Source organism: Frigoribacterium sp. AC512, from assembly GCF_979258295.1.
Genome location: NZ_OZ409850.1, coordinates 570,188 through 680,716, shown reverse-complemented (window position 1 = coordinate 680,716; position 110,529 = coordinate 570,188). Strand labels below are relative to the sequence as shown.

Here is a 110,529-nt window from a genome sequence, read left to right as displayed (position 1 = left end):
CGCGATCGCGCTCGTGATCGTCGTCAGCGGCGTGGCGGCCGGCGTGCGGAACGCCCAGTCGTCCGTGCTCGAGTCCGTCTACGGCGTCGGCACCGACGTCACGATCACGCAGACCGCAGAGCCGGGCGCCGACGGCGGCGGTCCCGGCCGGCAGTTCGCCTTCGGCTCGGGCGACGGCACGACCACCGACGACGGCCGCACGGAGGTCGCGCAGAGCACCCTCTCGGCCGCCCGCGGCACGGCGACCTTCGCCTCGTCGGCCCTGGCGACCGTCGAGGGCGTCGACGGCGTGTCCGCCGCGACGGCCACGTTGAGCCTCGAGAACTCCAGCTTCTCGGGCACTCTGCCCGACTTCTCCCAGGGCGCAGGAGGCGCCGGCACCGACGGCGCGACCGGCGGCGGCACCGGGACCGGGACGGACGGGACCGACACGGGCAGCCAGCTCGCACCTCCCACGGGCGGGGCGGACGGCGCCGGCGGCAGCGCGTTCGACGTCGACCAGTTCTCGGTCACGGGCCTCGACCCGAGCGCGGCCGCGGTCGGCCCGCTGACCAGCGCCTCGCTCGTCGACGGCCGCACCCTCACCGCCGACGACGCGGGAGCGGACGTCGTCGTGCTCGACCAGACCTACGCCACGAGTGCAGAGCTCGCGGTCGGCGACACGCTGGCGATCGGCGGCACCGACTTCGCGGTGGTGGGGATCGTCGCGTCCACCTCGTCCGACGCGGCCACCGCCTCCGACGCGTACGTCCCGCTCGACACGGCGCAGGCGCTCAGCGGGCTGACCGACCAGATCAGCAACGTGTACGTGACCGCGGCGAGCGCCAGCGGCGTCGACGCCCTGAAGACCGATCTGCAGGCCGCCCTGCCCGACGCCACCGTGAGCACGCAGTCCGACCTCGCGTCGAGCGTCTCCGGCTCGCTGTCGACCGCCTCCGACCTGATCGGCAAGCTCGGCACCTGGCTCTCGGTGATCGTGCTCGCCGCGGCGTTCCTCATCGCGATCCTCTTCACCGTCTCGGGCGTCAGCCGACGCACCCGCGAGTTCGGCACCCTCAAGGCGATCGGCTGGAGCAACGCTCGCATCACCCGTCAGGTAGCGGGCGAGTCGCTCGTCCAGGGCCTCGTCGGCGGCGTCGTCGGCGTCGCGGCAGGTCTCGTCGGGCTGCTCGTGGTGAACCTCGTCGCCCCGACCCTGTCGGCTGCGGCCACGACCACCGCGGCAGGTCCCGGCGGCGCTGCCGGCGGGCCCGGAGCGGCAGCCGACGCAGGAGGTGCGGCTGCAGCAGGCGGCGGCGGCTTCGGCCAGCAGCTGGCCACGGCGACGACGGACGTCGTCCTGCACGCCCCCGTCACGATCTCGGTCGTGCTGCTCGCGGTCGGCCTGGCCGTCGTCGGCGGGCTGCTCGCCGGCGCCGTGGGCGGGTGGCGCGCGTCGCGGCTGCGCCCAGCCGAGGCGCTGAGGAGCGTCGCGTGACCGGGGCGGCCGCGGAGCCGACCGCCGCCGACGTCCGCGCCACCGCCCTGCCGGCACCCGCCGGACCCGCCGACCCGACCACCGCCTCCGGAGGCACCACGCCCATGTACACGCTCATCGCCGTCACCAAGACCTACTCGCAGGGGAAGAAGAGCGTCACGGCCCTCGACGGGGTCGACCTCGAGATCCCCGCGGGCCAGATGGTCGCGATCCAGGGCCCGACCGGAGGCGGCAAGTCGACCCTGCTGCAGATGCTCGGCGCGCTGGACCGGCCGACGAGCGGCACGGTGAGGCTCGGCGACTCCGACCTCTCGGCGGCGGGCGACCGCGCGCTGGCGGCGGTACGGGCCCGCGACGTCGGCTTCGTGTTCCAGGGCTTCAACCTGATCCCGACGCTGACGGCCGCGGAGAACGTCGAGACGGCGTTCGCGGACGACTCGGTGCCCCGCCCCGAGCGACGGACGAGGGCGAAGGAGGCGCTGGCCTCGGTCGGGCTCGCGGAGCGGGCCGACCACCTGCCGGGCGAGCTCAGCGGTGGCCAGCAGCAGAGGGTCGCCATCGCGCGTGCGCTGGTCAAGGAGCCGACCGTGCTGCTGGCGGACGAGCCGACGGGGTCGCTCGACGAGGCGACCCGGGACGAGATCATGGACCTGCTCGAGGGCGTCTGGCGCGACCGCGGGCTGACCCTCGTCATCGTGACGCACGACTCGGCCGTGGCCCGGCGGGCCGAGCGGCGCCTGCGCATCGCCGGCGGCAAGGTCGCTGAGCTGTTGCCGACGGCCTGACGTCCGAGCCCGAGGGCGGGACCCGGCTGGGCGCCGGGGCCCGCCCTCGCCGGCTCCCCTCGTGGGCGCTCAGCCGCGCGGGTAGTCCACGCAGGCGAAGCGAGCCGAGTCGGGTGCCCAGCACGGCACGTTGACCGTGCCCTGGCCTCCGAGCAGCCGCAGCACGTCGTGCGGCTGCTCCCCCGGCGTCGGCAGCCCGTCGGTGCCGAGCGGCAGGGTGCGGAGCACGACGTCGCGGTCCTCGGGGTGGCCGAGCGTGCCCGTCGGGTAGCCGAGCCAGAGCAGGGTCGCCCCGTCGGGCGAGACGTGCGGGAACCAGTTCACGAGCTCGTCGTCGGTGACCTGCACGAGCTCGCCGCCGTCGGGCCGGGCGCGGAACAGCTGCGCGTGGCCCGCCACGCCGCCCGACGCCCGCTCCGAGTTGAACCAGACGTGTCGACCGTCCGGCGAGAACTCCGCACCGTCGTCGGGGTGGCCGTCCGCAGTCACGGAGGTCGGGGCGCCGTCGGCCACCGAGACCAGCACGACGTTCGTCTGCCAGCCGGCCCGCGCCTCCTCGTCGTCCGGGTCGACCGCTGCCTCGGGCAGGGCGCCGACGATCACGCTCAGCGTCGCGCCGTCGGGCGAGACGCCGTGAAGGTAGTTCTTGTGGTTGCGGCCGGCAGGGTGCTCGCGCGTGACGCGGCGTGCCTCGCCGCCGGGCGCGACGCCGTCCCAGGGCACCTCGTACAGGTGGCCGTCGTGCGAGCTGACGAACACGCTGCCCTGGTCGGGCGCGATCACGTGGTCGTTGTTGATCTCGGGCACGTCGCCCATGGGCACGGGCACCAGGGCCGCCTCGTCGACGCCCCGCGCCTCGGCGGGCAGCCGCCAGAGCAGCCCGTCGGCGTTGACGACGAGCCAGCGGCCGTCGGGGCTCCAGTTGGGCGCCTCGACGAGGACGCTCGAGCTCTCGAGGGCGACCTCGACCTCTCTGGTCGCGGGGTCGACGACGAGCACGCGGCTCGACTGTCCGGGCTGGAGGGTGCGGGGCACGGGGTTCTCCCTGTTCGTGGGCGGGGCGGCTACTGGTTCGAGAAGGCCGCGTCGAAGGAGGCGGTCGGCCGGGGCCAGAGCAGCGAGCGCACGTGGGCCAGCGCCTCGGGCGCCCCGTGCAGCCGGTCCATGCCGGCGTCCTCCCACTCGATCGAGATCGGCCCGGCGTAGCCGACGGCGTCGAGGGTGCGGAACGCCGACTCCCAGTCGACGTCGCCGTGCCCGGTCGAGACGAAGTCCCAGCCGCGGCGCGGGTCGCCCCAGGGCAGGTGCGAGCCGAGCAATCCGGCGCGGCCGCTGCTCGGCCGGACGCGCGTGTCCTTGCAGTCGACGTGGTAGATCCGGTCGGCGAAGTCGACGATGAACCCGATCGTGTCGACCCCCTGCCAGAGCATGTGCGACGGGTCCCAGTTGAAGCCGAAGGCCTCGCGGTGCTCGATCGCGTCGAGGGCGCGGACGCTCGTCCAGTGGTCGTAGGCGATCTCGGAGGGGTGCACCTCGTGGGCGAACCGCACGCCCTCGCCGTCGAAGACGTCGAGGATGGGGTTCCAGCGGGCGGCGAAGTCCTCGTAGCCGGCGTCGATGACGCTCTCGGGCACGGGCGGGAACATCGCCACGTACGGCCAGATCTTCGATCCGGTGAACCCGACGACCGTGTCGACTCCCATCCGCCGGGCGACCCTGGCCGCCCGCTTCATGTCCTCGGCCGCACGCTGACGGACGCCCTCGGGCTCGCCGTCGCCCCACGTGCTCGGACGCACGATCGCCTGGTGCCGGAAGTCGATCGGGTCGTCGCAGACGGCCTGGCCCGTGAGGTGGTTCGAGATGGCCCAGACGCCGAGGCCGTGCCGCTCGAGCACGTCGAGCCGGCCGCGGAGGTACGCGTCGTCCTCGTCGGCGCGCTCGAGGTCGAGGTGGTCGCCCGACGCGGCGATCTCGAGGCCGTCGTAGCCCCAGCCCGCGGCGAGCGCCGCCACCTCCTCGAGCGGCAGGTCGGCCCACTGGCCGGTGAACAGCGTGACGGGGTGCGAGCTCTCGCCCATGTCGGCCTCTCTCGTCGTCGGTGCGTCGGCGCGCGGCGCAGCTCCATCCTGGTCCACTCCGCGGCGCTCCACGAGGCGGTCGTCCGCGGGGCGGTCGTTCACGAGGGGACGTCCACCCAGCGCCGCTCGGCGGCGGCGAGCAGGACGCTCTCGGTGACGACGACGGCGCGGCGGCCGTCCTCGAAGGTCGGCAGCCCCTCCGGCTGCCCGCCGCGCACGGCGTCGTGCACGTCGCGGACGAACGAGGCGAAGGCGTCGTGGTAGCCCATCGGGTGCCCGGCCGGGAGCGTCGAGAGGCGGGCCGCGTCCGGCACCAGCCGGGCCGCGTCGCGCGAGACGACCTCGGACGCGGCGCGACGCCCGATCCAGAGCCGGTTGGGCTCCTCCTGCGAGAACTCCAGGCTCTCCGCGGTGCCCGCGACGTCGACGAGGAGGCGGTTCTTCCGCCCCGGCGCCACCTGCGACACGAAGAGGGTGCCGATGACGCCGGCGGCCGTCTCGAAGACGACCGCCGCCTCGTCCTCGGTGTCGACCGGGCGCCCGCCGCGTTCGTCGTGGACCCGGTCGACGACGGCCGCGAGGGCGGCCACGCGGTCGCCGAGGACGAACTCGACGAGGTCGACGAGGTGGCTGCCGATGTCGGCGAAGGCGCGCGAGGGGCCGCCCGAGGCCGAGTCGACGCGCCAGTCGACGTCGTCGCGGTCGAGCAACCAGTCCTGCAGGTAGCTGCCCCGGACGCTGAGCACGCGTCCCGTGACGCCGGCGGCCACCCTGGCCCGCGCCTCCCGCACCATCGGGTGGTACCGGTAGACGAACGGGACCGCGGCGGTCCTGCCTGCCGCCCGGGCTGCCCGCACGAGCTCGTCGGCCTCGGCCGTCGAGGTGGCCAGCGGCTTCTCGCAGACCACGTGCTTGCCGGCCGCCAGGGCGGCGAGGGCGAGACCCGCGTGCACGGCGTTCGGCGTGCAGAGGTGGACGACGTCGACGCCGGGGTCGTCGAGGAGGTCCTGCACGCTGTCGTGGGCGGTCGGGACGCCCAGGGCGGCGGCCGCGAAGGAGGCGCTGGCCGGGCTCGAGGACGCGACCGCGACCACCTGCGCGCCCGCGGCCCTGGCCGCGGCGGTGTGCACCCGGCCCATGAAGCCGCCGCCCACCACCCCGACCTGGAGGGGCGCGACCGAGGCCGCGGCCCGCCGGGTCGGGGCGACGCCCGCGAGGCGAGGCAGCGCCTCCCCCACGTCGGTCACCGCTGCGCCCCCGTCAGGCCAGGCCGGTCGGCGTCACTTGACGGCACCGGAGGACAGACCGGTGATGAGGTGCTTCTGCACGAGCATGAAGCCGATCAGCACGGGCAGCGAGACGACGACCGAGGCCGCCATCAGCTGGTTCCAGTAGACGTCCTGCTGCGAGGCGTACGCCCGCAGGCCGATCGACAGGGTCCTGGTGTCCTTGCTCGTGAGCACCGAGGCGAAGAGCACCTCGCCCCAGGCCGTGATGAAGGCGTAGACCGCGACGGCGATGATGCCGGGCTTCGCGACGGGGATGATCACGCGGAACAGGGCGCCGAGGCGACCCGTGCCGTCGATCATCGAGGCCTCCTCGAGTTCTTTCGGGATGGAGGCGAAGTAGCCCGTCAGCATCCAGATCGAGAACGGCAGGCTGAACGTCATGTAGGTGATGATCAGGCCCAGGTAGCTGCCCGTCAGCTGCACCCCGACCGTGCGCTGGATCTGCACGAAGATCAGGAACAGCGGCAGCAAGAACAGGATGCCGGGGAACATCTGGGTCGACAGCACCACGAGGCTGAAGCTGCGCTGTCCACGGAAGCGCAGGCGAGCCAGCGCGTAGGCGGCCAGCACGGCCATCGCCACCGACAGGATCGTCGCCGAGATGGTCACGATCAGGCTGTTCTTGAAGTACGACGCCAGGGGCACCGTCTGCCAGATCTGCACGTAGGGCTCGAGGGTGACGCGCGAGGGGATCCAGGTGAAGAGGCCCTGCACGTCGGCCAGCGGCTTGATCGAGGTCGTGAGCACCACGTACAGCGGGATGATCACGACCAGCGACAGGAACGCCAGCCCGAAGAAGCGGAAGATCTTGAAGCCGCGGGTCTCAATCATTGTCGTTCTGCCCCTTCGGGAGGACCATCCGGATGTAGAACGCCGACGCGATCAGCAGCACGACCAGGAGCATGACGCTCATGGCACCGCCGAGGCCGAAGTTCCAGTTGTTGAAGCTCTGCTGGTAGATCAGCGGCGAGATGAGCGTCGCCTGCTCGGGCGAGGCCGGGCCGAAGAGCACGTAGGGCACGTTGAACTGGTTGAAGATCCAGAGGCTCATGATGAGCAGCAGCACGGCGTTCGCAGGCTTCACCATCGGCAGCGTGATGTTCGTGAACTGCTTCCAGAGGCTGGCACCGTCGAGGCTGGCGGCCTCGTAGACGTCGCCCGGGATGTTCTGCAGCGCCGCGAGCAGCATCAGGAACGCGAAGGGCCAGAACTGCCAGGCGGTCACGATCACGATCGCCCAGAACGAGTTCCCGCCGAGCAGCCAGAAGGGCCTGTCCTGGAGGATCCCGAGGTCGTCGACCAGGAACCGGTTGATGGCCCCGTCTCGCTGGTTGAACATGAAGGCCCAGGCGATGGTGCCGACGTACGAGGGCAGCGCGTAGGGCACGAGGAACAGCGTGCGGAGCAGGCCCCGCCCCTTGAACGAGCTGGTCAGCAGCACGGCGCCGAGCATGCCCATGCTCCACGCGATCGCGACGACGATCACGGTGAAGAGCAGGGTGCGGCCGAGGGCCCCGTAGAGCTGGCCCGCGATGGGCGAGCTCGGGTCGAGGGCCGTGACGAAGTTCTGCAGGCCGACGAAGGGGGCGTTGACCCAGTTGGCGATGCTGAGCTGGTTCAGCGTGATGAACGCGATCCAGATGCCGAGCACCATGGGGACGATGTGGACGAGGAGCTCGGCCAGGGCCGCGGGGGCGACCAGGAAGTAGGCGAGCGGCGAGCGGTGCTTCTTGCGCTTCGCGGGCTCGATCGGAGCCTGCTGGTGCGGATCGGGAGCCGACTCTTTCTCGGCGGTGGCGGGGGGCAGAACGTTGACGGTCATGACGGTCCTCTCGGGCGGGGCAGGGGGGCCCGTCCGGCCGACAGCGCTGGCGCTGCCGACCGGACGGGTCCCCGCACGGTGGGACGGGGCTACTGACCCGTGGTCATCTGGCTGTTCGCGTCCTCGAGGGCCGACTTCACGTCGGCCTCGCTGACGGAGCCGCCCTGGGCCGCGGTGGCGAGGAGGTCCTTGATCGCGGTGCCGACCAGGGTCTCCATCTGTCCCTCGGAGGGGTAGAGGGGCATGGGCTGGGCGTGGTCCGCGAGGATCGTCTGCTTCAGCTTGATCACGTCCGTCTGGAACGCGGGGTCGTCGTAGGCGGCGGTGACCACGGGCAGCGAGCCGAACGACTCGTTGAGGTACTTCTGCTCGTCGTCGCTCGTGAGGTGCTTGACGAAGTCGATCGCCGCCTCCTTGTTGCCCGAGTTCTCGAAGACGCTGACGTTGATGCCCGCGACGTGGCTCTGGGTGCCCTCGAGGCCGGTGGCGTCGGCGGTCTCCATCGGCACGGGCGCCGCGGCGTAGTCGGTGAAGTTGCGCGACTTGAGGTTGTCGCCCGGGGCCTGGTCGAAGAACATCGCGGCCTGGCCCTCGGCGAAGGTCGCCGCCATGTCGGAGCCGTTGACGCTCTCGGCGTCGGACGGCGAGACGACCTTGTCGACGGCCATCAGGTCGACCCACTCCTTGACGCCGGCCACGACGCCGTCGTTGCCGAAGTCGGGGTTGCCGTCGCCGTCGTAGAGCTCGCCGCCGTTCTGCAGGCCGCGGACGAACGCCTGGTGGGCGTTGTTCGTGATGCTCGAGCCGGCCATCGTGACGCCCCACTGGTCGATCTGGCCGTCCCCGTCGGTGTCGATCGTCAGCTTCTTGGCGTCCTCGACGAACTCGTCCCACGTGGCGGGCGGCGTGGTGATGCCGGCCGCCTCGAACATGGCGGTGTTGTAGTACAGCGAGTACGACAGGCCGTAGATAGGAACGGAGGTCGGGGCCTGGCCCTCGGCGCCGCCGGTGGCGAAGCTCGACTGGACGAAGCGGTCCTGGCCGCCGATCTCGTCCAGGGCCTCGCCCTCCCAGGGCACGAACGCGCCGCTCGACTGGAGAGACACCGCCCACGTGTTGCCGATGTTGAGCACGTCGGGGCCCTCGCCGCTCGAGACGGCGGTGAGGATGCGGTTGTAGAGGTCGGACCACGGGATGACCTCGAGGTCGACCTCCACCCCCGTCTCCTCCGTGTAGCGGTCGATGGACTCCTGCAGGATCTCGGCGTCTCGCTCGACCGTGGGGGCCTGGTTGCTGGCCCAGTAGGTGATCGTGTCGCTGTCGCCGCTGCCGCCGGAGGCGGAGCAGGCGGTCATCGAGCCTGCCGCGACGACGCCGACGGCGACGGCGGCGACCCAGCGGAACTTCTTCGTGTTCATGTCTTCTCCTGGTTTCTCATCTTCGAGAGGTCTCTTCATCGAGCGGGGGAAGTGCTGTGGTGCTGTGTGGCTGTGGTGCTGCGCTGCTGTGGTGCTTCGGGAGGGAAAGTGGAGGGGGGACGCTGTCCCGGTGGCGGGCCGGCCTCGTCGTCGAGGCCGGCCCGCCGACGGCTCAGCCGAGGGTCGGGACCGACGGGTCCCAGTCCTCGGGCAGCTCGGGCGTGGGCTCGAGCGACGACTCGACGACGACGCCCTCGCCGCGCTCGGCCGACTCGGCCAGCGAGACCATGACGTCGAGCACGTGGAACGCGAGCTCGCCGGGGACGCGCTCGCGACGGCCCTCGCGGATCGCCTGGGCGAGCTCCGCCACGCCGGTGCCGCGGGTGAACGTCGAGCCGGACGCGGGCACGACGGTCGGCTCCTCGCCGCCGGTGTGCACGACGGTGTCGCCCTCGAACTCGTTCGGGTCGGGGAACACGGCCGTGCCCTCGGTGCCCGCGATCTCGACGAACCCGGCACGGGCCAGCTTCGAGTCGAAGCTGAAGACGGCCTGCGCGCTCGCGCCGTTCTCGAACTGCAGCAGGGCGCTGATGTGCGTGGGCACCTCGACGGGGAACTCGGTGCCGGCCTTGGGGCCGGAACCGATGACGCGCGTCTCGCGGGCCTTCGAGGAGGTGGCGGTCACCTTCGCGACCGGGCCGAAGACCTGCACGAGGGTCGTGAGGTAGTACGGGCCGACGTCGAACATCGGGCCGGCGCCGTAGGCGAAGAGGAACTCGGGGCTCGGGTGCCACGACTCGGGGCCGGGCACCTGGAACAGCGTCAGGCCGGTGAGGGGCGTGCCGATGTCGCCGCGACGGACGACGCGGAGCCCCGTCTGGATGCCCGAGCCGAGGAACGTGTCGGGAGCGACGGCGACCCGCACCCCCGCCTCCTTCGCGGCCTGCAGCAGACGGGCGCCGCTCTCGCGGTCGAGGGCGTAGGGCTTCTCGCCCCAGACGTGCTTGCCGGCCGCGACGGCCTTGAGCGCGACCTCGACGTGGGCGGCGGGGATCGTGAGGTTGACGACGATCTCGACGCCGTCGTGGGCGAGCAGCTCGTCGACCGAGCCGCTCCCGGGCACGCCCCACTTCTCGGCCTGCGCGGCGGCGCGGGGCTCGTCGATGTCGGCGACGAAGAGCACCTCGAGGTCGGGGAACTTCGTCAGGTTGCCGAGGTACTGGTCGCTGATCACGCCTGCGCCGATCACGCCGACCCCGACGGGGCCGGTGCGGGCGTCGCGGGCGGCGACGGTGTCGGCGGTCGTGGCGGTGTCGGTCATGCGCGGACTCCCTGCAGGAACTCGTAGCTGTCGGTCAGGGCGGTGAACACGTCGCCGCGGGTGTCGTCGAGCTCGACGACGGCGAGTGCCTGCGGGGCGGCCCGGAGGATGTCGCGGACGGGCATGACGCCCTTGCCGACGGCGACCTGCTCGGAGTCGTCCTTGCTCCCCGGGCCGTCCTTGACGTGCAGGAACTGCACCTGGTCGCCGAGACGGGCCAGCAGCTCGGCCGCGTCGACGCCGCCGACCTCGACCCAGTAGGTGTCGACCTCGAGCACGACGCCGGCCGGCAGGGCCGCGGCGAAGATCTCGAGGGCGGGGGTGCCGTCGATGACGGACTCGAGCTCGAACTCGTGGTTGTGGTAACCGACCGAGAGGCCGTGGGCCGCTGCGGCGTCGGAGATCGCGACGAACTCGGCGGCGATCGCCTCGACGTCCTCGCGGGTGACCCAGCGAGTCTCGTCGATGTGCGGGTCGATGACGGTGCCGACGCCGAGCCGGACGGCCGCGGCGAAGATCGGCTCGAGGTCCTGGCCGACGAGCTTGGCGTGGGCGCTCGGCGCGGTGAGGCCGGCGGCGGGCAGCGCCTCGGCGTACTCCTCGACGCGCTCGACGAAGCCCCACGGCTCGACCTGCGTGTAGCCGATGTCGGCGAGGCGCTGGAGGGTGCCGGGCAGGTCGGCCGCGATGGCGTCCCTGACCGTGTAGAGCTGGACCGAGATCGGTGATGTCACCAGGGGGACTCCTCTTCGAGTGGGGCGAGTACGGCGCCGCTGCCCCTCGAGGGGAGTCGATCACCGCTGATCGAGACCGACCATAGGACCACTTCTGTCGGAACGCAAGCAAAAGTCGTCGTGGATCGGCGCCCTTGTCTCGGCAGTCGCCTCGCCCTGTGCTTTACTGCTCAGCATGTCCGACACGACGCGGTCGTCCGCGCTCGGCAGCACCGGCGCCAGCGAGCTCTTCCAGCTGCTCCGAGACGGTCGTCCGCGCACCCGGGCCGAGCTCGCCGCCATGACCGGCCTCGCCCGCTCGACCGTGGGGCTGAGGCTCGACGCCCTCGTCGAGCTCGGGCTCGTCGGGCCCTTCGCCGACGCCGTCTCGACGGGCGGTCGCCCGCCCTCCCGCGTCGCCCTCGTGCCGTCGGCCCGGGTCGTGCTCGGGGCCGACTTCGGTGCCGGCCACCTCAACCTCGTGCTCACCGACCTCGTCGGAGAGACGCTCATCGGGCGACGCTCGCTGCTCGACATCGCCGACGGGCCCGAGCGCGTGCTCACGACGATGGTCTCCGAGGCCGACGCCCTGCTCGCCGAGCTGGGGCGCACCCGCCGCGACCTGATCGGGGTCGGCATCGGGCTCCCCGGCCCCGTGCAGTTCAGCACCGGTCGGCCCGTGAACCCGCCGATCATGCCCGGCTGGGACGGCTTCGACGTGCCCGGCTGGGTGCGCGGGCACCTCGACGTGCCGGTCCTCGTCGACAACGACGTCAACATCATGGCCCTCGGCGAGCGGAGCTTCGCCTGGCCCGGCGTCGACCACTTCCTGTTCGTCAAGGTGGCCACCGGCATCGGCTCCGGCATCATCTCGGGCGGTCGGCTGCAGCGCGGCGCCCAGGGCATCGCGGGCGACATCGGCCACGTCCAGGTGCCGCGCGGCGCCGGCATCGCGTGCCACTGCGGCAACGTGGGCTGCCTCGAGGCCGTCGCGTCGGGACCGGCCATCGCGGCCGCCCTGCGCCGCGAGGGCCACGACGTCGCGGGCGGCGCCGAGGTGATCGACCTGGTGCGCGGGGGCGACATCGACGCCATCCAGGCCGTCCGCCAGGCCGGGCGGGACATCGGCGAGGTGCTGACCGCCTGCGTCAACCTCATCAACCCGTCGACGATCGCCATCGGCGGCTCGATGGCCCAGGCCGGCGAGCACCTCATCGCCGGCGTGCGCGAGGTGGTCTACTCGCGCTCGATGCCGCTGGCCACCGAGCACCTGAGCATCGTCCAGTCGCGCTCGGGCCAGCGGGCGGCCGTGATCGGCGCGAGCATGCTCGCGATCCACCACGCCCTCTCCCCCGCGGCCATCGACGAGCTCGCCGCCGCGGTCTGACCCTCGCCGGCCCCCGGCCCCCGGCACCGCGGACCCCGCGGACCCCGCGCCGAGGCGACACGAGGAGGCGCCCTGTCGCGACCTGCCCCGGTCACGAGCGACAATGGAGGCATGTCCGTCGTCCAGCCCATGCTCTCGCTCTGGGACGACGACGAGACCCTGGCCGCGCCTCCTGCGCCCCCGCGCCGGCCGGCACACGAACTGAGGGTGCTCGCCGACTCGACCGACCGCATCGCGTGGCTGCGTGCCCGCAGCCGCGGCATCACGGCCACCGACGTCGCACGGCTCTCGAGCCCCCGCGCCGTGCAGGCCGTCGTGCTCGACAAGCTGTACGGCAACGGCTTCGGCGGCAACGCCTACACCGACCACGGACGCGCCCGCGAGCCGGAGATCGCCCGTTGGGTGCTGTCCGAGCACCGCATCGCGCCGAGCTCGAAGCTGTTCCACGCCCACGAGCAGCAGCGCCACCTCGCGACGCCCGACGGCGTGGCGGTGCGCGACGACGGCACCGTCGAGCTCTGCGAGATCAAGACGACGAAGAAGGCCTGGACGAGCATCCCGCGCTCGTACCTTCGGCAGGTGTTCTGGCAGCAGTACGTTCTCGGGGCCGAGCGCACCCTCGTCGTGTGGGAGCAGCACCTCGACTTCGTCCCCGTCGACGCCGTGCCCCAGTGCCGCTGGGTCGACCGCGACGACGACGAGATCCACCGCCTCGTGGGCCTCGCCGACACCGTGCTCGACACGCTGGCGCGCCAGGCTCCCGTCGACCCGTTCGCCCCCGGCGTCCGGGCCTACGAGCCGCCGCCCTACGACCCGCTGCGCTGAGCCTCGCGGCGCGCGGCCTCGCTGCGTCGGGCTGCTCCCCCGTGGTCGACCCCGAGCACCCGCACCCGGCTCAGCCCGATGACGGCGGCGCTCAGCGCCGCGATCACGACGGCGATGACCACGCACCAGACCGCGACCCCGCCCGCGCCCAGGCGCTCCACGTCGAGGAACGGGTACGGCACGAACGACTGCCCGCGCAGCAGCACCACGACGAGCCAGACCAGCGGGTAGACCAGGAACACCGGGAGCCGCCGCCACGCGATGCGCCCCCGGTCGCCCACCAGCACCCAGTCGAGCAGCGCGAACAGCGGGATCCACTTGTGCAGGACGTCGTTCGACCACTGCACGTTGAACGAGTTGTCGAGGGCGACGTCCGTCAGCAGCACGTTGTAGACGATGCCGGTCGTGACCATGTAGGTCGCCGCGGCGCCGCGCAGCACGACGCTCCACTCGGGCGCGGCCCGGCGGCGCAGCAGGAACACCGCCCCGACGACGAACGCCACGGCCGCGATCAGGTTCGACTGGATCGTGAAGTAGCCGAAGAAGTTGGCGAACTGGTACACGGGGCTCTCGATGCTGCGCACCCACTGGCCGACGACCGCCGCGACGACGGCCAGGGCCGCGAGCAGGCGGAACGCGGCGGGCACGATGGCGGGCACGGTGGTCGTCGACGGTCTCATCCCGTCACCGTAGCGAGGTTTCGCCAGACGGTGACACCCGCGAAACACGACCGACTCATCTGCTGTCGACACTGGGGTGACGGGCGCCCCTGTCGGGTGCCGCGGACGGACAGGGGAGCCCGATGACGCACACGACGATGCGTGCCATGGTGATCGAGAAGACGGGCGGACCCGAGGAGCTGATCGCGGCGGACCTGCCGTGGCCCTGCCGTGTCGGCTCGGACGTGCTGGTCAAGGTGCACGCCGCGGGCGTCAACCGCGTCGATGCCGAGGCCCGAGCCGGCCGGGCCGACAGCGGCGGCGTCCGGGCCTGGCCCGCCGTGCTCGGCCACGACTTCAGCGGCGTCGTCGTCGAGGCCCCCTACGCCGCCCACCCTCTCCGCCCCGGCGACGAGGTCTTCGGCATGGCTGCGTTCCCGCACACGAGCGGGACGTACGCCGAGTACATCAGCGTGCCTGCCACCTCCCTCGCCCGGAAGCCCGCGACGCTCTCGCACGTCGAGGCCGCCGGCGTCCCGCTCGCCGCCCTGACCGCCTGGGGCATGGTCGTCGAGGTCGCCAAGGCGCACGAGGGCCAGCGCGTGCTCGTCCAGGCCGGTGCAGGAGGCGTCGGGCACTTCGCCGTGCAGCTCGCGTCGTACTTCGGCGCGCACGTCGTCGCCACCGGGTCGCAGCGCAACAGCGGCTGGCTCCGCGACCTCGGAGCGGACGAGGTCGTCGACTACGGCTCGGCCGAGCTGGCCCGCAGCGTGCGCGACGTCGACGTCGTCATCGGGCTGGTGGACGACGACGACGTCGCCGAGCAGTCGCTGGCCGTGCTGCGCCCGGGCGGCCTCGCGGTGCACGCCCCGCTCCGCTCGTGGCGGGCCTTCGCCGAGAAGGCCGAGGCGCGGGGCATCCGTTCGACGGGGTTCGCCGTCTGCCCCGACGCGTCGACCCTCGCGGTCCTCTCGCGCCTGATCGACTCCGGCGACCTCCGCGTGCACGTCGACGACATCTACGACCTCGCCGACGCCGCCGACGCGCACAGCAGGCTCGAGCAGAGCCACACCCGGGGCAAGCTCGTCCTGCGCGTGGCCGACGAGTGAGGTCGCGGCCTGGGCGTCGGGCCGGGGTCGCGGCCTAGAGCGCACGCACGAGGACGAAGTCGTCGTGCGTCTCGGTGCCCACGGTGAACCTCTTGGTGCCGGCCCGCTCGAAGCCGTGCTTGCCGTAGAAGGCCTGGGCGCGGGCGTTCTGCTGGTTGACGCCCAGCCAGATCGAGGAGGCGCCGGTCGCCGTGGCCGTCGCCAGCGTCGCCTCCATGAGGACCCGCGCCGCGCCCTGCCCGTGGGCGTCGGGTGCCACGTACAACTTGCTCAGCTCGACGGCGGGGCGCGCCTCGACCACGGCGGCCACGTCGGCGTCGACGGGATCGCCCGTGACGAGCATGGCGTACCCGAGCAACGGGGCCCCGAGCAACGGGGCCCCCGGGGCGGCCGCGTCGTCCTCCAGGGCGAGCACGTGCCGCGTCGGGTCGGCCAGGTACTCGTGGAAGCGCTGCTCGCTCAGCACCGTGGTGACGAAGCGCGCCATGTCGGCCAGGGCGGTGCCGGGCGGGCAGGCCAGGGGGAACGTGAGGGCCGCCACGGAGGCGAGGGCCGGGGCGTCGGAGGCGGTGGCGGGGCGGGCGGTGACGGTCACGCCTCCATGGTGCCGCACCCGCGCCTCCTCGTGCTCGCCGTGCCCGTGCGCCGGGGACGACGAAGGCCGCCCCGCTCGAGAGCGGGACGGCCTGTCGTGACGATCAGGTGATCGAGGTGCGCTGCCTGGGCAGCAGCTGCCTAGAAGACGTTGATGTCGAGGGGGATGCCGGGACCGAAGGTCGTCGACAGCGTGCCCTTGGTGATGTAGCGGCCCTTGGAGGAGGACGGCTTCAGACGGACGACCTCGTCGAGGGCGGCGTCGAGGTTGGTGTTCAGCTGCTCTTCCGAGAAGCCGGCCTTGCCGATGACGAAGTGCACGTTGGCGTGCTTGTCGACACGGAACTCGATCTTTCCGCCCTTGATGTCGTTGACGGCCTGCGCGACGTTGGGGGTCACGGTGCCCGTCTTCGGGTTGGGCATGAGGCCGCGGGGTCCGAGGACCTTTCCGAGGCGGCCGACCTTGCCCATGAGCTCGGGCGTCGAGACGGCCGAGTCGAACGACGTGTAGCCGCCGGCGACCTTTTCGATGAGCTCGTCGCCGCCGACCTCGTCCGCACCGGCGGCGATGGCGGCCTCGGCCGCAGCGCCCGTGGCGAAGACGATGACGCGGGCGGTCTTGCCCGTGCCGTGGGGCAGGATGACGGTGCCGCGCACCATCTGGTCCGCCTTGCGGGGGTCGACGCCGAGCTTCAGCGCGACCTCGACGGTGGAGTCGAACTTCTTGGAGCCGGTCTCACGAGCGACGGCGACGGCCTCGCTGGTGCTGTAGAACTTGCCGGCCTCGATCTTCTCGGCGGCGGCGCGGTACGCCTTGGACTTCTGAGCCATGTTGGACCTCTTCGTTACTGGGGACGTGGTAGCGAGCCTGGCCGGCTCTCCCACTGGTGTCTGGTGCGTGCAGGCGGGTCGCCTGCACGAGGGGGTGTGGCTACGCGTCGACCGTGATGCCCATGGAACGGGCGGTGCCGGCGATGATCTTCGCCGCGGCGTCGATGTCGTTGGCGTTCAGGTCGGCCTGCTTGGTGGTGGCGATCTCACGGACCTGGTCCATGGTGAGCTTGCCGACCTTGTCCGTGTGGGGAGTCGACGAGCCCTTGGCGACGCCGGCGGCCTTCTTGATGAGCTCCGCGGCGGGCGGGGTCTTGAGGACGAACGTGAACGAACGGTCCTCGTAGACGGTGATCTCGACGGGGACGACGTTGCCGCGCTGCGACTCGGTCGCGGCGTTGTACGCCTTGCAGAACTCCATGATGTTCACGCCGTGCTGACCCAGGGCCGGGCCGATGGGCGGGGCCGGGTTCGCGGCGCCGGCGTTGATCTGAAGCTTGATCAGACCCGTGACCTTCTTTTTCGGTGCCATTGTTCTTTTCCTTCTCGTGGGGTTCGAGCCGGCCGCGGTCGCGGTCCGCTCTCCCGGTGGTCCGCGGTGCGGACTCCGGTGATCTAGGGGAGCTGTGGGGCTGTCGTCCTGGGGACTAGAGCTTGGTGACCTGGTCGAAGCTGAGCTCGACGGGAGTCTCGCGCTCGAACAGGGAGACCAGCACCGTGAGCTTGCCGCTCTCGGGCTTGATCTCGTTGATCGTACCGGGAAGACCGGCGAACGAGCCCTCCTTGATGGTGATCGTCTCGCCGATCTCGAAGTCGACCTCGGCGGGGATGACCCGCTGGGCCTGCTTGCCGCCCTTGGCCGAGCCCTTGGCGGCGGGGGCCGCCTCCTGCACCTGGACGAGGCTCTTCAGCATCTGGAAGGCCTCCTCGAAGCGGAGGGGCGTCGGGTTGTGGGCGTTGCCCACGAAGCCGGTGACGCCGGGGGTGTGGCGGACGACCGACCAGCTGTCTTCGTTGAGGTCCATGCGGACGAGCACGTAGCCGGGGATCCGCACGCGGGTGACCAGCTTGCGCTGCCCGTTCTTGATCTCGACGACGTCCTCCATGGGGACCTCGACCTGATAGATGTAGTCCTCCATGGTCAGGGAGACCATGCGGTTCTCGATGTTCTGCTTCACGCGACGCTCGAAGCCGGCGTAGCTGTGGATGACGTACCACTTGCCGGGCTTGCCGCGCAGGTCGTAGCGGAAGGCCTCGTAGGGGTCGACCTCGGCCTCGTCCTCCGCCTCGGCGTCGGTCGTGACTTCGTCGGCCTGCTCGCTGACCACGTCGAGGTCGACGTCGTCCTGGGCGACCTGGGCGTCGGCGTCCTGCACGGACTGCTCGGCCTCGGCGATGACGGCGTTCGCGCCGACGGCGTCGCCCTCGTCCGCGAGCTCTTCCGCCTCGGAGTCGGCCTCGTCGTCGGTCGCCTCGACGGCGGCCTCCGCCTCGGCGGCGTCGTCGATGTCGAGCGCGTCGTCGACGACGGCGTCGGCCTCGGGGTCGCTGGCCTCGGCGAGGGTGTCGAGCAGGCCGTCGAGGTCGTCCGTGTCGGTGGTGCCCTCGTCGCCCTCGTCGACGACGGTGATCGCGGACTCCTCGGCCGAGCCCTGGTCGCCGTCGGAGTCGACGTCCATCAGGTCGCCCTCCTGGGTCTCGGCGACCTCGGAGGACTGCTCGGCGGCGGGGGCGAGATCGATGTCGTCGCGCTCGTTGTCAGGCACTGTGTATCAACTTCCGTTCAGGGGATCGGGCCGCCGTGTCGGCTGGCCGACCACAGAGGATCGTGGGGCACGGCGCGGACCGGGTGGTCCGTCAGCCGGGCGGGCGTCAGCTGCCGGTGGGGCCGTTGCCGAAGACGTAGCCGACGACGAGGCCGAAGAGCGAGTCGAGACCGGTGACCAGCGCCATCATGATGACGACGAAGACGAGCACGACGCCGGTGTAGCTCAGCAGCTCTTTGCGGGTCGGGGTGACGACCTTCTTGAGCTCGGCGATCACCTGGCGGATGAACAGGGCGATGCGGGCGAAGGGACTGCGACGCGCTGCGCTGTCGGACTTCGCCTTGTCGACGACGTCCTCACTGGGGACGTCGAGGTCTTTTCTCGCCACTGTCGTATCTACCTTCCGAGGGTCGACCCGAGGGCCTGGTCCGTGATCCGGGCCGCCCCGCTGGTCTCTGGTGGACCAGTCGGTGCGACCCGGCCGGGCTGCAGGGCGGACAGGACTCGAACCTGCAACCTGCGGTTTTGGAGACCGCTGCTCTACCAATTGAGCCACCGCCCTATGGGGCCGGAGCCCCCGGGCCGGACTGCGCCTCGTGCTCGCCCTGAGGCGCGCGCCGACTCTGCGGTGTCCGACCGCCTCGACAAGTGTAGGTGAGCGCCCGCGGTGTTGCAAAGCCGGGACGCGCCGACGGGCCCGGCCGGGGCGCCCTGTCGGGGCCGCGGGCCGCCGGATAGGGTGGCCGTCGTGACCCAGCCGACACGCCGCCTCTCGTCCCGCATCGCCTCCATCGCCGAGTCGGCCACCCTCAAGGTGGACGCCAAGGCCAAGTCGCTCCTGGCCGAGGGCCGGCCGATCATCAGCTACGGCCCGGGCGAGCCCGACTTCCCCACGCCCGACCACATCGTCGAGGCGGCGGTCGCGGCGGCGCGCGACCCGCGGAACCACCGCTACTCGGCCGGCGCCGGCCTGCCCGAGCTGCGCGAGGCGATCGCCGAGAAGACCCTCCGCGACAGCGGCACGTCGGTGCGCCCGGCGCAGGTGGTCGTGACCAACGGCGGCAAGCAGGCGGTCTACCAGGCGTTCCAGGCGCTGCTCGACGAAGGCGACGAGGTCCTGCTGCCGGCGCCGTACTGGACCACCTACCCCGAGGCGATCTCGCTCGCCGGCGGCGTCTCGGTCGAGGTCTTCGCCGGCGCCGACCAGGGCTACAAGGTCACCGTCGAGCAGCTCGAGGCCGCCCGCACGCCCCGCACGAAGGTGCTGCTGTTCTGCTCGCCGTCCAACCCGACGGGCGCCGTCTACTCCCCCGCCGAGGTCGAGGCCATCGGCCGCTGGGCGCTCGAGACCGGCACCTGGGTGATCAGCGACGAGATCTACCAGAGCCTCGTCTACGACGGCGTGCGCGCCGTCTCGATCACCGAGGCGGTGCCCGAGCTCGCCGACCAGACGATCCTCGTCAACGGCGTCGCCAAGACCTACGCGATGACCGGCTGGCGCGTGGGCTGGATGGTGGGCCCGGCGGACGTCATCGCCGGCGCCTCGAACCTGCAGTCGCACCTCACGTCGAACGTGTCGAACGTCTCTCAGCGCGCCGCCCTCGCGGCCCTCACCGGCCCGCAGGACGAGGTCGAGTCGATGCGCCGCGCCTTCGACGTCCGCCGCCGCCGCATCGTCGACGAGCTCAACGCGATCGACGGCGTCGTCGCCCCGACCCCGGAGGGCGCGTTCTACGTGTACCCCGACGTCAGCGGCCTGCTGGGCCGCGAGTGGGGCGGGGTCACGCCCACCACCTCCCTCGAGCTCGCCGACCTGGTCCTCGACCAGGCCGACGTCGCGACGGTGCCCGGCGAGGCCTTCGGGCCGAGCGGCTACCTCCGCCTGTCGTACGCCCTCGGCGACGACCAGCTGCTCGAGGGCGTGCAGCGCCTCCAGCGCCTCTTCTCGTAGGAGGCGCGGGCCCGGTCGGCCGGACCGGCTCGCCGGCCGGGCCCGCCGGCAGCGTCAGCCTGCGGCATCCACCGGTCGGGGGATGCAGGTAGCCCGGTCCGGGGTGCCGAGCCCGCGCCTCCTGCCCGAGGCTCGGAGCATGACCCCACAGCCCGTCGTGCGAGTGCGCGACCTCACCAAGACCTACGGGCGCGCCACCGCCCTGCACGGCGTCTCGTTCGACCTCCGGGCCGGCGAGACGCTCGGCCTGCTCGGCCCGAACGGCGCCGGCAAGTCGACGACGATCGAGATCCTCGAGGGGCACCGCGACCGCACCGGCGGCGAGGCCCTCGTGCTCGGCACCGACCCGCGACACGGCGGGCTCGACTGGAAGGCGCGCATCGGCATCGTGCTGCAGACCTCGGCCGAGCAGGGCACCTCGACCGTGCGCGAGCAGGTCGCCCACATGGCCGCTCTCTACCCGCGGTCGCGCGACGTGGACGAGGTCGTCGCCGCCGTCGGGCTCGAGGCGCAGGCGGGCACCCGCGTCCGGGCGCTCTCGGGCGGCCAGCGGCGCCGCGTCGACGTCGCTCTCGGCATCGTCGGCGACCCCGAGCTGCTGTTCCTCGACGAGCCGACGACGGGCTTCGACCCGGAGGCGCGGCGTCGGTTCTGGGAGCTCATCCGCTCGCTCTCCGACGACGGCACGAGCATCCTGCTCACCACCCACTACCTCGACGAGGCCGCCCAGCTGAGCGACCGGGTCGCGGTCATCACGGAGGGTCGCGTCGTCGCCGAGGGACGCCCCGACGAGATCGGCAGCGCCGCCGCCCGGACCCCGCTGGTGCGGTGGTCGGACGCGCGAGGCCGTCACGAGGAGCGGACGGCCGACCCGGGCGGACTCGTCGCGCGCCTGCACGGCGCGGGAGCCGAGCTGCGCGACCTCGAGGTCGTGCGCCCGTCGCTCGAGGACGTCTACCTCGAGCTCGTCGCCGAGGCGGCGTCGTCGTGACCGCCGCCTCGCGGACCGCGACCACGACGCGCTCGTCCCGTGGTCCCTCGGACCGGACCGGCGCCTCCTCGACGGCCGGCCTCCGCCGCGTGCTCGCCCTGGCCGGTGTGCAGGTGCGCCACGAGGTGCGGACCTACTTCCGCGCCGGCGACACGGTGTTCTTCACGTTCCTCTTCCCCGTCGTCATGCTCGCGATCTTCTCGACGGCCTTCAGCGCGTCGGGCTCGTACGGCGTGCGACCGGACGGCTCGGCCGTCGACGCCGCCGCGTACTACTTGCCGGGGATGATCGCCGCGGGCGTGCTGCTCTCGGGCGTCCAGGCCCTCGGCATCGACATCGCCGTCGAGCGCTCGGACGGCACCCTGAAGCGACTGGCGGGCACCCCGCTGCCCGTCGCCTCCTGGTTCCTCGGGAAGCTGGGGCAGGTGGTCGTGACGAACCTGCTGCAGGTGGCGCTCCTCCTCGCCGTGGCCCGGGTGCTGTTCGGGGTGCCGCTGCCGACCGAGGCGTCGTCGTGGGCGACGTTCGGCTGGGTGTGGCTGCTCGGCCTCGCCGGCTCGGCGCTGATCGGTATCGGCCTGTCCCGGGTCCCTCGCACCGGGCGCAGCGCCTCCGCCGTCATCGTGCCGATCACGCTCGTGCTGCAGTTCGTGTCCGGCGTCTACCTGCCGTTCGCGCAGCTGCCGACGTGGCTGCAGCAGGTCGCCTCGGCGTTCCCGCTGAAGTGGCTCGCCCAGGGCATGCGGAGCGTGTTCCTGCCCGAGTCGTCCGCGGCGGCCGAGGTCGGCGGCACCTGGGACCTGGCGGGCGTGGCCCTCTGGCTGGCCGTCTGGCTCGTGGCCGGTGCGGTCGCGGCCCGGCTGACGTTCCGCTGGGGCAGGAAGGACGCCTGACCGCGAGCGCGCGGGACGGTACGGTGACGGACATGACCGCCACGGCAGCTGAGGGCGCCCGCACCGCGAGCCGCGGCGCGGGCGCGCGCCCGGGCACGAGCCGCGTCGCGATGCGCTGGTGGGACCTCGGGGCCGGGGCCACGGCCGTGGTGCTGGTCGTGCTCGCGCTCGCCTCCGAGGCCGGCAGCAGCGCCGACGGCAGCGCGGTGTCGAGCGCCGTCGGCGGCCGCCCGCTCGCCCTCGCCGCGACCGGGCTGTTCGTCCTGACCTGGCTGATCCTCGCCCGACCGGTCGTGCGGAGGGACGACGACCAGGTGGGCCGGGCAGAGGTCGTGGTCGTCGCGGCGGTCGTGGTCGTCGGCGGGCTGGCCGTCGCCGGCGCACCGCCGCTCGCCGTGCTGCAGGCGTTCTCGATGCCGCTGCTCTGGACCGTGCTCCCGACGCCCCGCTCGGCGATCGTCGCCAACGTGCTGCTCTGCCTCTCGATCTCGGCGGGCTTCGTCGCGAGCCTCGGCTGGTCGGCGGACACGCTCGCGACCGCCGCCACGAGCGAGGGGCTCTCGTTGCTCTTCAGCATCGCCCTCGGCTCCTGGATCACGTCGATCGCCCGCACCGGCGTCGAGCGCGGCCGGCTGCTCGACGAGCTGCGCGCCGCCCAGGACGAGCTGGCCACCCGGCACCGCGAGGCCGGAACCGTGGCCGAGCGGGAGCGCCTCGCCCGCGAGATCCACGACACGGTCGCGCAGAGCCTCACCGGGCTGGTGATGCTCAGCCAGCAGGCACGGACGTCGGTCGCCGCCGGCGACGCGGCCGCCGGCCTCGCCCAGCTCGACCTGATCGAGTCGTCGGCCCGGGACGCGCTCACCGACGCCCGCACGCTTGTCGCGGCCACCGCCTCCTCCGGGCTCGACAGCGGCGACCTCGCCGACGCCCTGCGCCGCCTCGCCGCACGGTTCGCGCGCGAGAGCGGCGTCGCGGTGACCGTCGACGTGGAGCCGGGCCTCGCCCTGCCGCGCGACCACCAGGTCGTCGTGATCCGGGCGGCGCAGGAGGCGCTGGCCAACGTCCGCAAGCACAGCGGGTCGCGCTCGGCGCACGTCGCGCTCGCTCGCGGGGCCGGCATCGCGGAGGGTGCGGGCGCCGCCGGGGGCGTCGTGCTGTCGGTGCGGGACGAGGGCAGCGGGTTCGATCCTGCCGCGTCCCGCGACGGCTTCGGGCTCGACGGCCTCGACGAGCGGCTGAGGCTGGCCGGCGGGCGGCTCGAGGTCGTCAGCGGTGCGGCCGGGACGACCGTGGCCGCGCACCTGCCCGGCGGCGAGCAGTCGTGAGCGTCCGCACCCTGGTCGTCGACGACCACCCGATCATGCGGCAGGGGCTCACCGCGATGCTCACGGCCACGCTCGACTTCGAGGTCGTCGGCCAGGCCTCCGACGGCGTCGAGGCGGTCGAGCTCGCCGCCGAGCTGCGGCCCGACCTCGTGCTCATGGACCTCCGCATGCCGCGGCTCGACGGCGTCGCCGCGACGGAGGCGGTGCTCCGGGACGTGCCGACCGCCCGTGTCGTCGTGCTGACCACCTACGAGTCGGACGACGCCATCCTCGGCGCCGTCGAGGCGGGCGCGAGCGGCTACCTGCTCAAGGCCGCTCCCGAGGAGGAGCTGCTCGCGGGGCTCCGCTCGGTCGTCGCCGGGCAGGTCGCGCTCGCGCCGTCGATGGCGGCGCTGCTCGTGGGGCGCGCTCGTCGGACGGCAGCGCAGGCGGACGCCCCGGCGAGCGTCACGGGCGTCGGTGCGGACGGCCCCGTCGGGTCGACGCCGACGCCGCTGAGTCCCCGCGAGACCCAGGTGCTCGTGCTGGTCGCCGAGGGCTGCTCGAACCGCGAGATCGGCCTGCGCCTCTTCGTCGGCGAGGCCACCGTCAAGACCCACCTGCAGCACGTCTTCGAGAAGCTCGGCGTGGGCGACCGCACCCGCGCGGTCACCCTCGCGATGGAGCGGGGCTGGCTGCCCTCGGCACGCGCCTGACGTCAGGTCAGAGGTCGAGGCCGAGCAGCACCGGCTCGGGGCGGAGCAGGACGCCAAACTCGGCCAGCACCCGCTGCTGCACGAAGCGGGCGAGCTCGACCACGTCGTCGGCGGAGGCGCTGCCCCGGTTGGTCAGGGCCAGCGTGTGCTTCGTCGAGATCGCGGCTCCCGAGCCCGGCAGGCGGAAGCCGCGCGCGACGCCCGCGTGCTCGATCAGCCAGGCGGCGCTGAGCTTGACGGCCCCGCTGGTCGGCGGAGGCGGCGGTGCCGGAGTCTCGCCGAGCGGCACGACCCGGTCTTGGGGCTCGGGGTCGATCGGCCAGCGCGGGGCGTCCGAGGGCAGATCCGAGGCCGCCTGGCGGGACACCACGGGGTTGGTGAAGAACGAGCCGCTCGACCACGTGTCGCGGTCGTCGGCGTCGAGCACCATGCCCTTGGAGGCGCGGAGGGCCAGCACGCTCGACCGCACGTCGGCGACCGAGACCCGGGCCCCGAGGTCGACGCCGAGGGCCCCGGCGAGCTGCGGGTACGAGACCTGCTCGCTCGCGCCTCCCTCGTCGCGGAGCGCGAACTCGACCGCCGTCACGACGCCCGCCCGGCCCTGCTTGAACACGCTCGTGCGATAGCCGAGGCGGAGGTTCGCCGCGGGCACGCGGACGAACTCGCCCGTGTCGGCGTCGAGGAAGTCGACCGAGACGACCGTCGACGAGACCTCCTGCCCGTACGCGCCGATGTTCTGGATCGGTGAGGCGCCCGTCGAGCCGGGGATGCCGCTCAGCGCCTCGAGGCCGGACCAGCCCGCGTCGACCGTCAGGGCAACGAGGTCGTCCCAGGGCTCGCCGGCGGCGACCCGCAGGCGGACCCGACCGTCGACGTCGTCGAGCCGCTCGACGCCGCGCGTGCGCACGTGGACCACGGTGCCCTCGAACGGCTCGTCGGAGGCGACCGTGTTCGAGCCGCCGCCGAGGACGAACCAGGGCTCGTCGTCGGCCCAGACGGCGCGGACGGCGTCGATCAGCTCGTCCGTGCCGTCGGCCGTGACGAACCGCGCGGGCTCGCCGCCGACGCGCATCGTCGTCAGCTCGGAGAAGGAGCTCACGCCAGGGTCACCACGACCTGGGCCTTGCCCAGCACGGTCTTCTCGTCGACCGTCACGGTGAGGTCGACCCGCGCCGTGCCGGCCTCGTCGTCGAGCGCCGCGACCTTCGCGGTGACGGACAGCTCGGCGCCGTCGGCCGGGTGCACGACCACCGGACGCGTGAAGCGGACCTGGTAGTCGGAGACCCAGCCGATCACGCCGGCGTCGTCGCCCGACCCGTCGAGCCACTCGACGACGGGCTGCACCGCGGTGCCCATGGTCAGCATGCCGTGGGCGAGCACGCCCGGCAGGCCGACAGACTCCGCGACGTCGTCGCGGTAGTGGATCGGGTTGAAGTCGCCGGACGCGCCGGCGTAGCGGACGAGCGAGTCGCGCGTCAGCGGGTAGGTCTTGTGGGCCACGACCTGGCCGACCTCGAGGGCGCTCACGCGTCGTCCCCCCGCACCACGAGGGTGGACACCGCGGTGACGACGTGCGCCCCGGCCTGGTCGACCATGTCGGAGGAGGCGGTCACCATGGAGTTGCCGCCGAGAGACTTGACGCTGGTCACCGTGAGCGTGGCCGTGAGCTCATCGCCCGCCACGACGGGCCGGCTGTAGCGGAAGCGCTGCTCGCCGTGCACCACCCGGGAGAAGTCGATGCCCGCGTCGGGCTCGGCGAGGAGCTGCGCGAGGGTCGCCTCCTGCACCACGACGGGGAAGGTCGGCGGGGCGACGACGTCGGCGTGGCCGGCAGCGCGCGCGGCCTCGGGGTCGAGCGACAGGGCGCTGGTCGAGCCGGTGGCACGGGCGAACTCGCGCACCTTCTCCCGGCCGACGAGGTAGGCGGGGGCCGGCGGGAGGACCCGCCCTTGCAGATCGGGGTTCACAGGCACGGCGTCGAGTCTAACCGGGGCCGATGTCGGGGGCGCGGCGTACGTTCTCCCCATGAGCGACTCGAACATCGACCCTGACATCACGCCCGTCGACCCCGCAGCACCCGAGGGCGGCGGGGCACCTGCCTCCGGCGCCGACGCCGGGTCCGGAGAGACCCTGGGCGGCGAACGTCCCGACCCCTCCACCACCGCCTCCAAGGACCCTGAGGACTGGGTCACCGGCGACGAGCCGATGACCGGCCCGCAGAAGAGCTACCTCGACACGCTCGCCCGCGAGGCAGGCGAAGAGCTGCCTGCCGACCTGAGCAAGGCCAAGGCGAGCGAGCACATCGACCGCCTCCAGGAGAAGACCGGCCGCGGCCAGTAGCCGAGTCTGCTCGATGGGTCTACCGCTGCGAGGGCTCGCGTCGTACACTTCCCCCACGTCTGGGATGGTAACTCGACGCGAGCCCTCGATCGACAGCCAGGGACAGGTCCTGATCCACGTGTCCCCCCGAAGGTTGCGAGCGGCTGACGAGCACGCTCGGGTCTCCCCCGACCCGGGCGTGCTCACTCGATCTCCCCCTGTGCCTGCTCCTCCTGCGCTTCGCCGTCTCCGCCGCAGGACGTGCTCGTGACGAGCTCACCCGTCGCAACCTTGGGCGCCTTGGCGCGGTCCGCTCACCCGGGCCCCACCGTCGCCGTCACCGTGCTCTCTGTCGTCCTCGCGACGGCGGTCGGTCTCGGCGTCGGCCGCATCCTGCTGCTCGGCGTCGCCGTGCTGGCCGGTCAGCTCTCGATCGGGCTCTCGAACGACCTCGTCGACGCTGCGCGCGACCGCCAGGTCGGGCGCCGCGACAAGCCCCTCGCGCTGGGCCTCGTCTCCACCTCGACTGCGGCCGCCGCCGTCAGCGTCGTGACCGTCGTCGCGATCGCCGTGACCTTCGTCCTCGGCTGGGCCGCCGGCGTCGCCCACCTTCTCTTCCTCGCCTCCGGCTGGGCCTACAACTTCGGGCTCAAGCGCACGGCGTGGTCGGCCGTGCCCTTCGTCGTCGGCTTCGGTGCCCTGCCCGCCGTGGTGACCCTCGCCGCCGCGCCGCCAGCTGCTCCCGCCGCCTGGGCGATGATCGTCGGGGCCGCCTTCGGCGTCGCGATCCACTTCACCAACGTCCTGCCCGACCTCGACGACGACGCCCGGACGGGCGTCGTCGGGCTGCCCCACCGGCTCGGACGCCTGCGCGCCGGGCTCGTTGCCTTCGCCGCCCTGGGGACGGCGGCGGTCGTGACGGCTGCGGGGCTCCTCCTCGACGACTCGCTGACGCCCTTCCGCACCGGCGCGGGCCTCGTCGGGGCGGCGACCGCCTTGGTGCTCTCCGTGGTCGGCGCGAGGCTCGTGCGTCGCGGCGGGGCGACGCGGGGGCTGTTCCGGCTCGTCATCGCGGCTGCGCTCGTGCTGGTCCTCTCGCTCGCCCTCGCGGGCACGGCACTCGTCGCCTGACCGGCACGAGACGTCCCCTCCGCCCCGGCGCGCAGCTCCGGGTCAGACGAAGCGCATCGAGTAGAGCGAGGCGAGCAGCCGGCGGGTCGGCAGGTGCAGCGCCGCCGACAGGCCGACCTGCCGGGCCGCACCGACGACGGGCCCGACGGGACGGCCGAGGGCCATGTTGATCTCCGCCTGCCGAGCCGAGCGGGCGACCGACCGGCGACGCGCCTCCTCGTACGCCCGGAACACGGTGGGATCGAGGCGTCGCCCTCCCGCCGAGCGCAGGGCCCGCGCGAGGACGGAGGCGACCGCGTCCGCGTCGAGCCAGCCGAGGTTCATCCCCTGGCCGCCGATCGGGCTGATCTCGTGGGCGGCGTCGCCGATCAGGACGACCCGCCCGGCGACCGTGCGCCGGGCCAGCCGGCGCTGCACGCCGAAGGCGCTCGTCATGGTCGCCGTGCCGGGGTCGATGTCGAGGCCGGTGCGGTCGGCGACGAGGCCCGCGACCAGCTCGGCGGCAGGCGCGGCACCTGCCTCGGCTGCGGTACCGGTGTCGGCAGCGTGAGCATCGAGCAGCACCACGAAGCGGCGCACCCCGCCCGGCAGCGGGAACGACTCGACGACGCCACGTCGCTCGAGGTGCACGACCGCGTCCGCGCCGAGCCCGGTGTCGTCGGCCACGTCGCACATCACGTAGCGGTCGGGGTAGCGGTGCAGGGGAGCGTCGATGCCCAGGGCGCCGCGCACGGGACTGCGGGCGCCGTCGGCCGCGAGGACGAAACGGGCTGCCGCCTCCACCGGTCCGTCGGCGGCCGTCCCGCGGAGCAGGACCCGGTCGGGCTCCTGCTCGAGCCCGTCGAGCGAGAGACCGCGCCGGAGCGAGCCCGGCGCGAGCGACTCCAGCCTGTCGCGCAGCAGCTGCTCGGTGCGGTGCTGCGGCAGGGCGGCGACGAACGGCCACCGGGGGTGCGCCCGGTCGAAGTCGACGGTGCCGAGGGTGCGGCCGCCGCTGCGGGCGACGCCGCGACGCACCGGCACCGCGTCGGCGACGAGCGGCTCGGCCGCACCCACCCGGTCGAGCACGTCGAGGGACGGCGGGTGGACCCCGATGGCACGCGAGAGGCTCGGCGCCTCGGCACGGCGCTCCCAGACCGCGACGTCGAGGCCGCGCGCCGCCAGCAGGGCCGCGGCAAGCACGCCGACCGGTCCGCCGCCGACGACGACGACGTCGTGCGTGATCACGAGCGCGGCCCGGGCTCGACATCGCCCGCACCTGCGCCTGCGCCCTCGGTCTCGGTCTCGATCTCGGTCTCGGTCTCGGTCTCGGTCTCGACCCGGCCTGTGGTCGCGGCGTCGGCGAGGTCGAGGTCGAGCACGGCCCAGACGCGGAACGGCGGCCGGCGGAGGGCCGTCCAGCCGGCGGGCAGTTCACGAGCCAGCTCCGCGTGGGTCCAGCTGCGGCGGATCGAGCGCAGCCCGTCCACCCGGACGAAAGAGGTGCGCGCGAGCGGCAGGGTCCCCGCCCAGTATCCGGCGTAGGCAGCGCGCGACCGCCGGATGTCGCTGTGCAGCACGAGCCGGCGGGCGAGCGCCCGGCTGTCGGACAGCACGTCGGCCCGGGACGCGTCGTCGAGGTGGTGCAGCACGTGGTTCGACACGACGACGTCGAACTGCTCGCCGGCGTCGACGAGGTCGCCGCTCGAGGCGCACCGATGGACGACGCCGTCGGCCGGACGGGCGCTCGCGAAGTCGTGGGCGCGTCGGTCGGGATCGACGGCCGTCACCGCCAGGCGCAGCCCGTCACGGCGCGCCCACCGGGCGAGCGAGCCCGCGACGTCGCCGCCGCCCGATCCGAGGTCGAGCAGGGTCGTCGCCCGGTCGGCGGAGAGGAGCGGCCGGATCCGCTCCCGGTACGCGCGGCGCCAGCCGGCCACGAGCCCGTTCACGAGCGGGAAGACGGCGTAGGTCCGTCTCAGCTGGCCCAGGTCGCAGGCAGGGTCGTCCATCAGCTCGCGGAGGCCGGTGTCGCGCTGCGCGACGTCGACGACGGGGCCGCGGGGATCCCGCGACCTCCTCATCCCGGAGACGATCACGGTCAGTCGCCGACCCGACGGGTGAGCAACGCGCTCTCGACCGTGAGGCCGGGCCCGAAGGCCATGGCGCACACCCTGCGGACGGCGGGAGGTGCGGGTGCGTCGTCCGCGCCTCCTCGGCCCTCGAGGTGCTCACGGAGGATGAACAGGACCGTCGCGCTCGACATGTTGCCGTACTCGCGCAGCACCCGGCGCGACGGCGCCATCTGCGCCTCGCTGAGGCCGACCTGTGACTCGACACGGTCGAGGATGCTGCGGCCGCCGGGGTGCACGGCCCAGCCGTCGATCTCGTCGACGGCCACGCCGCCGGCCTCGAGCAGCGGGGCGAGCGCAGAGTCGACGTGCTCCTCGACGATGTGCGGCACGTAGCTGCTCAGCACCATGTCGAAGCCCTGGTCGCCGATGCTCCACGCCATGTCGTCCTCGCCGACGGGCGTGAGCACGGTCTCGAGCACGTCGAGGTCGAGCACCGGCGCACCGGCCGCCGCAGGCCGGGACGACACGACGGCCGCCGCGGCGCCGTCCGCGAAGACCGAGGAGGCGACGATCGCGTCGGTGTCGTCCGAGCTGCGCAGGTGCAGGGTGCAGAGCTCGGCGCAGACCACGAGCACGACCGCGTCCGGCTCGGCGAGGCAGGTGTCGCGGGCGGCCCGCAGGGCCGGGAAGGCGCCGTAGCAGCCCATGAACCCGATGTGCAGTCGCCGGGTCGAGGGCGCGAGCCCGAGACGGCGCACCAGGAGGTAGTCGGGGCCCGGCGCGAAGAAGCCGGTGCACGAGACGGTGACGACGTGGGTGACGTCGGCGGCGGTGATCCCCGTGGCGCCGGCCAGCGCCTCCTCGGCGGCCCGGACGAAGAGATCGGGGCTCCGCTCGACGTAGACGTCGTTGCGGGCTCCGGTGCCGGGGCGCAGGATGCGGCCCTCGGCACGGTCGAAGAACACGGGGGCGGCGTCGGGCTGGCCGGGCTGCTCGGGCTGCTCGGCGTCGAGCTCGTCGATCACCGTGTGGCGGGTGTCGATCTGGGCGCCGTCGAAGACCGCCCCGATGAGCCGAGGTGCGAGGCGGCCGAGATCCGGTTGACTGCGGAACACGTCACGGATGTGGTCCTGCCCGATGATCGTCGGGGGAACGGCCGTGCCGATGCTGTGGATGCTCGGGGACATCCCCCGAGCGTAGGCGACCAGCAGGGCACGACGATCAGGAAGGCAGCCCGAGGGGCACAGCCCGAGACACACAGCCCGGGAGGCACAGCCCGGGAGGCACAGCCCTGGAAACACAGCCCAAGGGGCGCAGCCCGGGAAGGAGAAAGGCCCCGCTCGTGCGGATGCACGTTCAGGGCCTTGCGGTAGCGAGGGCGGGACTCGAACCCGCGACACCACGATTATGAGCCGTGTGCTCTAACCAACTGAGCTACCCCGCCGCAAGCTGTCTGCACGGTGTGACCGTGACCAGCCGGAGCCCCGAGTCAGGTTTGAACTGACGACCCCTTCCTTACCATGGAAGTGCTCTACCACTGAGCTATCGGGGCGTGACCTCGCTCAGCCGGCCCAGGAGGGCGACTGCCGATCGGCACCAGACAAGGGTAGCAGAGCCGCGAGCCCTCTGAGGACACCGGGCGCGCGCCTCTTCCACGAGGCCATCATCGACGGGTGCACAGCATCGAACTCCTGCTCGACGGGTCGGCGGACGCCCGGGTCCGGGCCCAGTGGGCCGCGCTCTCCGACGCCGGCCTGCCGTCGCAGGCGGACCACGCGAGCAGCTCGAACTCCCCGCACGTGACGCTGCTCGCTCGGCGGGGCATCGACGGCACGGCCGACCCGGCGCTGACCGAGCTGCTCGACCGCCTGCTCCCGCTGCCGGTCGTGCTCGGCGCACCCCTGGTCTTCGGGCACGGCCGGGGGCACGTGCTCGTGCGGTCGATCGTCGCGACGCGTGCCCTGCTCGACCTCCAGGCCGAGGTGCTCGCGATCGTGGGCGGCGAGGACGACGTGACCCACTCCTCCCCCGGCCTCTGGGTGCCGCACGTCACGCTGGCGAGCCGGCTCGACGCCGAGGCGGTCGGCCGGGCCCTCGCCGCGGTCGAGGCCTTCGAGGACGAGGAGGCGCGCGAGGCCCCCGAGGGCGCCCGCGGCCCGGTCGTGACCCCGGCCAGCAGCCTCGTCTCGGGTCGGCGCTGGGACCCGAGCGTCCGCACCGTCGTCGTCCTCGGTCGCTGACGCCCGCCTCCTCGGAGCCGGTCCCGCCCGCCCGGGCGGTGCCTCTACGAGGCCTGGGGTGCGGACGCCGCGGCGAGGGCGGCCAGGTCGCGGTCGTCGAGCTCGACCGACGCCGAGCCCAGCAGGTCGTCCAGCTGCTCGACGGTGCGGGCGCTGGCCAGTGCGCCCACGACGCCGGGCCTCGAGGCGAGCCAGGCGACGGCGACGGCGGCAGGTGCGACCCCGTGCCGTTCCGCGACCTCGGCCACGACCTCGACGACCCCGAGGGCCTGCGGGGTCGCGTAGCTCGCCGCACGGCCCTCGCGCGGCGACGACCGGGGAGCGTCGCCGCCCCGGTACTTGCCGGTCAGGAGGCCGCTGGCGAGCGACGAGTGCGGGAGGACGGCGAGGCCGAAGTGGTCGACGACCGGGGCGGTCTCGGTCTCGTACTCGCCCCTCCTCACCAGGTTGTAGGGGTGCTGCACGGCGACGAACGGGTGCAGGCCGTCGCTCTCGGCGATGGCGAGGGCCTGGCGCAGCCGCGCGGACGAGTAGTTGGAGGCCCCGGCGAAGCGGATCTTCCCCTCGTCGACGAGCTCGCTCAAGGCGGTCACCGTCTCGCGGAGCGGCGTCTCGTCGTCGTCGAAGTGCGCCGAGTACAGGTCGATGCGGTCGGTCCGGAGCCGGGTCAGCGAGGCCTCCACAGCGGTGCGGATGCTCGCCCGCGACAGGCCGGGCGCGGCCGGGTGCTGGCCGCACTTCGTGCTCACGAGCACACGGTCGCGGTTGCCCGGGCGGGCCAGCCAGCGGCCGATGATCGCCTCGGACTCGCCGCCGGAGTTGCCGGGCAGCCAGGCCGAGTAGACGTCGGCGGTGTCGACGATGCGGCCCCCGTCGCCGACGAACAGGTCGAGCAGCTCGAGCGCCGTCGGGGCACCGACCGTCCAGCCGAAGACGTTCGTGCCGAGGGCCAGGGGGAACGGGCGGGGGTCGTCGGACCAGTCGCCGTTCGCGAGGTCGATGAAGGAGTCCAGGGGTCCGCCGATCCGTGTCGTGGGAGGCCCACGCTACCGGGCGGAGGCGCCCCGCCGCTGCCGTATCGTGGCGGGATGTCCTCACACGAGACCACGGGCGACACGCTCGACTCCCCCGCCGAGACCGACACCACGACCGTCCCCGACATCGAGTCGACCCCGTCGTCCGGCGCCGAGCGCGGCGGCGAGTGGTGGCGCACGGCCGTCATCTACCAGGTGTACCCGCGCTCGTTCGCCGACGCGGACGGCGACGGCGTCGGCGACCTGCCCGGCATCACCTCCCGGCTCGACGCCCTCGCCGACCTCGGCGTCGACGCGGTCTGGCTCTCGCCGTTCTACACGTCGCCCCAGCACGACGCGGGCTACGACGTCGCCGACTACGTCGACGTCGACCCGCTCTTCGGCACGCTCGACGACTTCGACGCCCTGCGCGCCCGGGCGACCGAGCTCGGCCTCCGGCTGATCGTCGACCTCGTGCCCAACCACACGTCCTCCGAGCACGCCTGGTTCCGCGCCGCCGTGGCCGCGGCCCCCGGCTCGGCCGAGCGTCTGCGCTACATGTTCCGCGACGGCACGGGGCCCGACGGCGACCTGCCGCCGAACAACTGGCAGTCCGTCTTCGGCGGACCGGCCTGGACGCGCCTCGTCGAGCCCGACGGCCGACCCGGGCAGTGGTACCTGCACCTCTTCGACACCTCCCAGCCCGACCTCGACTGGACGAACCCGCTCGTGCGCTCCGACTTCGTCGACGTGCTGCGCTTCTGGCTCGACCGGGGCGTCGACGGCTTCCGCGTCGACGTCGCCCACGGCATGATCAAGGCCGACGGCCTGCCCGACTACACGCCGCCCGCCGACGCCGGCAGCATGGGCGGCGGGGAGACCGCCGACGCCACCCCGCCCTACTGGGCGCAGGACGGCGTGCACGAGATCTACCGCGAGTGGCACCAGGTGCTGGCCGAGTACCCCGGCGACCGGGTCATGGTCGCGGAGGCGTGGGTCGAGCCCCTGTCGAAGCTCGCGAAGTGGGTGCGTCCCGACGAGATGCAGCAGGCCTTCAACTTCGCCTACCTCGAGACGGGCTGGTCCGCAGCCGCGATCCGCCGGGTCGTCGACCAGTCGATCGAGACGTTCTCGAGCGTCGGCGCCCCGAGCACCTGGGTCCTGAGCAACCACGACGTCGTGCGCCACGCCAGCCGCCTGGCCCTCACGGCCGAGAACCCGCAGGGCCACGGCATCGGCCCGAAGAGCGCCGGCCTGCCGATCCCCGAGCTCGGCCTCGCCCGTGCTCGGGCGGCCTCCGCCGTCATGCTCGCGCTGCCCGGCAGCGCCTACCTCTACCAGGGCGAGGAGCTCGGACTGCCGGAGGCGGTCGACCTGCCCGACGAGAGCCGCCAGGACCCGACGTGGTTCCGCACCGAGGGCGAGCGCTACGGGCGCGACGGCTGCCGCGTGCCCATCCCGTGGGAGTCGGGTGCGCCGGCCTTCGGCTTCAGCGCGACCGGCGCCTCCTGGCTGCCGCAGCCCGAGGACTGGTCGACCTACGCCCGTGACGAGCAGCAGGGCGTCGCCGGCTCGACGCTGGAGCTCTACCGCTCGGCCCTCGCCCTGCGCGCGGAGCACGAGCTCGGCGCCGCCCCCCTCACCTGGGTCGAGGGCTACGACGAGAGCGTCGTGGCCTTCCGCACCGGCGGCGTCACCGTGGTGGCCAACACGGGCGAGGTGGCGGTCGAGCTGCCGGTCGGCGACGTGCTGCTGTCGACGATGGCGCTCGACGGGCCGGCGCTGCCGCCCAACGCCGCCGTGTGGCTCGCCTCGGTCGACGACGTGCGCTGAGCGCCGCGCCCGTGCCGTCACGACGAAGCCCCCGACCGAGGTCGGGGGCTTCGTCGTGACGGGGGGATGAACTGCGGCTCGTGCGCGGGCTGGCCACCAGCCTGTCCGGGACGATCACCGTCCTGCTCAGGTCGGCGGGCACCTCCGACGGGTCAGTTCGTGTTGGCGGTGAGCCAGGGGTACGGGTCGACGGGGACGCCGCCGAGGTGGATCTCGAAGTGCAGGTGTGCACCGGTGCTGTTGCCGGTGCTGCCGACCTTGCCGACGAGCTGCCCCACGGTGACCTTCTCGCCGACGGAGACCTGGACGGAGCCGGTCTGCATGTGCGAGTAGGTGGACGTGACCTTCTCGCCGCCGATGACGTGCTCGATCTCGACGTGGTTGCCGAAGGCGCCCCCCGGGCCCGTGACCGCGCTGACGGTGCCGTCGGCGATCGCCTGGATGGGCGAGCCGGCACCCGGGACGAAGTCGAGCCCGTTGTGGAACGTGCTGCAGAAGCCGCAGTTCGTGACGTGACGACCGCCGAAGCCGCTGCTGATCGGCACCCCGGTCGCGAAGGGCCACTGGACGGTGCCGGCGACGTCGTTCGAGAAGGTGCTGGAGCTCGTCGAGGCGTACTCGCTGACGGGCGCGACCTTCATCTCGGTGACGGAGTAGCCGTCGCGGGAGGCGGCGTCCTCCGCGGCGGCGCCGGCCACGAAGGTCTGGCTCGCGGCGGCCTTCTTGGCCACCGTCCGCTCGTCGGTGTCGACGAAGAAGGCGTTCGCGGGGACGGAGGTGGAGACGAGCATCGCGCCGGCGAAGACCATGGCGCCGACGACCGTGACGCGCTTGCCCGCGCTGCGGAACGAGCTGCGCTGGCGGGGAGCCGCGGCCGGACCCGTCGTGGTGGCGGCAGCTCGCGGAGCGGCTGCAGCTCGCGGGGTGACGGGGCGCTGCGCGGCACGCGCGGTCGCGCGACCCGCCTCGGGGGCGGAGATCGCCTCGGGGGCGGCGACCGCGGGGGCGGCGGCGGCGGGGCGACGGCCCCGACGGCGAGCAGCCTCGGCCTCGGCGGCGCGGCGCTCGGCCCTGGTGGCGTGGGCCGGGGCCGGGGCCGTCTCGGCGGCGGCGGCCGACGTGACGGGTGCGGGCACGACGGCCACAGGCACGGGCACGTCGGCAGCAGGAGACGCGACGGGGGCAGACACGGAAGCGGCGGGGGCAGACACGGATGCGGCGGCGCGACGCTCGGCCTCACGGGCCTCGCGGCGGGTCAGGAAGACCTGCTGCGCCGGGGTTCCGGTCGCGTCATCCCGCTGATCGACGGGTGCACGACGCGACTGCTGGTCGCCTTCATGCTCGGCGATGGGGTGGGACTTCGACACGGGTGATGGATCCTCGGGGTTCGGGCGGAAGAGGGCTCATCGGCTCTCGAGGTCGACATCGTGACCACTCCGGACCAATGTCACGGAGAAGTAACGAACTCGTCAAGGGTAGCCGCTCGTTCACCAGATGGCTACCCGCCTTCGGGTGCCACGGCGATGTGGACGCAGGGCTTCTCGCAGGAATACCTGACCAGAGGCCATTTGTCGAGACGCAGGTCAGAACCGCGCACCCTCGAGGAGAGCGTCGGCCGCCCGGGCGACGTTCGGTGCCGACGCGACCACGAGCCTGCCGCTCGGCGCCTGGCCCTCCTCGCCGCGCACCACCGCGCCGGCCTCCTGCGCGACGAGCACGCCGGCGGCGTGGTCCCACGGCTTGAGGCCACGTTCGGCGTACACGTCGAGACGACCGGCCGCGACGGCGCAGAGATCGAGGGAGGCGGCTCCCAGGCGACGAAGGTCGCGCACCTGGCCGATCAGGCGGCCCACCACGGCGGCCTGCTCGACCCGCCGGTCGGCCTCGTACGAGAACCCCGTCGCGAACAGCGACTCGGCGAGCGAGGCGGGGGCGGACGGGACGAGACGTTCCTCGCCCAGCCAGGCGCCGCCTCCTCGGCTCGCCGTGAACACCTCGCCCGAGAGCGGGTTCACGACGCAGGCGGCGAGGGCCGACCAGGTGAGCGGATCGGGGCCGCCCTCGACGACGGCGACGCTGACCGCCCACTGCGGGATCCCGTAGAGGAAGTTGACGGTGCCGTCGATCGGGTCGACGACCCAGGTGAGTCCCGTGGAGGAGTCGTCGGGGTCGCCCTCCTCGCCGAGGAAGCCGTCGCCGGGACGCAGCTCGGCGAGCCGGGCACGGAGGAACGACTCGACCTCGCGGTCGGTGTGGGTGACCACGTCCACGAGGCTGCTCTTCGTGTCGGCGACCTCGACCCCCTCGGCGCGCCGCGCGGCCGCGAGCCGGGCTGCGGCCGTCGTGACCTCGACGGCGAGGGCCAGGAGCTCGGCGATGCCCTGCGGGCCGGTGTCGGCGCTCGGGCTGGTGTCGGCGCTCGTGCCGGTGTCGGCGCTCGTGCCGGTGTCGGTGTCGGTGCTCGTGCCGGTGTCGGTGCTCGCGCCGGTGTCGGTGTCGGTGTCGGTGTCGGTGCTGGTGCTGGTGCTGGTGCTGGTGCTGGTGTCGTCCATGGGGCCTCCTGGCGGTCGTGCTCGATCGACCGCGGAAACGACGAACGGACCCGATCTCTCGAGTCCGTCGTGGTGTCGCCTGCTCCGAGAGGAGCGATGGAACTGTGGCAAGTGAGGGATTCGAACCCCCGAAGGCTACGCCAGCTGATTTACAGTCAGATCCCTTTGGCCGCTTGGGTAACTTGCCATGCACGCCCGGCCCATGTAATCACCGACCGGAGGCGCCAGACAAATATACAGCCTCCGGCGGCTCCCGTTGACCACCCCGCCCCTCCCCCTCCCTCCGGCCTCCTTCTTCCAAAATTTGAGAGCGATTCCCGCCTTCCTGCCGCCGATCATCAAGCCCTGCCGTCGTCAGAGCGCGGATCTGTCTCGGTTTGCTGAACTGACTTGATCGATACGGTCGAGCCCTCCCCCGACCCCTGGGCACCTCGTCTTGTCCACAGCACGCTCTGCGTCGCGCGAGAGACAGCAGCCGGTTCAGCACTCTCAGCTGATGGACGCTCTTCTCTCCGAGCCGCTGGCTCGACACGGTGGCCTCGCTTCACGCCGTCAGCTCCTACAGGACGGGGCCTCGCAGGAGCTGCTGGACCGCACGTGGCGCGCTGGTGATCTGCTCCGCGTCCGCCACGGCATCTACGCGGCGCCGGATCTCCCGCGGGAGATCATCAGGTCCGCCCGCGTAGGCGGCGCCCTGGCCGGCCCGTCTGCGACGGCGCTCATCGGCGGATGGCAACCGCACGGTGCGCCGTTGTTCGTCAGCGTGCGAGCGAACGACCACCGACTCCGTCACCCCGACGACGCGGGCCGCCGCCTCACCCGACGAGACGAGTCGGTCGTCGTCCTCCGCGACGCGCACCACCTCGACCCGCTGGCCGACAGGCTGGTCGTGTCGCCAGTCCCTGCAGTGGCCCAGTCCCTGTTGCACCTCCCCGTGTGGGAAGCAGTGGCCGTGCTCGACTCGGTCCAACGAGCGGGACATGTCGTCGACCCCGTCGACATCGAGTTGGTTCGCCGACGGTTGCCTGCTCGCCTGCGCGCCGCGGTCGATCTCGCAGACCGCCGGGCGGAGTCGGGGACGGAATCGATCGCACGCGTTCGACTCGCGGACGCGGGGATCGGGACACTCGTGCAACCGGAACTGACCACGTCGATCCGGTCGGATCTGCTCATCGGCGACCGGCTCATCGTCGAGTGCGTGAGCGTCGACCACCACTCCTCGCCCGCGTCGTACAACTCCGACCGACGACGGATCTCCGAGATGATCGTCCTCGGCTACACCGTGCTCGAGTTCCCTTACCCGGACGTCATGTTCGCCTGGCCGGGTGTGCTCGCCACGGTCGAAGCGGCGATGTGGACACTGGGCATCTCAAAGGGAGACATTCCTCGGCTCCGCACACTGAGATGAACAGCACCGATGGTGGCTCGCGCTCGGATACCTCTCAAATTACGGCCCGACGGTGCCAGACCAGGGGCCGGGCCGGGGTCAGCGCGGGCAGAAGCCGCGGGCCGGGCCGGCTGCTACCGGAAGTTGACGAACTGGAGGTCGACGTCGAGGTCGGCCTTCTTGAGCAGGGCCATGGTGGCCTGCAGGTCGTCACGGCTCTTCGACTGCACGCGCAGCTCGTCGCCCTGGATCTGGCTCTTGACGCTCTTGGGGCCCTCGTCGCGGATGATCTTGCCGATCTTCTTCGCGGCGTCCTGCTCGATGCCCTCCTTGAGGGCGGCCTCGATGCGGTACTCCTTGCCGCTGGCGAAGGGCTCTCCCGCGTCGAGGTGCTTGAGGCTGATGCTGCGCTTGATGAACTTCGACTCCAGGACGTCGAGGACGGCCTTGACCCGCTCCTCCGTCGACGCCTTGAGCAGCAGCTTCTCGCCGCTCCAGTCGACCGAGGCGCCGACGCCCTTGAAGTCGTAGCGCTGCTCGATCTCCTTCTGCGCCTGGTGGAGGGCGTTGTCCGCCTCCATCTTGTCGACCTTGCTGACCACGTCGAAAGAGCTGTCTGCCATGCCGACCAGCTTAGCCACGAGCGCCGGGGCGGGTGACGCGATCGCCGGGAGCGCTCCCCGGAGACGACGACGCGCCTCCTGCAGCGCGCCCGGGGGCAGGACGCAGGAGGCGCGGGTCGCCCCCGAGAGGAGGCGGCGGCACGTCAGACGGACACGACCGCCGCGTCGGAGTCGGAGCCCGCGTCCGGGCCCGCACCGGAGCCGGACCGCGAGACGCGGACCATCTCGTCACGGGGCACGACCTTGACGCGGACGCGCTCGTGCTCGTGCTGTGCCCCGAGCGACTGCTCGTGCTGGTCGAGGCGGTGCCAGCCCTCGAGGTCGGTGTACTCGACGCCGCGCTGCTCGAGCAGGGCGGGGATCGCCTCGTCGGACGTGTCGGCGGGCTGCCACCAGCTCGCCTGGTCGTTGATGACGTGCTTGACGGTCTCCATGGCGTCGGACTTCGTGTGGCCGATGAGGCCGACCGGCCCGCGCTTGATCCAGCCGGTGGCGTAGACGCCGGGCATGATCTGGTTGTCGTCGTCCATGACCTGGCCCTCGTGGTTCGGGATCACGCCGCGACGCTCGTCGAAGGGGATGCCGTCGAGGGGCGAGCCGAAGTAGCCGACGGCGCGGTAGATCGCCTGCACCGGGACCTCGCGGATCTCGCCCGTGCCCTCGACGCCGCCCTGTCCGTCCGGCCGTGTGCGCTCGTACCGGAACGCCGCGACGCGGCCCTCGTCGTCGCCGACGACCTCGAGCGGCTTCGCGTAGAAGTGCAGGTGCAGCCGACGCGACGCCGTGCCGACCTCGCGCTGACGCCACTGGTTCAGCACCTTGTCGATGACGAAGACCTGCTTGTTCGTCGCGATCGCGGTCTTGGAGGCCTCGTCGTGGTCGAAGTCCTCGTCGTGCACGACCATGTCGACGTCGCGCACCTCGCCGAGCTCGCGCAGCTCGAGCGGCGTGAACTTGACCTGGGCAGGTCCGCGACGGCCGAAGACGTGCACGTCGGTGATCGAGGACTGCTTGAGCCCGGCGTAGACGTTGTCCGGGATCTCGGTCGGCAGCAGGTCGTCGGCGTGCTTCGCGAGGATGCGCGAGACGTCGAGGGCGACGTTGCCGACGCCCACCACGGCCACCGACTGCGCGTCCAGCGGCCAGGTGCGCGGGAAGTCGGGGTGGCCGTCGAACCAGCTGACGAAGTCGGCGGCGCCGTAGCTGCCCTCGAGCTCGATGCCGGGGACGTCGAGGTCGGCGTCCTTGATGGCGCCGGTCGAGAAGATGACCGCGTTGTAGTGCTGCTTCAGGTCGTCGAGGGTGATGTCCTCGCCGTAGCGGACGTTGCCGAAGACCCGGATGTCGCCGCTGTCGAGCACGTCGCGCAGGGCGTTGACGATGCCCTTGATGCGGGGGTGGTCGGGTGCGACGCCGTAGCGGACCAGGCCGTAGGGGGCAGGCAGCTGCTCGAACAGGTCGATCGACACGTCGAAGGCCTTCTCGGCCTTGAGCAGGATGTCGGCGGCGTAGATGCCGGCGGGGCCGGCTCCGACGATGGCCAGTCGAAGGGTTGTCACGAGTTGTCTCTCTCTGCTGGTGTACGGCGCGGAGGTGCCGGCCGTGCGGACGGTGCGGTGTCTGTGGGTGGGGGCGGGGAGCGGAGCCGAGGAGGCGCGCAGCCGGTCAGGCGGAGCGCTCGACCACCCGGTCGGCGAAGCGGGTGAGGGCCTTCTTGACGGGGCCCGCCGGCAGTGCGTCGAGGGCGGCCAGCGCCTCCGACGCCCACCGGTGCGCCTCGCGGCGCGTGCGGTCGGTGACCTCGTGCTCCCGGAGCTGACGGACGATCTCGGCGAACTCGGCCTCGTCGACCGGGTCGGCGCCGTCCTCGGCGGCACGGGTGGCGTCGACCACCTGGTCGATGACGCCCAGCAGGGCCGCCGCCTCCATGTCGGTCTGCGCCTCCTGACGGAGGTAGAGCAGCGGGAGGGTGACGACGCCCGCGCGCAGGTCGGTGCCGGCGCGCTTGCCCGTCTCCTCGGCCTGGTCGGAGAGGTCGATCACGTCGTCGATCAGCTGGAACGCGATGCCGATCTTCTCGCCGAACTCGGCGACGGGGGCGAGGTACTCCCGGGGCGCCCCCGAGAACATCACGCCGGCACGGGCCGCGGTCGAGATCAGCGAGCCCGTCTTGTCGCCGAGCACGTCGATGTAGTGCGTGATGGGATCGTCGCCCTCGCGCGGCCCGACCGTCTCGTGCAGCTGGCCGAGGCAGAGCCGCTCGAAGGTCTCGGCCTGCAGCAGGATCGCCTCCTGTCCGAGGCCGGACACGATGGTGCTGGCCCGGGCGAAGAGGAGGTCGCCGGCGAGGATCGCGACGTTGTTGCCCCACACGGTCTGGGCGCTGGGCACCCCGCGGCGCATCTGCGCCTCGTCCATGACGTCGTCGTGGTAGAGCGACGCGAGGTGCGTGATCTCGGTCGCCTGGGCCGACGCGACGATGCCCGGGGTGGCGCCGTCGCCGAGCTGGGCGATGAGGAGGGTCAGGGTCGGGCGCACGCGCTTGCCGCCGGCGGCGAGCAGGTAGCGGGTCGTCGCGTCGGCGATCTCGTCGGCGAACGCGATCTCGCGGAGCAGGCCCTGCTCGACGAGCTCGAGGCCGTCGTCGACCGACTGCACGAAGCGCCGGTCGGAGGGCGAGGCGAAGAGCTTCTCGCCGAGTCCGAGCGACGAGCTCAGGGAGCTGCTGCGGCGGGTGAGCGGCACACTCGGGTTCACAGGGGTCACCTTCGTCTGGTCTGGTCGACCGCCCCGGGGGCGGCGGCTACTTCTTCTTCGCCGCGGAGGCGCGGGTCGACGGGTCGGCCGGCTTGCGGCCCCGGTGCAGGGCGACGATGCCCAGCGTCAGGTTGCGGTGCGCCACCCGGGTGAACCCCGCGCCGCGCAGCCACTGGCTCAGCACCTGCTGCTCGGGCCAGGCGTCGATCGAGTCGGCGAGGTACGAGTAGGCGGGCGTGTTGCTGCTCACGGCCCGGGCCACGACCGGCATGACGTGCCGCAGGTAGGTGCCGTAGGCGGCGCGGAGGGGGCCGAACGGCGGCGTCGAGAACTCGCAGACGACGAGACGGCCGCCGGGCTTGAGCACCCGGTACATCTCGGCGAGCGCCTGCTTCGGCCGGTTGACGTTGCGCAGGCCGAACGAGATGGTGACGGCGTCGAAGGTCTCGTCGTCGAACGGGAGCTGCTCCGCGTCGCCCTCGACGAACTCGATCTCGGGGTGACGCTCACGGCCGACCTCGACCATGCCGTGCGAGAAGTCGAGCGCGACGACCTCGGCGCCCCGCGCGGCGATGGCCGCCGAGCTGGTGCCGGTGCCCGCGGCGATGTCGAGGACGCGGTCTGCGGGGCCCGCGCCGATCGCCTTGACGGTCGCGACGCGCCACAGGACGGCGTTGCCCGCGGAGAGCACGTCGTTCGTGCGGTCGTAGTGGCGGGCGACGCCGTCGAACATGGACGCTACCTCGTCGGGTTGCTTGTTCATATCGGCCTTGGTCACGATGGTCGATCCTACCGGCATGCCCCGTGCGTGGCCCGAGTAGGGTCGAACCGTGGTCCCCTCGTCGCTGCACGTCCCCTCCTTGTCCGTCCGCACCACGCAGATCGACCACATCAGCCCCCTCCTCGACGTCGTCGACCCGCGCAGCCCGCTCGTCTTCGTGCGGGGCGGCGCGGGCATGGCCGGCATCGGCGAGGCGCTGCGGCTCGAGTTCACCGGGCCCGACCGGATGCGCGACGCGGCCGTCGCCTGGCGCACGGTCGCGAGCCTCGCCTCCGTCGTCGACGAGGTCGGCGTGCCGGGGACGGGCCTGATGGCGTTCGGCTCGTTCGCGTTCGACGACGAGTCGGCCGACACGAGCGTCCTGATCGTGCCGCGCATCGTCCTCGGGCGTCGTGACGGCGTGGCCTGGATCACGAGGGTCGACGGGGCCGAGCTGCCCCCGGCGTCTCCCGTGGGCGCGTCGACGAGGCTCCGCATGGTCGACGGCGAGCTGTCCGGGCCGGGCTACGCGGCCGCAGTGGCGCAGGCCGTCCAGGCGATCCGGCACGGCGAGGTGAGCAAGGTCGTGCTGGCGCGCGACCTCGTGGGCAGGCTGCCCGCCGAGGCCGACCTGCGGCTCGTCGCCGCGACCCTGCTCACGGCCTACCCCGACTGCTACGCGTTCGCCGTGGACGGCCTGATCGGGGCCAGCCCCGAGACCCTCGTCCGCACGGAGCGCGGCGAGGTCAGCGCGCGCGTCCTCGCGGGCAGCAGCGCACGAGGCGTCGACGCCGTCACAGACGAGCAGGCCGCCCACGCCCTCGCCACCTCGACCAAGGACCTCGACGAGCACGCGTTCGCGCTGCGCAGCCTGCTCCTCTCGCTCGGCCCGCACGCGGACGACGTCGTGACGGGCGAGCAGCCGTTCACGCTGAAGCTGCCGAACCTGTGGCACCTCGCCAGCGACGTGCGCGGGCGGCTCACCGACGGGTCGTCGTCGCTCGACCTGATCGCCGCCCTGCACCCGACCGCGGCCGTGGCCGGCACCCCGACCCCGCGCGCGCTCGAGCTGATCCGGCGGCTCGAGCCGTTCGACCGCGGCCGGTACGCCGGGCCGGTCGGCTGGGTGGGCGCCGACGGCGACGGCGAGTGGGCGATCGCGCTCCGCTGCGCCCAGGTGCACGCCGACGGCACCGTCCGGGCGTTCGCCGGCGCCGGCGTCGTCGCCGAGTCCGTCCCCGAGCGCGAGGTCGCCGAGACGACCATGAAGTTCCAGCCCGTCGTCGGGGCGTTCTCGCTGTGACGTCGACCCCCGCGCCGGGGCCCGGAGCCGAGGAGGCGGCGGCCGCGCCGCGCTGGTCGCGACCGGTGGCGCTCGTGGTCGCGGCGGCCTTCTTCATGGAGAACCTCGACGCCACGATCCTGTCGACGGCCACCGCCTCCGTGGCTCGTGACTTCGGCGTGCAGCCCGCTCAGCTGGGGATCGCGGTCACCGGCTACCTGGTCGCCGTGGCCGCGTTCATCCCGCTGGGCGCCTGGCTCGCCGAGAGGTGGGGCGCACGGCGGGTGTTCCTCGCCGCGGTGGTGCTGTTCACGCTGGCGTCGCTCGCGTGTGCGCTCAGCCCCGACCTCGTCGCGCTGACGACGGCTCGGGTCGTGCAGGGCGCCGCGGGAGCGATGATGGTGCCGATCGGGCGTCTCATCGTGCTGCGCAGCACCGAGAAGTCCGAGCTGATCAAGGCGATCGCCTACCTGACCTGGCCGGCCCTGGCGGCCCCCGTCGTGGCGCCCCTGATCGGCGGCCTCCTCACCGAGCACCTCGGCTGGGAGTGGGTGTTCCTCGTCAACGTGCCGATCGGCGCCCTGCTGCTCCTCGCGGCGTGGCGGGTCGTGCCGTCGCCCGAGGTCGGCGACCGGCACCCGCTCGACTGGCCGGGGCTCCTGCTCGTCGTCGGCGCGATCGTCGCCCTCGTCGTCGCGTTCGAGCTGCTCGGCGACCAGGCGACCGTGCTGCTCGGGGCCCTGCTCGTCGCCGTGGCGGTGGCTCTCGGGCTCGCGGCCGGCCGGTGGTTCCGTCGAGCCAGGCACCCCCTCCTCGATCTCGAACCCTTCCGGGTCGCGACCTTCCGGGTCACGAACCTCAGCGGCTCCCTCTACCGGGCCGTCGTGAACGGCGTGCCCTTCGTCGTCCCGCTGCTGCTGCAGGACGGCTTCGGCTGGTCGCCCGTCGAGGCCGGCCTGATGCTCATGTGGGTCTTCGTCGGCAACCTCGGCGTCAAGCCGTTCACGACTCCCCTGATGCACCGGTTCCGCATCGTGCCGATCATCGTCGTCGCCACCGTCGGGCTCGCCGCGACCTTCGTCGCCGCGTCGGTCGTCGGGCCGGACACGTCGCCCGTGCTCGTGGCCGCGATCCTGCTCGTCAGCGGCGTGTTCCGGTCGGTGGGGTTCACGGCCTACAACACCCTGCAGTTCGCCGACGTGCCGGCCGCACAGATCGCCCCGGCCAACGCCATCGCGTCGATCACGGGACAGCTCGCCGTGGGCCTCGGCGTCGCGCTGACGGCGCTCACCGTCCGGGTCGCCGACACGGTCGCCACTGCCGCGGGCACGGGAGGCGCGGCCACCGGATACCAGGTCGCCCTCGTCGTCCTCGCGGCGCTGGCCCTCGTGAGCCTGCCCGAGGGGCTGCGGCTGCCGCGGGGCGCCGGAGACTCCCTCCGGAGCCGCGCCTAGCGACAGGCGGCCACGTCGCCCGCCTCGAGGGCCGTCGTCGTCGGGCTCAGCCGCCCGCGAGCCGACGAGCGCCGGTCGCCACGAGCCACTCCAGAGGCCCCCGCCGGAACCGCCGACGAACGAGGAGGGCGACGACCACGAGGACCGAGGCGGACGCGGCGAAGACGGCGAACTGTCCTGACTCCGTGGTGGCCAGGGGCAGCAACGCGAGGACGACCACGAAGTGCAGCAGGTACATCGTCAGCGCGAGCGCGCCCACGGCGGCGACGGGCTCGAGGAGACGGTGGGTCGACGAGGGGAGGGCCAGGACAGCGGCGAGCAAGAGCAGGCAGAGCCCCGTCGAGCCGATCATCTCGACCGGCGAGCCCGAGTGGGCCTCCGCGGACAGGAGCGAGGACGCGAGCGGGCCGAGGTCGACGACGGAGGCGAGCAGCGCCACGCCGTACGCGGCAGCGGCGCAGGACGCGCCCACGACGGCGAGGACGCCCACCCGCAGCGCCCCCTGGGCCAGCAGCCTGCCGACGGCGGCCCCGGCGAGTGAGGCGACCAGGTAGGCCGCAGCCTGGACGAGCACGTCGACGGTGCCCTGCGCCAGCGACGTGAGCACGTCGAACGTCCCCGCGTCGCGGGCCGTCCCCAGCAGGAGGCCCAGGGGTGCCGTCACCGCCGCCGCCGCGACGGCCGAGATCGCGAGCGTTCGCGGACGGAGGTCGACCACGGCGGCGAGGACGAGCAGGAGCAGCCCGTGGACGGGCAGGATCGTGACGATCGTCACGACGCCGAGCGCGAAGACGACCACGGCGCGGGGGACGAGGAGCGCTCGGCCGGTCACCTCGACGGCGCCGTCGGCGCGAGGTCGCGATGCCGTGAGCCCGACCGTCACGCCGGCGACCAGGAAGAAGAGGACGGAGGTGTGGCCGACGACGACGGCGTCGACCACGGGGCTCAGGGCTCCGACGGTGTGCACGGCGACCATGCCCAGCACGGCGAGGCCCCGCACGACGTCGATCGCCACGATCCGGCCGGCCCCGCCCGGAGTGCGGAGGCGGACGGGGCCGACGGCCGGGCCCGAGACGGCCCGCTCAGAGGGGCGGGCCGCGTCGACGGCACCCGGGACAGAGACCGTGGAATGTGGAATGTGGGTCATGCCGCCAGCATCGGGGAGCGGGCGACGTGGTCGCGTCCTCCCCCGGTACCGGAGGAGCGGCACGACGGGACCGACTAGGTCGAGGCGAGGCGGGTGCGCTCGAGCTCGACGTCGAAGTCGGCGGACGGCCAGTCGAGCCCGCGGGACACGAGGGCGTCGACGAGGAGGCGCTGGACGGCCACCCGGGCGTACCACTTGCGGTCGGCCGGCACGACGTACCACGGCGCCTCGTCCGTCGAGGTGCGTCGCAGCGCGGTCTCGTACGCGCTCTGGTAGTCGTCCCAGACGAGCCGCTCCTCGATGTCGCCCGGGTTGAACTTCCAGTGCTTGTCGGGTCGGTCGAGCCGCTCGACGAGCCGTTCCTTCTGCTCGTCGCGAGAGAGGTGCAACATGACCTTGACGATCGTCGTCCCGGCGTCGACCAGCTCGCGCTCGAACTCGACGATCGCGTCGTAGCGCCGCTCGATCTCCTCCGGCGGGGCGAGCCGCCGGACCTTGCCGATCAGGACGTCCTCGTAGTGCGACCGGTCGAAGACGCCGATCATGCCCGGACCGGGCAGCTCGCGACGGATGCGCCACAGGAAGTCGTGGGCCAGCTCCTCCTCGGTGGGGGCCTTGAAGGCGTGGTGCGCGACGCCCTGCGGGTCGACAGCGCCGACGACGTGGCGCACGATCCCGCCCTTGCCTGCCGTGTCGGTGCCCTGCAGCACGAGGAGGACGTTCCCCTGCGACCCGCCGGTGCGGCTGCCCGCGAAGAGCTTCTCCTGCAGCTCGCCGAGGGTGTCACGACCCGACTCGAGCACCTGCGCGGCGTAGCGCTTGTCGCCGGAGAAGCCGGGGGTCGAGGCAGGGTCGATCTCGGCGAGGCTCAGCTCGGGGCCGGCACGGAGGATCTCGGTGGGCTGGGTCGTCCAGGTCTTGGCCATGGGCACGAGCCTACGGCCGGGGGCCGACGACCGCACGGGCGCGTCGATCGAGGGACGACGGGCGGGCAGGAGGCGCACGGTCCGCACGCGTCGCTCGGTCCGCGCGCGCCGCACGGTCAGCGCGCGCCGCGCAGTCAGCGCGCGAGCGGCACCTCGATCAGCACGGGGCCGTCCCAGGCCCTCGCGAGCGCCTGGTCGAGCTCGGCACGCGTCGAGGCGAGCACGTGGTGCCAGCCGTACGCGGCGGCCAGCCCCGCGAGCCGGACACCGTGCGGCGTGAACTGCACGCGGCGCATGGCGTCGACCGGCGCCGTGGCCGCCACCTCGAGGCCGTCGAAGATCGTCCCCCCGCCGTCGTTGCCGACCACGACCTGCAGCCGAGGCCGCACCTCGCCGTCGCCGAGCAGGAGCGAGCCGACGTCGTGCAGCAGGGTGAGGTCGCCCAGGAGCACGCGGGTGACGCCCGGCGCCCCGTGGTCGACCTGGCTGGCGAGGGCGATGCCCGTGGCCGTCGCCACCGTGCCGTCGATCCCGGCGAGACCGCGGTTGGCGTGGACGCGGACCTTCTTGCCGGGCACGACCTCGTCGACCTCGCGGATGAGGCGGGAGGCGCCGAGGACCAGCCGGTCGTGCGGCCACGTCACGCGCCACAGGGTCTCGGCCAGGGCGCGACGGGTCACGGGACGCCGCAGCAGGGCGACCTCGCCCCGGAGGAACTCGGCCCGTGCCGAGCCGTCGTCGCTCGTGGCGGCCTCCAGGTCGGGCGCGGCCTCGTCGTCGCCGACGACCCGGCGTCCGGAGTGCACCCAGCGGCCCACCCAGGCGCGGTGGGCGCGGTCGTCGGGCGTGCCTCCTGCGGTCTCGACCACGTCGACGGCGGCGACGACCGTGGCCGACCGGCCCGGGTCGTACGCGTCGGCGGTCGCGCCGCGGACGACGACGACCTCGACGCCCGCGCGCGTGAGGAGGGCAGGGACCTGGCGGGTCAGGGTCGGGTGTCCGAGCACGACGACCCGACGCACGACGCCGCCGAGCTCGGCGTCGCCGAGCAGCGTGCGGAAGCCGAGCGCGAGGTTCGGGCCGAAGTGGGCCCCGCTCGAGACCTCGGCCACGAGCGGCGCGCCGAGGGCGCGGGCGAGCGCCTCCGCCTCGGGACCGGCCCCGTGGCCGGCGACGACCACCGTGGCCGGCTCGACGTCGACCTCGAGGCGCACGGCGGCGGCACGCGCGACCTCCGACCAGGAGGTGTCGTCGACCGGCTCGGGACGGGCCGCGGGGAGCGAGTCGAGCGCCGCCGACAGCGGCTCACGGAACGCGACGTTCAGGTGAACGGGACCAGGGACGGCGGGGGCGCCCTCGGCCCGGTCGGCGTCCGGGGCGCCGAGGGCCGTCGCGACGGCGGCACGCGCGACCGTGCGGACTGCGTCGGAGTCGACGGAGCCCGTGCGCGGGGCCTCGAGGTCGTGCCCGGCCCGGGTGGCGACGCCGAACACGCCGGGCTGCTGCGTGGTCTGGTTGGCGCCGATGCCCCGGAGCTCTACGGGCCGGTCGGCCGTCAGCACGATCATCGGGACGCCGGAGTGGTGGGCCTCGAGCACGGCCGGGTGGAGGTTGGCGACCGCCGTGCCGGAGGTGGTGACCACGACGGCCGGGAAGCCGGACTCGACAGCGAGGCCGAGCGCGAGGAAGCCCGCCGAGCGCTCGTCGATCCGCACCCGCAGTCGCAGTCGGCCGGCACGCTCGAACTCGGCGGCGGCGAGGGCGATCGACTGGGATCGGGAACCCGGGCTGAGGACCAGTTCGCGGACCCCGGCGTCCACCAGGCCGGCGAGCAGGGCCACGGCGTAGTCGGTGGCGACGCTGCCCGAGGTCGAGGAAGACGACTCAGCCCGGTCGGCACCGACCTCGTCCGCTCCGATCTGGTCGGCCCTCTCGGGCAGCTCGGACTCGGCGACGTCGGGCCGGTCGTCCTCAGGACGTGTCACGGGGTGGGCCTCAGGCGTTGTTCTTGTCGTTCTTGTCGTCGCCGTCGAGCTCGGCCAACTCTTCTTCGAGACGACGGATGCGCTCGTCGGTCGTCTCGCGATCGAGGTCGCTGACGGTCGAGCTCGAACGACCCGAGAACTCGGGGTCGTCGTCCGGGGCGACGAAGCGCCGCGTCTCGGACTGGCCCGACTTGCGTGCACGGCCGATCAGGAACCACAGGACGGCGCCGATGACCGGCAGCAGCACGATCACGAGGGCCCACAGAGGCTTGTTGAGCGCCCGGAACCTCGACGACTCGGCGAAGAGGCAGTCGATGAGGGCATAGATGATGAACGCAGACGCTGCGACGATCGCCACGACCAAGAACTTCACCATGGACCGAGCATAGGCGGGCCGGCAGGGCGTCGCCTGATGGTCGGCCGCGAGGTGACCGCAGGGACGAGGAGGTGCAGGGGGCGCGCGTAGACTCGCCGCGTGAAACCCTGGGTCAAGTACTCGATCGTGCGCCTCGGCGTGTTCCTCGTCGCGCTGGTCGTGCTGGTGCTCCTGCTGCCGAACCCGTACCTGGCGACGCTCATCGCCGCCGTCGTGGCGTTCTGCGTCTCGTACCTCTTCTTCGCGCCGCTGCGTCGGCAGGTCGCGCTGGAGCTCGCCGAGCGACGGTCGAAGCCGGAGCCGCTCGACGGCGACAGCCTCGCCGAGGACGCCGAGCTGGCCGAGCGCGATGCCCGCGACGACGAGGCCGCACGCGACGAGCGGGACGCGGGACGCGCCTCCTCGCCCGACGCAGGACGCACCTCCTGATCTAGAAGAAGAGCGCCGCCCCGAGGCCGAGGCCGAACAGCAGCGCCGTCAGCGACGACAGCTGCAGGGCGAGGATCAGCTCGCGCGGCGTCTTGCCGGTCACGCCGATGACCGCTGCGGGCACCGCCGCGATGAGCACGAAATAGACGTACGGCGCGTTGAAGTACAGGAAGCCGAAGTAGACGAGCAGCAGGAACGGCAGCAGCAGGAACAGCGCGTAGAGCGCCCGTGCCACGGTGTCGCCGACGACGACCGCGAGGGTGCGCTTGCCCGCTGCCGCATCCTGCGGGATGTCGCGGATGTTGTTCACCATGAGCACGGCGCAGGCGAACAGCCCGGCGGCGATGCCGGCGACCCACGCGTCGGCGGGGAACCGGTGCACCTGCACGAAGGCGGTGCCGACGGTCGCGACCAGCCCGAAGAACACGAAGACGAAGACCTCGCCGAGGGCGTTGTACCCGTAGGGGCGCTTGCCGCCCGTGTAGTACCAGGCGGCGACGACGGCGGCCGCCCCGACCGAGAGCATCCACCAGTAGCCGGTGGTCACGACGACCACAACGCCGGCGAGGGCGGCGAGGCCGAAGAAGACCAGCGCGACCCGCAGCACGGTCCTGGGCCGGACGCTGCCCGAGCCCGTCAAGCGTGCCGGGCCCACCCGGTGTGCGTCCGTCCCGCGGATGCCGTCGGAGTAGTCGTTCGCGTAGTTGACGCCGATCTGGAGGAACACGGCGATCGCGAGGCAGAGCAGGGCCAGCGGGAGGTCCCAGCTGCCGTTCGCCCGCGCGACGCCCGTGCCGAGCGCGACGGGCGCGACGCCGAGCGGCAGGGTGCGGAGGCGGGCGCCGCCGATCCAGTCGCCGGGCGTGACGCGGCGGGCGCGCTGGGCGCCCGGCCGGCCTCCCGGTCGGCCGCCGCGCTTCTTCTTCGGGGATGTCGTCGCTCGTGCCACGGGACCGATCCTAGTTCCGGCCGGGGGCCCCGCCCGCGACGAGGGCCTCCAGGGCGCGGCGGTCGGGCTTGCCGCTCGCGAGCAGGGGCAGCTCGGGGAGCAGGACGAGCCGGTCGGGCGCCGCGGCGCGGCCGAGGACCGCGGCGACGACCGCACGCAGCTCGGGCAGCTCCGGGAGGCGGGGCGGCCCGGGCACGAGGCGCGGCCCGGAGCTGCCCGGCTCCCCCACGACGACCACCGGCACCTCGCCCCACCGCTCGTGCGACACGCGGACGACCACGGCGCCGGCGAGGCCGGGCTGCTCACGGACGATCCGCTCCACGAGCCCGAGCGACACCTTCTCGCCGCCCGAGACGACGACGTCGTCGAGGCGACCGCTCACGGTGAGCACGCCGTCGTCGGACAGGCTGCCGGCGTCGCCGGTGCGGTACCAGCGCTCCCCGTCGCGGACGACGAAGGCCGCCTCGGTGCGGGCGTCGTCGCCCAGGTAGCCGAGCGCGAGAGACGGACCGGCGAGCTCCACCTGCCCGTCGACGACCGCCGCCCGGGTGCGACCGACGGGCACGCCGTCGTAGACGCAGCCCCCGCTCGTCTCGCTCGAGCCGTAGGTGCGGACGACCGCCACGCCGGAGGCGCGGGCCCGGTCGACTAGGGACGCGGGCGTCGCCTGCCCGCCCACCAGCACCGCGGCGAAGCTCCGTGCCGCGTCGGCCACGTCGGCGTCGTGCTCGGCGGCGTCGAGCACCGCCGCGAGCTGGGCGGGCACCAGCGACGCGTAGCGCACGGGGTGCTCGAGGCGACTCGCTGCCTCGGCGAACGCGACCGGGTCGAAGTGCCCCGGCGCGAGGACCTCGGGCTCGGTGCCGGCGGCGATGCTCCGGACGAGCACGTTGGTGCCCGCGACGTAGTGCGCCGGCAGCGCCAGCACCCACTGCCCGGGGCCGCTCAGCGCGCCGTCGGCGGCGGCCGCACCGGCGAGCACGGCGTCGGCGGGCAGCATCACGCGCTTGGGCACGCCGCTCGACCCGCTCGTCTCGACGACGAGGGCCACGGGCTGCGGCACGGTGGCGGGCAGGTCGGCGGGGACGTGGTCGTCGGTCCGCGGGGCGACGGCCGGACCGCCTGCGAGGGCCTCCCGGAGGGCCTCGAGCACGTCGAGCGGCCGTCGCGCGTCGACGGGGAGGAGGGGGCGGGTCACGCGCCGCGCCTCCTCGTGTCGTGTCCTGCCGCCTGCGCCCTCGGCGTCAGCGTCGACGGCGGCGTCGGCGTCGGCGTCGGCGTCGGCGTCGGCGTCGGCGTCGGCGTCAGTACTGCCATGGGAAGGGCGACCAGTCGGGCTCGCGCTTCTCGAGGAACGAGTCGCGCCCCTCGACGGCCTCGTCGGTGCCGTAGGCGAGGCGGGTCGCCTCGCCCGCGAAGACCTGCTGGCCCACGATGCCGTCGTCGGTGGCGTTGAACGCGAACTTGAGCATGCGGATCGCGGTGGGCGACTTGGTGAGGACGACGCGGGCCATGGCCAGCGCCTCCTCCTCGAGGTCGGCGTGGGCGACGACGCGGTTGACGGCGCCCATCTCGTGGGCGCGGTCAGCGCTGTACTCCTCGGCGAGGAAGAACACCTCGCGGGCGAGCTTCTGGCCGATCTGCTTGGCGAAGTAGGCGCTGCCGTAGCCGGCGTCGAACGAGCCCACGTCGGCGTCGGTCTGCTTGAACCTGCCGTGCTCCCGGCTGGCGATCGTGAGGTCGCAGACGACGTGCAGCGAGTGCCCGCCGCCCGCCGCCCAGCCCGGCACGACCGCGATGACGACCTTGGGCATGAACCGGATCAGCCGCTGCACCTCGAGGATGTGGAGGCGCCCCGCCGAGGCAGGGTCGGCCACGTTCGCCTCCGCGCCCTCCGCCTTGTAGCCGTCACGGCCACGGATGCGCTGGTCGCCGCCGCTGCAGAAGGCCCAGCCGCCGTCCTTGGGGCTGGGGCCGTTGCCCGTCAGCAGGACGACGCCCACGCGGCTCTGCTGCCGTGCGTGGTCGAGCACGCGGTACAGCTCGTCGACGGTGCGCGGGCGGAACGCGTTGCGCACCTCGGGCCGGTCGATCGCGACACGGGCCACCCGGCCCTCGACGTCGAGGTGGTACGTGACGTCGGTGAGGCCGTCGAAGCCCGGCACCTCTCGCCACTCAGCAGGATCGAACAGGTCGGACACGGCGGCGGACATGCCCACCAGCCTACGACCGGCACGAACGCGAGCTACACCCCTGGACCCGCACGACACCCTCGGTTCCGGGGGCGTGGTGCCGGACGGGGGGGGGGGGGGTGCAGCTCGCCGGGCCGGGCGAGGAGGCGCGGCGTCAGAGCGAGGGGACGAGGGCGCCCAGCAGCCAGACGAACACGAACGGGTTGGCGAGGACGCTCAGCAGCACCGCGGCCACGGCCGGCCAGCGGCCCCGACGCGTGGCGACGGCCACGAGCGCGACGACGCCCACGCCGATCGAGGCGAGCATCGTGACCAGCGCGATCGACGCCGCGGCCGTGACTCCGTCTGCCGCGAGCAGGGCGATCGCGACGCCGTCGAGGGCGAGCAGGACCACGGCGAGGACGAGGACGACGACGCCCAGGCGCGAGCTGCGGGCCGGGGCGACCGAGTCGTCGTGGGTCTGGTCGTCGAAGATGGCCAGCCCCTCGGCGTCGCGTGCCGCTCCGTCCGTGGACTCGACGCCGTCCGTGCGCCCGTCGGGCTCGACGCGCGCGGTGCGCCCGTCGGGCTCGACGCGCGCGGTGCGCCCGGCGTGCCCGGCGTGCTCGGCGGCAGGGGACTCGGCGTCGTCGGACGGGGTCAGATCGGGCGCGGCCATGGAGACCGACCCTAGCGGGCGCGGTGCGAGACTGGCGAGGTGACCACGCCCGCCGACCCCGTCCTCCCCCGCACCGAGCTGCCGCCGCTCGACGACCTGCTGACCGGTGCGCACGTGGTCCAGCTGCCGCTCCGCACGAGGTTCCGCGGCATCGAGGTGCGCGAGGCGCTCCTCGTCGAGGGCCCCCGCGGCTGGACCGAGTTCAGCCCCTTCGTCGAGTACGGGCCCGAGGAGGCGGCGGCGTGGTTGGCCGCGGCCGTCGAGTTCGGCTGGGGTCCTGCACTCGCGCCCCGCACCTCCCGCGTGGCCGTCAACGCGACCCTGCCCTCCGTCGGGCCCGGCGAGGTCGCGAGAGTGCTCGCCCGGTTCCCGGGCTGCCGCACCGTCAAGGTCAAGGTCGCCGAGCGCGGGCAGTCGCTCGCCGACGACGTCGGCCGGGTCGCCGCGGCCCGCGAGCACGTCGGCCCCGAGGGCCGCGTCCGGGTCGACGCCAACGGCGGCTGGACCGTCGACCGAGCCGAGGAGGCGCTGCGAGCCCTGGCCCCGCTCGGTCTCGAGTACGCGGAGCAGCCCTGCGCCACCGTGCCCGAGCTCGCCGAGCTGCGACGCCGCACGGCCGACCTCGGCGTGCCCATCGCCGCCGACGAGAGCGTCCGCAAGGCCGCCGACCCGCTCGCCGTCGCCCGTGCCGGCGCGGCCGACCTGCTCGTCGTCAAGGCGCAGCCGCTCGGCGGTATCCGGACGGCGCTCCGCATCGTGTCCGAGGCCGGGCTGCCCGTCGTCGTCTCGAGCGCACTCGACACGTCGGTGGGGCTGAGCATGGGCGCGTACCTGGCAGCCGCGCTGCCCCACCTGCCGCACGACTGTGGTCTCGGGACGGCGGCGCTGCTGGCCGCCGACGTCACGCGCGAGCCGCTCGTTCCGGTGGACGGCTCCATCGACGTGCGGCGGATCGACGTCGACGTCGACCTGCTGCGGGAGCACGCCGCACCCGACGACCGACGCGCGTGGTGGCTGGACCGGGTGCGCGCCTCCTACAGGGTGCTCGCACGCTGAGGCCCGACCCCCGATCCTCGGCCCCCGATCCACGGTTCAGGAGATGCGGCCACGCAGGTCCTGCATCGTGCACGGATCAGGACGATCGGTCACCCCGCTGCGCGGATCAGGAAAGATCTTCCTGAATGAGGAGGGGACGAGCAGGGGTCAGAGGCCCGAGTAGGCGTGCAGGCCCTTGAAGAAGACGTTGACGACGCCGAAGTTGAACAGCACCGCGGCGAAGCCGATGATCGACAGCCAGGACGAGCGGGCTCCGCGCCAGCCGCGGGTCGCGCGGGCGTGGATGTAGCCGGCGTAGAGGACCCAGATGATGAACGTCCAGACCTCCTTGGTGTCCCAGCCCCAGTAGCGGCCCCAGGCGCGCTCGGCCCAGACGGCGCCCGCGATGAGCGTGAAGGTCCACAGCACGAAGCCGACGAGGGCGACGCGGTAGGCGAGGTCCTCGAGGCGGTCGGCGGCGGGCAGGGTGTCCATGAAGCGGAGGCCGGAGAGCCGGGCCTGCTCGCGCTTCGTCTGGATCAGCTGGGCGATCGAGAGGCCGGCCGCGATCGCGAAGAAGCCGGTTCCGAGGATCGCCACGAGCACGTGGATCACGAGCCAGGCGGACTGGAGAGCCGGCTGGAGCGGGACGACCTCGACGTAGTAGTTGACGCTGCCGATCGCGAGCAGCACGAGGTTCAGGCCCATGACGTAGGCGCCGAGGAACGACAGGTCGACGAAGCGACCGGCCACCAGGTAGACCGCGACGATGATCGCCGTGCCCGTCAGCGAGAACTCGAACATGTTGGCCCACGGCACGCGGTCCGCGGCGAGGCCTCGGGTCACGACGCTCGAGACGTGCACCAGCAGGCCGAGCACCATCATCGCGGTGGCGACGCGCTCGAAGCTCGAGCCGCGGCGACGACGACGCGTCGAGCCCGGACCGGAGGTGCCGCCGGAGCTGCCGGTGCCGTCTCCTCGGACCTGGCCCGCCGACACGGTCGTCCCGGCCTCACGGTCGAGCACGATGGTGCTGCCGCCCGAGACGGCGGCGCGGGCCGAGCCGCGACCTGCCCCGCGGGCCGAGCCTGCGTCGGGCCCCGCGGTCGTGGCCGCACTCGAGGCCGGCGCCTGCTGGGCGTCGCCCGAGCGCTTGGCGAGGTCGAGGGCGAAGGCCACGAACGAGATCGTGTAGATCGCCATCGCCGAGTACACGGCGATGAGCGAGAAGTTGGCGAGGTCTTCGGTCACGGTCGCATCCTACGTCCGGCGCGGCTCGGCGCCTCGGTCGAGCGGGCAGGGTCGTTCGAGGTCGAGCCGGGCGGAGACGCGGCGGCGCTCGGGGCGGCGCTCGCGTCGTCGTCGTCGTCGTCGCCGCGGTCGTCGTCGCTCGTCGCGGCACGCGCCGCGTCGGCGGGCACGCCGAGCCCGGCGAGGTGCGTCCGGGCGATGTCGCGGACGGCACGGGCGAGCGTCGGGTCCTCGCCGCGGGCGAGGCCGGCGTACTCGAGCAGGACTCCCCCGTCGGTCGTGCTCGCCTTGACCCAGACACGGCGCCGCGGCACGAAGAGAGCCGTGAGCAGACCGGCGAAGACGAGCCCGGCGAACAGCAGCACCCAGAGCTGCGACGGGTCGTGGTGCACGTCGAGGGAGGCGAAGCGCTTGACGTCGGAGAGCGTCACCGTGCCGAGGCCGTCGGGCAGGTCGGCCGTCGTGCCGGGCGAGAGCTGCAGCGCCGACTGGTCGGCGGCCGCGCCCGCGATCTCGGTCATGCCGTCGGTGTCGAGCGAGTAGACCGACTGCGGCACGCCGGCGTCGAGGCCGAGGTCGCCCTGGTAGACGTTCAGGCTCAGGACCGGGTTGAGCAGGTCGGGGTAGCTCGAGGCCAGGATGCCTGACCCGTCGCCGGTCTCGACGGCGGACGGGTAGAAGAAGCCGATCATGCCGATCTGGTCCGACAGTCCGTCGGGCACCTTGACGACGCCCTGCGAGGTGAGGTTCGCGTCCTGCGGGAGGAACGGGATCGTGTCGCGGAAGGCGACCGAGCCGTCCGGTGCCTTCACCGTGACGTCGACCGCGTAGCCGTTGCCGAGCAGGTAGACGTTCGAGCCGCCGATCGCGAGCGGGCTGTTGACCTTGATCTCGTGCTGGCTCTTCTCGCCCGACTGGGTGGTCGTGGTCACGTCGGCCGTGTAGTCGAGCGGCTGCCCCAGAGCGTCGGCGTTCGACTCCTCGTAGGTCGTCGTGAACCGGTCGAGCGTGATGTTGTACGGCGAGAGCTGGGAGTCGCTGAACCAGCGGCCCGGGTTGAACGAGTCGTACGAGACGAGGGCGTTCGTGAAGGTCTGCCCCTCGACCACCACGCGCTGGCCCGTGTAGCCGAAGCCGCCGCCGATCCCGACCGTCAGCAGCACGCCGACCAGCGCCGTGTGGAAGACGAGGTTGCCGGTCTCGCGCAGATAGCCGCGCTCGGCGCTGACCGAGTCGCCGAACACCTGCGTGCGGTACCCCGCGCGCCTCAGCTGCGCGCGGGCCTGCTCGACAACGGAGGCGGGGGCGAGGGCGGCGTCCGTGGCGCCTCCTGCGGTCTGCAGCGTCACGGACCGGTAGCCCGCCAGCCGCGAGAGCCTCGCGGGCGTCTTCGGCGGCTTCGAGCGCAGGGCCTCGAAGTGGTGCTTCGTGCGCGGCACGATGCAGCCGATCAGCGAGATGAAGAGCAGCAGGTAGACGGCGGAGAACCACGGCGACGAGTAGGTGTCGAAGACGCCGAGCTTGTCGAGCACCGGGAACAGGTCGGGGTGCTCGGCGCGGTACTGCACGACGCCGTTCGGGTCGGACGTGCGCTGCGGCACGAGCGAGCCGGGGATCGCGGCGACGGCGAGCAGCATGAGGAGGAACAGCGCGGTCTTCATGCTCGTCAGCTGGCGCCAGAAGAAGCGCAGGTAGCCGACGAGCCCCAGGCGCGGCTGGACGACGTCGCCGGAGGCCGCGCCCCGGTCGCCCGGCGTGCGGGCGGGGGCGGAGTCGTAGTGGTCGCTCGGACGCAGCGGGTCGGACGAGACGTCGGTCACGTCGGCCTGGCCGGGCCCGTCCGGCTGGTCGGTCACGTCGGGCCGGCCGGCCTCGTCCGGCTGGTCGACCGAGCCGGGGCCCCGAGGGTCAGACGATCGTGCCATAGCTCGCGATCACCGCCCCGAGGTGCGACATGAGGGAGGACCAGAGCCCGGTGACCATGAGCAGACCGATGGCGATGAGGATCGAGCCTCCGACGATGTTGACGGCGCGCATGTGGCGCTTGACGAACGAGATGGAGCGCGTCGCCCAGCCGAAGCCGAGGGCGACGAGCAGGAAGGGAACGCCGAGTCCGACGCAGTAGGCGAGCCCGAGCAGGACGCTCGACGTGGCCGAGCCGCTCGTGAACGACAGGGCGTAGATCGCGGTGAGGGTGGGGCCGATGCACGGCGTCCACCCGATGCCGAACACGATGCCGAGCAAGGGGGCGCCGGCCAGGCCGGTCGCCGGGGCGAACCCGGGCTTGATCGTGCGCTGCAGGAACGTGAACTGGCCGACGAAGACGAGGCCCAGCGCGATGACCACGAGGCCCATCAGGCGGACGATCAGGTCGCGCCACTGGATCAGCCAGAAGCCCGCGGCCGAGAAGGCGAGGCTGCCGCCGACGAAGACGAGCGAGAAGCCCGCGATGAAGAGGAGGACGCCGATCACCATCCGCCGACGGTCGTGGGAGGCAGTGGAGGAGGCGGTGGTCGTGGGCGTCGCGGCGGCGCGACGCCCGCCTCCGGCGAGGCCCCCGACGTAGCCGAGGTAGCCCGGCACGAGCGGCAGGACGCAGGGCGAGAGGAACGAGATCAGGCCGGCGAGCAACGCCACGGGCAGGGCGACCGCGAGCTGGCCGCCCGCGACCGCCTCGAAGAAGGGGTTGCCCTGGTACACCTCTAGGCCTGCTCGGCGACGGCGTCGCTGATGAGGGTCTTCAGCGTGCTGGGGCCGTCGAGGCCGCCGAGCACCCGGGCGGCGATGCGGCCCTGCTTGTCGAGGACGATGGTCGTCGGCACCGCGTTCGGCGCGATGGTGCCGGCGAGGGCGAGCTGGACCGCGCCGTCGTTCGTGTCGACGATCGACGGGTAGGTGATGTCGAACTTCTCGGCGAAGGCCCGTGCGGTGTCGGCCTGGTCGCGCACGTTGACCCCGACGAACTGGACGCCCTGGTCGGCGAAGTCGGTGCTCAGCTGCTGAAGGTCGGGCGCCTCCTTGCGGCAGGGCGGGCAGCTGGCGTACCAGAAGTTCAGGACGACGACCTCGCCCTCGTGGTCGGCCCGCGAGAACTCGTCGCCCTCGTCGGTCGTGCCGGTGAACTCGACCGGGTCGTCACGGTCTGCCGCCGGCACCTCGGTGACCGTTCCGGCGCCGCTGATGTAGTTCTCGGTGCCGCCCGCGCGGTACTGCTCGGCGAGGGGGTCGGACTGCGAGGTGCAGCCGGTGAGCACGAGGGCGAGGGCCGAGGCCGCCGCGACGGCGCCCACGACGACGGAGGCGCGGCGCATCAGACTGCCCCGAGGTCGACGGCGCGCTCGAGCAGGTCGGCCGCGGGATCCTGGTAGCCGACCTCGACGAAGCGCCCGCCGTGCCGCTCGAGCGTCGTGATGCTCGAGAGGGAGCAACGACGACGACGAGGATCGTGGAACAGGCGGGCCCCCGTCACGCTGCGGTGCACCATCCAGATCGGCAGCTGGTGGCTGACGAGCACGACGTCGCCCGAGTCGACGCTCGACCAGGCCTCGTCGACGGCCGCGAGCATGCGCGCGGCGATGCTGACGTAGGCCTCGCCCCAGCTCGGCTTGAGCGGGTTGACGATCCACGGCCACTCGGCCGGGACCGCGAGCTGCTTCGCGACGGTGAAGTCGGAGCGGCGGCCCTCGTACTTGTTCGTCGGCTCGATCAGGCGCTCGTCGACCTGCACGTCGAGGTCGAAGGCAGCGGCCCAGGGAGCGGCGCTCTCGCGGGTGCGCTGCAGCGGGCTCGCTACGACGGCGGCGACGGGGGCGCCCTGCGCCTGCAGCATCGCGGCCGAGGACGCGGCCATCCGGTGGCCGAGCTCGCTGAGCCCGAAGCCCTCGAGTCGGCCGTAGAGCACGTGGTCGGGATTGTGCACCTCGCCGTGGCGCACGAGGTGGATCTGCTGGGCGGGCATGGCCACCAGTCTAGATCGGGCCTGCACTCCCACCTCCCTCACGGGAGGCCGAAAGCTCGACGTCGCGGTAAACTCTGGCCCCGTGATCGAACGCACCCTCATCAGCGACCTCTCGCCCCTCCCCGACGGCCCCGTGACGGTGTCCGGTTGGGTCGACACGGTCCGTGACCAGAAGAAGGTGCAGTTCGTCGTCCTCCGCGACGAGTCCGGCGCCGTCCAGCTCGTCCGTCCCCGCACGGCCGCCGACGTGCTCGCCGAGGCCGGCGAGACCGACGAGATCGCCGACGCGATCTCGGGCCTCTCGCAGGGCAGCTTCGTGACGGTCACGGGCCAGCTCAAGCACGACGAGCGCGTCAAGCTCGGCGGCATCGAGGTGAAGATCGACGGCCTCGTCGTCGACAGCCTCGCCGACCCCGAGACGCCGATCGCCGCCGACAGCGGAATCGACAAGCGGATGGACTGGCGGTTCCTCGACCTGCGCGTCCCGCGCAACGCCCTCATCTTCCGTGTCCAGACCACCTTCGAGCACGCGATGCGCACCTACTGGGTCGAGCGCGGCTACGTCGAGGTCCACACGCCCAAGATCATGGCGTCGGCGAGCGAGTCGAACGCCGAGCTGTTCAAGGTCGAGTACTTCGAGGGCAGCGCGTTCCTCGCGCAGAGCCCGCAGTTCTTCAAGCAGATGGCCCAGTCCGCCGGCTTCGGCAAGATCTTCGAGATCGCCCCGGTCTTCCGTGCCGACCCCTCGTTCACCTCGCGCCACGCGACGGAGTACACGAGCGTCGACGCCGAGATCAGCTACGTGGACAGCCACGAGGACGTCATGCAGATGCAGGAGGAGCTGCTCGTCGCGGCCTTCACCGCCGTCGTCGAGAAGCACGGCGCCGCGATCAAGGAGCTCTTCGACGTCGACCTGACCGTGCCGACGACTCCGTTCCCCCGCATCCCCCTCGCCGAGGCCAAGCAGATCGTCGCCGACCGCGGCTACGTCGTGCCCCGTGCGGACGCCGACATGGACCCCGAGGGCGAGCGCCAGATCGCGGCGTACGTCAAGGAGACGTTCGACCACGACTTCGTGTTCCTCACCGACTACGACGCGTCGATCCGGCCGTTCTACCACATGCGCCACGAGGACGACCCGCAGCTCACGAAGAGCTACGACCTCATCTACAACGGCACCGAGATCACCACCGGCGCGCAGCGCGAGCACCGCGTCGAGGTGCTCGAGGCCCAGATCCGCGAGAAGGGCATGAAGCCCGAGGAGCTCGGCGGCTACCTCGACTTCTTCCGCTACGGGGCCCCCTCGCACGGTGGCTTCGGCATGGGCCTGGCCCGCGTGCTGATGCTCATGCTGCACCAGCCGAACCTCCGCGAGGTGACGTTCCTGTTCCGCGGACCGACCCGCCTCACGCCGTAGCCCTTCTCCTCATTCAGGAACTTCGTGCCTGATCCCCGCGGGGAGAGGACCCGCGTTCCTGATCCGTGCAGCGATCAGGAACGCGGGAGGCGGTCGTCCTGGATCGCGGATCTGCTCGCGCTGAATCGCGGATCTGCTCGCGCTGAATCGCGGATCTGCTCGCGCTGGGCGTCAGGCCTCAGGCTTCGTAGTCGATGGCGCCGCGGCCCGCGACGAGGGTGCGGATCTCGGCTGCCGCCTCCTTGTGGGCCGGGTGCACGATGTACGCATCGAGGCCGGCGGCGTCGTCGAACTCGGCGACGACCGCGACGTCGCCGTTCGTCTCGGGGTAGGCGACGTTGCGGACGACCTCGAGCGAGCGGATCGACTCGACGGTGCCGACGAGGCCGGTCAGCAGCTCGTCGATGCGCGCGGCCGCGTGCTCGCGCGACGCGTCGTCGGTGGCGACGAGGTTCCAGATCACGATGTGCTTGACGGTCACGCGAGGGCCTTCCGGAGGGCGGTGCGGAGGCGCTCGGGCTCGACGCGCCAGATGGTGTGCACGCGGTCGTCGAGCAGGACGACCGGGATCTCCTCCGCGTACTCGGCACGCAGGGCCTCGTCGCCGAGGATGTCCGTCTCGGCGTAGCCGAGCTCGGCCGCCGCGAACTCGGGTTCGGCCAGCACGGCGTCGAGAGCAGTGCGCGCCGCGTCGCAGAGGTGGCAGCCGGGCTTCGTCAGCAGGGAGATGCGGGGAACGGGCACGCGATCGACCCTAGCGCGGCCGTCGCAGGAGGTGCTGGGTCGAGCGGTCGCCTCCTCCGCGCTGCCCGCCTGGGCAGGTCAGGCGCTGGGCGCCCTCGAACCGAGACAGATCCGCTCGGCAGGGGCACGTCCGCCCCGGGTCTGCAATGCCCAGGCGACGGATCACTCTCAAATTACGGGCTGCCCGCGCCTGATGAGCGACGGGAACGGGTCGCAGGAGGGCAGCCGAGCGGGCAAAGAAATGTGCCCCCGACCGAACGGTCGAGGGCACACTTCACGCAACGTCTACTTCTTGTTGCGACGCTGGTGACGAGTCTTGCGAAGCAGCTTGCGGTGCTTCTTCTTCGCCATGCGCTTGCGACGCTTCTTGATGACAGAACCCATAGAGGACCTCACTGATTCATGGATCGGACGACCGGGTCCGAAACAGAACCGCGGAAAAATGCCTCGGGTCAGTGTACTAGGGCGACCCGTGATTGTCGAAAGCGCGTCAGCCGACGTCGGCGACGCCGTTCTGCAGGACCGCCGCGACGGCCGACTCGGGCACGCGGAACGACCGGCCGAAGCGGATCGCGGGCAGCTCGCCCGAGTGCACCATCCGGTAGACGGTCATCTTCGAGACGCGCATCATGCCGGCCACCTCGGCGACGGTGAGGAACCTCACGTCCGAGAGATCGTGGGTCACGTCGCCTCCTGGGGCTGGTGGTCGGGAGAGCCCGACGACGACGCCGGTGCAGGAGCGACAGGAGGTGCTCCTGTGACTCGTGGTCACTCTAGGGGCGCGTGTGCCGCAGGTGCAACGGTCGCGGGCCCCGCCTGGGGACTACGCGGCGGCAGGCCTGCCACCGGAGGGGCCGGGGCGCGGGGATCAGCGCCCGAGGCGCTTGCGGACCGGGTCGATCACGCGCTCGTCGAGAGCGCTCTGGGCGTCGTGCAGCGCCGAGGAGGCGCGGTGCTGCGCATCGGCCACGGCCCGTCCCAGCCCGCTCGCGACGTCGGTAGCGTCGGGCAGCGACTCGGCGGCCCGCCGGATGGGCGCCGGCACGCTGGCGCCCGCCCAGGCGGCGAAGGCCCCCGACGCGCCGTCGACGCCGCCGGAGAGGTCCGCCCCGAGGAACGGGACGAGCCAGTCGTCGACCACCTCGAGCGGGCCGATCTCGATGCCGTAGTAACGGTGCTGCCCGTCCTCGCGCACGTGCACGAGCCCTGCGTCGCGGAGGACCCGGAGGTGCTTCGAGACGGTCGGCTGGCTCAGCCCGAGCGCCGTCACCATCTCGCCGACGCTGACGTCGCCGGTGCGCGAGTCGGCGGAGACGTGGGCGTCGAGCAGGACGGTGAGGATGTCCCGGCGCGTGCCGTCGGCGATCACGGCGAAGATGTCGGGCATGCAGCCACAGTAACGACGACGGGCCGGATGTACCATGACGTCCGTGACGCGCGCCTCCGTCGCGCCGCGGCGCGGACCCTCTCCCGGCCCCCGGGGCGTGGTCCACCGCCTGTCCGACTGGGTCGACGACATCGGCCGCAAGTCGCCCGCACGGTTCGCGATCCTCATCTTCACCGGGCTGATCCTCGTCTTCACTGTCGTCTTCTCGCTGCCCGTCTCGTCCGCGGACCGCACGGTGACCCCGCTGGCCGACTCGCTCTTCACCGCGGTGTCCGTGATCTGCGTGACGGGCCTCGCGACCGTCGACATGGCGACCCACTGGTCGCTCTTCGGCCACGTCGTGATCTTCGTCGGCGTGCAGATCGGCGCCATCGGGGTGCTGACCCTCGCCTCGATCATGGGCCTCGTCGTCTCGCGGAAGCTCGGCCTCCGGGCGCGGCTGATGGCCGCCGGGGACAGCAATCCGCTCCGCGCCCACGCGGGCCCGGTGCCGGAGGGCCAGGCGGTCCGCCTCGGCGAGATCGGCGGCCTGCTGACGACCGTCGCCCTCAGCTCGTTCGTGATCCAGCTCGTGATCGCGCTGCTCATGATCCCCCGGATGGTCATCGACGGGATCGCCCTCGGCGACGCCGTGCTCGACAGCTTCTACTACTCGGCGATGGCCTTCACGAACACCGGCTTCACGCCCAACGCCGAGGGCCTTGCCGCCTTCGAGAACGACTACTGGTTCCTCAGCCTGATCATGGTGGGGGTGTTCCTCGGCAGCATCGGGTTCCCCGTGATCTACGCCCTGGCCCGCAACCCGCGGAACCCCCGCCGCTGGTCGGTGCACGTCAAGCTGACCCTGCTGACGACGGCGATCCTGATCGTCTTCGGCATGGTGCTCTACATCGTGCTCGAGTTCGACAACCCGAAGACGTTCGGCGCGATCGAGGCCGGGCCGACCGTGTTCCAGTCCCTGTTCCTCAGCATGATGACGAGATCGGGCGGCTTCTCGACGATCCAGATCTCGGACCTCAACGGCTCGTCGCTGCTCGTCACCGACATGCTCATGTTCATCGGCGGCGGGTCGGCCTCGACGGCGGGCGGCATCAAGGTCACGACCCTGGCCGTGCTGTTCCTCGCCGCCTTCGCCGAGGCCCGCGGCCAGCGCTCGATGGAGGCCTTCGGCCGCCGCATCCCGAGCGACGTGCTGCGCCTCGCGGTCAGCGTCGTGCTCTGGGGCGCGACGATCGTGGCCGTCTCGAGCATCCTGATCATGCACATCACGAAGGAGCCGCTCGACCACGTGCTCTTCGAGAGCATCTCGGCCTTCGCGACCTCCGGCCTCAGCACGGGGCTCACCGACCGGCTGCCCGACTCGGCCAAGTACATCCTGGCGGTCACCATGTGGATGGGCCGCGTTGGTACAGTGACGCTCTCCGTCGCCCTGGCTGCCAGCCAGCGACGCCAGCTGTTCACGAGAGCCGAGGAGCGACCGATCGTTGGTTGACAGGATCAAGCACGACGCGCCGGTGCTCGTCATCGGCCTCGGCCGCTTCGGCGCCGCGACCGCAGGCCAGCTCGAGCGGCAGGACCGCGACGTGCTCGCCGTCGACACCGACGCCGGGCTCGTGCAGAAGTGGGCCGACCGGGTCACGCACGCCGTCCAGGCCGACGCCCGCAGCATCGACGCGCTCAAGCAGATCGGCGCCCAGGACTTCTCGATCGCGGTCGTCGCCGTGGGTTCGTCGATCGAGGCCAGCGTGCTCATCACGGCCAACCTCGTCGACCTCAAGGTGCCCCAGATCTGGGCCAAGGCGATCAGCCAGTCGCACGGCAAGATCCTCGCCCGCATCGGCGCGAACCACGTCATCTACCCGGAGCGCGAGGCCGGCGAGCGCGTCGCGCACCTCGTCTCGGGACGCATGCTCGACTACATCGAGTTCGACGACGCCTTCGCGATCGTGAAGATGTACCCGCCCAAGCCGGTGCGGGGCGCCTCCTTGGCCGCCTCCAACATCCGCACCAAGTACGGCGTGACGGTCGTGGGGGTGAAGAGCCCGGGAGGCGCCTTCAAGGAGGCGACGCCCGAGACGGTCATCAGCAACCACGACCTCATCATCGTGTCGGGCGACAGCCGCACCATCGAGAAGTTCGCGGCGCTCGAGGGCTGACGCCCGCAGGGGGCGCGCCCTCTGGCACACTCGCGGAGTGCCCGAGCCGCTCCCCCACGACCCCTCCGAGTCGGCGGGGTCGGCGAGGGCCTCGAAGGAGGCGCGGTCACGGCTGCGTCAGCGGATCCACCGTGACCCCGGCGACACCGCCGCGCGGGCCGAGCTCGCGCAGCTCCACCGGGACGCGGGGCACGCCGACCAGGCAGGTCGCTGGGGGCTGCTCGTGCCGGGGTGGACGACGCCTGCCGAGCGGCGGGCCCTCGCCGTGTGGATCGTGCGGAGCGGTCGGCACGACAGGAGCCAGGTGCTCCGGCTCTTGTCGATCCCGTCGAGCAGGAGCGAGACCCCTGGTGCGCTCGACCCCGCAGGTGCACGCCTCCAGCTGCTCTTCCTGGTGGAGGAGGAACTCGTGAGGCTCAGGAAGGAGACCTCGACGCATCCGGTCGTCTGGCTCCGGGAGACCCCTCTGCTCGTCGTGCCCGCCGTGTTGATCGGCGCGGCGGTCGGCTCGGTGTTCTCCGGCATCACCCTCGCCTTCGGCGGCCCCCACGACGAGCCGGCGCAGCCGACATGGTTCCCGTCGAGCTGGGCCGAGATCTGGACGGACGTCGGGCTGCTGACACTCGCGGGCTGGGTGCTCGCCATGGCCGCGAGCGTCGTGGTCCTGGCGACGCGGATGCCGGCCGTTCTCCGACACCGTTCCCGGCTTCGTCGGCGGGAGCGGTCCCGCGCTCATCGAGCCGCTCGCCACGATCTCGGCCAGGGACCCAGACGAGATCGCGACGGCTGAGGCCCTCCGGGCTCGGAACGAGGACGCTCAGCGACCCTCGGCGATCTCGCGGTTCCGGGCGAGGGCGGCCTGCGCGGCTCGGCCGAAGAGGTCGGCGAGGCCGCCCTGCTCGAGCACGGCGACGGCCCGCTCGGTGGTGCCGCCGGGGCTGGTGACGCGCCTGCGGAGCTCTGCGGGCGCCTCCTCGGCCGGGGTCAGGTCGCTCGCGGCGAGCAGCTCGCTCGCGCCGCGGAAGGTGCCCTGGACCATCGTGGCGGCCTGGGCGGGCGTGAAGCCCAGGCCGACGGCCGCCTCCTGCAGGGCCTCGACCAGCAGGTAGACGTAGGCGGGACCGGAGCCCGAGATCGTGCTCAGGGCGTCGATCTGCGACTCGGGCACGACGACGACGCCGCCGACCACCTCGAAGAGCCGCCTCGCGAGCGCGAGCGCGAGGTCGTCGTCGGACGAGCGCGAGCCGGCGCTCAGGCCCGTGACGCCGAGGCCGACGTGCGACGGCGTGTTGGGCATCGACCGGACGACGGCGACGGACGCGGGCAGCGCCGCCTCCATCGTGGCCGTGGTGACGCCCGCGGCGAGGCTCACGACGACGGCGTCGGGCTCGAGGGCCGGGGCGATCTCGGCCAGCAGGTCGACGACCATGTGCGGCTTGACGCCGATCAGCACCAGCCGGGCGCCCTCGACCGCGGCCGCGTTGGCGCCGGGGTCGGTCTCGGTGGCCAGGGAGGTGACGCCCTGCTGCCGGAGCGGGCCGGCCTTGGCCTCGGTGCGGTTGGTGACGCGGATGCCCCCCTCGACGACGACGTCGGGGCCGAGCAGGCCGGCGAGGACGGCGCCGCCCATCGAGCCGGCTCCGAGAACTGCGGTGGCGGGGAGAGTCGTGACCATCGGGCCATCCTAAGATCGACCCAGACACGAGGGGACCTCCACATGAGCACGTCCGGCGGCAACAAGGCGATCTTCGCGGCGCTCGGCGCCAACCTCGGGATCGCGGTGACGAAGTTCGTCGCCTGGTTCTTCTCCGGGTCGTCGTCGATGCTGGCCGAGGGCGTGCACTCCCTCGCCGACTCGGGCAACCAGCTGCTGCTGCTGCTCGGCGGCAAGCAGGCCCGCAAGGCCGCCGACGCCGAGCACCCCTTCGGCTACGGCCGCGAGCGCTACGTCTACGCCTTCGTCGTCTCGATCATCCTGTTCAGCGTCGGCGGCGTCTTCTCGCTCTACGAGGGTGTCGAGAAGCTGCGCGAGCCGCACCCCCTCGACGTGCCCTGGCTGCCCGTCCTCGTGCTCGCGATCTCGCTCGGCCTCGAGAGCTTCTCGCTGCGCACCGCCGTCAAGGAGGCGCGCCCCGCGAAGGGCGCCCAGAGCTGGCCCGCCTTCATCCGCCGGGCCAAGGCGCCCGAGCTGCCCGTGGTGCTGCTCGAGGACGCCGCCGCGCTGCTCGGCCTCAGCTTCGCCATGATCGGCGTCGTCCTCACCTGGATCACCGGGAACGGCGTCTTCGACGCCATCGGGACGCTCGCGATCGGCCTGCTGCTCGTCGCCGTGGCGGTCGTGCTGGGCATCGAGACGAAGAGCCTGCTCGTCGGCGAGGGCGCCTCCGCCGGCGACGTCGAGGCCATCCGCACCGCGATCACCGCCGGCCCCGAGGTCGAGCAGATCGTGCACATGAAGACCCTCTACCTCGGACCCGACGAGCTGCTCGTCGCCGTCAAGGTCGCCATGGACGGCCGCACGGCGCTGCGCGACGTGTCCTCGACCATCGACGCGATCGAGGCACGCGTGCGCGAGGCCGTGCCGATCGCGCGGGTCATCTACGTCGAGCCCGACGTCTGGCACGAGCCGGACCGGGTCGACCCGCCCACCGACGCGATCGTGATCAAGGCCGCCGACTAGCGGCCGCACCCGCGACTGCACCCGCGCCGGCACCCGCACCCGCGGGTGCGGGCGAGGGTCGGCACCGCGGACTAGCGGCGCTCGGCGAAGAACGCGTCGAGCTGGGCCCGGCACTCGGCCTCGCGCACGCCGGCGAACACCTCGGCGCGGTGCGGCAGCCTGCGGTCGCGGAGGATGTCGTAGACGCTGCCCGCGCCTCCTGCCTTCTCGTCCCACGCGCCGTAGACGACCCGCGGCACACGCGCCGCGAGGATGGCCCCGGCGCACATCGGGCACGGCTCGAGCGTGACGACGAGCGTCGTGCCGGTCAGGTGCCAGTCGCCCGTGTGCCGGGCCGCGGCCCGAAGGGCGAGGACCTCGGCGTGCGCCGTCGGGTCCTGCAGCAGCTCCCGCTCGTTGCGGCCCGTGCCGATCACCCGGCCGGAGGCGTCCAGCACGACCGCGCCCACGGGCACGTCGTCGGACGCCCGGCAGCCCTCGGCCTGGGCGAGCGCGTCGCCCATCCACGCCTCGAGCTGGGACGGGACGAGGGGCACGGCGACGCTCCAGGGACGGGACTCGCGGGCCGGTCGACTCCGCTACCGTGGAGCCTATGCGAGTGCACGTAGCGGACCACCCCCTCATCACCCACAAGCTGACCGTGCTCCGCGACAAGAACACGCCGTCGCCGACCTTCCGGGCCCTGACCGAGGAGCTCGTCACGCTGCTCGCCTACGAGGCGACGCGCGACGTGCGGACCACCCCCGTCGACATCGAGACGCCGGTCGGCCCGGCCACCGGCCTCGAGATCAGCCAGCCGCGGCCGCTGGTCGTCCCGATCCTGCGCGCCGGGCTCGGCATGCTCGAGGGCATGACCAAGCTCGTCCCGACCGCCGAGGTCGGGTTCCTCGGGATGGTCCGCGACGAGGAGACGCTGCAGCCGACGACCTACGCCGAGCGCCTGCCCGACGACCTCTCGAACCGCCAGTGCTTCGTGCTCGACCCGATGCTCGCGACGGGCGGCTCCCTCATCGCCGCGATCGACTACCTGCTCGACCGCGGCGCGGTCGACGTCACCGCCGTCTGCATCCTCGCCGCCCCCGAGGGCCTCGCGGCCGTCGAGGCCGCGATGGAGGGACGCGACGTGCACGTCGTCCTCGGCGCCGTCGACGAGAAGCTCGACGAGAACGGCTACATCGTGCCCGGGCTGGGCGACGCGGGCGACCGTCTCTACGGCCTCGCCTGAGCGACCCTGCTCCTGCTCGACCCGAGCGCCCGATCCGGCCACGCCCTCGCGGCGTGCGCACGGATCGGGCGCTCCGTCGTGTCGCCTTGACACGCGTCCGGCCCCTGGCCGAGAATCGCTCCATGACTTCCCACGTGTTCGCTCCGACCTCCCTCGAGGCCTTCGGGAGCGCCGGCATCATGATGCCGATGCACGCGGTCATGTGTCGAATGTGTGCCTGACCCGGCCACACACCTCGCCGAGTCGCAGCTGCTGACACCGCCAGCTGAGCTCACGTCCCCACCCGGACGTCGAGTCATCGACTCCCGGACGATCCGCGTCGTCACCCGACGCGCGTCTGGACGGTGCACCGCACCGACTGCTCGTGACGCACGGCACCATCGCCGGCGGGATCGAGCACCGACACACATCGAGCACGACGCTCCTGCCCCTGGCCGCCGCCGGGCACGGAGTCGTCCTGCCGCCCTCCCGCAAGGACCCCGCCTGTCATGTCCCTCATCCTCGACCGCCCCGTCACCGCAGCCCGCACCGTCTCGCCGGCCCGCACCTCCTCGGCCTCTGCTCCGCTGAGCCGGACCGCAGCCGCCGCCGCCACCACCACTGCGGCCGCACCCGCGGAGCCAGCTGCTCCCCGACCCCGAGCCCTGCCGGAGGGCACCGAGGCCCGCGGCTTCGCCCTCTACGTCGGCATCGACGAGGTCACCGCCGCCCAGACCGGCACCGAGCTCGGCGACATCGTGGCGCAGATCAAGGCGCTCGTCGCCCAGATCGCCCCGGCCGCCGAGACGCACGCCGCGGTCGCGATCGCCCCCACCGGCGCCGGCGGCCGGGACGTCGACGTCGTCCGCCTCGCCCTGCAGGACCCGTCCGCCGTCGCCGCCCGTCGCCAGGCCGCCGAGGTGGCCGAGGAGCCCGGCGCACGCGGCGGCGTGGTAGTCGACATCTCGCGCAAGCGCGTCCTGCTCGACGGCGAGGCCGCGAACCTCACCTACAAGGAGTTCGAGCTGCTGCAGTACCTCGTGCTCCGCGAGGGACGCACGATCGAGCGCTCCGAACTGATCGGGGGGCTCTGGGCCGACGGCGACGACGAGGTGCCGAACGAGCGCACGATCGACGTCCACGTGCGTCGCCTCCGCGCGAAGCTCGGCGCCTTCGAGGACGTCATCCGCACCGTGCGCGGCGCCGGCTACCGCTTCGACCGGCACGCCGACGTCTCGATCCGCCACGCGTCGACCCCCTCGCCCGACCTCTTCTAAGCCCTGCGCACGGTCGTCCGATCGGGGTACGCGGCGGGGGACGACCGTGTGGTGGGCGCTCGCGGAGAGTTCCCAGGAAAATAACGTTTCGATAACTAGACGACCGTTACCTGGCCGTTATATCGTGAGCGGGTCGAGGTCGTTTGCTGTGGCGGCCGAGGCAGGATGTGATTGCAGGACAACTCTGGTGCAAGGGAATGAAGGCCGGTCGCTCAGCGACCGGCCTTCTGTCGTTCCCGGACGCGCGACCGGCCCCCTGCCCCTCGTCGGCCCCCTGTCGGCCGTCTTCCCTAGACTCTCGAGAGGACCGAGAGCACGAGGAGCAGCATGAGCGACACAGCGGTGGCCGTCGGGGCCTGGGAGTCGCTCTTCCGGGCACAGGTCACGGTGATGCGCGAGCTGAACGCGCGCTTCCCCACCGACGAGATCTCGTTCAACGAGTACGACGTGCTCTTCAACCTGTCGAACCAGCCCGGCCGCAGCGCGCGCATCCGTGACCTCACGCGTCACCTCCTCCTCACGCAGCCGAGCATCAGCCGGCTCGTCGACCGTCTCGCCTCGCGCGGGATCGTCGAGAAGCACAGCGACCCGGGCGACGGACGCGGCATCATCGTGTCGATGACCGACGAGGGGTCGGCGCTCTACCGTCGCACTGCGGTCAGCCACGCGGCCGCGATCGCCGAGCGGGTCGGCGGCAGCCTCGACCACGACGAGCTCGTGGCCCTCACCGACCTCTGCACCCGGCTCCGCGTCGGGTCGTCCGACGGCGACCCGGAACCCGACGACGAGGGCGCCGTGCCGGTGCCCGGGACGGACGGCACCGCGTGAGCACCGCTTCCTCGACCACCAGCCCAACGATCGTCTGGCTGCGCGACGACCTGCGGATCGCGGACAACCCCGCGCTCGACGCGGCGGTCACGCGCGGCGGCCCCGTGGTCGTGCTTTACCTGCTCGACGAGCAGTCGCCGGGAATCAGGGCGCTCGGCGGCGCCGCGCGCTGGTGGCTGCACCACAGCCTCGCGTCGCTCGACCACGACCTCCGCGAGCTCGGCGCCTCGTTGACGCTGCGACGGGGCGCGGCGGCCACGGAGGTGCCCGCGCTCGTCGCCGAGACCGGCGCCGGGGCCGTGTCCTGGAACCGCCGCTACGGCCTCGCCGCCCGCGAGGTCGACGCGGCCCTCAAGTCGGCGCTGCACGACGACGGCGTCGACGCCCACAGCTTCCAGGGCTCGCTGATGTTCGAGCCGTGGACGGTGCAGACCGGCTCGGGCGAGCCGTTCAAGGTCTTCACCCCGTTCTGGCGCGCGTGCCTCAGCCGGCCCGAGCCTCGGGAGCCGCTCGCCCCGCCCGAGCGGCTCACGGCGCCGGACGTGCTCCCCGCCAGCGACGACCTCGACTCCTGGCAGCTGCTGCCCACGCAGCCCGACTGGGCCGCCGGCCTCCGCGAGACGTGGACGCCCGGCGAGTCCGCCGCCCTCGACGTCCTCGAGGAGTTCGCGACCGGGCACCTCGCCGACTACGACCAGCGGGACTTCCCCTCGCAGGAGGCGACAAGTCGTCTCTCGCCACGCCTGCGCTGGGGCGAGGTCAGCCCGTTCCAGGTCTGGCACCGCATGCAGGCCGACCTGCCGGCCGCCTCCCGCGAGCAGGCGCAGGGGTTCCTCCGCGAGCTGGTCTGGCGCGAGTTCAACCACACCGTGCTGTTCGCGAACCCGCACCTCGCGACGAAGAACTACCGGCCCGAGTTCGACGCGTTCCCGTGGGAGGACCTCCCCGAGGCCGACCTCGACCGGTGGCGGCGGGGCACGACCGGCGTCCCGCTCGTCGACGCCGGCATGCGCCAGCTCTGGACGACGGGCTGGATGCACAACCGGGTGCGCATGGTGACCGCGAGCTTCCTGGTCAAGAACCTGCTCGTCGACTGGCGCGTGGGCGAGGAGTGGTTCTGGGACACCCTCGTCGACGCCGACGAGGCGAACAACCCCGCCAACTGGCAGTGGACGGCCGGCTCGGGCGCCGACGCGGCACCGTACTTCCGCGTGTTCAACCCCGAGCTGCAGGCCAGCAAGTTCGACGGGCACCGCGGCTACGTGCGCGAGTGGGTGCCCGAGGTCGACGACGACGACTACCCCGAGCCGATGGTCGACCTGAAGCAGTCCCGACGCGAGGCGCTCGACGCCTACGAGAAGATGCGGCGCACCCCGCCTGCGGGCTCGTGACGATCCACGCCTCGTGACGATCCCCGGCCCTGACGCGCCTCCTCCCCACGCGACCCGCCTCCCGACGAGAGACACGATGACCAGCTCGCCCCGCACCTCCGGCGTGGACGCCGTGTTCGACGCCCGCCAGTCCGACGAGAAGGCGCCGAGCTCGGTCTTCGCGACCTTCGACCACGACGGCGTCACGCACCACGGCAGCCGCGGAACGCTCGACGGCTCCCCGGGCGGTCCCGTGCCCGGGCCCCACACGGCGTACCGCATCGCCTCGTGCACGAAGAGCTTCACCGCCGTCGCGCTGCTGGCGCTGCGCGACGAGGGGCGGCTCGTGCTCGACGCCCCGGTCACGGACTTCGTGCCCGCCTTCGCCGACGTCGTGCTGCCGACCGCCGACTCCCCCGTGCCGACGGTGCGCATGCTGATGACCATGTCGGGCGGCCTGCCCACCGACGACCCGTGGGGCGACCGGCAGGAGTCGATCACCGACGACGAGCTCGACGACCTGCTGCGCGGCGGCCTCCGCTTCGACAGCGTGCCGGGCACGGCCTTCGCCTACTCCAACCTCGGCTGGGCCCTGCTCGGCCGCGTCGTGTCCTCGGTCACGGGTCGCCCGTACCGCGAGGTCGTCGAGCAGACGGTCCTCGAGCCGCTCGGTCTCAGGTCGACGGGCTTCACGAGCGACGTCGACGCCTCGGGCGGCCTCGCCGTGGGCCACCGCCGCGGCGACGACGGCTGGGAGCCCCTCCCCTTCTCCGGCCCCGGCGCCTTCTCGCCGATCGGCGGCCTGTTCAGCACCGCCACCGACCTCGCCCGCTGGGCGCGCTGGCTCGCCTCGGCCTTCGACGACGAGGGCCGCGGCGACGTCGACGGCGTCCTGAGCCGCGCCTCCCGGCGCGAGATGCAGCAGCTGCAGCGCTTCGTGCCCGGCCTCGGGACGCATCCCTCCGGCTACGGCTTCGGCCTCGTCGTCGAGCACTACCCGGACCTCGGCACGGTCGTCTCGCACAGCGGCGGCTACCCCGGGTTCTCGGCCCACATGCGCTGGCAGACCGCCACCGGGCTCGGCGTCGTCGGGTTCGAGAACGCGACGTACGCCCAGGTGTCCGTCCCCGTGGGGCTCGCGCTCGACGGCATGATGGCCGACGCCGAGGAGGCGCGGGTCGTCGTGACGCCGTGGCCCGAGACGCTCGCGGCGGCGGCAGCCGTCGAGGCCGTCGTGCGCGGCGGCGACGTGCCGGCAGGCCTGCTCAGCGAGAACGTCGAGCTCGACGTGCCGCTCGAGCGGCGACGTCGGCTCTGGGCGGGGGCGGTCGACTCGCTCGGCGGTCTCGTCGACCCGCGGGAAGCCCCGGCCGGCGCCTCCTCGATCGTGCGCGACGAACCCGACGTGCCAGCCGCCTCCTCGGCCGTGCCCTCGCACCGGGTCTGGCAGCTGCCTGCCCGGCGGGGATCGCTGCGGATCGAGATCCGGCTGACGCCGGAGGGCACGCCCCGCGTCCAGACGATCGGCGTGCGGGCCGTCCCGGCGCGCTGACGGAGCGCTGCACGCACCCGCCGGTGCCGCGACCGCGCCTCGGGCCCTAGCCTGGTGAGGTGACCGTCCAGTTCCGCATCTCCTCCGTCGCCCTGATCGACCCTCTGCGTCTCTACGACCTGCTGCGGCTGCGCGTCGACGTCTTCGTCGTCGAGCAGGAGTGCGCCTACCCGGAGCTCGACGGCCGCGACGTCGAGCCCGACGCGGTGATGCTCTGGGCCGAGGAGGACGAGCAGGTGCTCGCCACCGTGCGGCTGCTCGTGGACCACGCCGACGACACGGGCGCCGCTGCCGCTGCCGACGCCCTGCGGATCGGGCGGGTCGCCACCGCGCCCGCCGCACGGGGACGCGGCCTCGCCGCCGACCTGATGCGCCTCGCGCTGGACCGCGCCGAGGGGCGGCTCGTGCGGCTCGACGCGCAGGCACACCTCGAGGGCTGGTACGCGCGCTTCGGGTTCGTCGTCGACGGCCCCGGGTTCCTCGAGGACGGCATCCCGCACGTGCCGATGTCGCGGGCGGCGACGCCGCCCGAGGCCGTGTCGTCCGCGACGCACGACTAGACCACCGGGCCGCGGCGGCCGCCCTGGCCGATCGGCGACCGGACCGTCGCGTCCGGTCGCGGCCGGCCCTACACTCGGGCCATGGAACGCCGTGCGACCCCGCCCCGTGAGCGCATCCTCGCCGCCGCGAGGGGCGAGTTCGCCGCCACCGGCCTGGCCGGTGCCCGCATCGACGCGATCGCGCGCGAGGCCGAGGCGAGCAAGGAACGGCTCTACGCCCACTTCTCGACGAAGCGCGACCTCTTCGACGCCGTCCTCGGCGAGAGCATCGACCGGTGGGTGCAGGCCATCCCCTTCGACGCCCACGACCTGCCCGGCTGGGCCCGGCGTCTCTACGACCACCTGGCCCTGCACCCCGACGACGCCCGCATGTTGCTCTGGGGCCAGATCGAGGGCGCCTCGTTGCCGAGCCCGGGCGTGGTCGACCACGCCCAGCTCGAGGCGCGCCGCGCCGCGGTGCAGGAGGCTCAGGAGACCGGCCACATCGCGCCCGGCTGGAACGCCGACGAGCTGTTGACCATGGTGTTCGGGGTCGTCCTCGGCTGGTTCGTCACGCCGTCCGCGACGAACCTGCACGGCGGCCCGCACGAGCGGCGCTGCGACGTCGTGGAGGAGGCCGTGAGGCGCCTGGTCGGCTGACCCGCACCTCCTCGGGTCCGCGTGTCCGCGCGTCCGTTCGTCCGCACGTCCTCGCGTCCGTTCGTCCGCACGTCCTCGCGTCCGTTCGTCCGCACGTCCTCGCGTCCGTTCGTCCGCACGTCCTCGCCTCACGGGCCGGGAGTAGCGTCGCGCTCGTGACCACGACAGAACTGCTGCCCGACCTCTCCCCCGAACTCCGCACCGTGCTCGACACGGTGCCCGACACCGGCACCGTCCAGGGCGGCGACGTCGTCTGGGACGACGACGGGACGCCCCTCGAGGGCTGGCTCGCGACCCCGGACGCTGCCGCCTCGGCCGGCCCCGACGAGCTGCGTCCCGCGGTGCTCGTGCTGCACGACTGGTTCGGCGTCGTCGACCACGTCAAGGTGCGAGCCGTGATGCTCGCCCGCCTCGGCTACGTCGCCCTCGCCGGGGACATCTACGGCCAGGGCGTCCGCCCCGGGCCGGAGGAGGCGGGCGCCCAGGCCGGCGCCTGGTACGGCGACGTCCCCGCGTTCCGCGCACGACTCGCCGCGAACCTCGAGCGGCTGCGGTCCGAGCCGGGCGTCGACCCCGCTCGCATCGCCGTGATGGGGTACTGCTTCGGCGGCTCGGGCTCCCTCGAGCTCGCCCGTTCAGGCGCCGACGTCGCGGCGGTCGCGTCGTTCCACGGCGGCCTCGGCACACAGCTGCCCGCCGAGGAGGGCGCCGTGACGGCGCCGCTGCTCGTCATGACGGGCACGGCCGACCCGGTCGTCCCCGACGACGCCGTCGTCGCCTTCGAGGACGAGCTGCGCGCCGCCGGCGCCACGGACTGGCAGGTCGTCAGCTACAGCGACGCGATGCACGCCTTCGCGGTGCCCGGCACCGACTCCCCCGAGCACGGCGCGCAGTACCAGGCCGTCGCCGACCGCCGCTCATGGGCCCAGATGCGCGCCTTCTTCGAGGAAGTGCTCTAGGCGCCGCCTGTTGGCCCGGCCGGGCCGGCCGGGCTCGCCGGGCCGGCCGGGCTCGCCGGGCCGGCCTGCCCGTCCGTGCGCTCCCCGCAGGGGAGAAGGGGCGGCGAGGGGGTGGGCCCACGCCGCCCGTGTCCCTCGACGCCTCCCTCGCAGAACTCGCCGACCTCGTGGCCAGGCAGCTCCCTAGGCCACGTGGCCCGAGCCACCTGCGGCGATCGCCCGGAGCTGGACGGCCGTCGCGACGGCGGCGTGGGCGGCCTCGGCGCCCTTGTCCTCCTTCGAGCCCGGCAGGCCGGCCCGGTCGAGGCCCTGCTGCTCGTCGTCGAGGGTGAGCACGCCGAACCCGACGGGCTTGCCCGTGTCGAGCGAGACGCGCAGCAGCCCCGACGTGGCCGCGTCCGAGACGTACTCGAAGTGCGGCGTGCCGCCCCGGATGATCACGCCGAGCGCCACGACCGCGTCGGCGCCGGCCTCGAGCGCGGCCTTCGCGACCACGGGCAGCTCGAAGCTGCCGGGCACGCGCAGCACCTCGGCCGTGGCGCCGAGGCGCTCCACGGTGGCCAGTGCCCCGGCGAGCAGGCCGTCGGTGATGGTCTCGTGCCAGGTCCCGGCGACGATCGCGACGCGCACGCCGGTCCCGTCGACGTCGATTTCGGTGGGGGCGCCCTCGACGCTCATGTGTGTCTCCTCAGGTGGGGTGGTGCGGGTGGCATGGGTGGGGCAGGCGGTCGACGGCTGGGCGGTGACCGCTCGGCGTCGCCGCCAGCCGTGGCCGGGCGGTCGGGCCGTCGGGCTCAGTCCTGCTGGTCGTGCTCGTCCAGCCAGACCACGAGCTGGGCGATCGACACGACGGGCACGCCGTCGCGGGCGCCGAGGGCGACGAGCCCGGGCCAGCGCATCATCTCGCCGTCGTCGGCGACGATCTCGCTGATGGCGGCGACGGGGCGGAGGCCGGCCGCGCGCATCAGGTCGACCGCCGCCTCCGTGTGCCCGTTCCGCTCGCGGACGCCGCCGGGGCGGGCGCGCAGGGGCAGCACGTGCCCGGGGCGATGCAGGTCGTCGCGGACGGACGCGGGGTCCGCGAGGACCCGCAGCGTCGTAGCCCGGTCGGAGGCGCTGATGCCCGTCGTCACGCCTGCCGAGGCGTCGACGCTGACCGTGTAGGCGGTGCCACGGGCGTCCTCGTTGTGGGCGACCATCGGCGGCAGGTCGAGGGCGTCCGCGATCTCCGCCGCCATCGGCGCGCAGACGAATCCGGACGAGACCCGGACGGTCCAGGCGAGCCACTCGGGCGTGGCCAGCTCGGCCGAGAGCACGACGTCGCCCTCGTCCTCGCGGGACGCGTCGTCGGCCACGATGACGGGACGCCCCTGGCGCAGGTGGTCGAGCGCGGCCTCGATCGAGGAGGCGTCCGTCGCCTCGGCCGTGTCGGCCGCGGCACCCGGGTCGGTGACGGGAGGCACGCGGACCGCGTCGTCGGCTCGAGCTGTGTCGCCCGCGCCGACCGCGTCGTCGGCTCCTGCCGTGCCGGTCACGACGTCGCCCCCGCCCCGAGGGCGAGCATGCGGCGCACGTGCCGCGCGACCACGTCGGTCTCGACGTTGACCCGGCTGCCGACGACCGCGCGGCCGAGGGTGGTCGCGGCGAGCGTCTCGGGGATGAGGCTGACCTCGAACCAGCCGGGCTGCTCGTGCGGCTCGCTGATCGCGCTCACCGTGAGGCTGACCCCGTCGAGGGTGACCGAGCCCTTGTCGACCAGCAGCGGCGACAGCTCGTCGTCGAGCGTCAGCCGGACACGGCGCCAGGCCTCGCCCGGCTCGATCTCGACGACGGACGCCGTCCCGTCGACGTGGCCCTGGACGATGTGCCCGCCGAGGCGGTCGCCCACCCGGGCGGCACGCTCGAGGTTGACCGGCGACCCGGCGCCGAGCCCGGCGAGGGTGCTGACCGTGAGCGTCTGCTTCATCACGTCGGCGGTGAACGCGCCCTCGCCATGGTCGACGACGGTGAGGCACACGCCGCTGACCGAGATCGAGTCGCCGTGCCCGGCGTCGTCGACGACGAGGGGTCCGCGGACGGTGAGACGGACGCTGTCGCCGACGTCGTCGATCCGGACGACCTCGCCGACCTCCTCCACGAGCCCGGTGAACATCAGCGGCCCGCCGTCTCTGTCGAGGCGGCGGCCACGAAGGACGTCACGGAGGCGTCGGCCGGTGGCGTGGTGTCAGGGGCGCACGAGGAGGTGCGGTGCAGCGAGGTCATGTCGGTCTCCGTCCGGAAGGGGCGGCTCCGGGGGACGACGCAGGGTCGCTCAGCTGGGCGCGCTCTCACGAGACGACGCCCGGCCCGCGCTTCCTCTCATCCGGACTGTGACCGTCGGCACCGGAGTTCCACCGGTTCAACCGGACGACACCCCGGAGGGCGTCGTGCCGGGTCGCGGGCTGTGACCGCCGGTTCAGATTTGCACTGACCCCGGAGCGCGTTGCTCACGGCGACCCTAGCACCGCGCCCGACGAGGACGCCGGACGCTCGTCCACGGGCGCGTGCCTCACGCGCCACACCCCCGAACCTGCATCACACCCCTGAATTCAGGGGCGTGATGCAGGTTCGGGGGTGCAGTGCAGGCGCCCGCCCGGGGAGCCGTCCGCTCAGTCGACGACGACGCCGAGGTGCGCGGCGAACACGCCTGCCATCGACGCGAGCTGGAGGTGGTCGATCGTCGCGCCGCGGAGGCCGTCGAGTCCGTCGACCCGGTCGAGGTCGGTGGTGCGCAGGTCGGTGTGGGCGAGGGAGGCGCCGGTCAGGTCGAGCGTGCCGACACGGCAGTCGACGAAGGCGACGCGCAGGCCCTCGGCCCCCTGCAGGTCGAGCTCGCCGACGACGCAGCCCTCGAGCACGACGTCGGTCAGCCGGGCGCCCCGGAGGTTGAGGTAGTCGATCTTGCCGCCGACGATCCGCACCGACTGCCACGAGGCGTCGAACAGCTCGGCCGAGCCCCAGCGCGGCCGCTCGACCCGGACGTCGCGCCAGGTCGCCCGGGCCGACGACAGCTCGGGGGCGAACGAGTCGGAGACCACGGACTCGACGATGCGGGTGCCCCTCAGCCGGGCGCCGTCGAGCCGGGGCGACTCGAACACGCACTCGGAGAAGGACGAGCCCTCGAGGTCGCGGTCGGCCAGGTCGGCGTCGACGAACCGCTCGAGCTCGCGGTGGTCGCGGGGCCCCAGCAGGTCGGCGCCCATGTCGACGAGGCCCTGCGGGTCGAGCGGGTCGAGCCGCGGGGCGTCGGTGCCGCCGCCCACGCTGGCGACGGTGCGGGACGAGGGGCGGCGCGGCGGGGTCATGCGACCACGGTAGCGGCGGGGTCCGACAGCGCCTGCGCCTCCTCGGCGGCCCCGGTCTCGAGCCGGCCCCGCGGCTCCGTCAGCACTCGACGACGTTGACCGCGAGGCCCGCCCGGCTCGTCTCCTTGTAGCTGTCGGCCATGTCGCGCCCGGTCTGGCGCATCGTCTCGATCACGGTGTCGAGGCTGACGACGTGGCTGCCGTCGCCCAGCAGGGCCATGCGCGCGGCGGCCACGGCGGTGCCGGCGGCGATGGCGTTCCGCTCGATGCAGGGCACCTGGACGAAGCCGCCGACCGGGTCGCAGGTGAGGCCGAGGTGGTGCTCCATCGCGATCTCGGCGGCGTTCTCGACCTGGCGCGGCGTGCCGCCCAGCAGGCCGGTGAGCGCCCCCGCGGCCATCGACGAGGCCGAGCCGACCTCGCCCTGGCAGCCGGCCTCGGCGCCCGAGATCGAGGCGTTGCGCTTGTAGAGGGAGCCGATCGCGGCGGCGGTCAGCAGGTAGTCGCGAGCCAGGGAGGCGCGGGTCGCCCCGTGGAACCGCATCGCGTAGTAGCCCACGGCCGGCACGATGCCCGCGGCGCCGTTGGTCGGCGCGGTGACGACGCGTCCCCCGCCCGCGTTCTCCTCGTTGACGGCCATCGCGTAGGCCTGCAGCCACTGGGCGGGCAGGTCGGAGGTGAGCAGCGACGAGGCCTGGCCCTGCTCGATCGCGGTGCCGGAGAGGGCGTACCGCTCGGCCCGCTCCTCCTGCAGGCGCAGCCGCTCGGCGACCTGGCGCGCGCGGCGAGGCACCTTCATCCAGCCGGGCAGGACGCCGGAGGCGGCGAGGCCGGTGTCGATGCACGCCTCCATCGCGGCCCAGCGGGCGTCGAGGCCGGCCTGCGCCGTCTCTTCGCCGTGCAGGGCGACCTCGTTGCGCCAGGCCAGCTCGGCGATGCCGATGCCCTCGGCGTCGCAGAGCCGGAGCAGGTCGTCGGCGTCGCGGAACGCCAGCGGCGCCTCCCGCGCGGGCACGGCGTGCTCGTCGTCGCCGTCGCGCACGACGAAGCCGCCGCCGATCGAGAAGAACGTGTCGCGCGCGATGCTCTGCCCGTCGGCGTCGAGCGCCTCGAGGCCCATCGCGTTCGGGTGCCGCGGGATGCGCGTCAGCGGCGCCATCCGCAGGTCGCCCCGGGCGAAGGCGATCTGGTGCGTGCCGAGCAGCCGGATGCCGCCGCCCGCCTCCACCGCCTCCTGCATGCGCGAGATCGTCGCCGGGTCGCCCGTCTCGGGCGCGAGGCCCGCGAGGCCCGCGAGCACGGCCGACGGGGTGCCGTGCCCGAGGCCGGTGGCGGCGAGGGAGCCGTAGAGCACGACCTCGACCCGGGCGACGTCGCCCAGCCGGCCGGCGTCGCGGACCGTCTCGAGGAACAGGCGGGCGGCGCGCATCGGACCCACGGTGTGCGAGCTCGACGGGCCGATGCCGACCGAGAAGAGGTCGAGGCCGGAGACGTAGTCGGTCATCGTGCTGCTCCTGGTGCTGTCGGGGAGTCGGGTGTCGGCGCAGGGGCGCCCGCGGCGGAGGCGGCCGCCGAGCGGTCGCCGGTGCTGCGGGCGTGCTCGGCCATCGCGACGGACATGTCGGCCAGGAACCGCTGGACGGTGCGCAGCTCGGCGGCGTCGAACTGGTCCATCACCGTCGCGCTGAGGCGGCCGAGGGGGCCGAAGAACTGGCCGGCGACCGCGCGGGCGGCCTCCGAGTAGTGCACGAGCACGCGGCGCCGGTCGGCGTCGTCGCGGCTGCGGTGCACGTGGCCGGCGCGCTCGAGACGGTCGATGACCCCGGTCGCGGCGCCCGAGGTGACCCCGAGCAGGTCGCCGAGCCGGCCCGACGTCACGGGGTCGCCGCGCTGCTCGGCCTGCATCACGTGCAGCAGCGCCTCGAGGTCGATGTGGCCGAGGCCCTGCTGCCCGGCGAAGGCCTGGGCCACGCGCTGCGACTCGGTCGTCAGGCGCTGCATCGAGGCGACGACGTCGCGGCGGACGGGGTCGTCGTGGGCGCCCGTGTGCGCACCACCGTGCTCGCCGTCGGCTGCGGTGCCGCCGCCTCGCGGGCCGGGCGTCGTCGTCGTGTCGGTCATCGCGCCTCCTCGTCTGATTCTCCCGGACGCAGGGCGCCCGGTGTGCCATAGTCTTATTTGCTAAGACTCTTTGTCAGCGAATCACCTCATCCTGCTCGATCATCCTCGGAGGACCCCGTGCGCGTACTCGCCCGACTCGTCAGCGGACACCGCACCGCCTGGGCGGTGCTCGGCGGCACGCTCGTCGTCGTCGCCCTGCTGCTCGCCTTGCTGCCCTCGGGCGACGACGAGGCGTTCCCGCCGTCGGGCCTGCCCGACTCGAGCGAGGCGGCACAGGTGACCGCGCTGCTCGACGAGTTCCCGTCGGCCGACGCCACCGTGGGGATCCTGGTCTGGAGCAGAGGAGGCGCCGAGCTGTCGAGCGCCGACCTCGCGGCCGTCGACACGGCCGCGTCCGCCCTCGCGGAGCAGTCGACCACGCCGCAGGCCGTCCGCCCGCAGGTGAGCGACGACGGCTCCGCCGCCCTCGTCGCCGTGCCGCTCTCGGCCGCCGACGTCGAGGCCGACGTGAGCGGCACGGCGACGAGCCTCCGCGATGCCGCCTCCGCCGCGCTGCCCGACGGCCTCCGTGCGTACCTGACCGGGCCGGTGGGGTTCCAGGACGACGTCGCGAACGCGTTCGCAGGGGCCGACTTCCGCCTCCTGCTCGTCACCGTGCTCGTGGTGGCCGTGCTGCTGATCGTGACCTACCGCAGCCCCGTGCTCTGGATCGTGCCCCTGGTCGTCGTCGGCGTCGCCGACTTCCTCGCCGGCCGGGTGGTCGCCGCCCTCGCCGAGCCCCTCGGGGTGACCGTCGACGCGTCGATCTCGGGCATCCTCTCGGTGCTCGTCTTCGGCGCCGGCACGAACTACGCCCTGCTGCTGGTGGCCCGCTACCGCGAGGAGCTGCTCGTCCGGCCCGACCGGCACGAGGCGATGCGGACGGCCGTGCGGAGCGCCGGCCCGGCCATCGCCGCGAGCGGCGGCACCGTCGCGCTCAGCCTCGCGACCCTGCTGCTCGCCGAGCTCTCGGGCAACCGCGCGCTCGGGGCCGCCTGCGCGATCGGCGTCGTCGTGGCGATCGCGTTCGCCCTCGTGGTGCTGCCGGCGGCGCTCGTGGTGTGCGGACGCGGGCTGTTCTGGCCGTTCGTGCCCCGCGCCTCCTCGGCCTCGGCCGACGGGTCGGCGGCGGCCTCCACGGACGGGACGGTCGACGTCTCGGCGGCGGCCTCGACGGACGGTGAGGGCGCCGGCCACGCCCGCCCCCGCCCGGGCTTCTGGGAGCGCCTCGGCCGCGGCGTCCAGCGCCGGCCCGGCCGCGTCGCCGTCGCCGCGGTCGCCGGCCTCGGCGTGCTCTGCCTCGGCCTCGGCGGCTACGCCGTCGGCCTCTCGCAGACCGACCAGCTGCTCGGCGACCCCGACTCCGTCACGGCCCAGCGGATCGTCGACGACTCGTTCTCGGCGGGGCTCACGAGCCAGACGATCGTGCTCGCCCCGACCGCGGCGGCCGACGACGTCGTGCGGGTCGTCGAGGGCGTCGACGGCGTCTCGAGCGCCACGCCCGGCGAGCAGGCCGACGGGCTGACCCGCGTCGACGTGCAACTCGACGCCGAGCCCGAGAGCGACGAGGCGTCCGCGACCGTGCAGGCCCTGCGCGACGCCCTGCACGACGACGGAGGCGCGGTGGCCGACGCCCTCGTCGGCGGCACCGACGCGACCGCGTACGACGAGCGCACCGCCGCCTCCCACGACCTCGGGCTGATCGCCCCGGTCATCCTCGCGATCGTGTTCGCGATCCTCGCCGTGCTGCTGCGCTCGCTCGTCGCGCCGGTGCTGCTCATCGCGTCGGTGCTCGCCACCTTCGCGGCCAGCCTCGGGGCGGCGACGTGGCTGTTCACGCACCTCCTCGGGTTCCCGGCCCTCGACACGAGCGTCACGCTCTACGCGTTCCTCTTCCTCGTTGCGCTCGGCGTCGACTACAACATCTTCCTCACGACACGGGCGAAGGAGGAGCGGCTGCGACACGGCACGCGCGAGGGCATGGTGCGCGCCCTGTCGTCGACGGGAGGGGTCATCACGAGCGCCGGCGTGCTGCTCGCCGCCGTGTTCGCGGTGCTCGGCGTGCTGCCCGTCGTCGCGCTGACGCAGGTCGGCGTCATCGTGTGCATCGGCGTGCTGCTCGACACGCTCGTCGTCCGGACCGTGCTCGTGCCGGCGCTGGTGTTCCTCACGGGCGAGGCGTTCTGGTGGCCGAGCCGGCGACGTCCGTCGAGGGCCCCAGGATCGACCTCCGAGCCCCTCACGACGTCGATCTGAGGCCGCTCCCCCTCACGGCCGGGACGAACCGGCACGACGTGCTCCCCCGGCGGCCGACGAGAGCACGTCGTGCCGGGTCGGCGACCGGGGCGCCAGGGCGCCAGGGCGCCAGGCGGAGTCGGGCCGGCAGGGCAGGGCAGGGCAGGTCAGCGGCAGGCACCCCAGAGGCCGGCGCCGGAGTCGCGCGCGGCGGCCTCTGCCGCGACGAACGCGTCCCGGTAGCGGTAGGGCTGGTCGTAGGTGTCCTCCTCGCCGAGGCCGGACGCGACCAGCTGCTGGTTCAGCAGGCCGCCTCCCTCGGTCCAGACGTAGCGGAGCAGCCGGTCGTAGCGATCGGCGTCGCCCTGCGAGGCGTCGTCCTCGAGCCAGACGGTCGACCCGACGGGCAGGGCGTCGGTCGTGAACGCGCTCGCCTCGGGGCCGAAGCAGTCGACGGGTGCATCGGGCTTCACGGTCTCGGGGGTGTCGACGCCGATCAGGCGCAGGCGCTCGCGGGCGCCGTCGGCGGCGACCACCACGACCGTGTCGCCGTCGACGACGCGCTCGACGGTCGCCGGGACGGCCGCGACAGGGACGGACGACGGGACGGAGGCGTCGGCCGAGGGAGGCCGGACGGTGCCGTCGGTCGAGCCACCGGACGACCCACCGGTCGTCCCGCCGTCGAGCAGCTGCGGGAACGCGATCACGACCACGGCCCCGAACACCACCACGGCGAGGCCGAGGAGGGCACGGCGACCGGCGCCCCGGGTCCGGACCCGAGAGCGGCTGCGGCTGCGGCTGCGGCTGCGGCTGCGGCGACGCTCTGCCCCGGTCGACGGGCTCACTCGGCCAGCCTCGTGCCGCGGAGCTCGGGCAGGGCCAGCGCGGCCACGGCCGCGACGACGAAGACGCCGCCGAACACCGCGAAGAGCACCGGCGTCCCGCCGAGCACGAGGAGGGGCGGGACCGTCAGAGGCGCCGCGATCGACGCGATCCGCCCCACTCCCGCGGCCCAGCCCGCGCCCGTGCCGCGCAGCCGTGTCGGGTAGAGCTCGGGGGTGACGGCGTACAGCGCGCCCCACGCGCCGAGGTTGAAGAACGACAGGAACATGCCCGACACCACGATCTGCGTGGCGCTGCCGCTGACCGCGCCGAAGCCGAAGGCGGTCGCCGCCAAGGCGGACCCGAGCAGGAACACCGCGAGCGTGCCACGACGGCCCCACCGCTCGATCAGCCAGGCCGACGCGGCGTAGCCGGGCAGCTGCGCCAGCGTGATGAGCAGCGTGTACTCGAACGACTTCACCAGCGGGAAGCCCGCCTCGACCAGCAGCGTCGGCAGCCAGACGAAGGCCCCGTAGTACGAGAAGTTCGTCATGAACCAGACGACCCAGATCGCGACGGTGCGACGCCTCAGGCCGTCACGGAGCAGCGCGGCGGCCGAGGAGGCGCGGGGCGCGTCGGCCGGGAGCGCGTCGGCCCGGCTCGGGTCGGCAGGGCTCGCGGCGGCCGCCGCTCGCGATGCGGCGGCGGGCTCGGTCACGCCCGCCGCCTCCTCGAACGCGCGCACCGTCCGCTCGGCCTCGTCGTGACGCCCCCTCGCCTCGAGGAACCGCACCGACTCGGGCATCCGCAGCCGCACGAACACGGCGTAGAGGGCCGGCAGCGCGCCGATCAGGAGCGCCCAGCGCCAGCCGTCGTCGCTCAGCGGGATCACCAGCCAGCCGACCAGCGCGGCGGCGATCGAGCCGAGGGCCCAGAAGGCCTCGAGCAGCACGACGACACGGCCGCGGATGCGGCGGGGCGAGAACTCCGACACGAGGGTCGAGGCCACCGGCAGCTCGGCGCCGAGGCCGAGCCCGACCACGAAGCGGAGCACCAGCAGCGCCCCCACCGACCAGCTGAGGGCGCTGAGGCCCGTCGCGAGGCCGTAGACGAGCAGGGTCAGGGCGAACACCGTCTTGCGGCCGAGCCGGTCGGAGAGCGACCCGCCGACGGCCGCGCCGATCGCCATGCCCGCGAAGCCGGCCGAGGCGACGAACGCGAGGGCCCCCTTGTCGCTGCTCCACACGACCGCGAGCTGGGCGATGACGAACGACAGCAGCCCGACGTCGAGCGCGTCGAGGGCCCAGCCGAGGCCCGAGCCGACGAGCAGGCGCCCGTGCTTGCGGCTGAACGGCAGCTCGTCGAGCCGCTCGGTGCGCGTGGGCGGAGCGAGGGTGCCGGGCGGGGGCGCGGCAGGCGTGCCGGGCGTGGGGGTCGCGACGTCGTCGGTCATCGTGGTTCCTGGGCTGAGGACGGCACGACGCGGGGTCAGGGCGGCGTGGGCGCCGACGAGGGGCCCTCGGCGAGCGCGAGGCCGAGGTGCTGCGCGTCCTGCTCGGCCCGGCGTCGCACCTGGGCGCGTCGACGTTCGGTCCACGCTACCGAGGGATCGGCGTGACCGCGACCGACCCGCGCGCGACCGTGGGACGGCCCGCCCGGGTCGAGGGGCACGGACCGCGTCGTCGGTGCGCGAGCCGTGAGAGTGCCCGGCGAGGGCAGGGCGGGGACGATGTGCCCTTAGGCTCCGCGCACCGGACCAGCTCGGTCCGAGACGGAGGCACCACCATGGCAGAGAAATCAGCGAAGAAGACCACCGCGAAGGTCGCAGTCCGCAGCCTCAAGGAGAAGCGCGCGGACAAGAAGGCCAAGAGCGGCACCGCGTCGCACTCCGAGGACGCGGTCTCGAACGTCAAGAAGCGCTAGACCGCCGGTCGGGGGACGTCACGGCGACGTGATCCCCCTGACCGCAGGGGCCTCTCGTGCTCGCGATCCGGCCAGCGGGTGACAAGCGGGCCCTTCGTGAAATAACCTCAGCCGGGGGCACCACGGCCCCCGTCTGGGAGGCCCGCATGCTCGACCGTTCCACCGCCCGTTCTGGCCGGACCTCGCGGCTGCCGCGTCGAGCCTCGCTCCGCGGCCTCGCCGCCGCGACCACCACCGGCGTCGTCGCCCTGGCCCTCGCCCTCGGGGGCGCGACCGGCGCCTCCGCCGCCCAGGGCTCGTCCTGGGGCGAGTTCCAGGTCTCCGGCTCGGCACGCGCCTACACCGGGACGATGACGCTGGCGGGCGGGTTCCCCGTCACGACCTTCACCTCGACCTCACGGCAGGCGACGGTCCCGAGCGGCTCGAGCACGTGGCAGGCGGCCTCGACGCCGCCCGGCGCCCAGTACGGCACCAGCCGCGGGCTGCCGTACCTGAACCAGCGGCCCTCACAGGACTCGCCGGCCGCGGCCGGCGCCGCCGTGACCACCTACTCGTTCGAGTCGGCCACGCCGTCGTCCGGCTGGTCGTTCGTGCTCGGCGACATCGACGCCGACCAGGCGACGATCACGGCCACGGGCGTCGGAGGCGCGGTCGTGACGGCGGCGCAGCTCGGCTTCCAGGGCACCTACAACTACTGCGCCGGCACGGGCACCCCGTCGTGCGACAGCGCCGGCACCGGCGACCAGCCGCGCTGGGACGCCGCCACGGCGACCCTGGTCGGCAACCCCTCCGCCGCCGACACCGAGGGCGCGGCCGGCTGGTTCAGCCCGAGCGTGCCGCTCGAGACGCTGACCATCACGTACCAGCAGCGCAGCGGGTTCCCCGTGTACCAGACCTGGTTCGCCACCAAGACGTTCAGCGCCTCGGGGACGGCGACCTTGGGCACGGGCGAGACGGCGACGCCGTACTCCGGCGCCACGGTGACCGTGACGAACGCCGCGGGCGACGTCGTCGGGACGACGGAGACGGGCCCGGACGGGACGTACTCGTTCGGTGCCCTGGTCGCCGCTCCCGGCTACTCGGTGTCGATCGCCGCACCGGACGGCTCCGCTCCCGCCGCGGCCCTGCCGTTCTCCCTCGCCACTGCTGACCAGGGCGGGCTGGACTTCGCCTTCCCGACCGTCGTGGCGCCTCCGGCGATCGCCGTCCTCACCGGTGTCGTGACGGTCGACGGCCAGCGCGCCCCCGACCGCGTGGTCCAGCTCTTCGGGGACGGCGACACCGACCCGCTCGGGACGACGGCGACCGGCGCCGACGGCACGTTCGAGTTCGCCGGGCTCGACCCCGACGGCCTGTACTCGGTCGTCGACGTGGCCTCGGGGACGGAGTTCGAGGCCATCGCGCCGGACGACCCCGACGCCGACGTGACCACCTTCTACGACGTCGACGCCCCGGCCCCGACGGTCGACGTCACCGGCACGATCACGAACGCCGACGGCACGCCCGCGGCGAACGAGACGCTCGACTTCATCCCGGTGCCGGACGACGCGAGCGCCCAGCCGACGGGCCCCGACGTGTCGGTCGTGACCGGTCCCGACGGCAGCTTCGAGGCCGGCGGGCTCACGCCCGGCGCCGACTACGTGGTCGTCGTCGGGGACGACGCCGAGCACCCCATCCCGTTCACGGCGCCCGAGCTGGGCGAGACGCCCGCGCCCTTCGTCCTCGTCGTGCCCACGGCCGCGGCCGTCGCCGTGGACGGCACGGTCGTCGACTCGGCCGGTGCACTCGCCCCCGGCGTCGTGGTGAGCGTCCTCCCGGTCGGCAGCGACGTGCCCGTGGCGACCGCCACCACCGACGCAGCCGGCCGCTTCGTGTTCGCCGACCTGACGCCCGGGACCACGTACCGCCTCGCGGTGACGGGTGCCGGAGACCCGACCGAGTTCGTCGCGTACGTCGACCGCACCCTGGGCACCTTCGCCCTGCTCGCCGCCGAGGTGCCCCCGGTCGAGCCGCCGGTCACCGACCCCGGTGCGGGAACGCCGAGCACGCCCCCCGCAGGCGGCGCAGGCACCGGCGGGAACGGCGCCGGCACGAGCACCGGCGCGGCCGGCGGTCGCGGGCCCCTCGCCTTCACGGGCAGCGACATCGACCAGCCGCTCCTGCTCGCGGGCGGGCTGCTCGCCGCAGGGCTGGGCCTCGTGGCCGGTGGGGCCGCGCTGCGGCGTCGTCGCGCGGCGCTGGCCACGGCGGCGGAGGCCCGATCCTCGCGGGGCTGACTCGCGCCTCCTCGGCTCGGACCTGGGAAGAACCTCCGAACAGAACGGTCTGCGTGCAGGTCCGGACGCCCCCGACGCGTCCGGACTTCCGCGCCGCCGTGGGGATCGGGACGCCTCTGTGCCACCGCCCACCGAACGAGTCGGATGTCAAGGGGCCTTTCGCCGGCCGCCGCGGGATCGGTAGCGTCCTGGACGCACGATCGGCGACGCCGCCCGGCGCCGCCTCGACCTGAGGAGGTCCCCGTGAAGAAGCGTCACTCCATCGGCACCACCGTCCTGGCCGTCGCCCTGTTCACCGGCGCCGGCACCGCAGCCCAGGCGCAGGCCGCCACGGCCGCTCCCGCCGACTACTGCGCGCCTTCGGTCGGCTGCGCCGTCGACCCGGTCACCGGTGACCGGATCTTCGTCAACACCCCCGACCTGACCCAGAAGGAGAAGACGCTCATGCTGGAGTGCAACCACGGCATGGGCGGCGCGCTGCTGACCGCGGCCGGAGGCGTCGTCAAGAAGAACTGGGGCAGTGTCCTCAAGGGCGCCGGCAAGGCGGCCGAGACGGCGACGGGTCCGTGCAAGGACCTGTGGGACTCGACGACCCGCCTGCGCTGACCGGCTCGGGAACGAGCGCGAGACGTCCTCGACCTCTGCTGGGTCGGGGGCGTCGTCGCGTCTCGGCCTGGGCCCGCACGCCCGACGAACCACGTCTGTACCCCGGACGCGGAGGCGACTCGGCGGGTGCGGCCGGTCGCCCGGGCCTACCGTGCACGCCGTGCCCGGCGGACTCCCGTGGGCTCAGCCGCACCGATCGAGGAGGCACACATGAAGGCAGTCGTCTGGCACGGCATCGGGGACATCCGTCTCGACGAGGTCGACAAGCCCACCATCCAGGACCCGAACGACGCGATCGTCCGCATCACCCGCAGCGCGATCTGCGGCACGGACCTCCACTTCGTGCGCGGCACGATGGCGCCGATGGAGGCAGGCACCGTCCTCGGGCACGAGGCCGTCGGCGTCGTGGAGCAGGTCGGCGACGCGGTGCGCGGCTTCAGCCCCGGCGATCGCGTCGTGATCAACAGCACCGTGTCGTGCGGCGCCTGCCGGTACTGCCGCGAGGGCCACACCGCGCAGTGCGACGTCGCGAACGCGAACGGACCGGACGCGGGCACCGCCTTCTTCGGCGGCCCGGCCTCGACCGGGCCGATCGACGGCCTCCAGGCCGAGTACGTGCGCGTCCCGTGGGCGCGCAACACGCTGCACCCGCTGCCCGACACGGTCAGCGACGAGCAGGCGATCCTGCTCAGCGACATCTACCCCACCGGCTGGTTCGGGGCGGAGCTCGCCGGCGTGCGTCGCGGCGACGTCGTCGCCGTGCTCGGGGCGGGCATCGTGGGGCAGTTCGCGATCGCGTCCGCGTTCCAGCAGGGCGCCTCCAGGGTCATCGCGATCGACGGCCTCGAGGACCGCCTGGCCCAGGCGCTGGCCCAGAACGCCGAGGTGGTCGACTTCAACCGCGAGGACCCGGTCCAGGCCGTGAAGGACCTGACGGGAGGCGTCGGCGTCGACGCCGTCATCGACGCCGTCGGGGTCGACGCGCAGCACCCCGTCTCGGGCCCTGCCGCTCCCTCCGACGAGGAGAAGAGCAGCTTCGAGCAGGAGGTCGCTCAGGTCGCCCCCGACGCCGCTCCTCAGGGCGACCTGTGGGTGCCCGGCAGCGCGCCGTCGCAGGCGGCGCGCTGGGCCGTCGAGATCGTCGCGAAGTACGGTCGGATCGGCATCATCGGCGTCTACTCGCCCACCGTCGAGTCGTACCCGATCGGGGCGGCCATGCTCAAGAACCTCACGATCCGGATGGGCAACTGCGACCACCACTCGGTCACTCCCCCGCTGATCGAGCGCGTCGCCGCCGGGCTGTTCGACCCGACTGCGCTCATCACCGAGCGCGAGCCCGTCGGCGACGCGATCGCCGCGTACGAGGCGTTCGACCGGCGCGAGCCGGGCTGGCTCAAGGTCGAGCTGACGACGGCGTAGGCCCCGGCCCCTCGGGGCGCGAGGCGAACGAGGAGGTGCGGTGCAGGGACGACCTGCACTGCACCTCCTGCGGTCCCCACGACCGGCACCGCGCCTCCTGCGGTCGGCGCACAGCGCACGGGTGTTGCCTGACGTCATGAAGAACACCACACTCGGCAGCGTCGACGGCGGACTCGACGTGGGCCGCATCGGCCTCGGCCTCATGGGCATGTCCGCCTTCTACACCGGCAGCGGGACGGACGACGACGAGTCGGTGCGCGTGATCCACGCCGCGCTCGGCCACGGCGTCACCCTGCTCGACACCGCCGACATGTACGGCCCGCACACCAACGAGCAGCTGCTCGGCCGGGCGCTCAAGGGCCGTCGCGACGACGCCGTCGTCGCGACCAAGTTCGGCAACGTCACCGACCCGGAGGCGCGGGCCGAGCGCACGATCGACGGTCGCCCCGAGTACGTGCGCAAGTCGATAGACGGCTCGCTGAAGCGGCTCGGGATCGACCACGTCGACCTCTACTACCAGCACCGCGTCGACCCCCTGGTGCCGATCGAGGACACGGTCGGGGCCATGGGCGAGCTGGTCGAGGCCGGCAAGGTGCGGTTCCTCGGGCTCTCGGAGGCGTCGCCCGAGACGATCCGCCGCGCGCACGCCACCCACCCGATCACCGCGCTGCAGACGGAGTGGTCGCTGTGGAGCCGCGAGGCCGAGGCCGAGGTGCTGCCGACCGTCCGCGAGCTCGGCATCGGCTTCGTGCCGTACTCGCCGCTCGGCCGCGGGTTCCTCACGGGCACCCTGCGCTCGGTCGACGAGCTGGCCGACGACGACTTCCGCCGGTTCAACCCGCGGTTCGAGGGCGACAACCTGAAGGCCAACGTGCGGATCGTCGAGCAGGTCGACGAGGTCGCCCGCCAGGTCGGCGCGAAGCCCGGCCAGGTCGCGCTCGCCTGGCTGCTCGCCAAGGGCGAGGGCATCGTGCCGATCCCGGGCACGAAGCGCCGCGCGTACCTCGACGAGAACGTCGCCGCCGACGCGATCGAGCTCACCGAGGAGCAGGTGCACCAGCTCGACGACGTCGCGGCGCCGAAGGGCGACCGCTACTCGGACATGTCGACCATCGACCGCTGAGCACGGTCCTCGAGGGCGGGTCTCCCAGCTCGCGGGCAGGTCGGTCTCGACCCGTCCTCGGCCTGGGAGGCCCGCCCTCGACGCGTCCGGGGACGAGGAGGCGCGGGTACGGTCGACCGATGGACGACGTGATCAGACGACGCGCCCTCGTGCACGGCACGGTGCAGGGCGTCGGGTACCGCTTCTCGACCGAGGGCGAGGCGGACCGCCTCGGCGTCGACGGCTTCGTGCGCAACAGGTCGGACGGCACCGTCGAGGTGGAGGTCGAGGGCACGCCGGAGGCCGTCGGCCAGCTGCTGGCCTGGCTCGAGGACGGACCGACCGGGGCCGACGTGTCGCGGGTCGAGGTGCAGGAGCTCGCGCCGACCGGCGAGGGCGGCTTCGAGACGCGTCGCTGAGCTGCGCGGCCCGAGCGAGAGGGACCCGGCCCGGGTGCTCGCACGCACCCGACAGCGTGGAGTTCCCGGACCGAGCCGGTGGCGCCCGCGAAGGGCGCGCCCTCAGTAGTACCAGGCCGCTCCGGGGCGTCCGCTGAGACTCGCGGCTCATGTTCTGATCCGTGCAGCCTCCGCAGGTTCTCGCACCTCACCTCACACAGGAGGCGCGGCGCGCGTCTCCATGATGAGTACGATCAGCCGAGACAGGAGCCCCGATGAGCACGACTTCCGTCGTCCACACGACGATCGACAGCCCCGTGGGCGAGTTGACGCTCGTCGGCGGCGAGGACGGCGTCACGGGCTTGTTCTTTTCCGACCACCGTCGTCTGCCCGACCCTGCCAGCTTCGGCGCCCGATCGTCGGTCGGCACCGGCCTGTCCGACTTCGTCGAGGTCGAGAGCCAGCTCGCCGCGTGGTTCGCCGGCGAGCGTCGTGCCTTCGACCTGCGCCTCGCGCCGGTCGGTACGGAGTTCCGGCAGCGCGTGTGGCAGCAGCTCGCGACCATCCCCTGGGGCGAGACCCGCACCTACGGGCAGCTCGCGGCCGCCCTCGGCGACGTCAGGCTCGCCCGAGCCGTCGGCACCGCCAACGGGGCCAACCCGCTGAGCATCCTCCTGCCGTGCCATCGAGTCGTCGGCTCCGCCGGTTCGCTCACCGGGTACGCCGGCGGGCTGGTCCGCAAGCGGTTCCTGCTCGACCGCGAGTCACCGGCGTCGGCCGGCTCCGGTCGGCTCTTCTGAGATGCCGCCCTTCGATCGCGTCGTCGAGCTGCACGGCACCACCGTCCTCCGGGTCTGTCGTGCCCTGCTCGACCCGACCGACGCCGACGACGCCTGGTCCGAGACGTTCCTGGCCGCCCTGGTGGCGTGGCCTGACCTCCCGTCCGACGTCAACGTCGAGGCGTGGCTCGTGACCGTCGCCCGTCGCAAGGCCCTCGACGTCATCCGGGCCAGGAGCCGTCGTCCCCAGCCCGTCGAGCACCTGCCAGAGCCCGCGGCAGACGGCGAGTCGTCGGCGGCCTTCGACGAGGTCCTCGCCCGCGACGACGCCCTGCTCCGCGCGGTCCGGTCCCTGCCCGAGGGGCAACGCGACTCGGTCGTGCTGCACCACCTCGCCGGGCTGAGCCACCTCGAGGTCGCCGAGCTGACCGGCCGCAGCCACGCCGCGTGTCGACGCTCGGCTGCCGACGGCGTCGCCGCCCTGCGCCACGTGCTCGGCGAGCGCGACGAGAAAGGCTCCACCCCCACCCTCCCGACCCGCCCGACCGGCTCGACCGGCTCGACCGGCTCGACCGGCTCGACGGCGATCCGACCCGAGGCGCCCCGACCTGCAGCACCCCGACGCACGAGACCCCGAGAAGGAGCACGCCCGTGAACGACACGGCACCCGACGTCGACACGGCGGTGCAGCACCGCCTCGTCGCGGCGACCGACACCGAGCCGGGCCCCGGCCTCGACGCCCACCTCGACCTCCTCCGCGGCCGGCTCGCGGACCAGGCTGCGGTCGTCGGCACCGTCGACGTCTTCTGGCGCACCGTCCCTTCGCCCGTCGGGTCGCTGCTGCTCTGCGCGACGGACGTCGGTCTCGTGCGCGTGGCGTTCGAGGTCGAGGACCACGACGCCGTGCTCGACCGCGTCGCCGCGCAGGTCGGCTCCCGGGTGCTGCGGTCCGGCCGGCAGCTCGATGAGGTGGCGGTCGAGATCGACCAGTACTTCGCCGGGCGGCGCCGGGACTTCGACCTCGTGCTCGACCGTCGGCTGTCCCGGGGCTTCCAGCGGACCGTGCTCGAGCACCTGCCCGAGATCCCCTACGGCGAGACGGCGAGCTACGCCCGCGTCGCCGCCGCGAGCGGCAGCCCGAGGGCCGTCCGAGCCGTCGGCACGGCCTGTGCGACGAACCCCCTGCCGGTCGTGGTGCCCTGCCACCGCGTGGTCCGCAGCGACGGCACCCCGGGTCGTTACCGCGGCGGCGAGTCCGCCAAGGCGGTCCTGCTCGGGCTCGAGTCGCAGCTCTCGGCCGGAGCGCGCTCGTGAGCGGCGTCGTGGTCGGCGACGACGGCCTGGCCCGACCGCCGTGGGCGGCGGTCGACCCGCTGATGCGCGAGTACTACGACACCGAGTGGGGCATGCCCGTCCGCGACGAGCGCGGGCTCTTCGAGCGGCTGAGCCTCGAGGCCTTCCAGTCGGGGCTGTCGTGGGCCACCATCCTCCGCAAGCGCGAGGCGTTCCGCTCCGCGTTCCGCGACTTCGACCCCGACGTGCTGGCCGGCTTCGACGACGCCGACCGCGAGCGCCTGCTCGCCGACGCGGGCATCGTGCGGAACCGGCTCAAGATCGACGCGACGATCACGAACGCCCGCGCGACGGTGGCCCTCCGCGAGCGCGGCGGGCTCGTCGACCTCGTGTGGTCGCACCGGCCGGCCGAGACCCCTCGTCCCGTCGAGCTCGCGGACGTCCCCACGACCTCGCCCGAGTCGGTCGCGCTCTCGAAGTCGCTCAAGGCCGCCGGCTTCGCCTTCGTCGGCCCGACGACGATGCACGCGCTGATGGAGGCCACCGGGATCGTCGACACCCACCTGGTCGACAGTCACCGACGAGGGTCGTCGGGCGTGTGGGAGTCGGCACGGTGACCGACTTCGTCCTCCGCCCGCTCGAGCTGCGCCTCGAGACCGACGGCCCGTACGACGCCGCGCACGCGATCGGCCTCCTCGCGGCGCACAGCGTGCCGGGAGCAGAGCTGACCGACGTGGCGGCCGGCACGCACTCCCGCCTGGTCGACGTGGCAGCAGCCGGCGAGCCGCCCCGCGTGCTGCGGCTCGACCTGCACCTCGAGGCGAGCGGCGTCGACGTCGTGGCCACCGCCTCCGAGGGGCTCGCTCCCTCGCCCGACGACCACGACCGGGTCGAGCGTCTCGTCCGTCGGTGGCTCGACCTCGACGCCGACTCCTCCGGGGTGCTCGCCGCACTCGGCGACGACCCCGTGCTCGGCCCGCTCGTCCGCTCACGGCCCGGCATCCGCATCACCGGCAGCCCCGACGGGTGGGAGGCGGCGGTCACCACCGTGCTCGGCCAGCAGGTCTCGCTCGCCGCAGCCCGCACCTTCGCGGGACGGCTGGTCGCCGCGCTGGGCGCCGACGTGGCCGGGACGGGACTCCGCAGGTTCCCCCGCGCCGACGTCGTCGCGGCCCTGCCGGTCGACGATCTCCGGGCCGCCGTCGGGGTCACCGGCGCCCGGGGCCGGACGCTGCACGCCGTCGCCGAGGCCGTGGCCGGCGGCCTCGTCATCGCGCCCGACCGCGACGTCGCAGCCGTCCGCGCGTCGCTGCTGGCCCTCCCCGGCATCGGTCCGTGGACGGTCGACTACCTGTCGGTCCGGGCCCTGGGCGACCGGGACGCGTACCCGGCGGGCGACCTCGTGCTCAGGCGGGCGCTCGGCGGCGTGACCACGAAGCAGGCCGAGGTCGCCTCCGCGCCCTGGGCCCCGTGGCGCGCCTACGCCCTCTTCCACCTGTGGTCGCACGCCCTGCCGACCGTCCCCTGACCTGCCCCCCGCAGGACGCCTACTGTCGGAACGGCACCGCCCACGAGAGGACGACCCATGAGCACCAGCCACGACCACGAGCCCCACGACGCCGCGACCGAGAGCCACGCCACCGAGGGCAGCGCCCTCGAGGAGCGCCTCGAGGAGGCCGCGCTCGCCTCCCACGACGACGACGACGCCCCGACCTCCGCCGGGCACCCGGCCGACGGGGCCACCGACACCCAGGGCCGTCCCGCCGGGAGCGGGGACGCGACTCCCGAGGGCGACGTCACCGAGCGCCTCGGCGGCCCGCTGTCGGGCGAGGACGGCTACGTCGCCGTGGACCCCGCGGGTGTCTCCGGGAACCGGACGGACGGGCTGACCGCCGACGACGAGGACGGCCGCGGCGAGAGCGGGGCCGAGCCCGGCGCCCAGGTCACCGGCAGCGGCGGTCGCTGACGACCAGGTGAAGTCGGCCAGGCGCTGATGACCGTGCGCTGACGACGTCGCGCTGCAGACCGGGCACCGACGCCCCGCTGGCGACACCGCCCCGTCGCCGGCATGGTGCAAGCTGGTGGGGATGACTTCCTCGCGCGCGCACCTCGACGACTTCGCCTCCTTCATCCAGGCGTCCCCCTCCTCCTTCCACGCCGCGGCCGAGGCCGCTCGCCGCCTCGAGGCGGCCGGCTTCACGGCCCTCGACGAGACAGCCGAGTGGCCCACCGGCCCCGGGCGGCGCTACGTCGTCCGCGACGGCGCCGTGATCGCGTGGGTCGAGCCGGGCGGCGCCTCGTCGACCACTCCGTTCCGGGTCGTGGGCGCGCACACCGACTCCCCCGGCTTCAAGCTCAAGCCGAAGCCCACGACGGGCACGCGAGGCTGGGTGCAGGCCGGCGTCGAGGTCTACGGCGGCCCGCTGTTCAACTCCTGGCTGGACCGCGACCTCGAGTTCGCCGGGCGGCTCGTGACCCGCTCCGGCGAGACCCGCCTCGTGCGGACCGGGCCGCTCCTCCGCATCCCCCAGCTCGCGGTGCACCTCGACCGGGGCGTCAACGCCGAGGGGCTCAAGCTCGACCCCCAGCGCCACCTCGCCCCGGTGGTCGGCGCGGGCCCGCTCGACCAGGCCGACGTGCTCGGCCACCTCGCGGGCCTCGCCGGCCTCTCGGGCTCGGACGTGGTCGGCTACGACGTGGTCGTCGCCGACACCGCCGCCCCCGCCGTGCTCGGCCTCTCGGGCGAGCTCTTCGCGGCCGGGCGGATGGACAACCTCTCGTCGACCCACGCAGGCCTCGCGGCCCTCCTCACGACGGCCGACGCCGAGCTCGACCACGTCGCGGTGTTCGCGGCGTTCGACCACGAGGAAGTCGGGTCCGCCACTCCCTCCGGGGCCGCCGGGCCGTTCCTCGAGGACGTCCTCGCCCGCGTCTCGGCGGGCCTCGGCGCCGACGCGACCGATCACCGGCGCGCGCTCGCGGCCTCGTGGTGCCTCAGCGCCGACGCCGGGCACGCCGTCCACCCGAACTACCCCGAGCGTCACGACCCCGCGAACCAGCCCGTCGTCAACGGCGGGCCGCTGCTCAAGATCAACGCGAACCAGCGGTACGCCACCGACGGTCTCGGCGCGGCTGAGTGGGTGCGGGCGTGCGAGCAGGCCGGCGTGCCGTTCCAGGAGTTCGTCTCGAGCAACAGCGTGCCGTGCGGCTCGACCATCGGGCCGATCACGGCGACCCGCCTCGGCATCCGCACGATCGACGTCGGCGTTCCCCTGCTCGGCATGCACTCGGCACGTGAACTCTGCGGCGTCGACGACCCGGCCTCCTTGTCGGCTGCCGCCGCCGCGTTCCTGGCGCCCGCCTCCTTCTAGGGGCTCGTGCCCTCGGGGCGGGCGGGTCCGTCGTCAGCGGTCCGTCACGTACGCCCGTGCAGGACGGACCCGCCCGCTCTGCCGGCCCAGCCATGCGGCCGCCAGCCGGCGGTCGCCGTGCACGTCAGCCGAGAGCGACCTCTCCTCGCTGGCCCAGGGCCCACGCGGTCATCGCCGGCCACGCCCCGAAGCCGGAGTCGGGCGTGAGGTGCCCGCCGCCGCGCACCACGACCTGCCGGCCGTCGAGGCGGCCGCGCCACGTGTCGCCGAGGCCCAGGGGCAGCCACGGGTCGTCGTCGCCGGCCACGACGACCGAGTCCCCGACGGCACCCGTCGCCAGCAGACGGCCGTCGAAGAGCAGGGCGTCCGGCGCACCTGCATCCGCGTCCGGGCCGTCACCGTCACCGACGCCGTCGACGTCACCGACGCCGACGCCGTCCTTGCCGCCGCCGTCGACGAACGCGTGCACGGCGTCCTGCCCGGCGATGAGCTCGGGCGACGGAGGCGACACGAGCGCGACCCGGTCGGCCGCGAGCGGGCGGGCCCCGGCCTGGATGCGCAGCCAGAGCAGGGTCGAGAGGCTGTGGCAGACGACCGTCACGGGGCCGGGGCCGAGAGCGGCGTGCTCCGACCGGACCGCCGCCTCCCAGGCCGCGAGGTCGGGCTCGTCCGGCGAGGGCAGCTGCGGGTAGCGCACGGCGAGGCCACGCCCCCGCAGCTCGTCGGCGAGGAGGTGCTGCCAGTGGTCGGCAGGGCGCCTGTTCTGCCAGCCGTGCAGCAGCAGGAACCCGGGCGCGCTCGTCGTCATCCGCCGATCCTGCCCGAGCGGCGCCGACGGACGTGCCAGGCTCGACCCATGTCGTCACAGAGCGTCCCGACCGGGTTCGTCGACGCGTGGGCCTTCGAGGGTGAGCCGACGCTGTCGGGCCCCGTCCCGGAGGGCTTCCACGTGACGGCCGTCTCGCGACTCGTCGGCCACGGCGGGGATGACGCGCGGACCGCCGGGGACGCCGTCCTCGGCTGGCAGGTGCACCGGGGCTCCGGCTTCGTGGCTCTGCAGGTGCCCGACCGGGTCCGGGTCGGCGCGGTCAGCTCCTGGGCGATCCCGTTCGGGCCGCTGCGCCCCCGGGTCGCGTGCAAGGTCGTCCGGGTGCTCGACGACGAGCCCGTCGCCGACGACGCGGACGAGTCCGCCGACGCACGCGGACCGGTGCGGCACGGCGGCGCGCCGGTGCTCCCCCGCTCGACGGGGTTCCTGCACGCGGCCCTGGTCGGCCACCCGCAGCGCGGCTGGGAGAGCTACCTCGTCACGCACCACCCCGACGACCGCGTCACCCTCGACATCCGCGTCGTCTGGCGCCCGGGAGCCTGGTGGATGCGTCTGGCGGGCCCGACGTCCGGGCTCGCGCTGCGCCTCCTGCTGCATCGCAACCTCCGCGCGCTCGACCCGGTCCTGCGGCGCTGAGCCCCGGCCCGCGCCGGGGTGCGAGACTGGTCGCCCACCGTCCCGCACCTCCTGCCCCGGCAGCGCTGCGGCGCGGACACCGACGAGGAGGCGCATGGCCGTCACACGCACCCGCGCGCGCAGGCGAGGCCGCGACGAGTCCAGCACCCGCGTGCGCGTCAGCCGGGTCGAGCGCGGCGAGCTCTGGGTGCGGGTGAGCACCATCGGCACGACCGGCGATCGCCCGTTCGTGCTCGTCCCCGGCATCGGGGTCTCGTCCGACTACTTCGAGCGGCTGGCCCCGAACCTCAACTCGTTCGGCCCCGTGCACGCCCTCGACCTGCCGGGCTTCGCGGGCGTGACGCATCCCCGCAAGGCCCTGACGATCCGCCAGTTCGCCGACCTCGTGGGCGCCGCCATCGACGACCTCGGGCTCAAGGACCCGATCGTGGTCGGGCACTCCATGGGCACCCAGATCGTCACCGACCTCGCGGCCCGCCGCCCCGAGCTGTCGACGCTCGTGTTGATCGGCCCCGTCGTGAACCCCGCCGAGCGGCGCGTGACGGTCGCCGCGCGGCGGTTCCTGCAGGCCGCCTGGCACGAGCCCGGCCGGGTCAAGGTGCTCGCCCTGCGGGCCTACCTCGTCTGCGGGGTGCACTGGTTCTCGCAGGTGCTGCCGAAGATGATGACCTACCCGATCGAGCAGCAGCTGCCGAAGGTGCGGGCGCACACCCTCGTCATCCGCGGCGAGCACGACGCGGTCGCGCCGCGCAGCTGGGTCGAGCAGATCGGACGGCTCGTGCCGTCGTCGCGGCTCTGGGAGATGCCCGGCGCGGCCCACTCCGTCATGCACGCCCACGCGGAGGAGGTGGCGCGGCTCTGCGTCGAGCACGCCGAGCAGCCCCCGCGGCCCGGCGAGGGCGATGAGCTGCAGCACTACACGGACGCCGGCGACGGCACCGAGCGGGGCGAGTTCGACTTCACCCCGGAGGAGGCAGCCAAGGCGGTGCTGGCCACCGTCCGCGAAGGCGTCGCCATCGCCCGTGGCGACGACGCCGCCGTCGGCGAGGCCAAGTCCGAGCACGCGGAGGCGATGCTCGCCGCCCACGACCGCGCCGAGCGACGCCGGGCCGACGAGGACGAGGCGGCGGGCGCCTAGCCCCGCCCGTCACCGTCAGGACGATCAGCGCGACGTTCAGCGCGATGACGACCGCGATCGCCGCCCACGCGGCGACGCGCGTGCCGGTCGCGTTCCGCCCCGTGCCCATCAGGCGGGCGTCGCTCGTCACCACGACGAGCGGGACGAGGGCGAACGCGATCCCGAAGCTCAGCACCACCTGGCTCAGCACCAGCAGCCAGGTCGGGCTGACGCCCGTCGCGAGCAGCACCAGGGCAGGCACGAGCGTGAGGACACGGCGCACGAACAGGGGCACCCGCACCTTCAGCAGCCCGTGCATGATCTCGGCGCCGGCCATCGAGCCGATCGAGGTCGAGGCGAGGCCCGACGCGAGCAGCCCCACGGCGAAGAGCACGCCCACGACCGGCCCGAGGGCGTCGCGGATGGCGTCGTGAGCACCCGGGATGGTGTCGGTGCCGGTGCGGCCGGGCAGCGTCGAGGCGGCCAGCACGAGCATCGAGATGTTGACCCCGCCGGCGACGACGAGCGCCAGCACGACGTCCCATCGCGTGGCCCGCAGCACCCGACGACGGTCGTCGCCCTCGGTGACGGTGCCGTGGTGGTCGCGCACGAGGGCGGAGTGCAGGTAGACGGCGTGCGGCATCACGGTCGCCCCCAGCATGGAGGCGGCCAGCAGCACCGACTGCGCCCCCTCGAAGCGCGGCACGAGCCCCTCGAGCATGCCCGGGCCCGACGGCGGCGAGAAGAACAGGCCGGCGCAGAACCCGACGGTGAGGATCGCCAGCATCCCGATGATGACCGACTGGAACACGTGGCCCCCGCGGTACTGCGTCAGCATCAGCAGTCCGAGCGACACGGCGCCCGTGATCAGGCCGCCGACGACGAGGGGGACGCCGAAGAGCAACTGCAGCGCCAGTGCCCCGCCGATGATCTCGGCGACGTCGGTGGCCGCCGCGACGACCTCGGCCTGGCCCCAGTACGCCAGCCGGGCGGGGCGAGGGAGCCGGCGGCCCATCACCTCGGGCAGCGACTGCCCCGTGACCACGCCGAGCTTGGCCGACAGGTATTGCACGAGCACCGCGATCGCGTTCGCGGCGACCAGCACCCACAGCAGCAGGTACTGGAACTGGGCGCCGGCGGTCAGGTTGGCCGCGACGTTGCCCGGGTCGACGTACGCGATCGCGGCGACGAACGCCGGGCCGAGCAGGGTGCCGCGCGGCCTCGGGTGCGGGCGCCGTGCCGGTCGACGGTCGGGCGCCTCCTGCACGGCGGGGCCGGGGGGTCGTGACGTCGCCATGCCTCGACCCTACACAGGTTTCGGCATGCCGAACTTGTCCTTGCTGAGCCTCGAAACTGTCTGCCCTGACCCTCGCCGAGGGGATGCGGAGGAGGCGCGGGTCGGGGAAAGCGAGGAGCCCCGTCCCGCAGACGCGGCACAGGGCTCCTGTCCCGGCGTCGAGGTGGCGACGCGGGTGTTCCTGCCCGGCTACTCGGTCGCGACGGTGATCTTCGCGACGCCGACGAGCATCTGGTCCTGGACCGCGTCGGTGTCGAACGTGGCGTTCAGCAGGGCCGCCGCGTCGGGGCTGACGTGGACGGTCGTGCCCTCGAGCACCGCGTTGGCACCCTCCATCTGGAGGGGCTCCAGGGTGCCGCCCCAGAGGGTGAACAGGTAGGCGTCCTGCGCCGCGATCGTCCCGTTCGCGGTGACGGTGCCGTAGAGCTTGCTCTCGCCCGGGTCGATGCGGAAGTCGCTCAGCTCGACGACGGTGCCGTCGGCGGCCGTCAGCGACAGGCCCGAGTCGTCGTGGTCGATGTTGCCCTGCACGTAGGGGCGCACATCGCCCTCGGGGTCGTAGTAGGTCACGTTGCCGCCCGTGATCGGGAACGAGAACGTGCCGTCGGTGAACGTCGCGGTCCCGACGACCCCGGGGGTGAGGCCGAGGGTGCCGAGCGCGTCGACGAACGAGGCGTCGACGGCGACCTGGGTGTCCACGCCGCCCGTGAGCGCCGGGATCGTCGCCAGGGGCTCCTCCGTCGACTCCTCGGCGGGCTCGGTCGCGTTGACGGGGTGCGTCGGCGCGGTGTTGTTGCTCTCCGAGTCGGAGGTGGACGAGCACGCCGCGAGGCCGAGCACGAGGGTGCCCGCGGCGACGACGACGAGCGTGCTGCGGACGAGGGAGGAGCGGTCGAGGAGGTGCATGAGGGTCCTTTGCGTGTCGCTGTGCCTGTGGTTCGGTGGCGCTGTGCCTGTAGTTCGGTGTCGCTGTGCCTGTGGTTCGGTGTCGCGGATCCGGCGTGGCCGGACGATCCTGACGGCCGGGCGACCGGCCGTCGGGACCCGAGGGGATCAGACCTGGTGGTCGGGCACGAAGCGGTCGACCTTGCGGTGCCAGCGCTGTCCGAGGAGGCCGCCGAGGACGGCCCCGACGAAGCTCAGCACCACGAGGAGGCCCAGGAAGACGAACGACTCGACCGAGGTCGACGACATGTCGTCCAGGGAGGGGATCATCGGGTTCGGCGCGGACTGGTCGCCGGCCTGGACGCCGACGACGGCGCCGATCACCCCGACGACGATCGTGATGACGAGGCCCCACAGCCAGGTGGCCAGGCCCTGCTTGAAGCCGGAGAACCGGGCGACGCGCGACGCCGTGAACCCGCCGACGAAGTACCCGGCGAAGACGATCACGAGGACGACGATCCCGGTCGTGATCGAGAGGACCTCGGCGTTCTCGCCCAGGTAGCCGCGGAAGCCCCCCGAGCCTGAGCCGGACGAGGCGGCGACGACGGCGGACGCGATCGCGGCGAAGACGACGAACACGGAGACTCCGAAGCCCGTCGCGGCCAACCAGCCGAGGAGGCCGGCGCCGAAGCGGATGCCGGAGAACTCCTGCTTCTGCTCCGTGAGCAGCTCGCGGCGGAGCGCCACGGGGTCCGCGGTCTCGGCCACCAGTGGGTAGGCCTGCGAACCGGTGGCCGGACCGGCGCCCGGACGACCGGCCACACGACCGTCGTCGGTGCGCCACGAGGAGGTGGGGGCGTCGTCGCCGCGGCCGGGCGTCGCCACGGGGGCGACCACGGTCGGCGAGTCGTCGCGTCGGTCACCGTCGTCCGCGGCGTCGCGGTGGACCCGTGAGCCGTCGTCGCCGGGGGCACGGTGGGCCTCGGCGGCGCGGAGGGCGTCGTCGTCGTGGAGGGGACGGCCGGAGTCGTCCTGGGGCGAGGCGGACCAGGCGCGCGACGCGGGGGGCGTCGGCGCGACGACGGGCGGGACGACCCGGGCCTCGTCGTCACGACGGTCGGCGTCGTCCGCGCGGTCGGCGTCGTCACGACGGTCGGCGTCGTCACGACGGTCGGCGTCGTCACGACGGTCGGCGCGGTCGTCGTCCCGCAGGTCGGCATCGTCGCGGGGCGCGGGCTCGACCCGATCGTGGAGGACCTCGGTGTCCGAGTGGTCGGACGACGCACGCTCGTCGGAGCCCGTGTCGCTCGCCCGGTCGGCGGGGCCGTCGCCGAACGCGACGGCGGGCGGCGCGGCCGGACCCGTCGAAGAGTCGGGAGACGCGGTCGACGTGTCGTCAGCGCGACGCTCCGCAGCGCCGTCGCGGTCGCCCGTTCCTGAGTCGTCGACGCGGTCCTCGGGTGCGACGGCGGGCTCGGCGGGCCCATCGGACGGTGCGCCGAAGTCGACGGCGGGCCGGTCGGCGGCCGGGGCGCCGAAGTCGACGGCGGGGCCGTCTGCGGCGGGGCGATCGCCCGTGTCGGCGTCGCGGTCGTCGCGGGTCAGCGGCGCGTCGTCGAGCGGGTCGCGGGCGGGCTCGCGCGGGGCGCGGTCGCGGGCGTCGCCCTCGTCGGCGCGGTCTCTCGGGGTGTTCGCGTCGGTCATGGCAGCTCCTCGTGATCGTGGCCTCGCGACGCCCCGGGGGCACGTCGCCGGTGCGCCGTGACCCCGGGTGTCGCCTGTGGTCTTCCTGAACGGTACGCCCGACAGCCGCGACAGGGCTGGACCCCTCGCCTGCCGAGCGGAGACCCGTGGCCGCGCGTCGCTGCGCGCCGTCGCCCGCGTGCTCCGGACGGGCCGGTAGCGTGGTGGGGCACGCCGCCCGCGACGAGCGGACCCGGCGAGACGCGACGACGAGACAGACGAGGACGTCCCATGACCGACACAGCCACCACCGCCGGCGCCCCCGACGCCGCCCCGTCCGGCTCCGCCGCCACGGGCTCGACCACGACGGGCTCGACCGCGACCGGCCGCTCGAAGCCGCCGGCCGACATCGCCCGCTCGTGGCTGCTCGTGCCCGGCACGGCCCCCGAGCGATTCGACCAGGCCGCGCGCTCCCGCGCCGACCAGATCGTGCTCGACATCGAGGACGCCGTCGACCCGGCCCGCAAGCCCGCCGCCCGGGACGACGTGGTCGCCTGGCTCACGGCCGGCGGCAGCGCCTGGGTCAGGATCAACGACCGCTCGACCGACTTCTGGTCGGACGACGTCGACGCCCTCCTCGGCCTGCCGGGCCTCCAGGGCGTCATGCTCGCCAAGACCGAGGCGCCCGAGCACGTCACCGAGACGTTCGACCGGCTGGGAGGCGCGGTGCGGGTCCTCGCGCTGGTCGAGTCCGCGCTGGGCATCGAGGAGAGCCCCTCGATCGCGAAGGCGCGCGGTGCGTTCCGCCTGGCCTTCGGCAGCGGCGACTACCGCCGCGACACGGGCACCAGCGCCGACGACCTCGCCATGGCCTACCCGCGCTCCCGCTTGGTCGTCGCGAGCCGCATCGGCGGCCTGCCCGGCCCGATCGACGGCCCCACCGTCGGCAGCAGCCACCCCGTGCTCCGCGAGCAGGCGGGCGTCGCCGTCGCGCTCGGCCTGACGGGCAAGCTCTGCCTCGACGTCGAGCAGCTGCCCGTCATCAACGAGGTCATCAGCCCCACGCCGTCCGACGTCGCCTGGGCCCAGGACTTCCTGGCCGACTTCGAGGGCCGCGGCCGCGTCATCCGCGACGGCAGCGACCTGCCCCGTCTCGGCCGCGCACAGAAGATCGAGAAGCTCGCCACGGCGTTCGGCGTCGCACCGGCCAGCTAGCCGGCCGGCTCGCCGACCAGCCGATCGGCAGGGCTGAGGAGGCGCACCCCCACCGGGGTGCGCCTCCTCCTTTTTTCGCCCTTGACAAGCGATAGTCAGCGACATATCTTTGACACATCGCGACAACGAGCGCGACACAGACTTGAGATCGAGAGGACGTTCCCCATGGGCAACGCACACCACCACCTGAACCCTGACCACCCCGACCACTCCGACCGCCGTGACCAGCACGACCGCTTCGCCGGCGGCGGGCGCTTCGGCCGCCCCTTCGCCCGCGGCGGCCGACCCGGCGGCGCCGGCTTCGGCCCCGGATTCGGCCCCGGGGGCCCCGGTCCCTTCGGCGGCTTCCCCGGGTTCCCCGGCTTCGGCCCCGGCGGCCACCGCGGCGGCCGCGGCCGCGCCCGCAAGGGCGACGTCCGCCTCGCGGTCCTGTCGCTGCTCGCCGACGCCCCGTCGAACGGCTACGGCCTGATCAAGGCCATCGCCGAGCGCACCGACGGCGTCTGGAAGCCGAGCCCCGGCTCGGTCTACCCCACGCTGCAGCAGCTCGTCGACGAAGAGCTCATCGTCGCGGGCGACGAAGCCGCCAAGGGCGAGTACTCGCTCACCGAGGCCGGTCGCGCCTACGTGGCCGAGCACGCCGACGCCGTCGAGGCGGCCTGGGCCGCCACGTCCGGCGACGAGGCCTCCGACGAGTTCCGCGAGAGCCTCGGCAAGCTCTTCGGCGTCGTGCAGCAGTTCCGCTCCGGCGTGACCGACGCGCAGCGCGCGGCCGCCACCGCCAAGCTCGACGAGACGCGGCGCGCGCTCTACGCGATCCTCGCCGACTGACGTCGGACGGGTCCCGCCCGGGCGTCTCGCCCGTCTCCGCGAACAGGACGCGCGTACCCCGTCGTCACGGGCGCCTCTCGGCCGATCGACGGCCGCTCCCCGGCTGGGTCGTTAGCATCCCCCCGACGACAGGGGCCCGCATGACGACGTTCGGCATCGAGGAGGAGTTCATCCTGGTCGACCCCGTGACCCTGACGCCGGCCGACGTCGCCGCCTCCGTGCACGCCGAGCTGCTGGGCTCGGCCCACGGGTCGAAGTTCGTCAGCCACGAGTTCCTGGCGTCGCAGATCGAGCGGTCGAGCCCCGTCTTCACGCAGATGGACCAGGCCGAGGCGGACCTCGTGACCTTCCGCACCCGTCTCGCCGCCCAGGCGCGCAGGCGCGGCGTCGTCGCCGCCGGGGTCGGCACGCCATTCATGTGCAGCGGCTGGCCGGCGGTGACCGACACCGAGCGGTACCACCGAGTCGAGGAGGAGTTCCGCGGCCTGGTGACCGACCACCTCATCAACGGGACGCACGTCCACGTCGGGGTGCCGACGCGGGACGTCGGCGTCGCCGTGCTGAACCGGGTGCGCACCTGGCTGCCGACACTGCTCGCCCTCACCGGCAACTCGCCGTACTGGCACGGCGCCGACACCGGCTTCGCGAGCTGGCGCGCGATGCACATGAGGCGCTGGTCGACCGGCGGCTGCCCGCCTCCCTTCAGGGACGCGGCCGACTACGACCGCCGGATCCGTCGACTCGTCGGCGTCGGCGGCACCTACGACACGCGCACGATCTGGTGGAACGCCCGACTCGCCGAGGGCCACCCCACCGTCGAGGTCCGGGTCGCCGACGCCCAGCTCGACACGGGCGGGGCCCTGCTCGCCGCGATCCTGGTGCGTGCCCTCGTCGACACGGCCCGCGCGGAGGCCGAGGCGGACGTCGCCCCGCTCGAGGTCGAGCCCGAGCTGCTCGACGCCGGTCTCTGGCACGCCGCGCGCGACGGGCTCGGCGGCGAGCTGCTCGACCCCGTCGCCGGGGAGCTGCGCGGATCCCGGGAGGTGCTCCACCGCCTCCTCGTCCACGTCGGCGACGCACTCGACGCGTCGGGCGACCACGAACGGACGCGTTCCCTGCTCGACCGCGTGACGACCGACGGGACGGGCGCCGAGCGGCAGCGCGCGGCCGTGCGGCGCGGCGGCCCCGCTGAGCTGCGGCGGCTCTGCGAGACGGCGCTCGTCGCCCGCGCCTGAGCTGAGGCGGCTCCGGGGGCCCGGGGGGCACGGCCCGGTGTCGGAGGTGCGGTGCACGATGGGCCAGACCACCGACCGAGCACCAGGAGGCGCGCATGACGATCGCAGACGACCAGCCGGAGGCGGCGGCCGCCCTCGGGTACGACCCCGGGTTCCTCGCCGTGCCGGTGCCGCTGCCCCGCCCAGGCCCTCGTGCCGTGCGCGAGCTCACCTACGCGCACTTCACCGTGCTGCTCGACCCACGCCGACGCCTCGCGGCCCTGACCGCGGTGAACGTCGACGGGTCCTCGCTCGTCGACCTCGAGCGGGGCGACGACTGGCACCTCGACGAGCGGGTCGCCGTCGACGAGCAGTGCGGGCCCGAGGTCTACGCCCGCAACGACCTCGACCGCGGCCACCTCGTGCGACGCCGTGACCCGGTCTGGGGCACGCCGGCGATCGCGTCGCGCGCGAACCTCGACACGTTCACCTACACGAACGCGGCGCCGCAGGCGGGCGACTTCAACCAGTCGTCCGAGCTCTGGCTCGGCCTGGAGGACCTCGTGCTCGCGTACGCGGCCGTGCACCAGCAGCGCCTCACCGTGCTGACCGGGCCGGTGCTCCATCCCGACGACCCGACCTACCGGGGCGTCCAGCTGCCGCTCCGGTTCTGGAAGATCGCAGCCTGGGCGACGCGCGACGGCGCCGCGCTGCGGACCTCCGGCTACCTGCTCGACCAGTCGCCCCAGCTCGACGACGCCGACCTCGGGCAGGCGACGGCGCGGGCCGACGACGAGGGCGAGCTGCCCCCGCTCGGGCCGTACCGCACCTTCCAGGTGCCGGTGCGCGACATCGCCGCGCTGACCGGGCTCGAGCTCGCGCAGCTGGCCGAGGCCGACTCGCTGCAGGTCGTCCCGACGGTCCGGCCGCCGTCGGGGCTGCCCGAGGGGTGGGTGCCGCTCGACTCGCCCGACCAGCTGACGTTCTAGCCGGGCACGCCGGGTCGGGTCGGATCCCGGGCCGGCTCGGCTCGGCCCGGCCCGGCTCGGCTCGGCCCGGCTCGGGTCGGCTCGGCCCGGCTCGGGTCGGCTCGGCCCGGCCCGGACCGGCTCGGCCCGGCTCGGCTCAGCGCGGTCGACTCGGCTCGGCTGGAGGTGGGCGTGGCAGGATCCGTCCTCGTGCCTGCCGACCCTGCCGCCCGTGACGCCCCCGACGCCCGGGGCCCACGACCCCTCACCGACGATCCCGCGACCGTCCTGACCGTCCGGCGCGAGCACGACGCCGTGCCGGAGCGGGCGACCCCCTGGCGCGACGTGGTGGTGGAGTTCGACGTGCCGGCCGACGCGAGGGCGTCGGCCGACCTCGTCCGTCCCTTGTTGGACGACCCGGAGCTGCACTGGACGCCCGGACTGCGACGAGGCGTGCTGGCGCTGCTCCCCTGCAGCACCGCGATGGTGCGGGTCGTGCTGTCGTGGGAGTGGTCGGTCGAGGCTGCCGACTTCTCGGTGCACTCGCTCGAGCCGGAGCCCTTCTCGTCCGACGACCTGGTCGTCCTCGAGGAGTGGCTCCGCGCTGCCGCGCGACGCCTCGCGTCCGAGGGCGATGCCGTCGACGTCGCGGTGACCCGGGTGGTCGACGACGTCGTGTCGGGGCTCGACCGGAGCGCACCTCCTCGATCCACCTCGGCGCGGGCGGACGACGAGGCCGCCAGCGACCCGGACGGCGCCCCCGGGAACACGACCGGCACGGCGGTCCTCGGCACCCGTGTCGCCGGGCCGGACACGGAGTCCGGTCGCGGACGGGTCGACGTCCGCCTGCCCGACCCCGGCGACCCCGGCCACGAGGTCCTCGTCGAGGTCTCGACGGGCCGCCTGCTCGGGCACCGGACCACGTTGGCCGACGAGGGCGACCCCTGGGCGTTCCGCTACGTGGTGGCCGACGACGTCGAGGCCGGCCCGGCCGCGGAGGAGACCGGCGTCGTCCCGGCCGACCTGGTCCACTGGCACGACCAGCACATCCAGCGGCAGATGCTCGCCGACGACGCGCGGCAGGCACTCGTGCACCTGCTCGCCGGCCTG

General features: G+C 73.4%; 110 protein-coding genes, 4 tRNA genes, 2 pseudogenes and 1 riboswitch (2 of these 117 only partly in view). Of the genes and pseudogenes, 53 read left to right on the top strand and 63 right to left on the bottom strand.

The window, feature by feature from the left end:
* Positions 1–1,477, top strand: the 3' portion of a protein-coding gene (locus ACZZ97_RS03105) for an ABC transporter permease (RefSeq protein ID WP_463472258.1). It extends 77 nt beyond the left edge of the window; only the last 1,477 of its 1,554 coding nucleotides appear in the window; its start codon lies beyond the left edge, outside the window; it ends in the stop codon at positions 1,475–1,477.
* A 104-nt stretch (positions 1,478–1,581) separates the two neighbouring features.
* Complete coding sequence (locus ACZZ97_RS03100; protein ID WP_314103295.1) at positions 1,582–2,262, top strand: ABC transporter ATP-binding protein; 681 nt, start codon at positions 1,582–1,584, stop codon at positions 2,260–2,262.
* A 69-nt stretch (positions 2,263–2,331) separates the two neighbouring features.
* Here the strand turns inward: ACZZ97_RS03100 and ACZZ97_RS03095 are convergent, their stop codons facing one another.
* The 8 genes from ACZZ97_RS03095 to ACZZ97_RS03060 form a co-directional block, all read right to left on the bottom strand.
* Positions 2,332–3,297 carry a TolB family protein gene (locus ACZZ97_RS03095; protein ID WP_463472257.1) on the bottom strand — a complete coding sequence of 322 codons (966 nt, stop codon included), beginning with the start codon at positions 3,295–3,297 and terminating at the stop codon, positions 2,332–2,334.
* A gap of 29 nt (positions 3,298–3,326) precedes the next feature.
* Positions 3,327–4,340 (bottom strand): sugar phosphate isomerase/epimerase family protein, encoded by a 1,014-nt coding sequence (locus tag ACZZ97_RS03090; RefSeq protein WP_463473750.1) that lies wholly within the window; start codon positions 4,338–4,340, stop codon positions 3,327–3,329.
* 98 nt (positions 4,341–4,438) lie between these two features.
* Positions 4,439–5,587, bottom strand: a complete 1,149-nt coding sequence (locus ACZZ97_RS03085; RefSeq protein ID WP_463472256.1) for a Gfo/Idh/MocA family protein — start codon at positions 5,585–5,587, stop codon at positions 4,439–4,441.
* 33 nt (positions 5,588–5,620) lie between these two features.
* The gene (locus ACZZ97_RS03080) at positions 5,621–6,460 is read right to left on the bottom strand and encodes a carbohydrate ABC transporter permease (RefSeq protein ID WP_123546690.1); all 840 of its coding nucleotides are present in this window, start codon (positions 6,458–6,460) and stop codon (positions 5,621–5,623) included.
* Positions 6,453–7,451 (bottom strand): carbohydrate ABC transporter permease, encoded by a 999-nt coding sequence (locus tag ACZZ97_RS03075; protein ID WP_194612747.1) that lies wholly within the window; start codon positions 7,449–7,451, stop codon positions 6,453–6,455. Before ACZZ97_RS03075 ends, ACZZ97_RS03080 begins: the two co-directional genes overlap by 8 nt.
* Before the next feature lie 89 nt (positions 7,452–7,540).
* Positions 7,541–8,869 (bottom strand): ABC transporter substrate-binding protein, encoded by a 1,329-nt coding sequence (locus ACZZ97_RS03070; protein ID WP_314103293.1) that lies wholly within the window; start codon positions 8,867–8,869, stop codon positions 7,541–7,543.
* Positions 8,870–9,041: 172 nt separating this feature from the next.
* Positions 9,042–10,190 carry a Gfo/Idh/MocA family protein gene (locus tag ACZZ97_RS03065; protein ID WP_123546693.1) on the bottom strand — a complete coding sequence of 383 codons (1,149 nt, stop codon included), beginning with the start codon at positions 10,188–10,190 and terminating at the stop codon, positions 9,042–9,044.
* Positions 10,187–10,924: a sugar phosphate isomerase/epimerase family protein gene (locus ACZZ97_RS03060; protein WP_314102331.1), complete on the bottom strand. Its 738-nt coding sequence runs from the start codon at positions 10,922–10,924 to the stop codon at positions 10,187–10,189. Before ACZZ97_RS03060 ends, ACZZ97_RS03065 begins: the two co-directional genes overlap by 4 nt.
* A 175-nt stretch (positions 10,925–11,099) precedes the next feature.
* Here ACZZ97_RS03060 and ACZZ97_RS03055 point away from each other — a divergent pair, with 175 nt between their 5' ends.
* Positions 11,100–12,290 (top strand): ROK family transcriptional regulator, encoded by a 1,191-nt coding sequence (locus ACZZ97_RS03055; protein ID WP_463472255.1) that lies wholly within the window; start codon positions 11,100–11,102, stop codon positions 12,288–12,290.
* A gap of 111 nt (positions 12,291–12,401) precedes the next feature.
* Positions 12,402–13,115: a YqaJ viral recombinase family protein gene (locus ACZZ97_RS03050; protein ID WP_463472254.1), complete on the top strand. Its 714-nt coding sequence runs from the start codon at positions 12,402–12,404 to the stop codon at positions 13,113–13,115.
* Here ACZZ97_RS03050 and ACZZ97_RS03045 read toward each other — a convergent pair.
* Complete coding sequence (locus tag ACZZ97_RS03045; protein WP_463472253.1) at positions 13,097–13,795, bottom strand: Pr6Pr family membrane protein; 699 nt, start codon at positions 13,793–13,795, stop codon at positions 13,097–13,099. The two genes, ACZZ97_RS03050 and ACZZ97_RS03045, sit on opposite strands and share 19 nt — an antisense overlap.
* 122 nt (positions 13,796–13,917) lie before the next feature.
* On the opposite strand from ACZZ97_RS03045, the gene ACZZ97_RS03040 reads away from it, so the two are divergent.
* Positions 13,918–14,883: an NADP-dependent oxidoreductase gene (locus ACZZ97_RS03040; protein ID WP_314102325.1), complete on the top strand. Its 966-nt coding sequence runs from the start codon at positions 13,918–13,920 to the stop codon at positions 14,881–14,883.
* Between the two features lie 34 nt (positions 14,884–14,917).
* Here the strand turns inward: ACZZ97_RS03040 and ACZZ97_RS03035 are convergent, their stop codons facing one another.
* The 6 genes from ACZZ97_RS03035 to ACZZ97_RS03010 all read right to left on the bottom strand — a co-directional run bounded on the left by ACZZ97_RS03035 (position 14,918) and on the right by ACZZ97_RS03010 (position 18,636).
* Positions 14,918–15,478 carry a GNAT family N-acetyltransferase gene (locus ACZZ97_RS03035; RefSeq protein ID WP_314102324.1) on the bottom strand — a complete coding sequence of 187 codons (561 nt, stop codon included), beginning with the start codon at positions 15,476–15,478 and terminating at the stop codon, positions 14,918–14,920.
* Positions 15,479–15,618: 140 nt separating this feature from the next.
* Positions 15,619–16,308, bottom strand: a complete 690-nt coding sequence (gene rplA, locus ACZZ97_RS03030; protein WP_123546697.1) for a 50S ribosomal protein L1 — start codon at positions 16,306–16,308, stop codon at positions 15,619–15,621.
* A 100-nt stretch (positions 16,309–16,408) separates the two neighbouring features.
* Positions 16,409–16,840, bottom strand: coding sequence for a 50S ribosomal protein L11 (gene rplK / locus ACZZ97_RS03025; protein WP_123546698.1), 432 nt, complete (start codon positions 16,838–16,840; stop codon positions 16,409–16,411).
* Positions 16,841–16,955: 115 nt separating this feature from the next.
* On the bottom strand, positions 16,956–18,074 hold the full coding sequence (gene nusG / locus ACZZ97_RS03020; RefSeq protein ID WP_314102320.1) for a transcription termination/antitermination protein NusG: 1,119 nt from the start codon (positions 18,072–18,074) through the stop codon (positions 16,956–16,958).
* Positions 18,075–18,180: 106 nt separating this feature from the next.
* Positions 18,181–18,462 carry a preprotein translocase subunit SecE gene (secE, locus tag ACZZ97_RS03015; RefSeq protein ID WP_123546700.1) on the bottom strand — a complete coding sequence of 94 codons (282 nt, stop codon included), beginning with the start codon at positions 18,460–18,462 and terminating at the stop codon, positions 18,181–18,183.
* Positions 18,463–18,563: 101 nt separating this feature from the next.
* Positions 18,564–18,636: transfer RNA gene (locus ACZZ97_RS03010), tRNA-Trp, on the bottom strand.
* Positions 18,637–18,822: 186 nt separating this feature from the next.
* Between ACZZ97_RS03010 and ACZZ97_RS03005 the strand changes: the two genes are divergently transcribed.
* From ACZZ97_RS03005 to ACZZ97_RS02985, 5 genes are all read left to right on the top strand, one after another.
* On the top strand, positions 18,823–20,025 hold the full coding sequence (locus ACZZ97_RS03005) for a pyridoxal phosphate-dependent aminotransferase (protein WP_463472252.1): 1,203 nt from the start codon (positions 18,823–18,825) through the stop codon (positions 20,023–20,025).
* A gap of 139 nt (positions 20,026–20,164) precedes the next feature.
* Positions 20,165–21,016, top strand: coding sequence for an ABC transporter ATP-binding protein (locus ACZZ97_RS03000; RefSeq protein WP_314102316.1), 852 nt, complete (start codon positions 20,165–20,167; stop codon positions 21,014–21,016).
* An 89-nt stretch (positions 21,017–21,105) separates the two neighbouring features.
* A complete protein-coding gene (locus ACZZ97_RS02995; protein WP_314102334.1) occupies positions 21,106–21,909 on the top strand; it encodes an ABC transporter permease in 804 nt (267 codons plus the stop codon).
* 32 nt (positions 21,910–21,941) lie between these two features.
* Positions 21,942–23,237, top strand: a complete 1,296-nt coding sequence (locus ACZZ97_RS02990; RefSeq protein WP_463472251.1) for a sensor histidine kinase — start codon at positions 21,942–21,944, stop codon at positions 23,235–23,237.
* Positions 23,234–23,932 (top strand): response regulator, encoded by a 699-nt coding sequence (locus tag ACZZ97_RS02985; protein ID WP_463472250.1) that lies wholly within the window; start codon positions 23,234–23,236, stop codon positions 23,930–23,932. Before ACZZ97_RS02990 ends, ACZZ97_RS02985 begins: the two co-directional genes overlap by 4 nt.
* 7 nt (positions 23,933–23,939) lie before the next feature.
* On the opposite strand, the gene ACZZ97_RS02980 is transcribed toward ACZZ97_RS02985, so the two are convergent.
* Genes ACZZ97_RS02980 through ACZZ97_RS02970 form a run of 3 tightly spaced genes read right to left on the bottom strand, consistent with a single transcriptional unit; the run spans position 23,940 to position 25,905 of the window.
* On the bottom strand, positions 23,940–25,031 hold the full coding sequence (locus ACZZ97_RS02980; protein WP_463472249.1) for a UDP-N-acetylmuramate dehydrogenase: 1,092 nt from the start codon (positions 25,029–25,031) through the stop codon (positions 23,940–23,942).
* A complete protein-coding gene (locus ACZZ97_RS02975) occupies positions 25,028–25,459 on the bottom strand; it encodes a MaoC/PaaZ C-terminal domain-containing protein (RefSeq protein WP_133737873.1) in 432 nt (143 codons plus the stop codon). The genes ACZZ97_RS02980 and ACZZ97_RS02975 overlap by 4 nt, the downstream gene beginning before the upstream one ends.
* A complete protein-coding gene (locus ACZZ97_RS02970; RefSeq protein WP_133737874.1) occupies positions 25,456–25,905 on the bottom strand; it encodes a MaoC family dehydratase N-terminal domain-containing protein in 450 nt (149 codons plus the stop codon). Before ACZZ97_RS02970 ends, ACZZ97_RS02975 begins: the two co-directional genes overlap by 4 nt.
* Before the next feature lie 52 nt (positions 25,906–25,957).
* Here ACZZ97_RS02970 and ACZZ97_RS02965 point away from each other — a divergent pair, with 52 nt between their 5' ends.
* Both ACZZ97_RS02965 and ACZZ97_RS02960 read left to right on the top strand, forming a co-directional pair.
* A complete protein-coding gene (locus ACZZ97_RS02965) occupies positions 25,958–26,272 on the top strand; it encodes a DUF3072 domain-containing protein (RefSeq protein ID WP_192042170.1) in 315 nt (104 codons plus the stop codon).
* 321 nt (positions 26,273–26,593) lie between these two features.
* Positions 26,594–27,382 (top strand): UbiA family prenyltransferase, encoded by a 789-nt coding sequence (locus ACZZ97_RS02960; protein WP_463472248.1) that lies wholly within the window; start codon positions 26,594–26,596, stop codon positions 27,380–27,382.
* Between the two features lie 42 nt (positions 27,383–27,424).
* Here ACZZ97_RS02960 and ACZZ97_RS02955 read toward each other — a convergent pair whose 3' ends face one another.
* From ACZZ97_RS02955 to ACZZ97_RS02935, 5 genes are all read right to left on the bottom strand, one after another.
* Positions 27,425–28,609, bottom strand: coding sequence for an FAD-dependent oxidoreductase (locus tag ACZZ97_RS02955; RefSeq protein ID WP_463472247.1), 1,185 nt, complete (start codon positions 28,607–28,609; stop codon positions 27,425–27,427).
* Positions 28,606–29,445 carry a methyltransferase domain-containing protein gene (locus tag ACZZ97_RS02950; protein ID WP_463472246.1) on the bottom strand — a complete coding sequence of 280 codons (840 nt, stop codon included), beginning with the start codon at positions 29,443–29,445 and terminating at the stop codon, positions 28,606–28,608. The genes ACZZ97_RS02955 and ACZZ97_RS02950 overlap by 4 nt, the downstream gene beginning before the upstream one ends.
* 17 nt (positions 29,446–29,462) lie before the next feature.
* A complete protein-coding gene (locus tag ACZZ97_RS02945) occupies positions 29,463–30,623 on the bottom strand; it encodes a type III polyketide synthase (protein WP_463472245.1) in 1,161 nt (386 codons plus the stop codon).
* 183 nt (positions 30,624–30,806) lie between these two features.
* Positions 30,807–30,880 (bottom strand) — tRNA-Met (locus tag ACZZ97_RS02940).
* A gap of 36 nt (positions 30,881–30,916) precedes the next feature.
* Positions 30,917–30,988, bottom strand: a tRNA-Thr gene (locus ACZZ97_RS02935).
* A 121-nt stretch (positions 30,989–31,109) separates the two neighbouring features.
* On the opposite strand from ACZZ97_RS02935, the gene ACZZ97_RS02930 reads away from it, so the two are divergent.
* The gene (locus ACZZ97_RS02930; protein WP_463472244.1) at positions 31,110–31,676 is read left to right on the top strand and encodes a 2'-5' RNA ligase family protein; all 567 of its coding nucleotides are present in this window, start codon (positions 31,110–31,112) and stop codon (positions 31,674–31,676) included.
* A gap of 44 nt (positions 31,677–31,720) precedes the next feature.
* Here the strand turns inward: ACZZ97_RS02930 and ACZZ97_RS02925 are convergent, their stop codons facing one another.
* Complete coding sequence (locus ACZZ97_RS02925; protein WP_463473749.1) at positions 31,721–32,629, bottom strand: aldo/keto reductase; 909 nt, start codon at positions 32,627–32,629, stop codon at positions 31,721–31,723.
* A 135-nt stretch (positions 32,630–32,764) separates the two neighbouring features.
* Between ACZZ97_RS02925 and ACZZ97_RS02920 the strand changes: the two genes are divergently transcribed.
* Positions 32,765–34,522, top strand: a complete 1,758-nt coding sequence (locus ACZZ97_RS02920; protein ID WP_314102285.1) for a glycoside hydrolase family 13 protein — start codon at positions 32,765–32,767, stop codon at positions 34,520–34,522.
* Positions 34,523–34,674: 152 nt separating this feature from the next.
* Here the strand turns inward: ACZZ97_RS02920 and ACZZ97_RS02915 are convergent, their stop codons facing one another.
* The 3 genes from ACZZ97_RS02915 to ACZZ97_RS02905 form a co-directional block, all read right to left on the bottom strand.
* Entirely contained in the window at positions 34,675–35,889 is a 1,215-nt protein-coding gene (locus ACZZ97_RS02915) for a M23 family metallopeptidase (protein ID WP_463472243.1), read from the bottom strand.
* A gap of 216 nt (positions 35,890–36,105) precedes the next feature.
* Positions 36,106–37,074 carry an inositol monophosphatase family protein gene (locus ACZZ97_RS02910; protein WP_463472242.1) on the bottom strand — a complete coding sequence of 323 codons (969 nt, stop codon included), beginning with the start codon at positions 37,072–37,074 and terminating at the stop codon, positions 36,106–36,108.
* Between the two features lie 105 nt (positions 37,075–37,179).
* Positions 37,180–37,261 (bottom strand) — tRNA-Tyr (locus tag ACZZ97_RS02905).
* 309 nt (positions 37,262–37,570) lie between these two features.
* Here ACZZ97_RS02905 and ACZZ97_RS02900 point away from each other — a divergent pair.
* Positions 37,571–38,482, top strand: a complete 912-nt coding sequence (locus ACZZ97_RS02900) for a type IV toxin-antitoxin system AbiEi family antitoxin domain-containing protein (RefSeq protein WP_463472241.1) — start codon at positions 37,571–37,573, stop codon at positions 38,480–38,482.
* A gap of 113 nt (positions 38,483–38,595) precedes the next feature.
* On the opposite strand, the gene ACZZ97_RS02895 is transcribed toward ACZZ97_RS02900, so the two are convergent.
* From ACZZ97_RS02895 to ACZZ97_RS02880, 4 genes are all read right to left on the bottom strand, one after another.
* Positions 38,596–39,084: a YajQ family cyclic di-GMP-binding protein gene (locus ACZZ97_RS02895; protein ID WP_123546714.1), complete on the bottom strand. Its 489-nt coding sequence runs from the start codon at positions 39,082–39,084 to the stop codon at positions 38,596–38,598.
* 143 nt (positions 39,085–39,227) lie between these two features.
* Positions 39,228–40,643 (bottom strand): FAD-dependent oxidoreductase, encoded by a 1,416-nt coding sequence (locus ACZZ97_RS02890; RefSeq protein ID WP_314102343.1) that lies wholly within the window; start codon positions 40,641–40,643, stop codon positions 39,228–39,230.
* Positions 40,644–40,749: 106 nt separating this feature from the next.
* A complete protein-coding gene (locus ACZZ97_RS02885) occupies positions 40,750–41,841 on the bottom strand; it encodes a polyprenyl synthetase family protein (RefSeq protein ID WP_314102350.1) in 1,092 nt (363 codons plus the stop codon).
* A 46-nt stretch (positions 41,842–41,887) separates the two neighbouring features.
* Positions 41,888–42,619, bottom strand: a complete 732-nt coding sequence (locus ACZZ97_RS02880; protein ID WP_463472240.1) for a demethylmenaquinone methyltransferase — start codon at positions 42,617–42,619, stop codon at positions 41,888–41,890.
* Between the two features lie 52 nt (positions 42,620–42,671).
* On the opposite strand from ACZZ97_RS02880, the gene ACZZ97_RS02875 reads away from it, so the two are divergent.
* The gene (locus ACZZ97_RS02875) at positions 42,672–43,904 is read left to right on the top strand and encodes an isochorismate synthase (RefSeq protein ID WP_314102340.1); all 1,233 of its coding nucleotides are present in this window, start codon (positions 42,672–42,674) and stop codon (positions 43,902–43,904) included.
* The gene (locus ACZZ97_RS02870) at positions 43,901–45,337 is read left to right on the top strand and encodes an MFS transporter (protein ID WP_463472239.1); all 1,437 of its coding nucleotides are present in this window, start codon (positions 43,901–43,903) and stop codon (positions 45,335–45,337) included. The genes ACZZ97_RS02875 and ACZZ97_RS02870 overlap by 4 nt, the downstream gene beginning before the upstream one ends.
* 46 nt (positions 45,338–45,383) lie before the next feature.
* Here ACZZ97_RS02870 and ACZZ97_RS02865 read toward each other — a convergent pair whose 3' ends face one another.
* The 4 genes from ACZZ97_RS02865 to ACZZ97_RS02850 all read right to left on the bottom strand — a co-directional run bounded on the left by ACZZ97_RS02865 (position 45,384) and on the right by ACZZ97_RS02850 (position 49,771).
* Positions 45,384–46,484: a DUF418 domain-containing protein gene (locus ACZZ97_RS02865; RefSeq protein ID WP_463472238.1), complete on the bottom strand. Its 1,101-nt coding sequence runs from the start codon at positions 46,482–46,484 to the stop codon at positions 45,384–45,386.
* A 74-nt stretch (positions 46,485–46,558) separates the two neighbouring features.
* Positions 46,559–47,410: a PPK2 family polyphosphate kinase gene (locus tag ACZZ97_RS02860; RefSeq protein ID WP_463472237.1), complete on the bottom strand. Its 852-nt coding sequence runs from the start codon at positions 47,408–47,410 to the stop codon at positions 46,559–46,561.
* Between the two features lie 134 nt (positions 47,411–47,544).
* Positions 47,545–49,329 carry a 2-succinyl-5-enolpyruvyl-6-hydroxy-3-cyclohexene-1-carboxylic-acid synthase gene (menD, locus tag ACZZ97_RS02855; RefSeq protein WP_463473748.1) on the bottom strand — a complete coding sequence of 595 codons (1,785 nt, stop codon included), beginning with the start codon at positions 49,327–49,329 and terminating at the stop codon, positions 47,545–47,547.
* 76 nt (positions 49,330–49,405) lie between these two features.
* Positions 49,406–49,771, bottom strand: a complete 366-nt coding sequence (locus tag ACZZ97_RS02850; RefSeq protein ID WP_463472236.1) for a PLD nuclease N-terminal domain-containing protein — start codon at positions 49,769–49,771, stop codon at positions 49,406–49,408.
* 99 nt (positions 49,772–49,870) lie between these two features.
* Here ACZZ97_RS02850 and ACZZ97_RS02845 point away from each other — a divergent pair, with 99 nt between their 5' ends.
* Positions 49,871–50,200: a DUF4229 domain-containing protein gene (locus tag ACZZ97_RS02845; RefSeq protein WP_463472235.1), complete on the top strand. Its 330-nt coding sequence runs from the start codon at positions 49,871–49,873 to the stop codon at positions 50,198–50,200.
* Between the two features lies 1 nt (position 50,201).
* On the opposite strand, the gene ACZZ97_RS02840 is transcribed toward ACZZ97_RS02845, so the two are convergent.
* The 4 genes from ACZZ97_RS02840 to ACZZ97_RS02825 all read right to left on the bottom strand — a co-directional run bounded on the left by ACZZ97_RS02840 (position 50,202) and on the right by ACZZ97_RS02825 (position 53,999).
* Entirely contained in the window at positions 50,202–51,149 is a 948-nt protein-coding gene (locus ACZZ97_RS02840; RefSeq protein ID WP_463472234.1) for a 1,4-dihydroxy-2-naphthoate polyprenyltransferase, read from the bottom strand.
* 10 nt (positions 51,150–51,159) lie between these two features.
* Complete coding sequence (locus ACZZ97_RS02835) at positions 51,160–52,347, bottom strand: AMP-binding protein (RefSeq protein ID WP_463472233.1); 1,188 nt, start codon at positions 52,345–52,347, stop codon at positions 51,160–51,162.
* 106 nt (positions 52,348–52,453) lie between these two features.
* The gene (locus ACZZ97_RS02830; RefSeq protein ID WP_314104653.1) at positions 52,454–53,362 is read right to left on the bottom strand and encodes a 1,4-dihydroxy-2-naphthoyl-CoA synthase; all 909 of its coding nucleotides are present in this window, start codon (positions 53,360–53,362) and stop codon (positions 52,454–52,456) included.
* A 133-nt stretch (positions 53,363–53,495) separates the two neighbouring features.
* A complete protein-coding gene (locus ACZZ97_RS02825) occupies positions 53,496–53,999 on the bottom strand; it encodes a hypothetical protein (protein ID WP_463472232.1) in 504 nt (167 codons plus the stop codon).
* A 39-nt stretch (positions 54,000–54,038) separates the two neighbouring features.
* Between ACZZ97_RS02825 and ACZZ97_RS02820 the strand changes: the two genes are divergently transcribed.
* Entirely contained in the window at positions 54,039–55,055 is a 1,017-nt protein-coding gene (locus tag ACZZ97_RS02820; RefSeq protein ID WP_463472231.1) for an o-succinylbenzoate synthase, read from the top strand.
* Between the two features lie 147 nt (positions 55,056–55,202).
* On the opposite strand, the gene ccsB is transcribed toward ACZZ97_RS02820, so the two are convergent.
* From ccsB to ACZZ97_RS02795, 5 genes are read right to left on the bottom strand one after another with little or no spacing between them, the layout of a single operon-like run.
* Positions 55,203–56,285 carry a c-type cytochrome biogenesis protein CcsB gene (gene ccsB, locus ACZZ97_RS02815; protein ID WP_463472230.1) on the bottom strand — a complete coding sequence of 361 codons (1,083 nt, stop codon included), beginning with the start codon at positions 56,283–56,285 and terminating at the stop codon, positions 55,203–55,205.
* The gene (gene resB / locus ACZZ97_RS02810) at positions 56,282–58,210 is read right to left on the bottom strand and encodes a cytochrome c biogenesis protein ResB (RefSeq protein WP_463472229.1); all 1,929 of its coding nucleotides are present in this window, start codon (positions 58,208–58,210) and stop codon (positions 56,282–56,284) included. Before resB ends, ccsB begins: the two co-directional genes overlap by 4 nt.
* On the bottom strand, positions 58,194–58,985 hold the full coding sequence (locus ACZZ97_RS02805; RefSeq protein ID WP_314103510.1) for a cytochrome c biogenesis CcdA family protein: 792 nt from the start codon (positions 58,983–58,985) through the stop codon (positions 58,194–58,196). Before ACZZ97_RS02805 ends, resB begins: the two co-directional genes overlap by 17 nt.
* A gap of 2 nt (positions 58,986–58,987) precedes the next feature.
* On the bottom strand, positions 58,988–59,596 hold the full coding sequence (locus ACZZ97_RS02800) for a TlpA family protein disulfide reductase (protein ID WP_314103512.1): 609 nt from the start codon (positions 59,594–59,596) through the stop codon (positions 58,988–58,990).
* Entirely contained in the window at positions 59,596–60,243 is a 648-nt protein-coding gene (locus ACZZ97_RS02795) for a histidine phosphatase family protein (protein WP_133737894.1), read from the bottom strand. The genes ACZZ97_RS02800 and ACZZ97_RS02795 overlap by 1 nt, the downstream gene beginning before the upstream one ends.
* An 82-nt stretch (positions 60,244–60,325) precedes the next feature.
* Here ACZZ97_RS02795 and aspS point away from each other — a divergent pair, with 82 nt between their 5' ends.
* A complete protein-coding gene (aspS, locus tag ACZZ97_RS02790; RefSeq protein WP_314103515.1) occupies positions 60,326–61,660 on the top strand; it encodes an aspartate--tRNA(Asn) ligase in 1,335 nt (444 codons plus the stop codon).
* 178 nt (positions 61,661–61,838) lie between these two features.
* Here the strand turns inward: aspS and ACZZ97_RS02785 are convergent, their stop codons facing one another.
* The 5 genes from ACZZ97_RS02785 to ACZZ97_RS02765 all read right to left on the bottom strand — a co-directional run bounded on the left by ACZZ97_RS02785 (position 61,839) and on the right by ACZZ97_RS02765 (position 63,791).
* Positions 61,839–62,141 (bottom strand): Dabb family protein, encoded by a 303-nt coding sequence (locus tag ACZZ97_RS02785; protein ID WP_463472228.1) that lies wholly within the window; start codon positions 62,139–62,141, stop codon positions 61,839–61,841.
* The gene (locus ACZZ97_RS02780; protein WP_463472227.1) at positions 62,138–62,404 is read right to left on the bottom strand and encodes a glutaredoxin family protein; all 267 of its coding nucleotides are present in this window, start codon (positions 62,402–62,404) and stop codon (positions 62,138–62,140) included. The genes ACZZ97_RS02785 and ACZZ97_RS02780 overlap by 4 nt, the downstream gene beginning before the upstream one ends.
* 285 nt (positions 62,405–62,689) lie before the next feature.
* Complete coding sequence (locus ACZZ97_RS02775) at positions 62,690–62,788, bottom strand: 30S ribosomal protein bS22 (protein ID WP_003792170.1); 99 nt, start codon at positions 62,786–62,788, stop codon at positions 62,690–62,692.
* Positions 62,789–62,894: 106 nt separating this feature from the next.
* Complete coding sequence (locus ACZZ97_RS02770) at positions 62,895–63,089, bottom strand: helix-turn-helix domain-containing protein (protein WP_123546729.1); 195 nt, start codon at positions 63,087–63,089, stop codon at positions 62,895–62,897.
* A 183-nt stretch (positions 63,090–63,272) separates the two neighbouring features.
* A complete protein-coding gene (locus tag ACZZ97_RS02765) occupies positions 63,273–63,791 on the bottom strand; it encodes an ArsR/SmtB family transcription factor (protein ID WP_463472226.1) in 519 nt (172 codons plus the stop codon).
* 34 nt (positions 63,792–63,825) lie between these two features.
* Here ACZZ97_RS02765 and ACZZ97_RS02760 point away from each other — a divergent pair, with 34 nt between their 5' ends.
* Genes ACZZ97_RS02760 through ACZZ97_RS02750 form a run of 3 tightly spaced genes read left to right on the top strand, consistent with a single transcriptional unit; the run spans position 63,826 to position 66,737 of the window.
* Positions 63,826–65,283 carry a TrkH family potassium uptake protein gene (locus ACZZ97_RS02760; protein ID WP_314101882.1) on the top strand — a complete coding sequence of 486 codons (1,458 nt, stop codon included), beginning with the start codon at positions 63,826–63,828 and terminating at the stop codon, positions 65,281–65,283.
* Entirely contained in the window at positions 65,276–65,947 is a 672-nt protein-coding gene (locus ACZZ97_RS02755; RefSeq protein ID WP_123546732.1) for a potassium channel family protein, read from the top strand. The genes ACZZ97_RS02760 and ACZZ97_RS02755 overlap by 8 nt, the downstream gene beginning before the upstream one ends.
* Before the next feature lie 37 nt (positions 65,948–65,984).
* Complete coding sequence (locus ACZZ97_RS02750; protein WP_314101879.1) at positions 65,985–66,737, top strand: DUF6584 family protein; 753 nt, start codon at positions 65,985–65,987, stop codon at positions 66,735–66,737.
* Between the two features lie 27 nt (positions 66,738–66,764).
* Here the strand turns inward: ACZZ97_RS02750 and proC are convergent, their stop codons facing one another.
* Positions 66,765–67,622, bottom strand: a complete 858-nt coding sequence (proC, locus tag ACZZ97_RS02745; protein WP_463472225.1) for a pyrroline-5-carboxylate reductase — start codon at positions 67,620–67,622, stop codon at positions 66,765–66,767.
* Between the two features lie 42 nt (positions 67,623–67,664).
* Here proC and ACZZ97_RS02740 point away from each other — a divergent pair, with 42 nt between their 5' ends.
* Positions 67,665–68,627: a cation diffusion facilitator family transporter gene (locus tag ACZZ97_RS02740; RefSeq protein ID WP_463472224.1), complete on the top strand. Its 963-nt coding sequence runs from the start codon at positions 67,665–67,667 to the stop codon at positions 68,625–68,627.
* Positions 68,628–68,698: 71 nt separating this feature from the next.
* On the opposite strand, the gene ACZZ97_RS02735 is transcribed toward ACZZ97_RS02740, so the two are convergent.
* Positions 68,699–69,163, bottom strand: a complete 465-nt coding sequence (locus tag ACZZ97_RS02735; protein ID WP_314101876.1) for a nucleoside deaminase — start codon at positions 69,161–69,163, stop codon at positions 68,699–68,701.
* A 56-nt stretch (positions 69,164–69,219) separates the two neighbouring features.
* On the opposite strand from ACZZ97_RS02735, the gene upp reads away from it, so the two are divergent.
* The 8 genes from upp (at position 69,220) to ACZZ97_RS02695 (ending at position 77,016) form a co-directional block, all read left to right on the top strand.
* The gene (upp, locus tag ACZZ97_RS02730) at positions 69,220–69,852 is read left to right on the top strand and encodes a uracil phosphoribosyltransferase (RefSeq protein WP_194612778.1); all 633 of its coding nucleotides are present in this window, start codon (positions 69,220–69,222) and stop codon (positions 69,850–69,852) included.
* A 488-nt stretch (positions 69,853–70,340) separates the two neighbouring features.
* Positions 70,341–71,108, top strand: coding sequence for a winged helix-turn-helix domain-containing protein (locus ACZZ97_RS02725; protein WP_463472223.1), 768 nt, complete (start codon positions 70,341–70,343; stop codon positions 71,106–71,108).
* Positions 71,109–71,435: 327 nt separating this feature from the next.
* On the top strand, positions 71,436–71,936 hold the full coding sequence (locus ACZZ97_RS02720) for a MarR family winged helix-turn-helix transcriptional regulator (protein ID WP_463472222.1): 501 nt from the start codon (positions 71,436–71,438) through the stop codon (positions 71,934–71,936).
* Positions 71,933–73,327: a cryptochrome/photolyase family protein gene (locus tag ACZZ97_RS02715; RefSeq protein WP_463472221.1), complete on the top strand. Its 1,395-nt coding sequence runs from the start codon at positions 71,933–71,935 to the stop codon at positions 73,325–73,327. Before ACZZ97_RS02720 ends, ACZZ97_RS02715 begins: the two co-directional genes overlap by 4 nt.
* Positions 73,328–73,403: 76 nt before the next feature.
* The gene (locus ACZZ97_RS02710) at positions 73,404–74,858 is read left to right on the top strand and encodes a serine hydrolase domain-containing protein (RefSeq protein ID WP_463472220.1); all 1,455 of its coding nucleotides are present in this window, start codon (positions 73,404–73,406) and stop codon (positions 74,856–74,858) included.
* A 59-nt stretch (positions 74,859–74,917) separates the two neighbouring features.
* Entirely contained in the window at positions 74,918–75,418 is a 501-nt protein-coding gene (locus ACZZ97_RS02705) for a GNAT family N-acetyltransferase (protein WP_463472219.1), read from the top strand.
* An 81-nt stretch (positions 75,419–75,499) separates the two neighbouring features.
* Positions 75,500–76,057 carry a TetR/AcrR family transcriptional regulator gene (locus tag ACZZ97_RS02700; RefSeq protein ID WP_123546741.1) on the top strand — a complete coding sequence of 186 codons (558 nt, stop codon included), beginning with the start codon at positions 75,500–75,502 and terminating at the stop codon, positions 76,055–76,057.
* Positions 76,058–76,212: 155 nt separating this feature from the next.
* Positions 76,213–77,016, top strand: coding sequence for a dienelactone hydrolase family protein (locus tag ACZZ97_RS02695; protein ID WP_463472218.1), 804 nt, complete (start codon positions 76,213–76,215; stop codon positions 77,014–77,016).
* A gap of 183 nt (positions 77,017–77,199) precedes the next feature.
* Here ACZZ97_RS02695 and ribH read toward each other — a convergent pair whose 3' ends face one another.
* The 6 genes and pseudogenes from ribH to ACZZ97_RS02665 all read right to left on the bottom strand — a co-directional run bounded on the left by ribH (position 77,200) and on the right by ACZZ97_RS02665 (position 82,481).
* On the bottom strand, positions 77,200–77,694 hold the full coding sequence (ribH, locus tag ACZZ97_RS02690) for a 6,7-dimethyl-8-ribityllumazine synthase (RefSeq protein ID WP_192042206.1): 495 nt from the start codon (positions 77,692–77,694) through the stop codon (positions 77,200–77,202).
* Positions 77,695–77,825: 131 nt separating this feature from the next.
* A pseudogene (gene ribB / locus ACZZ97_RS02685) lies at positions 77,826–78,416 on the bottom strand (3,4-dihydroxy-2-butanone-4-phosphate synthase); the annotation flags it as partial.
* A gap of 131 nt (positions 78,417–78,547) precedes the next feature.
* Positions 78,548–79,168: a riboflavin synthase gene (locus ACZZ97_RS02680; protein ID WP_314101861.1), complete on the bottom strand. Its 621-nt coding sequence runs from the start codon at positions 79,166–79,168 to the stop codon at positions 78,548–78,550.
* A gap of 193 nt (positions 79,169–79,361) precedes the next feature.
* Positions 79,362–79,500: riboswitch (FMN riboswitch) on the bottom strand.
* 164 nt (positions 79,501–79,664) lie between these two features.
* Entirely contained in the window at positions 79,665–80,360 is a 696-nt protein-coding gene (locus ACZZ97_RS02675; RefSeq protein WP_314101859.1) for a pentapeptide repeat-containing protein, read from the bottom strand.
* 79 nt (positions 80,361–80,439) lie between these two features.
* The gene (locus ACZZ97_RS02670) at positions 80,440–81,864 is read right to left on the bottom strand and encodes an L-serine ammonia-lyase (protein WP_314101857.1); all 1,425 of its coding nucleotides are present in this window, start codon (positions 81,862–81,864) and stop codon (positions 80,440–80,442) included.
* Positions 81,861–82,481 carry a MarR family winged helix-turn-helix transcriptional regulator gene (locus tag ACZZ97_RS02665; RefSeq protein WP_314101855.1) on the bottom strand — a complete coding sequence of 207 codons (621 nt, stop codon included), beginning with the start codon at positions 82,479–82,481 and terminating at the stop codon, positions 81,861–81,863. Before ACZZ97_RS02665 ends, ACZZ97_RS02670 begins: the two co-directional genes overlap by 4 nt.
* Positions 82,482–82,598: 117 nt before the next feature.
* On the opposite strand from ACZZ97_RS02665, the gene ACZZ97_RS02660 reads away from it, so the two are divergent.
* The gene (locus ACZZ97_RS02660) at positions 82,599–84,776 is read left to right on the top strand and encodes an MMPL family transporter (protein WP_463472217.1); all 2,178 of its coding nucleotides are present in this window, start codon (positions 82,599–82,601) and stop codon (positions 84,774–84,776) included.
* Between the two features lie 146 nt (positions 84,777–84,922).
* Here the strand turns inward: ACZZ97_RS02660 and ACZZ97_RS02655 are convergent, their stop codons facing one another.
* Positions 84,923–85,600, bottom strand: a complete 678-nt coding sequence (locus tag ACZZ97_RS02655) for a thermonuclease family protein (RefSeq protein WP_463472216.1) — start codon at positions 85,598–85,600, stop codon at positions 84,923–84,925.
* Positions 85,597–87,030 carry an MFS transporter gene (locus ACZZ97_RS02650; RefSeq protein ID WP_463472215.1) on the bottom strand — a complete coding sequence of 478 codons (1,434 nt, stop codon included), beginning with the start codon at positions 87,028–87,030 and terminating at the stop codon, positions 85,597–85,599. The genes ACZZ97_RS02655 and ACZZ97_RS02650 overlap by 4 nt, the downstream gene beginning before the upstream one ends.
* 332 nt (positions 87,031–87,362) lie before the next feature.
* Here ACZZ97_RS02650 and ACZZ97_RS02645 point away from each other — a divergent pair, with 332 nt between their 5' ends.
* The 13 genes from ACZZ97_RS02645 (at position 87,363) to ACZZ97_RS02585 (ending at position 98,744) form a co-directional block, all read left to right on the top strand.
* Complete coding sequence (locus ACZZ97_RS02645) at positions 87,363–87,500, top strand: hypothetical protein (RefSeq protein ID WP_166644753.1); 138 nt, start codon at positions 87,363–87,365, stop codon at positions 87,498–87,500.
* Positions 87,501–87,646: 146 nt separating this feature from the next.
* Entirely contained in the window at positions 87,647–89,776 is a 2,130-nt protein-coding gene (locus tag ACZZ97_RS02640) for a carboxypeptidase regulatory-like domain-containing protein (protein WP_463472214.1), read from the top strand.
* A gap of 243 nt (positions 89,777–90,019) precedes the next feature.
* Positions 90,020–90,382, top strand: coding sequence for a hypothetical protein (locus ACZZ97_RS02635; RefSeq protein WP_314103605.1), 363 nt, complete (start codon positions 90,020–90,022; stop codon positions 90,380–90,382).
* A 210-nt stretch (positions 90,383–90,592) separates the two neighbouring features.
* The gene (locus ACZZ97_RS02630; protein ID WP_463472213.1) at positions 90,593–91,801 is read left to right on the top strand and encodes an alcohol dehydrogenase catalytic domain-containing protein; all 1,209 of its coding nucleotides are present in this window, start codon (positions 90,593–90,595) and stop codon (positions 91,799–91,801) included.
* Between the two features lie 136 nt (positions 91,802–91,937).
* Complete coding sequence (locus ACZZ97_RS02625) at positions 91,938–92,924, top strand: aldo/keto reductase (protein WP_314103611.1); 987 nt, start codon at positions 91,938–91,940, stop codon at positions 92,922–92,924.
* Positions 92,925–93,043: 119 nt separating this feature from the next.
* A complete protein-coding gene (locus tag ACZZ97_RS02620) occupies positions 93,044–93,322 on the top strand; it encodes an acylphosphatase (protein ID WP_463472212.1) in 279 nt (92 codons plus the stop codon).
* A gap of 254 nt (positions 93,323–93,576) precedes the next feature.
* Positions 93,577–94,101, top strand: a complete 525-nt coding sequence (locus ACZZ97_RS02615) for a methylated-DNA--[protein]-cysteine S-methyltransferase (RefSeq protein ID WP_463472211.1) — start codon at positions 93,577–93,579, stop codon at positions 94,099–94,101.
* Between the two features lies 1 nt (position 94,102).
* Entirely contained in the window at positions 94,103–94,735 is a 633-nt protein-coding gene (locus ACZZ97_RS02610; RefSeq protein WP_463472210.1) for an RNA polymerase sigma factor, read from the top strand.
* A gap of 29 nt (positions 94,736–94,764) precedes the next feature.
* Positions 94,765–95,394, top strand: coding sequence for a methylated-DNA--[protein]-cysteine S-methyltransferase (locus ACZZ97_RS02605; RefSeq protein ID WP_399540468.1), 630 nt, complete (start codon positions 94,765–94,767; stop codon positions 95,392–95,394).
* Positions 95,391–95,990, top strand: coding sequence for a DNA-3-methyladenine glycosylase I (locus tag ACZZ97_RS02600; protein ID WP_463472209.1), 600 nt, complete (start codon positions 95,391–95,393; stop codon positions 95,988–95,990). Before ACZZ97_RS02605 ends, ACZZ97_RS02600 begins: the two co-directional genes overlap by 4 nt.
* A complete protein-coding gene (locus ACZZ97_RS02595) occupies positions 95,987–96,901 on the top strand; it encodes a DNA-3-methyladenine glycosylase 2 (RefSeq protein WP_463472208.1) in 915 nt (304 codons plus the stop codon). Before ACZZ97_RS02600 ends, ACZZ97_RS02595 begins: the two co-directional genes overlap by 4 nt.
* A 57-nt stretch (positions 96,902–96,958) precedes the next feature.
* The gene (locus ACZZ97_RS02590) at positions 96,959–97,339 is read left to right on the top strand and encodes a hypothetical protein (protein WP_463472207.1); all 381 of its coding nucleotides are present in this window, start codon (positions 96,959–96,961) and stop codon (positions 97,337–97,339) included.
* A 121-nt stretch (positions 97,340–97,460) separates the two neighbouring features.
* Positions 97,461–98,744: a M18 family aminopeptidase gene (locus ACZZ97_RS02585; RefSeq protein WP_463472206.1), complete on the top strand. Its 1,284-nt coding sequence runs from the start codon at positions 97,461–97,463 to the stop codon at positions 98,742–98,744.
* Between the two features lie 124 nt (positions 98,745–98,868).
* Here ACZZ97_RS02585 and ACZZ97_RS02580 read toward each other — a convergent pair whose 3' ends face one another.
* Entirely contained in the window at positions 98,869–99,552 is a 684-nt protein-coding gene (locus tag ACZZ97_RS02580) for an RBBP9/YdeN family alpha/beta hydrolase (RefSeq protein ID WP_463472205.1), read from the bottom strand.
* Between the two features lie 48 nt (positions 99,553–99,600).
* Here ACZZ97_RS02580 and ACZZ97_RS02575 point away from each other — a divergent pair, with 48 nt between their 5' ends.
* Both ACZZ97_RS02575 and ACZZ97_RS02570 read left to right on the top strand, forming a co-directional pair.
* Entirely contained in the window at positions 99,601–100,209 is a 609-nt protein-coding gene (locus ACZZ97_RS02575; protein ID WP_463472204.1) for a DUF1990 family protein, read from the top strand.
* Positions 100,210–100,303: 94 nt separating this feature from the next.
* Positions 100,304–101,005: pseudogene (locus ACZZ97_RS02570) on the top strand (alpha/beta fold hydrolase); the annotation flags it as partial.
* 163 nt (positions 101,006–101,168) lie between these two features.
* Here the strand turns inward: ACZZ97_RS02570 and ACZZ97_RS02565 are convergent.
* The 3 genes from ACZZ97_RS02565 to ACZZ97_RS02555 all read right to left on the bottom strand — a co-directional run bounded on the left by ACZZ97_RS02565 (position 101,169) and on the right by ACZZ97_RS02555 (position 105,212).
* Positions 101,169–102,623 (bottom strand): Nramp family divalent metal transporter, encoded by a 1,455-nt coding sequence (locus tag ACZZ97_RS02565; RefSeq protein WP_463472203.1) that lies wholly within the window; start codon positions 102,621–102,623, stop codon positions 101,169–101,171.
* A gap of 189 nt (positions 102,624–102,812) precedes the next feature.
* Positions 102,813–103,529, bottom strand: coding sequence for a hypothetical protein (locus tag ACZZ97_RS02560; protein ID WP_463472202.1), 717 nt, complete (start codon positions 103,527–103,529; stop codon positions 102,813–102,815).
* 147 nt (positions 103,530–103,676) lie between these two features.
* A complete protein-coding gene (locus ACZZ97_RS02555; RefSeq protein WP_463472201.1) occupies positions 103,677–105,212 on the bottom strand; it encodes a hypothetical protein in 1,536 nt (511 codons plus the stop codon).
* 270 nt (positions 105,213–105,482) lie between these two features.
* Between ACZZ97_RS02555 and ACZZ97_RS02550 the strand changes: the two genes are divergently transcribed.
* The 5 genes from ACZZ97_RS02550 to ACZZ97_RS02530 form a co-directional block, all read left to right on the top strand.
* Positions 105,483–106,406 (top strand): HpcH/HpaI aldolase/citrate lyase family protein, encoded by a 924-nt coding sequence (locus ACZZ97_RS02550; protein ID WP_192042230.1) that lies wholly within the window; start codon positions 105,483–105,485, stop codon positions 106,404–106,406.
* Positions 106,407–106,571: 165 nt separating this feature from the next.
* On the top strand, positions 106,572–107,237 hold the full coding sequence (locus ACZZ97_RS02545) for a PadR family transcriptional regulator (protein WP_463472200.1): 666 nt from the start codon (positions 106,572–106,574) through the stop codon (positions 107,235–107,237).
* A 140-nt stretch (positions 107,238–107,377) separates the two neighbouring features.
* Complete coding sequence (locus tag ACZZ97_RS02540) at positions 107,378–108,472, top strand: carboxylate-amine ligase (protein ID WP_463472199.1); 1,095 nt, start codon at positions 107,378–107,380, stop codon at positions 108,470–108,472.
* A 95-nt stretch (positions 108,473–108,567) separates the two neighbouring features.
* The gene (locus tag ACZZ97_RS02535; RefSeq protein WP_463472198.1) at positions 108,568–109,440 is read left to right on the top strand and encodes a DNA/RNA non-specific endonuclease; all 873 of its coding nucleotides are present in this window, start codon (positions 108,568–108,570) and stop codon (positions 109,438–109,440) included.
* A 171-nt stretch (positions 109,441–109,611) separates the two neighbouring features.
* Positions 109,612–110,529, top strand: partial view of a hypothetical protein gene (locus ACZZ97_RS02530; RefSeq protein WP_463472197.1) — the 5' portion only. It continues 33 nt past the right edge of the window; only the first 918 of its 951 coding nucleotides appear in the window; it begins with the start codon at positions 109,612–109,614; its stop codon lies off the right edge, out of view.

Excerpts from the sequence above, each read along its gene's own strand:
- ACZZ97_RS03100 (WP_314103295.1), top strand. The coding sequence starts at position 1,582 with ATGTACACGCTCATCGCCGTCACCAAGACCTACTCGCAGGGGAAGAAG.
- ACZZ97_RS03090 (WP_463473750.1), bottom strand. The coding sequence starts at position 4,340 with ATGGGCGAGAGCTCGCACCCCGTCACGCTGTTCACCGGCCAGTGGGCC.
- ACZZ97_RS03080 (WP_123546690.1), bottom strand. The coding sequence starts at position 6,460 with ATGATTGAGACCCGCGGCTTCAAGATCTTCCGCTTCTTCGGGCTGGCG.
- ACZZ97_RS03075 (WP_194612747.1), bottom strand. The coding sequence starts at position 7,451 with ATGACCGTCAACGTTCTGCCCCCCGCCACCGCCGAGAAAGAGTCGGCT.
- ACZZ97_RS03070 (WP_314103293.1), bottom strand. The coding sequence starts at position 8,869 with ATGAACACGAAGAAGTTCCGCTGGGTCGCCGCCGTCGCCGTCGGCGTC.
- ACZZ97_RS03065 (WP_123546693.1), bottom strand. The coding sequence starts at position 10,190 with ATGACCGACACCGCCACGACCGCCGACACCGTCGCCGCCCGCGACGCC.
- ACZZ97_RS03055 (WP_463472255.1), top strand. The coding sequence starts at position 11,100 with ATGTCCGACACGACGCGGTCGTCCGCGCTCGGCAGCACCGGCGCCAGC.
- ACZZ97_RS03050 (WP_463472254.1), top strand. The coding sequence starts at position 12,402 with ATGTCCGTCGTCCAGCCCATGCTCTCGCTCTGGGACGACGACGAGACC.
- ACZZ97_RS03045 (WP_463472253.1), bottom strand. The coding sequence starts at position 13,795 with ATGAGACCGTCGACGACCACCGTGCCCGCCATCGTGCCCGCCGCGTTC.
- ACZZ97_RS03040 (WP_314102325.1), top strand. The coding sequence starts at position 13,918 with ATGACGCACACGACGATGCGTGCCATGGTGATCGAGAAGACGGGCGGA.
- rplA (WP_123546697.1), bottom strand. The coding sequence starts at position 16,308 with ATGGCTCAGAAGTCCAAGGCGTACCGCGCCGCCGCCGAGAAGATCGAG.
- rplK (WP_123546698.1), bottom strand. The coding sequence starts at position 16,840 with ATGGCACCGAAAAAGAAGGTCACGGGTCTGATCAAGCTTCAGATCAAC.
- ACZZ97_RS03000 (WP_314102316.1), top strand. The coding sequence starts at position 20,165 with ATGACCCCACAGCCCGTCGTGCGAGTGCGCGACCTCACCAAGACCTAC.
- ACZZ97_RS02990 (WP_463472251.1), top strand. The coding sequence starts at position 21,942 with ATGACCGCCACGGCAGCTGAGGGCGCCCGCACCGCGAGCCGCGGCGCG.
- ACZZ97_RS02965 (WP_192042170.1), top strand. The coding sequence starts at position 25,958 with ATGAGCGACTCGAACATCGACCCTGACATCACGCCCGTCGACCCCGCA.
- ACZZ97_RS02950 (WP_463472246.1), bottom strand. The coding sequence starts at position 29,445 with ATGAGGAGGTCGCGGGATCCCCGCGGCCCCGTCGTCGACGTCGCGCAG.
- ACZZ97_RS02945 (WP_463472245.1), bottom strand. The coding sequence starts at position 30,623 with ATGTCCCCGAGCATCCACAGCATCGGCACGGCCGTTCCCCCGACGATC.
- ACZZ97_RS02920 (WP_314102285.1), top strand. The coding sequence starts at position 32,765 with ATGTCCTCACACGAGACCACGGGCGACACGCTCGACTCCCCCGCCGAG.
- ACZZ97_RS02910 (WP_463472242.1), bottom strand. The coding sequence starts at position 37,074 with ATGGACGACACCAGCACCAGCACCAGCACCAGCACCAGCACCGACACC.
- ACZZ97_RS02900 (WP_463472241.1), top strand. The coding sequence starts at position 37,571 with ATGGACGCTCTTCTCTCCGAGCCGCTGGCTCGACACGGTGGCCTCGCT.
- ACZZ97_RS02895 (WP_123546714.1), bottom strand. The coding sequence starts at position 39,084 with ATGGCAGACAGCTCTTTCGACGTGGTCAGCAAGGTCGACAAGATGGAG.
- ACZZ97_RS02865 (WP_463472238.1), bottom strand. The coding sequence starts at position 46,484 with ATGACCCACATTCCACATTCCACGGTCTCTGTCCCGGGTGCCGTCGAC.
- ACZZ97_RS02860 (WP_463472237.1), bottom strand. The coding sequence starts at position 47,410 with ATGGCCAAGACCTGGACGACCCAGCCCACCGAGATCCTCCGTGCCGGC.
- ACZZ97_RS02850 (WP_463472236.1), bottom strand. The coding sequence starts at position 49,771 with ATGGTGAAGTTCTTGGTCGTGGCGATCGTCGCAGCGTCTGCGTTCATC.
- ACZZ97_RS02830 (WP_314104653.1), bottom strand. The coding sequence starts at position 53,362 with ATGTCCGCCGCCGTGTCCGACCTGTTCGATCCTGCTGAGTGGCGAGAG.
- ACZZ97_RS02825 (WP_463472232.1), bottom strand. The coding sequence starts at position 53,999 with ATGGCCGCGCCCGATCTGACCCCGTCCGACGACGCCGAGTCCCCTGCC.
- resB (WP_463472229.1), bottom strand. The coding sequence starts at position 58,210 with ATGGCACGATCGTCTGACCCTCGGGGCCCCGGCTCGGTCGACCAGCCG.
- ACZZ97_RS02800 (WP_314103512.1), bottom strand. The coding sequence starts at position 59,596 with ATGCGCCGCGCCTCCGTCGTCGTGGGCGCCGTCGCGGCGGCCTCGGCC.
- ACZZ97_RS02795 (WP_133737894.1), bottom strand. The coding sequence starts at position 60,243 with ATGCCCGCCCAGCAGATCCACCTCGTGCGCCACGGCGAGGTGCACAAT.
- ACZZ97_RS02775 (WP_003792170.1), bottom strand. The coding sequence starts at position 62,788 with ATGGGTTCTGTCATCAAGAAGCGTCGCAAGCGCATGGCGAAGAAGAAG.
- ACZZ97_RS02765 (WP_463472226.1), bottom strand. The coding sequence starts at position 63,791 with ATGCCCGACATCTTCGCCGTGATCGCCGACGGCACGCGCCGGGACATC.
- ACZZ97_RS02760 (WP_314101882.1), top strand. The coding sequence starts at position 63,826 with ATGACGTCCGTGACGCGCGCCTCCGTCGCGCCGCGGCGCGGACCCTCT.
- proC (WP_463472225.1), bottom strand. The coding sequence starts at position 67,622 with ATGGTCACGACTCTCCCCGCCACCGCAGTTCTCGGAGCCGGCTCGATG.
- ACZZ97_RS02740 (WP_463472224.1), top strand. The coding sequence starts at position 67,665 with ATGAGCACGTCCGGCGGCAACAAGGCGATCTTCGCGGCGCTCGGCGCC.
- upp (WP_194612778.1), top strand. The coding sequence starts at position 69,220 with ATGCGAGTGCACGTAGCGGACCACCCCCTCATCACCCACAAGCTGACC.
- ACZZ97_RS02725 (WP_463472223.1), top strand. The coding sequence starts at position 70,341 with ATGTCCCTCATCCTCGACCGCCCCGTCACCGCAGCCCGCACCGTCTCG.
- ACZZ97_RS02720 (WP_463472222.1), top strand. The coding sequence starts at position 71,436 with ATGAGCGACACAGCGGTGGCCGTCGGGGCCTGGGAGTCGCTCTTCCGG.
- ACZZ97_RS02710 (WP_463472220.1), top strand. The coding sequence starts at position 73,404 with ATGACCAGCTCGCCCCGCACCTCCGGCGTGGACGCCGTGTTCGACGCC.
- ACZZ97_RS02700 (WP_123546741.1), top strand. The coding sequence starts at position 75,500 with ATGGAACGCCGTGCGACCCCGCCCCGTGAGCGCATCCTCGCCGCCGCG.
- ribH (WP_192042206.1), bottom strand. The coding sequence starts at position 77,694 with ATGAGCGTCGAGGGCGCCCCCACCGAAATCGACGTCGACGGGACCGGC.
- ACZZ97_RS02680 (WP_314101861.1), bottom strand. The coding sequence starts at position 79,168 with ATGTTCACCGGGCTCGTGGAGGAGGTCGGCGAGGTCGTCCGGATCGAC.
- ACZZ97_RS02675 (WP_314101859.1), bottom strand. The coding sequence starts at position 80,360 with ATGACCCCGCCGCGCCGCCCCTCGTCCCGCACCGTCGCCAGCGTGGGC.
- ACZZ97_RS02670 (WP_314101857.1), bottom strand. The coding sequence starts at position 81,864 with ATGACCGACTACGTCTCCGGCCTCGACCTCTTCTCGGTCGGCATCGGC.
- ACZZ97_RS02665 (WP_314101855.1), bottom strand. The coding sequence starts at position 82,481 with ATGACCGACACGACGACGACGCCCGGCCCGCGAGGCGGCGGCACCGCA.
- ACZZ97_RS02650 (WP_463472215.1), bottom strand. The coding sequence starts at position 87,030 with ATGACCGACGACGTCGCGACCCCCACGCCCGGCACGCCTGCCGCGCCC.
- ACZZ97_RS02645 (WP_166644753.1), top strand. The coding sequence starts at position 87,363 with ATGGCAGAGAAATCAGCGAAGAAGACCACCGCGAAGGTCGCAGTCCGC.
- ACZZ97_RS02640 (WP_463472214.1), top strand. The coding sequence starts at position 87,647 with ATGCTCGACCGTTCCACCGCCCGTTCTGGCCGGACCTCGCGGCTGCCG.
- ACZZ97_RS02630 (WP_463472213.1), top strand. The coding sequence starts at position 90,593 with ATGAAGGCAGTCGTCTGGCACGGCATCGGGGACATCCGTCTCGACGAG.
- ACZZ97_RS02625 (WP_314103611.1), top strand. The coding sequence starts at position 91,938 with ATGAAGAACACCACACTCGGCAGCGTCGACGGCGGACTCGACGTGGGC.
- ACZZ97_RS02620 (WP_463472212.1), top strand. The coding sequence starts at position 93,044 with ATGGACGACGTGATCAGACGACGCGCCCTCGTGCACGGCACGGTGCAG.
- ACZZ97_RS02615 (WP_463472211.1), top strand. The coding sequence starts at position 93,577 with ATGAGCACGACTTCCGTCGTCCACACGACGATCGACAGCCCCGTGGGC.
- ACZZ97_RS02610 (WP_463472210.1), top strand. The coding sequence starts at position 94,103 with ATGCCGCCCTTCGATCGCGTCGTCGAGCTGCACGGCACCACCGTCCTC.
- ACZZ97_RS02590 (WP_463472207.1), top strand. The coding sequence starts at position 96,959 with ATGAGCACCAGCCACGACCACGAGCCCCACGACGCCGCGACCGAGAGC.
- ACZZ97_RS02585 (WP_463472206.1), top strand. The coding sequence starts at position 97,461 with ATGACTTCCTCGCGCGCGCACCTCGACGACTTCGCCTCCTTCATCCAG.
- ACZZ97_RS02580 (WP_463472205.1), bottom strand. The coding sequence starts at position 99,552 with ATGACGACGAGCGCGCCCGGGTTCCTGCTGCTGCACGGCTGGCAGAAC.
- ACZZ97_RS02575 (WP_463472204.1), top strand. The coding sequence starts at position 99,601 with ATGTCGTCACAGAGCGTCCCGACCGGGTTCGTCGACGCGTGGGCCTTC.
- ACZZ97_RS02565 (WP_463472203.1), bottom strand. The coding sequence starts at position 102,623 with ATGGCGACGTCACGACCCCCCGGCCCCGCCGTGCAGGAGGCGCCCGAC.
- ACZZ97_RS02560 (WP_463472202.1), bottom strand. The coding sequence starts at position 103,529 with ATGCACCTCCTCGACCGCTCCTCCCTCGTCCGCAGCACGCTCGTCGTC.
- ACZZ97_RS02555 (WP_463472201.1), bottom strand. The coding sequence starts at position 105,212 with ATGACCGACGCGAACACCCCGAGAGACCGCGCCGACGAGGGCGACGCC.
- ACZZ97_RS02550 (WP_192042230.1), top strand. The coding sequence starts at position 105,483 with ATGACCGACACAGCCACCACCGCCGGCGCCCCCGACGCCGCCCCGTCC.
- ACZZ97_RS02545 (WP_463472200.1), top strand. The coding sequence starts at position 106,572 with ATGGGCAACGCACACCACCACCTGAACCCTGACCACCCCGACCACTCC.
- ACZZ97_RS02540 (WP_463472199.1), top strand. The coding sequence starts at position 107,378 with ATGACGACGTTCGGCATCGAGGAGGAGTTCATCCTGGTCGACCCCGTG.
- ACZZ97_RS02535 (WP_463472198.1), top strand. The coding sequence starts at position 108,568 with ATGACGATCGCAGACGACCAGCCGGAGGCGGCGGCCGCCCTCGGGTAC.